General features: G+C 34.6%; 88 protein-coding genes (1 of these 88 running past the window's edge). 53 read left to right on the top strand and 35 right to left on the bottom strand.

Annotated elements, in window-relative coordinates; all coding sequences use genetic code 11:
- The first annotated feature begins 231 nt into the window (after positions 1-231).
- Positions 232-390 carry a hypothetical protein gene (locus FHP04_RS14625; RefSeq protein ID WP_179951778.1) on the top strand — a complete coding sequence of 53 codons (159 nt, stop codon included), beginning with the start codon at positions 232-234 and terminating at the stop codon, positions 388-390.
- On the opposite strand, the gene FHP04_RS09540 is transcribed toward FHP04_RS14625, so the two are convergent.
- The 3 genes from FHP04_RS09540 to truA form a co-directional block, all read right to left on the bottom strand.
- A complete protein-coding gene (locus FHP04_RS09540; RefSeq protein ID WP_139855877.1) occupies positions 387-662 on the bottom strand; it encodes an ATP-dependent Clp protease adaptor ClpS in 276 nt (91 codons plus the stop codon). The two genes, FHP04_RS14625 and FHP04_RS09540, sit on opposite strands and share 4 nt — an antisense overlap.
- A 113-nt stretch (positions 663-775) precedes the next feature.
- A complete protein-coding gene (gene prmA, locus FHP04_RS09535; RefSeq protein WP_139855876.1) occupies positions 776-1,606 on the bottom strand; it encodes a 50S ribosomal protein L11 methyltransferase in 831 nt (276 codons plus the stop codon).
- A gap of 57 nt (positions 1,607-1,663) precedes the next feature.
- Complete coding sequence (gene truA / locus FHP04_RS09530) at positions 1,664-2,416, bottom strand: tRNA pseudouridine(38-40) synthase TruA (RefSeq protein WP_139855875.1); 753 nt, start codon at positions 2,414-2,416, stop codon at positions 1,664-1,666.
- Positions 2,417-2,565: 149 nt separating this feature from the next.
- Here truA and FHP04_RS09525 point away from each other — a divergent pair, with 149 nt between their 5' ends.
- Positions 2,566-3,060, top strand: coding sequence for a metallophosphoesterase family protein (locus FHP04_RS09525; RefSeq protein WP_139855874.1), 495 nt, complete (start codon positions 2,566-2,568; stop codon positions 3,058-3,060).
- 121 nt (positions 3,061-3,181) lie between these two features.
- Here FHP04_RS09525 and FHP04_RS09520 read toward each other — a convergent pair whose 3' ends face one another.
- Positions 3,182-3,592, bottom strand: a complete 411-nt coding sequence (locus FHP04_RS09520) for a DUF4293 domain-containing protein (RefSeq protein ID WP_139855873.1) — start codon at positions 3,590-3,592, stop codon at positions 3,182-3,184.
- Positions 3,593-3,794: 202 nt separating this feature from the next.
- Here FHP04_RS09520 and rho point away from each other — a divergent pair, with 202 nt between their 5' ends.
- On the top strand, positions 3,795-5,507 hold the full coding sequence (gene rho / locus FHP04_RS09515) for a transcription termination factor Rho (protein WP_139855872.1): 1,713 nt from the start codon (positions 3,795-3,797) through the stop codon (positions 5,505-5,507).
- A 358-nt stretch (positions 5,508-5,865) separates the two neighbouring features.
- Here rho and FHP04_RS09510 read toward each other — a convergent pair whose 3' ends face one another.
- Positions 5,866-6,768, bottom strand: coding sequence for a T9SS type A sorting domain-containing protein (locus FHP04_RS09510; protein WP_139855871.1), 903 nt, complete (start codon positions 6,766-6,768; stop codon positions 5,866-5,868).
- A gap of 158 nt (positions 6,769-6,926) precedes the next feature.
- On the opposite strand from FHP04_RS09510, the gene FHP04_RS09505 reads away from it, so the two are divergent.
- Entirely contained in the window at positions 6,927-8,684 is a 1,758-nt protein-coding gene (locus tag FHP04_RS09505) for a M14 family metallopeptidase (protein ID WP_139855870.1), read from the top strand.
- Here FHP04_RS09505 and FHP04_RS09500 read toward each other — a convergent pair.
- The gene (locus FHP04_RS09500; RefSeq protein WP_139855869.1) at positions 8,646-9,275 is read right to left on the bottom strand and encodes an NUDIX hydrolase; all 630 of its coding nucleotides are present in this window, start codon (positions 9,273-9,275) and stop codon (positions 8,646-8,648) included. The two genes, FHP04_RS09505 and FHP04_RS09500, sit on opposite strands and share 39 nt — an antisense overlap.
- Positions 9,276-9,282: 7 nt before the next feature.
- Here FHP04_RS09500 and pyrE point away from each other — a divergent pair, with 7 nt between their 5' ends.
- Positions 9,283-9,924, top strand: a complete 642-nt coding sequence (gene pyrE / locus FHP04_RS09495) for an orotate phosphoribosyltransferase (RefSeq protein WP_139855868.1) — start codon at positions 9,283-9,285, stop codon at positions 9,922-9,924.
- A gap of 45 nt (positions 9,925-9,969) precedes the next feature.
- On the top strand, positions 9,970-10,362 hold the full coding sequence (locus FHP04_RS09490; protein WP_139855867.1) for an SRPBCC family protein: 393 nt from the start codon (positions 9,970-9,972) through the stop codon (positions 10,360-10,362).
- A gap of 64 nt (positions 10,363-10,426) precedes the next feature.
- Here FHP04_RS09490 and FHP04_RS09485 read toward each other — a convergent pair whose 3' ends face one another.
- On the bottom strand, positions 10,427-11,158 hold the full coding sequence (locus FHP04_RS09485) for a biotin--[acetyl-CoA-carboxylase] ligase (RefSeq protein WP_139855866.1): 732 nt from the start codon (positions 11,156-11,158) through the stop codon (positions 10,427-10,429).
- Positions 11,159-11,247: 89 nt separating this feature from the next.
- On the opposite strand from FHP04_RS09485, the gene rsfS reads away from it, so the two are divergent.
- From rsfS to FHP04_RS09455, 6 genes are all read left to right on the top strand, one after another.
- Complete coding sequence (rsfS, locus tag FHP04_RS09480) at positions 11,248-11,619, top strand: ribosome silencing factor (RefSeq protein ID WP_139855865.1); 372 nt, start codon at positions 11,248-11,250, stop codon at positions 11,617-11,619.
- A gap of 15 nt (positions 11,620-11,634) precedes the next feature.
- Entirely contained in the window at positions 11,635-13,590 is a 1,956-nt protein-coding gene (gene ftsH / locus FHP04_RS09475; protein WP_139855864.1) for an ATP-dependent zinc metalloprotease FtsH, read from the top strand.
- A gap of 115 nt (positions 13,591-13,705) precedes the next feature.
- Complete coding sequence (locus FHP04_RS09470; protein ID WP_139855863.1) at positions 13,706-14,326, top strand: LUD domain-containing protein; 621 nt, start codon at positions 13,706-13,708, stop codon at positions 14,324-14,326.
- Between the two features lies 1 nt (position 14,327).
- Entirely contained in the window at positions 14,328-15,161 is an 834-nt protein-coding gene (locus tag FHP04_RS09465) for a phosphatidate cytidylyltransferase (protein WP_179951777.1), read from the top strand.
- The gene (locus tag FHP04_RS09460; protein ID WP_139855861.1) at positions 15,151-15,801 is read left to right on the top strand and encodes a phosphatidylserine decarboxylase family protein; all 651 of its coding nucleotides are present in this window, start codon (positions 15,151-15,153) and stop codon (positions 15,799-15,801) included. The genes FHP04_RS09465 and FHP04_RS09460 overlap by 11 nt, the downstream gene beginning before the upstream one ends.
- On the top strand, positions 15,801-16,067 hold the full coding sequence (locus FHP04_RS09455) for an acyl-CoA-binding protein (RefSeq protein WP_139855860.1): 267 nt from the start codon (positions 15,801-15,803) through the stop codon (positions 16,065-16,067). Before FHP04_RS09460 ends, FHP04_RS09455 begins: the two co-directional genes overlap by 1 nt.
- 1 nt (position 16,068) lies before the next feature.
- Here the strand turns inward: FHP04_RS09455 and FHP04_RS09450 are convergent, their stop codons facing one another.
- A complete protein-coding gene (locus FHP04_RS09450; protein ID WP_139855859.1) occupies positions 16,069-16,311 on the bottom strand; it encodes a hypothetical protein in 243 nt (80 codons plus the stop codon).
- 218 nt (positions 16,312-16,529) lie between these two features.
- Positions 16,530-19,160, bottom strand: coding sequence for a valine--tRNA ligase (locus FHP04_RS09445; protein WP_139855879.1), 2,631 nt, complete (start codon positions 19,158-19,160; stop codon positions 16,530-16,532).
- A 127-nt stretch (positions 19,161-19,287) separates the two neighbouring features.
- Here FHP04_RS09445 and FHP04_RS09440 point away from each other — a divergent pair, with 127 nt between their 5' ends.
- Positions 19,288-19,683 (top strand): DUF1573 domain-containing protein, encoded by a 396-nt coding sequence (locus tag FHP04_RS09440; protein ID WP_139855858.1) that lies wholly within the window; start codon positions 19,288-19,290, stop codon positions 19,681-19,683.
- Between the two features lie 61 nt (positions 19,684-19,744).
- Here FHP04_RS09440 and FHP04_RS09435 read toward each other — a convergent pair whose 3' ends face one another.
- The gene (locus FHP04_RS09435; protein WP_158319132.1) at positions 19,745-21,097 is read right to left on the bottom strand and encodes an aspartyl protease family protein; all 1,353 of its coding nucleotides are present in this window, start codon (positions 21,095-21,097) and stop codon (positions 19,745-19,747) included.
- An 88-nt stretch (positions 21,098-21,185) separates the two neighbouring features.
- On the opposite strand from FHP04_RS09435, the gene FHP04_RS09430 reads away from it, so the two are divergent.
- On the top strand, positions 21,186-22,376 hold the full coding sequence (locus FHP04_RS09430) for a pyridoxal phosphate-dependent aminotransferase (RefSeq protein ID WP_139855856.1): 1,191 nt from the start codon (positions 21,186-21,188) through the stop codon (positions 22,374-22,376).
- Entirely contained in the window at positions 22,376-23,389 is a 1,014-nt protein-coding gene (gene murB / locus FHP04_RS09425; protein ID WP_139855855.1) for a UDP-N-acetylmuramate dehydrogenase, read from the top strand. Before FHP04_RS09430 ends, murB begins: the two co-directional genes overlap by 1 nt.
- Here murB and FHP04_RS09420 read toward each other — a convergent pair.
- A complete protein-coding gene (locus tag FHP04_RS09420) occupies positions 23,386-24,012 on the bottom strand; it encodes a fasciclin domain-containing protein (RefSeq protein ID WP_139855854.1) in 627 nt (208 codons plus the stop codon). The two genes, murB and FHP04_RS09420, sit on opposite strands and share 4 nt — an antisense overlap.
- An 89-nt stretch (positions 24,013-24,101) precedes the next feature.
- On the opposite strand from FHP04_RS09420, the gene FHP04_RS09415 reads away from it, so the two are divergent.
- The 4 genes from FHP04_RS09415 to gap all read left to right on the top strand — a co-directional run bounded on the left by FHP04_RS09415 (position 24,102) and on the right by gap (position 27,132).
- Positions 24,102-24,323, top strand: a complete 222-nt coding sequence (locus FHP04_RS09415) for a membrane or secreted protein (RefSeq protein WP_139855853.1) — start codon at positions 24,102-24,104, stop codon at positions 24,321-24,323.
- Positions 24,324-24,400: 77 nt separating this feature from the next.
- A complete protein-coding gene (locus tag FHP04_RS09410) occupies positions 24,401-25,495 on the top strand; it encodes a glycosyltransferase (RefSeq protein ID WP_139855852.1) in 1,095 nt (364 codons plus the stop codon).
- Positions 25,486-26,052, top strand: a complete 567-nt coding sequence (locus FHP04_RS09405; RefSeq protein WP_139855851.1) for an RNA polymerase sigma factor — start codon at positions 25,486-25,488, stop codon at positions 26,050-26,052. Before FHP04_RS09410 ends, FHP04_RS09405 begins: the two co-directional genes overlap by 10 nt.
- A gap of 81 nt (positions 26,053-26,133) precedes the next feature.
- Positions 26,134-27,132 carry a type I glyceraldehyde-3-phosphate dehydrogenase gene (gene gap, locus FHP04_RS09400; protein ID WP_139855850.1) on the top strand — a complete coding sequence of 333 codons (999 nt, stop codon included), beginning with the start codon at positions 26,134-26,136 and terminating at the stop codon, positions 27,130-27,132.
- A 34-nt stretch (positions 27,133-27,166) separates the two neighbouring features.
- Here gap and lpxK read toward each other — a convergent pair whose 3' ends face one another.
- Positions 27,167-28,174 carry a tetraacyldisaccharide 4'-kinase gene (lpxK, locus tag FHP04_RS09395; protein WP_139855849.1) on the bottom strand — a complete coding sequence of 336 codons (1,008 nt, stop codon included), beginning with the start codon at positions 28,172-28,174 and terminating at the stop codon, positions 27,167-27,169.
- A gap of 112 nt (positions 28,175-28,286) precedes the next feature.
- Between lpxK and FHP04_RS09390 the strand changes: the two genes are divergently transcribed.
- The 3 genes from FHP04_RS09390 (at position 28,287) to msrA (ending at position 30,968) form a co-directional block, all read left to right on the top strand.
- Positions 28,287-29,402 carry a Nif3-like dinuclear metal center hexameric protein gene (locus FHP04_RS09390; protein WP_139855848.1) on the top strand — a complete coding sequence of 372 codons (1,116 nt, stop codon included), beginning with the start codon at positions 28,287-28,289 and terminating at the stop codon, positions 29,400-29,402.
- Between the two features lie 3 nt (positions 29,403-29,405).
- Positions 29,406-30,188, top strand: coding sequence for a zinc ribbon domain-containing protein (locus FHP04_RS09385; protein ID WP_139855847.1), 783 nt, complete (start codon positions 29,406-29,408; stop codon positions 30,186-30,188).
- A gap of 108 nt (positions 30,189-30,296) precedes the next feature.
- On the top strand, positions 30,297-30,968 hold the full coding sequence (gene msrA / locus FHP04_RS09380) for a peptide-methionine (S)-S-oxide reductase MsrA (RefSeq protein ID WP_139855846.1): 672 nt from the start codon (positions 30,297-30,299) through the stop codon (positions 30,966-30,968).
- 34 nt (positions 30,969-31,002) lie between these two features.
- Here the strand turns inward: msrA and FHP04_RS09375 are convergent, their stop codons facing one another.
- The gene (locus tag FHP04_RS09375; protein WP_139855845.1) at positions 31,003-31,803 is read right to left on the bottom strand and encodes a class I SAM-dependent methyltransferase; all 801 of its coding nucleotides are present in this window, start codon (positions 31,801-31,803) and stop codon (positions 31,003-31,005) included.
- A gap of 154 nt (positions 31,804-31,957) precedes the next feature.
- On the opposite strand from FHP04_RS09375, the gene FHP04_RS09370 reads away from it, so the two are divergent.
- Positions 31,958-32,116, top strand: a complete 159-nt coding sequence (locus FHP04_RS09370) for a lmo0937 family membrane protein (RefSeq protein WP_139855844.1) — start codon at positions 31,958-31,960, stop codon at positions 32,114-32,116.
- Positions 32,117-32,354: 238 nt separating this feature from the next.
- Here the strand turns inward: FHP04_RS09370 and FHP04_RS09365 are convergent, their stop codons facing one another.
- Genes FHP04_RS09365 through FHP04_RS09350 form a run of 4 tightly spaced genes read right to left on the bottom strand, consistent with a single transcriptional unit; the run spans position 32,355 to position 39,872 of the window.
- Positions 32,355-32,624: a GNAT family N-acetyltransferase gene (locus tag FHP04_RS09365; RefSeq protein WP_218937258.1), complete on the bottom strand. Its 270-nt coding sequence runs from the start codon at positions 32,622-32,624 to the stop codon at positions 32,355-32,357.
- A 43-nt stretch (positions 32,625-32,667) separates the two neighbouring features.
- Positions 32,668-36,324, bottom strand: a complete 3,657-nt coding sequence (locus FHP04_RS09360; RefSeq protein ID WP_139855842.1) for a metallophosphoesterase — start codon at positions 36,322-36,324, stop codon at positions 32,668-32,670.
- A gap of 24 nt (positions 36,325-36,348) precedes the next feature.
- The gene (locus FHP04_RS09355; protein ID WP_139855841.1) at positions 36,349-38,697 is read right to left on the bottom strand and encodes a hypothetical protein; all 2,349 of its coding nucleotides are present in this window, start codon (positions 38,695-38,697) and stop codon (positions 36,349-36,351) included.
- Complete coding sequence (locus FHP04_RS09350; protein WP_139855840.1) at positions 38,694-39,872, bottom strand: Pycsar system effector family protein; 1,179 nt, start codon at positions 39,870-39,872, stop codon at positions 38,694-38,696. Before FHP04_RS09350 ends, FHP04_RS09355 begins: the two co-directional genes overlap by 4 nt.
- A gap of 249 nt (positions 39,873-40,121) precedes the next feature.
- Between FHP04_RS09350 and FHP04_RS09345 the strand changes: the two genes are divergently transcribed.
- The 8 genes from FHP04_RS09345 to FHP04_RS09310 all read left to right on the top strand — a co-directional run bounded on the left by FHP04_RS09345 (position 40,122) and on the right by FHP04_RS09310 (position 48,483).
- A complete protein-coding gene (locus FHP04_RS09345; protein WP_139855839.1) occupies positions 40,122-40,811 on the top strand; it encodes a hypothetical protein in 690 nt (229 codons plus the stop codon).
- A 129-nt stretch (positions 40,812-40,940) separates the two neighbouring features.
- Entirely contained in the window at positions 40,941-42,206 is a 1,266-nt protein-coding gene (kynU, locus tag FHP04_RS09340) for a kynureninase (protein WP_139855838.1), read from the top strand.
- 94 nt (positions 42,207-42,300) lie between these two features.
- The gene (locus FHP04_RS09335) at positions 42,301-43,725 is read left to right on the top strand and encodes an FAD-dependent oxidoreductase (protein WP_139855837.1); all 1,425 of its coding nucleotides are present in this window, start codon (positions 42,301-42,303) and stop codon (positions 43,723-43,725) included.
- A gap of 49 nt (positions 43,726-43,774) precedes the next feature.
- Positions 43,775-44,203, top strand: coding sequence for a RidA family protein (locus FHP04_RS09330; protein ID WP_139855836.1), 429 nt, complete (start codon positions 43,775-43,777; stop codon positions 44,201-44,203).
- Positions 44,204-44,314: 111 nt separating this feature from the next.
- Complete coding sequence (locus FHP04_RS09325; protein ID WP_139855835.1) at positions 44,315-45,757, top strand: aldehyde dehydrogenase; 1,443 nt, start codon at positions 44,315-44,317, stop codon at positions 45,755-45,757.
- A gap of 129 nt (positions 45,758-45,886) precedes the next feature.
- Positions 45,887-46,672 carry an SDR family oxidoreductase gene (locus tag FHP04_RS09320; protein ID WP_139855834.1) on the top strand — a complete coding sequence of 262 codons (786 nt, stop codon included), beginning with the start codon at positions 45,887-45,889 and terminating at the stop codon, positions 46,670-46,672.
- 45 nt (positions 46,673-46,717) lie between these two features.
- A complete protein-coding gene (locus FHP04_RS09315) occupies positions 46,718-47,803 on the top strand; it encodes an amidohydrolase family protein (RefSeq protein ID WP_139855833.1) in 1,086 nt (361 codons plus the stop codon).
- Between the two features lie 35 nt (positions 47,804-47,838).
- Positions 47,839-48,483: an O-methyltransferase gene (locus FHP04_RS09310; protein ID WP_139855832.1), complete on the top strand. Its 645-nt coding sequence runs from the start codon at positions 47,839-47,841 to the stop codon at positions 48,481-48,483.
- Here FHP04_RS09310 and FHP04_RS09305 read toward each other — a convergent pair.
- The 5 genes from FHP04_RS09305 to FHP04_RS09285 form a co-directional block, all read right to left on the bottom strand.
- A complete protein-coding gene (locus FHP04_RS09305) occupies positions 48,466-49,038 on the bottom strand; it encodes a phosphatase PAP2 family protein (protein WP_139855831.1) in 573 nt (190 codons plus the stop codon). The two genes, FHP04_RS09310 and FHP04_RS09305, sit on opposite strands and share 18 nt — an antisense overlap.
- Positions 49,039-49,326, bottom strand: coding sequence for a Sec-independent protein translocase subunit TatA/TatB (locus tag FHP04_RS09300; protein ID WP_139855830.1), 288 nt, complete (start codon positions 49,324-49,326; stop codon positions 49,039-49,041).
- A gap of 128 nt (positions 49,327-49,454) precedes the next feature.
- Complete coding sequence (locus FHP04_RS09295; RefSeq protein ID WP_139855829.1) at positions 49,455-51,758, bottom strand: M1 family metallopeptidase; 2,304 nt, start codon at positions 51,756-51,758, stop codon at positions 49,455-49,457.
- Between the two features lie 9 nt (positions 51,759-51,767).
- Positions 51,768-52,268: a DUF6702 family protein gene (locus tag FHP04_RS09290; protein ID WP_139855828.1), complete on the bottom strand. Its 501-nt coding sequence runs from the start codon at positions 52,266-52,268 to the stop codon at positions 51,768-51,770.
- A 171-nt stretch (positions 52,269-52,439) separates the two neighbouring features.
- Positions 52,440-53,258 carry a carboxypeptidase-like regulatory domain-containing protein gene (locus tag FHP04_RS09285; RefSeq protein WP_139855827.1) on the bottom strand — a complete coding sequence of 273 codons (819 nt, stop codon included), beginning with the start codon at positions 53,256-53,258 and terminating at the stop codon, positions 52,440-52,442.
- 125 nt (positions 53,259-53,383) lie between these two features.
- Here FHP04_RS09285 and pepE point away from each other — a divergent pair, with 125 nt between their 5' ends.
- Positions 53,384-54,094: a dipeptidase PepE gene (gene pepE, locus FHP04_RS09280; protein WP_139855826.1), complete on the top strand. Its 711-nt coding sequence runs from the start codon at positions 53,384-53,386 to the stop codon at positions 54,092-54,094.
- Here pepE and FHP04_RS09275 read toward each other — a convergent pair.
- Positions 54,086-54,523 (bottom strand): GNAT family N-acetyltransferase, encoded by a 438-nt coding sequence (locus FHP04_RS09275; RefSeq protein WP_317129563.1) that lies wholly within the window; start codon positions 54,521-54,523, stop codon positions 54,086-54,088. The two genes, pepE and FHP04_RS09275, sit on opposite strands and share 9 nt — an antisense overlap.
- A gap of 36 nt (positions 54,524-54,559) precedes the next feature.
- Between FHP04_RS09275 and FHP04_RS09270 the strand changes: the two genes are divergently transcribed.
- From FHP04_RS09270 to FHP04_RS09245, 6 genes are all read left to right on the top strand, one after another.
- On the top strand, positions 54,560-55,318 hold the full coding sequence (locus tag FHP04_RS09270) for a M15 family metallopeptidase (protein ID WP_139855824.1): 759 nt from the start codon (positions 54,560-54,562) through the stop codon (positions 55,316-55,318).
- Between the two features lie 54 nt (positions 55,319-55,372).
- Complete coding sequence (gene gpmI / locus FHP04_RS09265) at positions 55,373-56,890, top strand: 2,3-bisphosphoglycerate-independent phosphoglycerate mutase (RefSeq protein WP_139855823.1); 1,518 nt, start codon at positions 55,373-55,375, stop codon at positions 56,888-56,890.
- A 35-nt stretch (positions 56,891-56,925) separates the two neighbouring features.
- Positions 56,926-57,516, top strand: coding sequence for a thioredoxin family protein (locus tag FHP04_RS09260; RefSeq protein ID WP_139855822.1), 591 nt, complete (start codon positions 56,926-56,928; stop codon positions 57,514-57,516).
- 53 nt (positions 57,517-57,569) lie between these two features.
- The gene (locus tag FHP04_RS09255) at positions 57,570-57,980 is read left to right on the top strand and encodes a BT0820 family HAD-type phosphatase (protein ID WP_139855821.1); all 411 of its coding nucleotides are present in this window, start codon (positions 57,570-57,572) and stop codon (positions 57,978-57,980) included.
- Positions 57,981-57,984: 4 nt separating this feature from the next.
- Complete coding sequence (gene map / locus FHP04_RS09250; RefSeq protein WP_139855820.1) at positions 57,985-58,791, top strand: type I methionyl aminopeptidase; 807 nt, start codon at positions 57,985-57,987, stop codon at positions 58,789-58,791.
- Positions 58,792-58,867: 76 nt separating this feature from the next.
- Positions 58,868-59,632: a class I SAM-dependent methyltransferase gene (locus tag FHP04_RS09245; protein WP_139855819.1), complete on the top strand. Its 765-nt coding sequence runs from the start codon at positions 58,868-58,870 to the stop codon at positions 59,630-59,632.
- Here the strand turns inward: FHP04_RS09245 and FHP04_RS09240 are convergent.
- The 8 genes from FHP04_RS09240 to FHP04_RS09205 all read right to left on the bottom strand — a co-directional run bounded on the left by FHP04_RS09240 (position 59,621) and on the right by FHP04_RS09205 (position 67,201).
- Complete coding sequence (locus FHP04_RS09240) at positions 59,621-60,610, bottom strand: FAD:protein FMN transferase (protein ID WP_246051410.1); 990 nt, start codon at positions 60,608-60,610, stop codon at positions 59,621-59,623. The genes FHP04_RS09245 and FHP04_RS09240 overlap by 12 nt on opposite strands.
- Before the next feature lie 54 nt (positions 60,611-60,664).
- Complete coding sequence (locus tag FHP04_RS09235) at positions 60,665-61,027, bottom strand: Na(+)-translocating NADH-quinone reductase subunit F (RefSeq protein WP_139855817.1); 363 nt, start codon at positions 61,025-61,027, stop codon at positions 60,665-60,667.
- An 89-nt stretch (positions 61,028-61,116) separates the two neighbouring features.
- The gene (gene nqrF / locus FHP04_RS09230; protein WP_139855816.1) at positions 61,117-62,427 is read right to left on the bottom strand and encodes an NADH:ubiquinone reductase (Na(+)-transporting) subunit F; all 1,311 of its coding nucleotides are present in this window, start codon (positions 62,425-62,427) and stop codon (positions 61,117-61,119) included.
- A 1-nt stretch (position 62,428) separates the two neighbouring features.
- Positions 62,429-63,169, bottom strand: a complete 741-nt coding sequence (gene nqrE / locus FHP04_RS09225; protein ID WP_139855815.1) for an NADH:ubiquinone reductase (Na(+)-transporting) subunit E — start codon at positions 63,167-63,169, stop codon at positions 62,429-62,431.
- A gap of 74 nt (positions 63,170-63,243) precedes the next feature.
- On the bottom strand, positions 63,244-63,888 hold the full coding sequence (locus FHP04_RS09220) for an NADH:ubiquinone reductase (Na(+)-transporting) subunit D (RefSeq protein WP_139855814.1): 645 nt from the start codon (positions 63,886-63,888) through the stop codon (positions 63,244-63,246).
- A gap of 3 nt (positions 63,889-63,891) precedes the next feature.
- Positions 63,892-64,641: a Na(+)-translocating NADH-quinone reductase subunit C gene (locus FHP04_RS09215; protein WP_139855813.1), complete on the bottom strand. Its 750-nt coding sequence runs from the start codon at positions 64,639-64,641 to the stop codon at positions 63,892-63,894.
- Between the two features lie 2 nt (positions 64,642-64,643).
- The gene (locus tag FHP04_RS09210) at positions 64,644-65,843 is read right to left on the bottom strand and encodes an NADH:ubiquinone reductase (Na(+)-transporting) subunit B (protein ID WP_139855812.1); all 1,200 of its coding nucleotides are present in this window, start codon (positions 65,841-65,843) and stop codon (positions 64,644-64,646) included.
- Positions 65,844-65,848: 5 nt separating this feature from the next.
- Positions 65,849-67,201, bottom strand: coding sequence for a Na(+)-translocating NADH-quinone reductase subunit A (locus FHP04_RS09205; protein WP_139855811.1), 1,353 nt, complete (start codon positions 67,199-67,201; stop codon positions 65,849-65,851).
- Positions 67,202-67,557: 356 nt separating this feature from the next.
- Here FHP04_RS09205 and FHP04_RS09200 point away from each other — a divergent pair, with 356 nt between their 5' ends.
- The 7 genes from FHP04_RS09200 to apaG all read left to right on the top strand — a co-directional run bounded on the left by FHP04_RS09200 (position 67,558) and on the right by apaG (position 74,199).
- Positions 67,558-69,060 (top strand): FAD-dependent oxidoreductase, encoded by a 1,503-nt coding sequence (locus FHP04_RS09200; RefSeq protein ID WP_139855810.1) that lies wholly within the window; start codon positions 67,558-67,560, stop codon positions 69,058-69,060.
- Positions 69,061-69,176: 116 nt separating this feature from the next.
- Positions 69,177-69,683 (top strand): M23 family metallopeptidase, encoded by a 507-nt coding sequence (locus FHP04_RS09195; protein WP_218937257.1) that lies wholly within the window; start codon positions 69,177-69,179, stop codon positions 69,681-69,683.
- A gap of 194 nt (positions 69,684-69,877) precedes the next feature.
- Positions 69,878-70,357: a DIP1984 family protein gene (locus tag FHP04_RS09190; protein WP_139855808.1), complete on the top strand. Its 480-nt coding sequence runs from the start codon at positions 69,878-69,880 to the stop codon at positions 70,355-70,357.
- 217 nt (positions 70,358-70,574) lie between these two features.
- Positions 70,575-71,285: a membrane or secreted protein gene (locus FHP04_RS09185; protein ID WP_139855807.1), complete on the top strand. Its 711-nt coding sequence runs from the start codon at positions 70,575-70,577 to the stop codon at positions 71,283-71,285.
- A 146-nt stretch (positions 71,286-71,431) separates the two neighbouring features.
- Positions 71,432-72,685 carry a type IX secretion system plug protein gene (locus FHP04_RS09180; RefSeq protein ID WP_139855806.1) on the top strand — a complete coding sequence of 418 codons (1,254 nt, stop codon included), beginning with the start codon at positions 71,432-71,434 and terminating at the stop codon, positions 72,683-72,685.
- A 28-nt stretch (positions 72,686-72,713) separates the two neighbouring features.
- Positions 72,714-73,808 carry a DUF3667 domain-containing protein gene (locus FHP04_RS09175; protein WP_139855805.1) on the top strand — a complete coding sequence of 365 codons (1,095 nt, stop codon included), beginning with the start codon at positions 72,714-72,716 and terminating at the stop codon, positions 73,806-73,808.
- Between the two features lie 4 nt (positions 73,809-73,812).
- Positions 73,813-74,199 (top strand): Co2+/Mg2+ efflux protein ApaG, encoded by a 387-nt coding sequence (gene apaG, locus FHP04_RS09170; protein ID WP_139855804.1) that lies wholly within the window; start codon positions 73,813-73,815, stop codon positions 74,197-74,199.
- Here the strand turns inward: apaG and FHP04_RS09165 are convergent.
- Positions 74,196-74,900 carry an NRDE family protein gene (locus tag FHP04_RS09165; RefSeq protein ID WP_139855803.1) on the bottom strand — a complete coding sequence of 235 codons (705 nt, stop codon included), beginning with the start codon at positions 74,898-74,900 and terminating at the stop codon, positions 74,196-74,198. The genes apaG and FHP04_RS09165 overlap by 4 nt on opposite strands.
- 179 nt (positions 74,901-75,079) lie before the next feature.
- Here FHP04_RS09165 and pruA point away from each other — a divergent pair, with 179 nt between their 5' ends.
- Positions 75,080-76,705 carry an L-glutamate gamma-semialdehyde dehydrogenase gene (gene pruA, locus FHP04_RS09160; RefSeq protein ID WP_139855802.1) on the top strand — a complete coding sequence of 542 codons (1,626 nt, stop codon included), beginning with the start codon at positions 75,080-75,082 and terminating at the stop codon, positions 76,703-76,705.
- A gap of 78 nt (positions 76,706-76,783) precedes the next feature.
- Here pruA and FHP04_RS09155 read toward each other — a convergent pair whose 3' ends face one another.
- Positions 76,784-78,085, bottom strand: a complete 1,302-nt coding sequence (locus tag FHP04_RS09155; RefSeq protein ID WP_139855801.1) for an Omp28-related outer membrane protein — start codon at positions 78,083-78,085, stop codon at positions 76,784-76,786.
- A gap of 160 nt (positions 78,086-78,245) precedes the next feature.
- Here FHP04_RS09155 and FHP04_RS09150 point away from each other — a divergent pair, with 160 nt between their 5' ends.
- Positions 78,246-78,728: a TlpA family protein disulfide reductase gene (locus FHP04_RS09150; protein WP_139855800.1), complete on the top strand. Its 483-nt coding sequence runs from the start codon at positions 78,246-78,248 to the stop codon at positions 78,726-78,728.
- A gap of 29 nt (positions 78,729-78,757) precedes the next feature.
- Positions 78,758-80,404: a DUF6029 family protein gene (locus FHP04_RS09145; protein WP_139855799.1), complete on the top strand. Its 1,647-nt coding sequence runs from the start codon at positions 78,758-78,760 to the stop codon at positions 80,402-80,404.
- A 445-nt stretch (positions 80,405-80,849) separates the two neighbouring features.
- On the opposite strand, the gene FHP04_RS09140 is transcribed toward FHP04_RS09145, so the two are convergent.
- On the bottom strand, positions 80,850-81,587 hold the full coding sequence (locus tag FHP04_RS09140) for a T9SS type A sorting domain-containing protein (RefSeq protein ID WP_139855798.1): 738 nt from the start codon (positions 81,585-81,587) through the stop codon (positions 80,850-80,852).
- A 283-nt stretch (positions 81,588-81,870) separates the two neighbouring features.
- On the opposite strand from FHP04_RS09140, the gene FHP04_RS09135 reads away from it, so the two are divergent.
- On the top strand, positions 81,871-83,535 hold the full coding sequence (locus FHP04_RS09135; protein WP_139855797.1) for a T9SS type A sorting domain-containing protein: 1,665 nt from the start codon (positions 81,871-81,873) through the stop codon (positions 83,533-83,535).
- Between the two features lie 106 nt (positions 83,536-83,641).
- Positions 83,642-84,199, top strand: coding sequence for an NUDIX domain-containing protein (locus FHP04_RS09130; protein ID WP_139855796.1), 558 nt, complete (start codon positions 83,642-83,644; stop codon positions 84,197-84,199).
- Positions 84,200-84,264: 65 nt separating this feature from the next.
- Here FHP04_RS09130 and rsmG read toward each other — a convergent pair whose 3' ends face one another.
- Positions 84,265-84,894, bottom strand: a complete 630-nt coding sequence (rsmG, locus tag FHP04_RS09125; protein WP_139855795.1) for a 16S rRNA (guanine(527)-N(7))-methyltransferase RsmG — start codon at positions 84,892-84,894, stop codon at positions 84,265-84,267.
- A 125-nt stretch (positions 84,895-85,019) separates the two neighbouring features.
- Here rsmG and FHP04_RS09120 point away from each other — a divergent pair, with 125 nt between their 5' ends.
- The 3 genes from FHP04_RS09120 to FHP04_RS09110 form a co-directional block, all read left to right on the top strand.
- Positions 85,020-86,123: a fatty acid desaturase family protein gene (locus FHP04_RS09120; protein WP_139855794.1), complete on the top strand. Its 1,104-nt coding sequence runs from the start codon at positions 85,020-85,022 to the stop codon at positions 86,121-86,123.
- 5 nt (positions 86,124-86,128) lie between these two features.
- Positions 86,129-87,316, top strand: coding sequence for a pyridoxal phosphate-dependent aminotransferase (locus tag FHP04_RS09115; RefSeq protein ID WP_139855793.1), 1,188 nt, complete (start codon positions 86,129-86,131; stop codon positions 87,314-87,316).
- Positions 87,317-87,434: 118 nt separating this feature from the next.
- Positions 87,435-87,976, top strand: partial view of a GEVED domain-containing protein gene (locus FHP04_RS09110; protein ID WP_139855792.1) — the beginning only. Its footprint extends 2,380 nt past the window's final position; the window shows 542 of its 2,922 coding nt (coding positions 1-542); its start codon is at positions 87,435-87,437; the stop codon falls past the right edge of the window.

Below are 87,976 nucleotides of genomic sequence, written 5' to 3'. Positions count from 1 at the left end.
AATTCAGGCAGGATAAGTTTCAGTAGGTCTAGATAATTGTCCAAAGCTTTGTTTTAAAAAACAAAAATCAGAATTCTATTTCAATTCACACACAACTTTTGAGAATGATCCATAAATTCCTTCTGTCATTAACAAAGCCCCCTATCAATTAGCCGCCATATGTATCTTTTATGATTTCTTTTTAATTTATGTAATTCATTATCCGTAAATTAATACTCTAAAACAAACCTTATGACGAAAATTGTAAAAGATTCAGACGATAAAAAAGAAAGAGATTATATTTTGCAAGACAATAAAAAAACCCGCTATGGTGCAGGTTTTATTTTAATAGTGCTATTTTTATTAATTATTGGAGTAATTATTTCAGGCATTTACTTTGAGTGGTTTTAAATAATTTCAGCACTCAAACCAGCTTCCAACAACATTGTACAACGAGGTTTTAATTCCTCATATTCTCCAGTTTTCACTGTACACTTACCTTTATAATGAACAATTATAGAGCATTGTTCTGCTTGCTCAGGTGTATGCTCGCAAGCAAATATTAAACAATTTATTACATGGTCGAATGTATTTACATCATCATTGTAAAGTACTATTTCATTTTGATTGCTCTCCATTTCAGCAACATCTACATCTTCTTGTATTTTTTCTCTTGTACTCAAATCGTAAAATAATTTAACGTTAATAGTTATTCATTAGTAAAACCTTTGTCAAAAAACTCAGTTTAACCTTACAACAGATGTTTCAACTACTAAACTAATTAATAATAAGCTAATTACGAAATTAAAAATTTCGCAGCAACCCATCTATTTTTCTCTTTATTCTCAACGAAGGTCAGCCCCAAATTATTGCAAGTTTCTGTAATAATTGGCAAATCCTCTATGTAAAAACCACTTAAATATAGCTCGCCTTTAGCGTTTAAACACTTGAAATAACTAGCCATATCATTTAATAAAATGTTTCTATTAATGTTAGCAATTATAACATCGTATTTTTGGTCTTTCAATAAATCTGCATCGCCTTGATATACCGAAATATTAGCACAATTATTTCGTTCTACATTTTCCATAGAATTTTCATAACACCATTCATCAATATCGATAGCATCAAGTTGTTGAGCACCTCGCATTTCAGCTAATATTGCTAAAACAGCAGTACCACACCCCATATCAAGAACAGTTTTATTTTTAAAATTATTTTCTAATATAAACTGAAGCATCATATAAGTAGTTTCGTGATGCCCCGTCCCAAATGACATTTTAGGCTCGATAATAATTTCGTATTCAAACGATTTTGCAGGATGAAAAGGTGCACGTACCGTACATTTTCCATCAACTTCAATAGGATCGAAGTTCTTTTCCCACTCTGCATTCCAATTTACCTGAGCTATTTCTGAAAAGGTATATTCTACTTTAAATTCATCAGAATCTAAAATATTTATATCACTCAAAACATCTTCATTCCACTCATCTTTCTGAATATACGCTGTAACACCTTCTTCTGTTTCAACGAAACTTTCAAAACCTGCATAACCTAATTCGGCAGTTAGAATCTCAGCTCCTAGTTGTAAAGGAGACACTTTAAAAATATATTCTATGTATATCATTGGTAAGTTTATTTGTCAATTTATCAATACTAATTGACTGTCAAAATTAATTTTATTTTATTCTATCGGAAGAAATATTTCTTCTGGATACTTCACTTTTGTAAGATACAATCCGTGAGCTGGTGCCGAAGCCCCTGCCTTAGATCTATTTTTACTATTTAAAATTGCTTGAAAATCTTCCGCACTCGTTTTCCCAAATCCAACATCCAATAAAGTTCCTACTATAGCTCGAACCATATTGCGTAGAAATCGATCTGCGGAAATTGTGAAGGTTAATTTATTATCAATCAATTCCCACCTTGCTTTACTGATAACGCAATTATATGTTTTCACATCAGTTTTAGACCGCGAGAAACATTGAAAATCTATATGATTAAATAATAATTCAGAAGTTTTATTCATTAAATCTACATCAGGATTTTTATTTAATTGATAAGCAAAATCCTGAGAAAAAGGATCTTTCCTCAATGATATCACGTACTCATATTCTCTTGCAACAGCATCAAAACGGGCGTGTGCGTTGTCTTTTACTTGAAAAATATTTACCACAGAGATATCCTTAGGAAGAAAGGAATTTATTCTAAAAACTAAAGCTTTCGTATCATTTATAGCTTCAAAATCAAAATGAGCAAATAGTTGTTTTGCGTGAACACCAGCATCTGTCCTACCCGCTCCCGTAATTTTTATATCCTCACGAAGTAAAGTAGATAGCGACTCTTCAATAACTTGCTGAACACTCATCTGCTTTGGTTGGCGCTGCCACCCAAAATAATTTTTCCCATTATATGCTATCTCAATAAAATATCGCAAACTTAATTGTTTTTACAATTTGCAAAATTACAACATACTACGGAGCTTCTTACTTTCAAAATTGAAAATATTAATTTCAATGCTATCAAGGCTTAGAGCTTGATTTTATATAAATTTGAAAACTATTACAATCAAGCAAATCCCACACTTTGAAAAAAATTCTCCTTCTTAGCGACACACATAGTTATATTGATGAAAAAATCTTGAAATATGTTAAACAAGCCGATGAAGTATGGCATGCTGGCGATATAGGCGACCTAGCTGTTACCGATGCTATAAAAGCATTAAAACCACTTCGTGCTGTTTATGGCAATATAGATGATCACGAAGCGCGCAGAGAGTTTCCCTTACACAATCGTTTTATGTGCGAAAAGGTTGATGTTTGGATTACTCATATTGGAGGATATCCAGGTAAATACAATCCATCAATAAGACAAGAGTTATACGCCAATCCACCAAAAATATTTATTTGCGGACATTCTCATATATTAAAAGTTATGCCCGATAAAACTACAGGTCTGCTCCATATGAATCCAGGTGCAGTGGGTAAACACGGATTCCACAAAGTAAGAACGATGTTAAGGTTTGAAATAGATGACGAGAAAATTGAGAATTTGGAAGTTATAGAGTTCGAAAAGCGCTAGGAATTACTTTTTACTCAGCTAATAAACGATTTTCTACTTTCTTTTGACTTTGTGCTAAAAAGCAAAAAACCCCCTAAGGTGGCATCCTGAGGGGGTTTTGCACTAATATACCAAGATCGGTTTACCGTAAACGATCAACAGATTTTACGAGGTCCTCGTCCTTTTTAATGGCCTTATTGGCCAGCACTAAAAATACGATAGAAATGATAGGAAAAAGAACCCCAATACCCTTCTCTGAAACAATAGTTTCTCCGGATAAAGTTAGTAATCGATAAACGAAAACTCCTAGTAATACAAAATTTGATACTATATTTAAACGGTTTAACACAAATTGCTGTTGCCGTTTTTTAAATGATATAATCGAAATAATCGCCATTGCTATAGACAAAAATATAAGTCCAAAAATCAAAGGCTCACTGCGTTCCATAATAATTTGCCCATCCGTTCCTACTACTTCAGGAAACCATAAATATAACCCACCCATTATAAGGGCTGAAACGATTAAAAAAACAGTTTGTATACGTTGTATCATTACTATTAACACAATTAAGCAGCAAAAATACATTATCTTTTTAAAAAAAATAACACTAGTTTTTAAAATATTGTTGTATTATTGCATTATCTATTCGTAACCACCTCAATAAAGGTTACTTAGTCTTCAAAAAACATTTTCAACGTACTTACCTTCTCAAAAGGAATTAAATAGTATAAATTTTAACTACAGCATTCATTACATGTTTGAAATTTCAGAATTAAAAAGTAAAAAGCTTCCTGAATTACAGGAAATAGCCAAAGAACTTAAAGTGCCAAAATTCCGCACACAAAAAAAATTAGATTTAGTTTATCAAATACTCGATTATCAAGCTGCTAACCCTAAAGCTGTTAAAGCTGTACTTGGGTCAGATGATTCTTCTTCATCTCCTAAAAAGGAAGAGAAAAAAACTGAGTCTTCAAAAAATAGTGGCAACAAAGAAAAGCAGGCAAATCCTAAAAAGGATGAAAGCAGAGGTAATAAACCTCAAACTAATAAGCCACAATCGCAAAAGAAACATCACGATAAGAAGAGTGACGACGATAAAAAGGATGATGTGAAGAAACCTTCTAAATCTGATAATAAAGATAGCGATAGAAAATCACAACACCAGAAGTCTTCTTCTTCAAATCGTCCAAATAAATCAGACGACAGAGATAAAAATCAACGTACTGATAAAAACAACACAGACAACAGACAAAAACATCAAAGCCACAAACAAAAAGATGGCAATACACACGATAATCGCAACAACGGGAATAAAGATTCTCGTAATCGTTACCGTGAGCCAGATTACGAGTTTGCAGGGATAATAGAAAGCGAAGGAGTTCTAGATATAATGCAAGACGGATACGGATTTTTACGTTCTAGCGACTATAATTACTTATCTTCTCCTGATGATATTTATGTTTCACAATCACAAATTAGACTTTTTGGCTTAAAAACCGGAGATACAGTTTTAGGTGAAGTACGTCCTCCAAAAGAAGGTGAAAAGTATTTCCCTTTAATTAAAGTAAATAAAATTAATGGATTAAACCCAAATGTAGTTCGCGATCGCGTATCATTTGAACATTTAACGCCACTTTTTCCACAGGAAAAATTTAAACTAGCTGAAAAGCAAAGTACAATTTCTACAAGAATAATTGATCTTTTTGCTCCTATTGGAAAAGGACAACGTGGTATGATTGTTTCTCAACCAAAGACTGGGAAAACAATGTTGCTAAAAGATATTGCAAATGCAATTGCGGCTAATCACCCAGAAGTTTATCAAATTATTTTATTAATTGATGAACGTCCTGAAGAAGTTACCGACATGCAACGTAACGTTCGAGGTGAGGTTGTAGCTTCTACTTTTGACAAAGAAGCAACAGAACACGTTCGTGTAGCAAACCTGGTAATAGATAAAGCTAAAAGATTGGTAGAATGTGGTCACGATGTTGTGATTTTATTAGATTCTATAACTCGTTTAGCTCGTGCCTATAACACAGTTCAACCTGCAAGTGGTAAAATATTAAGTGGAGGTGTTGATGCAAATGCACTACATAAACCAAAACGTTTCTTTGGTGCTGCCCGTAATATTGAAAACGGTGGTTCATTAAGTATTATAGCAACAGCCTTAACCGAAACCGGCTCTAAAATGGACGAGGTTATTTTTGAAGAATTTAAAGGTACAGGAAACATGGAGCTTCAATTGGATAGAAAGATTTCAAATAGAAGAATTTTCCCTGCTATAGATCTTACCTCTTCAAGTACTCGTAGAGATGATATTCTGCTTGATGAAAATACAATACAACGTATGTGGGTTCTTAGAAAATACCTAGCCGATATGAATCCTATTGAAGCTATGGAGTTTATTAACGATCGAATTAAGCAAACCAAGAACAATGAAGAGTTCCTAATTTCTATGAACGGATAGAACTCTTTTCAATATAAATTTAAAATCGCCATTGAAAAAAATTTCAATGGCGATTTTTTTTTGTTCGGAAGTCAATAATAACCTTAGCCCCCACGATTTATATTTATAATCAACACTATATACCTATAATTATATCCCCAGCAAATGAATAAGCATTAACGCTACATTCTTTTAACATCAACTCTACCAATTACCACTCAACTCTTATAAGCTTAAATAAAAGCGGTTTTAGGCACAATCTACTCAAGATTAACATAGCTAGCCAATCCCATTAAATACAACTTTAGAAACGCTAATTTATAAACAAAAAAATCCCGACCATAAGGCCGGGATTTTAATATTTAGAATTTTATAATTCTTATTGCTTTACTACTTTTTGAGTAAGAGTACCTGAAGTAGTTTCAACTTTTAAAGTGTAAACACCTTGTGCAAAAGAAGAAGTATTGATAGTTCCGTTGCTGTATACAGCACCTACGTTTTTACCTAATACATCATACATAGCTACGTTAGTAACTTCGATGCTTGAAGGAATGTTCAAGTTAAGAACATCAGTAGTAGGGTTAGGGTAAACAGCGATCATTTCAGCAAGGTTGTCACCGATAGATGCAATTGGCTCATCAGTTAAGTTCCAAGCAAAACTTGGGAAAGACTCACCAATTATTCCAGAGATGTTAGTCCATTCAGTCAAACCAGCTTCAAAAAGATCAGATGGGTCAATTAACACAGGCTCTTCATTAGGGAAGGAAGACAAAGAACCAGACCAGTTCCAACGTCCATCATCAGCTGGTCCACCATCTACACTTGGAAACACTGATAACCAGTAAATATTACCTGCTTCTAATACAACTTGATTACCACCATTAGCATCAGTAATATTAACAGTAAAATTTGTGCTTTGTCCATCCTCAGTAATTGTATATAATGAAGGATCGATATCACCTAACTCTAAAATACCCGTTCCAGCTACTTCAGGATTTCCAGCAGGTACCGCCCCAGAGATTGTATATAGGTAAACATTGAATCCAGTTACCAAAGGTTCAATTGGAACTGGATCGGTACTAAAACCATAAAGCGTAAGTTCTCCAAGAGCAACATCGCTAGTAACAGAAAAGTAATCAGCACAGTAAACACCAGTACCATCATCACCTTTTGTAGAAATTAAACCTGTTAGGTTATCATCGATACGATCAACAAGTACATTCTGACCAAAAGTCGCTGCGGTCATTAAAAGAGCCGAAGCTAAAAGAGTAATTTTTTTCATAATAAAAAGTTTTAAGTTTAATTAATAGAAGCAAATATAACCAACCAAATAAGATTTACAAATAATTTAGTGCTAATTTTTCTATTTTTACCTTGTTAAATTTAAAGCAATCATAGGTTAACACCGAATTTAACAAATTTCCTCATAATTATTAGCAGATGAAAAATCACCTCTTAGCACTTAGTATTATACTTTTTAGTTATTCTTTAAATCTAAACGGACAAACGCAACAGAAGCAACTTCAGGCAATTATTGATTACCCAGATTTAAATAAAACTTCAACATACAACGAAAGCATTGCGTTTTATAAAAATTTAGCTGTCAGAGATAAGAGAGTACATATTTTTGAAATGGGAGAAACCGATAGCGGACAACCTTTACATATAGTTATATATAATTCAGAGATTATCCAAAACAATCTAAACCACAGCTCCTTTTCAAAAAATGATAAAAACCTTTTATTAATAAATAATGGAATACATGCTGGAGAGCCTGATGGAATAGACGCCACTATGCGGCTTTTTGGAGAATTATCCAAAAACAGTATTCCTAGTCCGAAAAACACTATTATAGCTACAATACCTATTTATAATATAGGAGGAGCACTAAATAGAAATAGCACAAGCCGAACAAATCAAAACGGCCCTAAGGAATATGGGTTTCGTGGGAATGCTAGAAACTACGACCTAAATAGAGATTTTATAAAATGTGATACTAAAAACGCAAAATCATTTGCTGAAATTTTTCACTGGCTCAATCCAGATCTATTTATCGACAATCACGTTAGCAATGGCGCAGATTACCAATACACACTCACCCACCTATTTACGCAACACAACAAACTAGGTGGTGAATTAGGTAGCTATCTTGAAACTTCATTTATTCCTGAATTTGAGAAATCTTTAAAGCAAAAACAATGGGACATCACACCTTATGTTAATGTATTCAACAATAAACCAGAAATCGGATTTTCACAATTTATGGACTCTCCTAGATATTCAACAGGTTATAGCGCGTTATTCAACACTATGGGAATGATGGTAGAAACTCATATGCTAAAACCCTATAAAGATAGAGTTAAAGGAACTTATGAATTAATGAAAAGTTTTATAGCCATTGCAGATTCAAATGCCGCAAAAATTAATTCATTAAGACAAGATGCTATTAAAAAGTACAAAATTGGAAGCTACTACCCTATTTCTTGGAAGGTTGATTCAACCAAAACAACTTCACTGAACTTCAAAGGCTATGAAAGTGATTTTATACCAAGCAAAATTACAGGACAAAAACGATTAAAGTACAATAGAAATAAGCCTTTCGATAAAACTGTTACCTACTACAATAACTTTAAAGCAAACGATTCTATCAAAATTCCTTCGGCATATATAATTCCGAAGGGGTACTGGAATATTATCGAACTTTTAAAATTAAACAACATAACTTATTCAAAAATTGAATATGACACAATTATCACTTCCGAAGTTTATAGAATTGCCGAATACCAAACAGTAGAAAGTCCATACGAAGGTCATTATTTACATTATAACACCAAGGTGGATAAGACTACAGAAAACGTTACAGTAAACAAAGGAGACATTTTAGTTAAAACCCAGCAACCGGGGTTAAGATATATAATTGAAACTTTAGAGCCTTCAGCACAAGATTCATTTTTCAATTGGAATTTCTTTGACGCTATTTTACAACAAAAAGAAGGATTTTCTCCTTATGTATGGGAGGATTTGGCCGAGGAGTTTTTAAATAAGAATCCGAAAATCAAAGAAAAGTTTGAGACGAAAAAACAAAACCAACCTGAATTTGCACAAAATTGGTATTTGCAATTAGATTGGATTCACAAACAATCCCCTTATTACGAAAAATCACATCTTCGTTATCCTATCATTAGGGTGGGTAGTTAAATATTCTTTTGGAAAGAGAAGTTTAATGTTTTCATAAGAATTTTTTAAAGCATCCTGGGATTTTTCAAAATTTTTCCATTTTGCTTTTTTAATGCCCTCTTCAGGCTGAGGAGTTAAAGGGCCGTCGTAATCGGTATACATTTCATACCAGTGAGTAATTTTAAGTCGGTACTTATTGTTTCTAGTAAAAACGTGATACGTTTTCATTATAAAGTCACGAATTTCAAGACCTTCTACCCCTGTTTCTTCTTCTACCTCGCGGATTGCAGCTTCCCTATAACTTTCTCCTTTTTCAATTTTTCCTTTAGGCAGATCCCATTTCCCGTTACGTCTTATAAAAAGAATTTCTTTTTTACTATTATAAACTAATCCCCCAGCTGCTTCTACTACTTTTATTTTTTTCCGAAGAAAACGTTCTAATTTTTCCGCATTCTTGTGATAAAGATTAACATAGAGAAGTTCGCCGTTGTTAATCTTTTTAACCAATTTTTTAAAACGCGCTTGCTTTAAAGGTATGGTTGTATAGTGTTCGCCAATATTTTTTTCCGTAGAAAGAATAATGGGAATTTCTTTTACAAAAACTTTATACATTTGTAGTATGATATTAAATAAGGAAACGGCACAAAAAACCGCAGCATTATTATTGCAAATTAATGCAATAAAATTACAACCACAAAACCCTTTTACATGGGCTTCGGGATGGAAATCTCCCATTTATTGTGATAATAGGATAACACTTTCGTATCCAACAATTCGAAATTACATTCGTGAAAACCTCGCTAAACAAATTGAAGAGACCTACGGAAAGCCAGAAATGATAGCTGGTGTAGCCACTGGAGCAATTGGTATTGGCGCCTTAGTAGCAGACTATCTTAACGTTCCTTTTTGTTACGTAAGACCGGAAGCCAAAGGTCATGGACGAAAAAATAAAATTGAGGGTCACCTTGAACCCAATACCAATGTTATTGTAGTTGAAGATTTAATTAGCACAGGAAAAAGCAGCCTTATGGCTGTAGAAGCACTTAAAGAAGCAAATGCTAATGTAAAAGGAATGTTTGCTATTTTTAGTTATGGCTTTAATATTGCAGAGGAAAACTTCAAGAATGCTAATGTAGAGTTAAGCACCCTTAGCAATTATGAAATGTTACTACAAGAAGCTGAAAAGTCGAAGTACATAAGCGCTGATGAAGCAAGATTACTTGGCGAATGGAGAACCAACCCTGAAACTTGGGGGCAGTAGTTAGTAGTATAAAAATAAAAAATAACAGACTTAATAATTTTAATAATGAAATTAAACAGTAAAAAAGTAACGGTTCAAAAATCAGCTTCAGAGCTGTGCGAATTTTTGGCGGATGTAAAAAACTATGAAGGCTTGATGCCAGACACCATTAGTAAATTTGAAGTAATTAGAGACAATGCTTTCGTATTTGCGTTAAAAGGTATGCCTGAAATAGCTTTAGAAATTAAAGAAGTAGACAGCCCTAATAAAGTAGTTTTAGGAGCGATTAGCGACAAACTTCCGTTTACTTTAAAAAGCGATATTGAAAGTGTATCCGACACATCGTCTACTGCTGAATTACTTTTTGAAGGAGAATTTAACAGTATGATGGCTATGATGATAAAAAGTCCTATTTCAAAATTTATTGAAACGCTAGCCTCAAACTTAGAAAAGCTGTAGACTTATTTATGGTAATATATATTGAGAACGGGGCTAAAGCAAAATTTTAGTTCCGTTTTTATTTTTAGAAAATAAGCTTAACTTCCTTTAATTGATAATTTTGAATTTTTTCGTTTTCAGTTTCTACTAAAAGCTCTCCCAAGTCGCTAACCCCTTTTATAATTCCATTAAACCGAAATCCTTTTTGATCTTCAAATACCGAAATAACATCTTTTCTAAACAGTCGATCTTCAAAAAGCTTTTTCTTTTCTACAAAATCTGCAACTGAAAGATTTTCCAAACTTTTAGACAACGAATTTAAAACTTCAAGTAAAACTTCATCTAAAATAAATTCCCTGCCAGATTCGAGCTTCATAGAACTCGCTTGAGGCAAATCCGGGAAAGATATTACATTAACATTTAGCCCAATTCCTATAATTGAATACTGTACATTACTGCCTTTAAGTACATTTTCAATTAAAATACCGCCAATTTTTTTTTTGGCTGACATTATGTCGTTAGGCCATTTTACAGAAAGATTTGGGATATTTAGGTTATTTAAAGCATCATAAATAGCTGTTGAAACTGCCATGGAAATAACAAAATGATATTCTGCTGCCAGCCCTTTAAAATCTTTAAACACACTAAATGTAAGGCTTTGTCCTTGTTTTGAAAACCAAGAAGCTCCCATTTGTCCACGACCGGAAGTTTGTTGTTCAGCTAGTACAACCGTAAGATCTGAAAGCAGGTTTTCACGCAGCAATTCCTTCATATACGAGTTGGTTGAATGGGTGGCATTAAGTTTGATTATCTTCAAAACAATAATTTAGTTTAGTATTACTTAATTTAAGCGGTTCAAGAAACAAAAAAGTAATAACTTTGCGAAATAGAAAAGAAAGATATTTAATGCAAAAAAAACAAGCAGGAACAGATCAACTTATTGCTCAAATAATACGAGGGATTGAAGATGTTAAGGGACAGGATATAGAAATCTTAGACCTAAGAGAGATAGAAAACACAGTATGTGACTATTTTATAATTTGCAATGGTACCTCTAACACACAAGTTAATGCCATTGTAAACTCGGTTCAAAAATCAGTAAGCAAAGAATTAAAGGAAAAGCCTTGGCACGTTGAAGGTAGCGACAACGCCGAGTGGATACTTATGGACTATGTTCACGTAGTTGTACACGTTTTCCAAAAGCATATCCGTGAATTTTATGATATTGAAGGACTTTGGGGCGATGCAAAATCGGTTAAAATAGAAACAACTCATTAAAAAGAAGACTGCCTTATGGCTCAAGACAATAAAAACAAGAAAAACGAATCCAAAAAACCTAGGCCAAATTATTATTGGATTTACGGTGCTATAATTTTATTATTTTTTGGATTACAAATCTTTGGTGGTGGTAGCTGGTCTCAGCCTGCTAAAACCAATCAAGCGCAATTTGAAGAATTTTTAAAGGCTGGTGACGTTGAACGCGTTGAAGTAATCAACAAGAAAATTGCTAAGGTGTATCTTACTGAAGAAGCCAAAGCAAAAGAAATACACGCTCCTAAAGGAAATGCACCCTCTTTTTTAGAGCCAGGCACAAATGACGCAACTTACCAGTTTGAATTTGGAGACTTACAGTTATTTCAACAAGATTTTCAACAAATAAAAGCTGAAAACGATTTAACTACTAGTTTAAATTTCGATACAGATACAAATGTATGGGGTGATATCTTGATGGGAATACTTCCATTTGTAATTATTATTGCAATTTGGATATTCATTATGCGTAGAATGTCTTCTGGAGCTGGAGGTGGTGGTCCTGGTGGACAATTGTTCAACATAGGAAAGTCTAAGGCTAAACTATTTGACGAAAAAACCGATATCAAAACTTCTTTTAAGGATGTTGCAGGATTAGAAGGTGCAAAGGAAGAAGTTCAAGAAATTGTAGACTTCCTAAAAAACCCAGAGAAATACACGTCTCTAGGAGGTAAAATTCCTAAAGGTGCATTACTAGTTGGACCTCCAGGTACAGGAAAAACTCTTTTAGCTAGAGCCGTTGCAGGTGAAGCAAAAGTACCTTTCTTCTCACTTTCAGGTTCAGATTTCGTTGAAATGTTTGTGGGTGTAGGTGCCTCTCGTGTACGTGATTTATTTAAACAAGCTAAAGAAAAATCTCCAGCAATTATATTCATTGATGAGATTGACGCAATTGGTCGTGCACGTGGAAAAAACAATTTTTCAGGTGGAAACGACGAGCGCGAAAACACATTAAACCAGCTTTTAACCGAAATGGATGGGTTCGGAACAGATTCTAATGTTATTGTACTTGCTGCAACAAACAGAGCTGATGTTCTTGATAAAGCTCTAATGAGAGCCGGTCGATTTGACAGGCAAATTTATGTTGATCTTCCAGACGTTCGCGAAAGAAAAGAAATTTTTGAAGTGCATTTACGTCCTTTAAAAAAGGGAGAAGACTTAGACACCGATTTCTTATCAAAACAAACACCAGGTTTCTCCGGAGCTGATATAGCAAATGTTTGTAATGAAGCTGCTTTAATTGCTGCTAGAAAAGGTAAGCAGACTGTTGGTAAACAAGATTTCCTTGATGCGGTAGATAGAATAGTTGGTGGTCTTGAAAAGAAGAACAAAATAATGACTATGGACGAGAAACGCGCCATTGCATTCCACGAAGCTGGTCACGCCACTGTAAGTTGGATGCTAGAGCACGCTGCTCCATTAGTTAAAGTAACAATTGTACCACGCGGACAGTCTCTAGGAGCTGCTTGGTACCTACCAGAAGAAAGACTGATTATTCATCCAGAACAAATGTTGGATGAAATGTGTGCAGCCTTAGGTGGTCGTGCAGCAGAGAAAGTTATATTTAACCGAATTTCTACAGGAGCATTAAGCGATCTTGAAAAGGTTACTAAACAAGCTCGAGCAATGGTTACTATTTACGGTCTTAACGATAAGGTTGGAAACCTAACCTATTACGATAGCAGTGGTCAATCTGAATACAACTTCTCTAAGCCATACAGCGAAAAAACCGCTGAACTTATTGATCAGGAAATTTCAAAACTTATTGAAGAACAGTATGATCGTGCGGTTAGAATCCTTGAAGAAAATAAGGATAAACTTACAGAACTAGCAAATGTGCTCTTAGAAAAAGAGGTTATTTTCAAAGACAACCTTGAGAAAATATTTGGAGAGCGTCCATTTCAAAAACCAGAAGAAGCTCCAAGAGTGACAACATAATTATGTTGTCACTTTAGAGTTGTTACGAATAATTACAGAACTAGTTGCTATACTTCAAAATGTATTTTATATCTTTGAAGTAAACGCATTTATAAACTCCTCAATTACTTGATTAATGAGTCTATTAAAAAGGCTTTTAAATCCAATATATAAAAAAACAGAAGCTAAGACTAAAACGTCTGAGTTGCCTGAGCACAGCACCTATTATCCTGAGCAAAAACTTCCTGTAGACGAGAAATTTACTTTCAATTTCAAAAACAACGGAGGTAAATTTTTATATTGTGAAAACTGGGAAGAGATAAAAGAGGCTTTTGATAATGTTCTTTTAGAAAATGATTGGTATGAGCAAGATGTTTTCTGCTTTAATGAAATGCTTTCTGAAAAATTTGATGGCTTTAACCTCAACTTTGTAAAAAATACTAATTCAACCTTTTTTCTTACTACTTGTGAATCGCTTGTAGCTAAAAACGGTTCTATTCTGCTTTCGTCTAACCAGATAAAAGAAAAAAAATTAAGCGAGTTTCCTTTTAACATCGTAGTTTTTGCAACTACAAGTCAGATTGTTGAAACCATAAGTGAAGGTTTGCGAATTATTAAAAACCAAAGCTTAAAACACATCCCAAGCAACATTACTACTATTCAGGACTTCGACACTGAAAAAGAAAAAGAAAAGGATTTTATGAGTTATGGAAGTAGCACAAAAAACCTATATTTGTTGCTATTGGAAGACTTATAATATGAAAGAAACACTCGTAAGGACCCTTTCGGGCGTATTATACATTTCGATTATTATCATAGCAATGTTTACCTCGCGCGAATGGTTTATGGGGTTATTCTTCGTACTTGCAGTGATTACCTTAAGCGAATACTTAAAACTTGTACACTTAACTAGCTACCTAGCTTATTTTTTACTAGCAGCTAGTTTTTATTTTTTAAGTTATAATGTCTTCGACGATAACGCCATCTACCTTTTACTCATTCTAAGTGGTTTTGTAAATTTATTTCTTCTTAAAGACGTACTTTGGACAAGCAAAATCCCAATGTTTGAAAAGAAAAAATACATTACAGTGGTATTTTATATCATTAGTGGTTTTGTGTTTTTAACACTAATTCCCGTAATGAATATCGACGGTAGGTTTATACCAGAACTTATTGTGGCTGTTTTTATATTAGTATGGAGCAATGACACCTTTGCTTATCTAATTGGAAAGAATTTCGGCAAACATAAACTCTTAGAGCGTATTTCACCTAAGAAAACTATAGAAGGTTTTATAGGAGGTATGCTAGGAGCCTTACTAGCAGGATATATTATATTTAAGGTCCTAGAACATTATAGCCAATTAGACACCTTAAAATATCCGCTATGGATGTGGATTGTAATGGCATTAATTGTAGCTATATTTGGAACGATTGGCGATTTAATTCAATCGAAATTTAAAAGGCAAGCTGGAGTTAAGGATAGTGGAATTATAATGCCAGGTCACGGTGGATTATATGATAGATTAGACAGTATAATTTATGCCAGCCCATTTGTATATGCGTTTTTATTAATAGTTGACAATGTTTCATAAAGAAGGTTTTAAAATTATAATTATAGCTCTGGTAATTGTTATCGGACTAAGCCTATTGGCCAATGTTTTTTTTCTACATCCAACTATTCGTGGAGGAGTGATTATTTCATTAATTATTTTATTGCTACTCATCCTGCAATTCTTCAGAAATCCTAAGAGAAACTTCTCTCCAAACTCTAACCAAGTGTTATCCTCGGTAGATGGAAAAGTTGTTGTTATTGAAGAAGTTTTCGAAAAAGAATACTTTAAAGACAAACGTTTACAGGTTTCGGTATTTATGAGCCCAATTAACGTTCACGTAACCCGCTATCCTGTGGGAGGAACAGTTACGTATAGTAAATATCATCCAGGAAAATATTTGGTTGCTTGGCACCCTAAAGCTTCTGAAGAAAATGAGCGTACAACTGTTGTTGTAAAAAATGATGTAATTGGTGAAGTTCTATTCCGACAAATTGCAGGAGCATTAGCTAAAAGAATAGTAAACTACGCCGAAGAAGGACAAAAAGTAGAACAAACAACAGATAGTGGTTTTATTAAATTTGGTTCGAGAGTAGATATTTTCCTACCGCTTGATGCCAAAATAAAAGTAGAATTAAACCAAAAAGTAAAAGGTGGGATTTCAATAATTGCTGAAAAATAATGACATCGGAAGAGTTAGATATCGCCTTTAAAAATGCAGTAAAAAGCATTAATGAACATAAAGACCCGTTTCCTGCCGATGTATTATTACGCTTATACGCATACTACAAACGCGCTACAAATGACGACCACCCCCCAAGTGGACGAAAGGCCCATATCTCGGCTTTTAAAACAAATGCGCTATTCCAAACTCGTGGCTTAACACCTGATGAAGCTAAAGAACTTTACATTAAAGCTGTGAAGCAGTACTTTCTGTATAGAAAGTAAATTATGACTGCTGGGCTTTATTGAATTTTATTTCATAAGTCTCAATAGCTGCGCGGATTTTATCTACATTATCCGACGCCATTTGATGTGCTAACTCCATAGCCTCTTCCAATTCTTTATCTGGGTGTTGAAACAAATCGGTAATAACATGATTAATTTTATCGAGAATACTTTCTTGACTGTTCTTAATGTCTTCTAATTTTTGAAGCATTGCTTTCATTTCATTATATTTAGCCTGATCCATAATTATCTATTTTACAACAAGATACAAACTAAATCTGTTCAAAATCAAAAAATTAACCTCGATTTAAAACTAATTAAGAAAACGCTATAAAATAATAATCCTAAAAGACTCACATATTTTAAGTTATAAATTCTATAAAAAAACGACCCCGAATGGGGTCGCTCAATTTAAACATTTATGGTTTTCAGGAATTTAAACCTATTAGTTTTTCCTTTAATTTATTTTAAACCAGCTAGACTCGCTTTCAAGGTTTCAATCTTTGCAAGGGCATCAGCTTCTTTTTGCTTTTCTAAGGCAACTACCTTTTCAGGAGCGCCATTTACAAAGCGTTCGTTCTTCAATTTCCCTTGAACACTTTTTAAGAAACCTTCGGTATATTTTAATTCCTCAGTTAGTTTTGCTATCTCTTCTTCAACATTAATAGCGCCTGCTATCGGAATAAAGTACTCGTTACTCTTTGCACGGAAAGTTAGTGCACCGTCAAGCTTTTCTGTAATGTAGTTAAGTTCAGAAATATTTCCTAGTTTAGAAATTACAGCGTCAAAATCTTTTGAAGCGTTATCATTATTTAAAACTGACAGCTCAATTGTATCTTTAAAAGAAATATTCTTTTCTTTACGAATTGTTCTTATACCTGAAATTACTTCAGAAGCAAAATCGAAATCTTTAATAATTTTTTCGTCGAAAGGCTGAGCTTTTGGCCATTCTGAAACTATCAAAGCTTCAGAAGTATCACGCTTAGTTATGTGTTGCCAAATTTCTTCTGAAATAAAAGGAACAAATGGATGTAGAATTTTTAAATTATCTTCTAGTACTGAGATTACTTCCTCATAAGTTTTCTTAGCGATTTTCTCACCGTAAGGTGGTTTTACCATTTCTAAGAACCAAGAGCAGAAATCATCCCAAACCAACTTATAAGTAGCCATTAAAGCATCACTTATACGATATTTACCGTAGTGATCTTCAATCTCTGCAAGTGTTTTTTGAAATTTACTTTTATACCAGTTTAACGCTATAACATCACTTTGCGACTGTTCCTTATCTGGGCAAACCTCCCAGCCGTCGATTAGTCTATAGGCATTCCATATTTTATTAACGAAACCACTCCCCTGTTTACACAAGTCTTCATCAAACATCAAGTCGTTTCCTGCAGGTGAACTTAAAAGCATTCCCACACGTACGCCATCTGCACCATAAGTTTCCATTAAATCTATAGGGTCTGGGGAATTACCTAAAGACTTACTCATCTTTCTACGCTGTTTATCGCGAACGATTCCAGTTAGATATACATTTGTAAAAGGCTTTTCATTTCTATATTCGTAACCAGCAATAATCATTCTTGCCACCCAGAAAAATAAAATTTCAGGAGCAGTTACTAAGTCGTTTGTTGGATAGTAATAATTGATTTCTTTATTGTCCGGCTCTAAAATTCCGTTGAAAACACTTATTGGCCACAACCAAGAAGAGAACCAAGTATCTAAAGCATCCGGATCTTGAGTTAAATCAGAAGTCTTTAATGCGTTGTTATTCGTTTTTTCTTGAGCAAGTTTTAAAGCTTCCTCAATATTTTCAGCAACTACAAAGTCTTCTTTTCCATCGCCATAGAAATACGCTGGAATTTGTTGTCCCCACCACAATTGTCTTGAGATATTCCAATCGCGTACGTTTTCCATCCAATGACGGTAAGTGTTTATAAACTTCTCTGGAACTAGGTTTACATCTTTTTCAAGAACTGCATCTAAAGCAGGTTGAGCAAGCTCCTTCATTTTTAAAAACCATTGATCACTCAACTTTGGTTCTATAACAGCTCCTGTACGTTCACTTGTACCTACTTTGTGCATATGGGTTTCAATTTTTGAAACCACTCCCATTTCTTCAAGCTCTTTTACAATTTCTTTGCGAACTACAAAACGATCTTTTCCTTCATAATGCAATCCAAAACTATTTAGAGTTCCATCGTCATTAATAATATCTACAATCTCAAGATTGTGCTTATCGCCAAGTGCTTTATCATTTTCGTCGTGAGCAGGAGTTACTTTTAAACAGCCTGTACCAAATTCTACATCTACATATTCATCTTCAATAATAGGAATCACTCGGTTGCAGATAGGAACAATTGCTTTTTTACCACGTAAGTGTGCAAAGCGTTCGTCATTAGGATTAATACAGATGGCGGTATCACCCAATATTGTTTCAGGACGAGTAGTAGCGATAGTTAAGGTATCCTCACTACCTTCAACTTTATAGTTTAAGTAATAAAGATTACCTTGTTTTTCTTCGTATATAACCTCTTCATCAGAAAGCGTAGTTTTAGCCTGGGGATCCCAATTTACCATTCGGTAACCGCGATAGATATTTCCTTTTCTATACAAGTCTACAAACACTTTTATAACAGAAGCAGACATTTCTGGATCCATTGTAAACTTAGTTCGTTCCCAATCACAAGAAGCACCAAGTTTTTTAAGTTGTTCAAGGATAATTCCTCCGTGTTTATGCGTCCACTCCCAAGCGTGCTCTAAAAACTCTTCTCTCGAAAGGTTCGCTTTATCTATCCCTTCGGCTTTAAGTTTAGCAACTACCTTGGCTTCTGTTGCAATTGAAGCGTGGTCTGTTCCTGGCACCCAACAAGCGTTAAAACCTTGTAATCTTGCACGACGAATTAATACATCCTGCAAAGTATTATTAAGCATATGCCCCATATGCAGTACTCCAGTAACGTTTGGAGGTGGAATAACAATAGTATAAGGCGTTCTTTCATCTACCTCAGAATGGAAGTAATTATTCTCCATCCAGTAGTTATACCACTTATTTTCAATCTGTTTCGCGTTATATTTTGCTTCTAATGCCATACTTTGGTCTAGTATTTGTACTATGAATGGCAAAAGTAAATATATCTGTAGGATAATAAAAGGATTAAGTTATTTTGCAGAATCTTTAAAAGTTCGATACTTTTACAAATATTAAAAACCAAAAATCATGAAAAAATTAGCTCTAATGGCACTTGTTGCCTTTATCGGTTTTACCGCTCAAGCACAACAAGCAAAAATTACTTTCAATGAAGACACCGTAGATTACGGAACTATCGAAAAAGGTAGTGACGGTTTACGTGTATTTGAATTCACGAACACTGGTGATGCCCCACTTATTATTAGTGATGTAAAATCTAGTTGTGGTTGTACTGTACCAAAAAAACCTGAAGGACCAATTGCTCCAGGCGCAAGTAGCAGTATTCAAGTGAAGTACGACACTAATCGTGTTGGACCTATTAGAAAAACAATTACTGTATATTCTAACGCAAGCGAGCCTATGGTAGCCTTAAAAATAAAAGGTACCGTAAAACCAGAATCGGCAAGTGTACTTGAAAAAAGTTAAATAAACATACTTGAAAAAAGTATAATCCGGCTGGAAAATAAATTCTTCAGCCGGATTTTTTTTAGAATAAACTTTTGAGATTGAAAGCTACTTTTTGAATTTCACCATCTCTTTTTATATCCAAAGAAATTCGCTTGTCTTCTTCACTAGAAAACAAAGAGATTAATTGGTATAATTTATATCTATACGCTGGCTTGCCATTAACGTTAACTATCTCATCATTTTCGACTATTCCGGCTAAGGCAGCAGGCGAACCTTCTCTTACATCCACAACTATATAAATTGGTACAAGTGTAAAATTAAACTCGGTGGTTATAAAAATACTATTTCTAGTTAAGGCCTCACTCCTACTATCACTATTTGTGTTTATAGCGGCTTGGCGTTCCTCTTTCACTAACTCCATTCCTCCGTGCTCTAAAGTCAATCCACTCATATTATAATGAAAAGGTTTCTTGAAGTTTCGGTTTTTCTTAAAACGAACAAGGCTACCGCCATAATCGAAAGTTACTGTAAACCTACTCAAAAACCCACCTCCTATAGTTCCGTCTCGATCTTCGTAGAAGCGAGCTTTTAAAACAGCAACTTCTTCAGGAAACGAGGTATTCACATCTTTTAATAAGTAATCACCCAATATTAATTTTGGTACCTGCGCACGCTTACCAAAAATATTTCCACTTAAGCCCAGACCTAAAAAATCATTAAAATAGTTTTTAGGATTTTCATTTATAAATCCCAACTCGTCAAACAACCACAAAACATCACTAGAACCAGAGTCTATCAATAAGGTTACTTCTTCTTGTATAGTTTCTGAAGCTACTTGTAGGTTGATATATGGCTTGCCATTTACAAAATTGAGCTTAAGATCTTCACACTTTTTGCACTTTTTAAAAGTATGTTTTTGAGGATCGTAGATGGTTATTACCTCGGATGCATAGTTAATTTTTACTACGAAATTTTTAAAAAATTCATTTCCCAATATACCGTGAATGGGCACTCCCATTCTAGGAGAGAAATTTAGAGAACTATCGAATATCACGTAAAGCGCATGGCTTTTATCAACAGCTTCTCCTACTTTTATATGATTGTTTAAGCTCTTTAATGCTTCAACCATTCCCCCTGCCCCTAGACCTTGTAACTGAACTGGTGATGTGTTTTTCAACTGAACACTATCTGCAGCTTCTAAACTAAAAAGGATTGTAGATTTTACACCAGTATCGAGAATGAAAGACAATGACGTACCATTAATTTCGATTTCGATTACTGCTAGGTTATTTACTATTTTAAATGGAATTCGGTTTTTTTTAGCCTTGTTTTCCAAAATAAATCCCGCCTGCGCCATCAATGAAGAAGAGCACAGCATCAAAATTATAAACAATGGCTTATACAAATTGATAAGGGTATTAATGAATATCACTTGAAGATATAAAAAAAAGGCGAATGTTAATCGTCTCAGATTAGTTTTATAAAATATATTTTGCAACTTTGCTGCTAAAAATTTTATTATGCCATCAGTATCAACAAAAGGGAAAAACATGCCGGAATCTCCAATCCGCAAACTAGTTCCTTTCGCCGAAAAAGCTTATAAAGCTAATAAAACTGTTTACCACTTAAACATCGGTCAACCTGACATAAAGTCGCCGGAAATAGCTATGAAAGCAGTTTCCGAACACAATCTAGAAATTCTTGCTTACACTCGCTCTGAAGGATCGGAGGAGTATCGCAAAAAGATTTCTGCATACTATCACAGAAACAACATTCCAGCTGAAGCTAATGATATAATTGTAACTACAGGAGGTAGTGAAGCTTTGCTTTTCGCAATGGGTAGCATTGCAGATGTTGGAGACGAAATAATTATTCCTGAACCATTTTATGCAAATTACAATGGTTTTGCAACTGCATCTGGTATTTCAATTGTTCCTGTAATTTCAAAAATCGAAGACAACTTTGCCTTGCCTCCAATTTCAGAATTTGAAAAGCTAATTACTCCAAAAACAAAAGCTATTCTTATCTGTAATCCAGGAAACCCAACTGGATATCTTTATTCAAAAGAAGAAATTCAAACGTTAGCAGAAATCGTAAAAAAACACGATTTATTTTTAGTGGCAGATGAAGTTTATAGAGAATTTACATACGATGGATCTAAGCACTATTCAATTCTAGAAGAGGAAAGCTTAGCACAACACGGAATTATTATTGATTCGGTTTCAAAAAGATACAGCATGTGCGGTGCTCGTATTGGCTGTATGGTTTCAAGAAACAAAGAAGTTATTGCTACAGCACTAAAGTTTGCTCAAGCTAGATTGAGTCCTCCTACCTTTGCTCAAATTGCTAGTGAGGCAGCTCTAGAAACGCCACAGAGCTATTTTGACAATGTAATTACGGAATATCAAGACAGACGTAATACTTTAGTTAATGCTTTAAAAGCTATTCCTGGGGTGACTGTAGGTGAACCAAAAGGTGCTTTTTATTGTATCGTGCAATTACCTGTAAAAAACAGTGACGCTTTTGCACAATGGTTGCTTGAAGAATTTGACGATAACGGTGAAACCATCATGGTTGCTCCTGCCGCTGGTTTTTACTCTACACAGGGCGTAGGATTAAATCAAGTGCGTATCGCTTATGTGCTAAATAAAGAAAGCTTAATTAGAGCAGTGGAAATTCTAAAAATTGCTTTAGAGAAATACAAGGATTAATGCGAATTGAAGAGAACAAATCGCTTAAAAATTACAACACCTTTGGTATCGATTGTACGGCTCGCTACTTTGTTTCGGTTGAAACAGTGGAAGAGTTAAAAGAAGTACTATCCCAAAAAAAATCAGACGAAATATTCATTCTTGGTGGGGGTAGCAATATGCTACTTCCCGCCAAATTGAATTCGTTTGTTATTCATTTAAACTTAAAAGGAATTGAGGTTTTAAATGAAACCCAAAGTGAAGTAATAATAAAAGTAATGGCTGGTGAAAACTGGCATGAATTTGTTCAATACTGCATAGCTAACGATTTTGGCGGGTTAGAGAACTTGTCATTAATTCCAGGAAATGTAGGTACAGCCCCTATTCAAAATATTGGCGCTTATGGAGTAGAATTGAAAGATACTTTCGAAAGCTGTACCGTTCTTGAAATTGAAAACTTAAATGAAAAAGAGTTTTCAAATGAAGAATGTAAATTCGGCTATCGAAATTCAATTTTCAAAAATGAGGCTAAAGGAAAATACATTATTACAAGTGTAACTTTTAAGCTCACAAAAAAAGACCATAAATTGAGTATTTCATACGGAGATATTCAGAAAGTATTAGCTGAAAAAAATATTCTGAATCCTAGTATTAAAGATGTCTCTGATGCAGTTATTGCCATTCGACAATCAAAACTTCCTGACCCTAAAGTATTAGGTAATAGTGGCTCTTTTTTCAAAAACCCCATAGTAGACAAAGTTACTTTTGAAGAATTCCGAAAAAAATATCCTGAGGCACCATTTTATGAAGTTTCACCTACAGAATTTAAAATACCTGCAGGTTGGCTAATAGAAAAATCTGGTTTCAAAGGAAAACGTTTTGGAGATGCTGGGGTTCACAAAAAGCAAGCGTTGGTATTGGTTAATTATGGCGAAGCCACAGGCAAAGAAATCTGGCAACTTGCAATGGACATTCAGAAAAAAGTAAAAGACTTATCTGGTATTACAATAGAACCCGAAGTAAATATATTTTAATCGGCTTTAAGGACTCCTTCAATAACGTAGCTTGTCCCGTTAGAGCCTTTTTCTCCGCCTTTTAAAACATTAACCTTCATCCCTTTATTATCGGAGATAATAATCTTGTCATCCACTTTAGTTAATGTTAAACTTGTTCCTGACAAAGTTTTTAATTTGAGTTTGCCTGATTTACTAATACTTTCTGATAAAGATTCTCGAGAATACTCTCCTTCTACGATGTGGGACCTTAAAAGGTCTTTTAACTTATCGAGATTTTCTTGTTTTGAGTAAAACTTATTGTTTTTAATGGCTAAGGAATCTATAGCTGTATTGGAAGGCCCAAAAACTGTATAAACCCCACCATCTTTAGTAAGTTGAGTAGCCATTTCTGCGGTAACAATTAAACTAGCAAATCTTTTTAAATCTCTTTCATTCATAATTTGCGACATTACACTTTTTGATATCGCTACATCCTCTGGAGTCAACGCTTTCTTAGGAGCTCTATTTAATTCAGACTTTTGAATTTCTTCGTTCGTCGTATTAACAGATTCCAAACTATTAACTTCTTGGTTTTCATTTTTACAAGACGCTGCAAGAAAAATAAATAGAAAAACAAATATTAATGGGAGTAATTTTTGCATTATGAAATTGTTTAAATGAAACCTAAAAATACTTAAAATCTGAGTGAAACAATAAGAAAGGTTGTATTTTTGCAGTCAAATATATTGTCATGAAACTATTACTTATAACATTAGTATTATTACTATTAGGTGTTGCAGGAATTGCAATAAAAATCTGGGCTAAAAAAGATGGAAAATTTGCTGGAACCTGTGCTAGTCAGAATCCGTTTTTGAATAAAGAAGGAGAGTCTTGTGGGTTTTGTGGTAAAACTCCAGATCAATTTGCAAACTGCTCTGAGGACACACACAAATTGGAAGCTTCTAATAAATAATCAATTTAGAAATAAAACTCTTTATTCAACAATCTTAATCGCTACAGCAGCTTTAGGGGTTTCAATCGGATAAATTTATGGTGCTACTTTACGTTTTCGGCGCTGTTGCGTTGATTAACTGTGCTTATTATCTTCTTTTTTCAAAATTTTCATTTTTAAAACCTACTGAAAAGGTTGTTTCGGTTAAACACCCTGTTTCTCTTATAGTTTGCGCCAAAAACGAAGCTGAAAACCTTAAAAAACATATTCCGTTATGGCAACAACAGGATTATCCTGAATATCAAATCATACTTATTAATGATGCTTCTATAGATGATACTTTAGAAGTAATGGAATCGTTTGCTGAAAGTGACCCTCGTATTCAAATAGTGAATGTAAAAAACAACGAGGCTTTTTGGGGCAATAAAAAATACGCACTTACCTTAGGTTTAAAACGCTCTGGAAACACTCGTTTAATCTTTACTGATGCCGATTGCTATCCTGCTTCAAATAAATGGCTGGAGAGTATGGCGACGAAGTTTACGGACCAAAAGCAGCTGCTTTTAGGTTACGGAGCCTATGAAAAACAACCAGGTTTATTAAATAAATTAATCCGGTTTGAAACATTAATGACCGCTGTTCAGTATTTTTCTTACGCTGAAGCCGGAACACCATATATGGGGGTAGGTCGTAATCTAGCCTACACTAGCACGCTTTACTACGAAAACAATGGGTTTATGAGTCATATAAAAGTTCCTTCAGGAGATGACGACCTTTTTGTTAATGAAGCAGCTACAAAAGACAACGTAGAAATATGTGTAGAACCAGAAGCGTTTACATATTCTATTCCGAAGAAAAAATTAAGCAGTTGGATAAAACAAAAAAAGAGACACTACTCCACAGCCAAGCTTTACAAGACTAAACATCGATTTTTGCTAGGAGCTTATTACCTTTTTAATCTTCTTTTCTGGCTATTAGGTGCTGCAACATTATTTTCCGAGTTTTGGATTCTTGGATTAGTAATTATATTTATCAGACTTGCATTTCAACATCTTATTATCGGCTATGCAGCTAAGAAACTTAAGGAACAGGATTTAATACCGTTCATACTGTTTTTTGAATTGTTTTTAATCTTCAGTCAATTAAGTATCTTTATTTCCAACAGAGGAGAAAAAAACCCGAGATGGAAATAACTTCAGAAGAAATAATACAACAAATACAAAGTGCGAAAAAAGGAAAGCAAGGAGCTTTTAAATTCTTGCTAGATTTTTACTGGAATGACGTTTACGGATTTCAACTTAAAAGAGTACGTAACGAACATGAAGCTGAAGACATCACCATCGAAACTTTTGCTAAGGCATTTGATAAAATTGATACCTTTGATGAGAATTACACTTTTTCAACTTGGCTGATTACTATTTCAAAAAACATTCAAATAGACAAATCAAGGAAAAAGAATGCTTCTATAAATTCACAAACTACCGATACATTTAACGATCACGCCCATAAAATTGTAGACCACTCGCCTACTCCGGAAGATAATTTAATTCGCGAACAAAATCTTGCGGAATTGTTGCGTTATATTAAACTGCTAAAACCTCATTATCAAGACGTGATTAACCTTAGGTATTTTCAGGAAATGAGTTATAATGAAATTTCTGAAACCCTTGAAGAACCTCTTAATAATGTAAAGGTGAGATTGCTTAGGGCTAGGAAACTCTTAGCAGAAATCATTACCCAAAAACAATAGGCGAATTTCATAGTATTTTAAGTTTTCTTCTTTATTCTTAACTTCTAATTAGTATTTCATTTTCGTACTTTTGTTAGTTATATGAAAACAAAAACAACTATCGGCATAAATGGTTTTGGGCGCATTGGCCGAAACCTATTTAGATTATTAATTAATCATCCAACTATTGATGTTGTTGCCGTAAACGACTTAGCAGATTCTAAAACACTAAGTCATCTTTTAAAGTACGACAGCATTCACGGTGTATTAAAAGAATCTATTTCATTTTCTAACGATGAAATTACTGTAGCAGGCAAAAAAGTAAGGTTCACTTCAGAAAAAAACATCGAAGCTATCTCCTGGGGTGCTATTGATGTTGTTATTGAGTGTACAGGGAAATTCAAAAAAAGAAATCAACTAGAGTATCATTTGAAGAATGGAGCAAAAAAAGTGATTCTTTCTGTTCCTCCTCTTGAAGATGATATTAAAACTATTGTCCTTGGCGTAAACGATTCTATATTAAATGATGACGATATCATTATTTCAAATGCTTCTTGCACTACAAATAATGCAGCTCCAATGCTAAAGGTCATTAATGAACTTTGTGGAATTGAGCAGGCATATATTACTACCGTTCACTCTTATACTACAGATCAAAGCCTACACGATCAGCCCCATCGCGATTTACGCCGTGCAAGAGCTGCTGGGCAATCTATTGTGCCAACAACTACTGGTGCCGCTAAAGCCTTGACGAAAATTTTTCCAAATCTCGCCGATGTAATTGGGGGTTGTGGAATTAGAGTTCCAGTTCCAAATGGATCTTTAACCGATATTACCCTTAACGTAAAAGAAGAAGTTACAATTGAGGAAATAAATAACGCTTTTAAAGTTGCTTCAGAGAACTCCATGAAGGGAATTCTTCAATACACCGAGGACCCTATTGTTTCAATCGATATTGTTGGCAATACCCACTCGTGTATTTTTGACGCTGAAATGACTTCGGTTATTGGGAAAATGGTGAAAATTATTGGGTGGTACGATAATGAAATCGGCTATTCTTCAAGAATCATCAATTTGATAGAAAAAATTTCAGCTAAATAGATATACATTTATTCGACTCAAAGATTAATAAGTTCTAGTGAAATTCACGCAAACTCTTATTGATTCTGCTTTTGAAATTTGCTTCTTCCCCATTCATAATTACCGTTTGAATTGGTAAATAATAAATCTCTGTAACATCTTTTAAAGACGCTAATCGCATAAAGTCTTTTTCAGTGGTTAAGATTAGTTTGTGAGTTTTAAGACTCTCAATTTCTGAAGTTGTAAAATTATGATGATCTGGGAATGATTTTTCCTCAAACGTTAAGCCTCGCTTTTTTAAATAAGAAATTAATGGCTTAGGATTGGCAATACCTGTCACCAATAAAAACTTTTTATCGTTTAAATACTCTATGGGCTTGGATTGATTTGCAGCTTTTATTTCTGAACCATATCCAATTTTTGAAAAATAAACCTCTTGTTTTGATGTAGGATTTAATTTGCGTTTAATGTTTTCGATATTCGATGGGGAAATATTATTAGGACATTTAGTAACTACTATAACGTGCGCTCTTTTAGCACCGATTCTTGGCTCTCGAAGGTTTCCTGCGGGTAAGACACAATCATCGGCATACAAGCTGTCGTACGGCGTAAGTAAAATATTAAAAGACGCTTTTACTTTTCTATGTTGAAACGCATCATCTAATAAAACCAGTTCTGATGTAGGTTGTAACTTTTCAATACCCGTTTGCCTGTCTTCACAAACGGCTACCGTAATTTCTGGAAATTTCTTTTTAAACTGAAGGGGTTCATCCCCAACTTCTTCAACTTTGCTATTCAATAAAACCTCACGATATCCTGAAGTTTTTCTTTTATATCCTCTACTTAAAACCGCAAGTTTATGATTTTCTTTTAGAAACGACACTAGCAATTCAATCATCGGTGTTTTTCCAGTGCCTCCTGTAGAAAGGTTTCCAACACAAATAACAGGAAGATTATAAGCTTTACTTTTCAGCCACCCTTTATTGTAAAGGAAATTACGACCTACAGTAATGCCACCGTACAAAATTGAAAATGGGAATAATAATTTCCGAAGTGATTTCATTCAACGAAAATACTAATTCCAGAGTAAGTGCAAATCTGAAAATTCAATATTTAAGAATTAAGTGCCTTTTTGTATTTTCAATAATCCGTTATCTTTACAGAAAATAATAAAAATGAAGGTAAAAGAAGTTATTGGTTTGCTAGAAGATCTATCTCCCCTAGCATATTCTGAAGATTTTGACAATACCGGCTTACTTGTAGGCGATAAAAATGCAGAAGTTTCAGGAATTCTAGTAACATTAGATACACTGGAAGCGGTTGTTGATGAAGCAATCGAGTACAATTGTAACCTCATCGTAAGCTTTCACCCTATTGTCTTTTCAGGGTTGAAAAAGATTACGGGAAAAACCTATGTTGAGCGTGTAGTTCAAAAAGCAATTAAATACGATATTGCTATATTTTCAAATCACACAGCGCTAGACAATTCATGGAATGGTGTAAACACTATGATTTGTGAAAAGTTAGGGTTAAGAAATCGCAAAGTCTTAATCCCACAAAATGAAACTATAAAAAAACTCATCACTTTTGTTCCTAATGAAAGTGCTGAAAAAGTTCGAAATGCCTTATTTGAAGTTGGTGGTGGAAATATAGGAAATTACGACAATTGCAGTTTTAATATAAAAGGAATTGGCAGTTTTAAAGGTAATGAAGATTCAAATCCTGTACTTGGTTTAAAAGGTGAACTTCGTTTTGAAGAAGAAACTCAAATAGGAATCACTTTTGCTAAGCATTTACAAAGTAAAGTTTTAAAAGCCCTTTTTGAAGCGCATCCTTACGAAGAAATTCCCTACGAAATAACCACTCTAGAAAATCATAATCAACAGATAGGGATGGGAATGATTGGAGAGTTTGAAACAGAAAAGTCTGAAACCGAGTTTCTAAAATTTCTGAAAACTACAATGAAAACTGACTGCGTACGTCATTCAAAATTGTTAAACAAACAAATTAAAAGGGTTGCAGTACTTGGAGGAAGTGGAAGTTTTGCTATTGACGCTGCAAAAAAAGTTGGAGCAGATGCATTTGTATCGGCAGATTTTAAATATCACGACTTTTTTAGGGCTGAAAACGCTATAGTTTTGGCGGATATTGGTCATTATGAGAGTGAACAGTACACAAAAGACCTTTTACATTCTTTCCTTAAGAAAAAAATCACTAATTTTGCACCCTCCTTGTCGGCAGGCAGGATTCTTATATCGCAAATAAATACCAATCCAATTAGTTATTTATAATTTATGGCAACAAAAACTGAAGTTACGGTTGAAGAGAAGTTGAGAACACTTTATGATCTACAACTTATTGATTCAAGAATTGATGAAATCAGGAATGTTCGTGGAGAGCTTCCTTTAGAAGTGGAAGATCTTGAAGACGAAGTAGCTGGAATGAACACTCGTTTAGAAAAGCTAAAGGCCGATCTTGAAGTGATTGAAGACCAAATTAAAGAAAAGAAGAATAATATTGAAGAGTCTAAAACTCTTATCAAAAAATATTCGACTCAACAAGATAATGTTCGCAACAACAGAGAGTACAACTCGTTGAGCAAAGAGATTGAATACCAAGAATTGGAAATTGAACTTTCTGAAAAGAACATTAAGGAATTCCGTGCTCAAATAGAGCAAAAAAATCAAGTTATCGAAGAAACTCAAAATCGCTATAACGAGCGTTCTGAGCACTTAAAGCACAAACAAGCAGAACTTGATGAAATCTTGAAAGAAACTGAAAAAGAGGAGCAAACTCTTATTAAGGAATCTGAAAAGTATGAGGCTAAAATTGAGCCTAGACTTTTTAAAGCTTACAAGAGAATTAGAAGTAATGTAAGAAACGGACTAGCAATTGTTGCAGTTGAAAGAGGTGCTTCTGGAGGATCTTTCTTTACTATCCCGCCACAAGTTCAAGTAGAAATTGCAGGACGTAAAAAAATCATTACAGACGAACACAGTGGTCGTATTTTAGTTGATCCAGATTTAGCTAACGAAGAGCGCGAAAAAATGGAGGCAATGTTTGCCAAACTGAAATAAGCGAATTCATTAAATATAACAAAGCCTTCACATAAAGTGAGGGCTTTTTTTGTACCTTCAATCTTGATTTTTGATGATATATCAAATTCACTTCTGAAAATATTTACTATGAAAAGATTATCGATTTTAATTATAAGCATCTTTTTTTTCTCTTTACAAGGAGCCTGTAAACCTTCAAATAAAAATAACAAAGAAATTGAAACTATAGCTCAAAAAGAACAATCCCCCGTTCAAACTGAATCCATTAACGGCCTTAAAAAAGCCTATTTCGCCAGTGGTTGCTTTTGGTGTGTAGAAGCAATTTACGAAAGTGTTATAGGTGTTAAAGACGCCATTTCAGGATATAGCGGCGGAACTGTTGATAATCCTACCTATCAAAACCATAAAGACCACGCAGAGGCAGTTGAAGTAATTTACGACCCTGAATTGATAAGCTATAGCCAACTTGTTGATGTTTATTTTGGTTCCCAGAATATCACACAAATAAACGGCCAAGGGCCAGACCGTGGAACATCTTATCGTTCTATAATATTTTATCAAAACGAGGATGAAAAGAAAATCATTGATGATAAGATATCTCAACTCAATAAAGAATTAGAAGGAGAAAAAGTTGCAGCTCAAGTATTGCCTTTTCAAAAATTCTGGAAAGCCGAACAATATCATCAAAACTACGAGCGCAATAATCCAGGCAATCCATACATTCAGAATGTTTCTATTCCAAGGTTAAACAAATTCAAGAAAAAACACCCTGAATTGCTTAAGGAAAAGCAAAACCACTAATGACTAAACTTTATACTATAATTTTAATTAAGGGTTAGACTTTCTTTACTGCCTTAATCTCAAAAATAAGAGGATACAATTTGTTAGGAAGCTCGAATAATCCATTTGCATTTTCTATTAATTCTGGAAAAACATTATAGGGAGTTGCATCGTGCTCTTTTAAGTATTCAATGTGTAAGCCAGCTTCTGCTAATGAAGTGATCACTTCTCCTAAGCCGTGATTCCAACCGTATTCCTTACTAATCATATCAGAATTTGTATTGGCGTAAGTACCTTTATATTCTTCGTATATAGGTTCTTTTTGTTGATAGCCATACTTCATTACAGGTGGCGAAACTCTATAATCGAACATCCAGCCAATAGGATGAAATTCTACAATGTAAAAGAACCCTCCTGGTTTGAGCCGTTCCGAAATCATTTCTGCCCAAGGTTTTAAATCTGGCAACCAACCGATAGTTCCGTAGCTAGTGAATACTATATCAAACTTTTCTGAAATATAACCTGAAGCTTCTAATACATTACAGCATATAAAATCTGCGTTAAGATTCAATTGTTTATTTAATTCCTTTGCTAGCTTAATACCTTCATCTGAAATATCAATACCTGTACAATTCGCCCCCATTCGTGCTAAGCTTAGGGTGTCTTGCCCAAAATGGCATTGAATGTGAAGAATACTCTTCCCTGAAACATCACCTAATGTACTTACTTCATATTTGTTGAGAGAAGATTTTCCGGAAATGAAATCTTTCAAATTATAAAAGTCACTGCTTGCGTGAACCCCTACTTTCTTATTCCAAGTTTCCCTATTAGTATCAAACTCTTTTTTAAACTTCACAGCATTACTTTTTATAAATGTAAAGAAAAGCAAAAATTAAAATTGATAAAATTTTAAGTTATTTTTTGTTATTTTCGTTAAAAACGGGTTAAAAACGTTATGAATCAATATTTTATATTGTAGTTTTATGAAACTAACTTAAAAACTAATTGTTATGGGAGACATTATTTGGCTTGTTGTTGTCCTTCTAATCTTAGGATGGCTCGTGGGTTATTTCGGCTTTGGAGAAGCTGTAGGAAGTTTAATTCACATTTTATTGGTTCTAGCAGTTATCGGTATATTATATCGTTTAGCTACAGGCCGCAAACCTTAATAACTATCAATTCAAATCTCAATTATTAATTTTAAAACCAACAATCAATTATGAAGAAAGTTTTTTTAATTTTATTTGCCGCAGGTTTAATGAGCACTAGCTTTATTAGTTGCCGAGAAAATAAAACTGTCGCAGACGACATAGAAGACGTCGCAGACGATATAGGTGACGCAGTAGATTAATCAACCCCTTAAATATAAAAAGCCCTTTTAAAGTATATTAAAAGGGCTTTTTTAATTTAAGCAACTATTTCACTCCACTGGGGATTCTTGTCAATATACTTTTTTGTGAAAGGGCATAAAGGCTTCACTTTCAACCCTCGTTCTTCAACATGCTTTAATACTGCCTCGGTTAATTTACTGCCTACACCCTGACCTGCCAAAGCTTTAGGCACTTCAGTATGAGTTATAGATATAACCTCATCCATTAGGCTGTATTCAACAATTGCCAACTCTCCGTTTACACTTGCCTCAAACCTATTCTTTTCTTTATTGTCAATCACTTCCATATTAAATCTTATTTTAAATAATTCAACTCTCTAAAATAACCATTTAAAATCCAAATCCAAGTCCAAAAGCAACTCGAGCTCCATCTTTACTATTAAAGACACCTATATTTGCCGACATTAATTCTGCTCCATTAACAAAAAACCCACCACCATACGTAGTATGCCACTTTTCAGAATAGTCGAAGTTTGGCATCCAAACTCTTCCATAGTCAAAGCTACCGTAAACCCCTAATTTGATTGGAGCAAGCGGAGTTTTTAATTCCCCAAAAGAATAACGCAAATCGGTGTTTTGATAGTAAGCAGATTTTCCTGTAAATCGTTGGTTTCTATATCCTCTCAAACCATCTGTTCCCCCTATTGAAGCAGCGTGATAAAATTCGTAATCGTCTCCTATATTCAAGTGACCTTTAAGTGTTGTTGCTAACACTAACTTCCCAGATGGAATTAACTTGTGTGCAATTCCCCATTTTGAAGTTACATAACCAAATGTTTTATCTTCATCGAGGTTACTCTTAACTCCAGCTTCTAAACTGAATGCCATTCCCAATGTCGGGTATGCTCTACTATCTGAATTTGCAAATTCATAAAGTAAACTAGTACCTACAAATTGTACTTCATCAAAAATATAGGTGGGTAAGTAAGGATTATTATCAACAAATCGGTTCTCTGTTTTGTGAACTTCGATATTCTCATAAGACCCCCTTACACTAATTTTCCTTCCTCCATGTGACTTCCAACTAAACGCAGGGGCAATGGAGAAACCCCTAATTTTAACTCGATTGTAATCCTTTCCAAAATTTTCTTGAAGATTATTTGTTTCGTTTCCGTATCCAAAAAAATTCTGAGTAAAATTAGGACTTTGAAATTTTAGGTCTAATAAAAAGTTTATTTTTTTAATCACATTGGCAAACTCCCCTCGATAGTTTAATTCATAACCATTTGTTTCAAAATAATAAGCCCCTAAAATTGTATGCTGACTTGTAAATGGGTTTCGTTCAAATCCGTAAGTTGTGTAAGTATTCGACAAACCTAATTTTAATCCATCGTCGGGATTTGCTCCTATGGTGGGTAAAATTTGATTAGTATTATTTTTTAGTTTTTTATAATCAAAAACATTGGTTTTGTAATCATCTGTAAGTTTAATTCTAGCCTTTCTTGCTTTTGAAACATCATTAGGCATTGTTTTGTAATCGTATATAATCACATTTCTTCCATCTTCCACAACATAATCGTCATTATTTTGCCCTCCAATTAATCTAATTTTAATTTTATTACTTTTTCCAAGAACTTCAAATGTATCATCGTCATCCAATCCGTAAACCCAAATTTCCCTTGTTGTTTTTGGTGAAAACACTCTAGAGTGAAAACGATCTTTAATAGTATCATCTTTTTTACGAAAAATCTCAACAATAACCTCATTATTTTCAGCAGTTTTAACCCTTATATAATCATCCTTATTTGTTCCTGTTAGAACCCCATATTTTGATGTAAGTTTATAATACCTATCTGCAATTTTCTGAAGATTTTCCCGGCGTTTTCTCAAGTTAAATTTAATTTTATCCAAACCTTCATCTTGAACTTCTTTTGGCATATGTGAAAAGGCTAAATCGATTACCTCATCTGTAACATTTTCAGTTATATATTGCACTTCTGCATCCCAATCATCTTTATCCACATCTACTAGAAAAGCCATATCTAATGGGTAAGGCTCAATATTCACACCTTTTACATCTTTTATATCCGGACCGTATTTTTGAATCATCCTTGCACCAGGTATAAGTGCAATAGCAGCAGATAATAATAAACCTTCAGACATTACAGAAAAGGCTTGATCTCGATCTCTTGGAAGGGGTTTGTAAATTGTTTTTCCTTTTTTCTTAAACTCCATCCAACGCCATTGATCTTGATGCCTGTCCCAGTCTCCAATCAGCATATCGAATAGTCTAGCTCTTAAATAACTTTTTTGGTCAATCACTACATCTTCATCAGAGTAGAGATCTTCCATCATATCTAAGGTACTTATAACTTCCCCCGTGAATTTCTCACCTGCCAAATGCATATGTCCTTCGGAAGCGTGTTCTTCAAGTAGATATAGTTCATTCCCGAATTCTTCATTAAATTCTTTTAAAGCATTTTGTTTTGGTATGTAGAATAATTGCGGATTTAAATGATAAACTCCGGCAGCGTCAGATAGGGTTCCAATTACTAGTGGCGCATAAGGATGAGATCCGGTAAATGCATCTTTCACAAGTTTTTCAGAAAGTGTATTTTCGAACTGTCCTCCTACATAATTATCTTTAAAAGCTACAGCCTGTATGTATTGAGTAGCACTTTTTTCTACAGCACGCATTACAAATTGCCTACCGTCTTTGGCTTCTAACCGCAAGGATCTGGATTGACTTCCACCACCTTTTCTCACAGGCTTTAATCCTCCGAATAAAGTATCTAAATTCACCACTTGCGCTTTTACTTCTTGGCCAAAATACTTTCGATATCGCTCACCCAACAGAAACCTATGAAACCCTGACTTCTCAGTATCTTCCTTTTTATAAACAGAAGCAGAAATTGAATCTTTAAAGGTATTTTGGTATTCTGGAACTTCAAATTTCGAGGGTGTATTGATAGTTTTTCTAAAAATTACCTTATTCGATTTGGCATCAACAAACTGAACATTTGAAGACATATTAGCCTTAATATTTAAAACTGCATAACCCCTTCCTGCAAATCCAAAATCACCCTTTTTTCGCACTCTAACTGCATTGGTTTTTATTCCAGAACCACTGATTATTTGTGTGAGGTTATTTGAATTTATTAACTGCAAATTATGGTCATGACCTGAAAGAAATACAACATTTTCATTTTGTTGAGCCGCGGCAATCAAATTTTTAGTTAATTCGAAGTAGAATTTATTGGAGATATCCGCATTGGAAATACCACTTGTGCTTCTTATTAGATTTTTTAAATTTCCCAACAGTGGCAAGGGCTTAATAAAGTCGATAAAACTATATTGCCCTCCGTGTGATCCATTTGTAAACGCAGAGTGATGTATGGCTACTAATGTGGTTTTTCCGCGTGCTTTTTTAATCTCATCTCTAAACTCTTCCAAAAAAAGAGATCGTGTTTTAATCTCACAATTGTCGTTAATTGTGGGATGCCTATTCCAATTTGTAATATACCAGTGTGAATCTACTATTAGTAATATTGTATCATCATCTAACTTCACTTTCTCAATAGGGCATCCATTTTCAGGTAAAAAAGTATTTTTCCCTAAAGCCTTTTCAACAAATTTTTCTTGTTTTTTTAACCCTTTAACCCCACTATACCAATCGTGATTTCCTGGAATAAAGATTACCCTCCCTGGAAAAGTTTTAGCTACATCAGTTTGAGATTGAATTATTTCTTTCGCTTTCTGCTCTTTAACTCCGTTTTTAGTTGGAAACCCTTTTGGGTAAATATTATCTCCTAGAAATAATAAAACATCTTCTTCACCTGCGTATTTAAAGTTTTCTTGCATTGCTGGTAACGCCAAAGAAGTTGATCCATCTTTTTCGAAACCCCCAGCGTCTCCAATTAAAAAAATATTTCGAGTCTCAGAATTAACACCTCGTAATTCTGTGTCTATTCCATCTTCAGGAGTGAAGTTAAAGGTAGCGCAAGAGTTTAAAGTAACAACAAGTAAAATAAGTAGTATTTTCTTCATATAAACTAGAAAATTTCTAAGATATTAGGATGTTCTTTCGAGATCCTTTGTGGTGAATAAATTCTCGGCTTTCTCCAAATCTTGATTCAAATCTGCTCTAATAGCCTTTATTCCAGAAGCACCTTGAAGCTCTTCAATTTCAACTATTTCTATATTGTCACTAATATAGTTTTTGGCTTTTAAAAATTCGAAATACTTTAAGTATTCCTTTTCAATAGCAGAACTTGAATATACAACGCATAATTTATGTGGCTGAGTTAAACGCTCATTTGTATTTTTAATATGAGCTTTATCAATTCGCTTTTTTATAATCTCATATCGCACATTATACGCCCCATCTACATCAAATTGCTTTTCATCCATTCTATAACGAATGTTTAAAGGAACATCGTGAGCAAGAATTAAAGAGGCTACTTTCAATTTTAAAGGAAAGTCCTTTTGAGCTTTATAAAACATAGCTTCCATTTCACACGCTACTTGCAATTGCCAAACACGAAGATTGTATAAATCTGTAAGGTGAAATGTTCTATCTTGAGTAATAGACTGCCCTATATAAATATTGTGCTCTACCCCATCTGTTTTAAATTTCTCAAAGTAATGAGGGAACATATTTTGAGCCTTCCGTTGCTGCTTATCGATAAAACTAGACAATTCTTTATTAATCTTGTCAATTGTATTGTCATAGTTCTTACGCGCTCTGTAAAATGACCTTAAATTTTCATCTAAACAATCGTAGAACCTCTTAATATCATCAACATCCTCATTCGATTTAAGAAGGTGATCGAACAGTGGAAATATTTGAGACGAATAAAAATTGTTAATCTCCTGTTCGGTACTCGTATGAAGGTTTAATTTAAGTTCGAATAAAAAATTATCGATTTGATAAACTAACTGTTCGTAAAAAGGAAGTTTCTTTTCTTCAATACGTTTTTCTAAAATTCGTTTTGTTTGGCTTAACTGTTCTTTGTAATCTTTTTGAACCGCCTCATTTCTTGCATTGGAAGAACCTACAATATCAATTTGACCATATAGCGGAATAACGTTTTCGAAAGCTATTTCCTTGAACACAGCATTCTCACCACTGTTTCTATTCTGAATGTATCTGTTTGCTTCCTCTTCAAAACGCCACTGAACTGATGGATGAATAGATGTACACTCTTGTTGTATTACGGCGCTAATTTCATTTTTAAACTCAGTTATGGTTCTAGCCGAATAACTTAAAATGAAAGGCATTAAAGTTTCTAACTTCACCATATTTATAGCGTTAAGCTGATTGGCATTGTAAGTAGCGAGTTCTAAAATAAACATCATCTGCCCTTCAATCACAATTGGCATTAACACCGCACTCTTCAAGCCTTGATCGATTAAGGATTTACTTAAGCTATTTCCTCCAGTTGACTCATTATAACGTTCAACATTAGAAATAACAACCGTTTTATGCTCTTTAAACAGGCGATTATAAACATCATTACAAGCGTATTCCTTACAATTTATAGTATCATTTGACGCTATCGTCAACATTTTAAAGTTTAAATCATAAGGAGGTCGAAGTTGGTTTCTGTCTAAAATATAACTTCCAAGCTGTAAATCGGGAATACCAAAAATCTTACGAATGTCTTCAACTAAAAACTTATAACTTTCATTGTTAGGACGAATCATATGAGTTTTAAAACCGTCGATAGCGTTATCCAAAGTAGTGTCAATCATATTTATGATACCGAATCCCTCCATCGTCCAAGAACCTTCGGGGAAATATTTCATCCATACATTTTTATCTTCTGCATTGGCTAATAATTCGTCAACTACTTCTTGCGTAATTTCAACAGCACTTTCGTTAGGGTAGATCTCTACATAATCGGCATTAAATGTTACGCGATAGTTTTTCTCTTCGCCATTTTTCAATTTAATTTTTAAGTTTTTCGGCCTGTCAAAATCAATATTAAATTGATAATATGAATTCAAAATAATGGCATAAGGAATAAAGTCGTATCCCTCAATATGGTCCCGAAAAACTTCCTTTAAAACATTGTGATTTTGACGATTTGAGTCTTCTAGTATTTTTGCTAACCTTCTACTTTTATAAAAACTAAAATTAGACAATGGATCAATTGCCGCTTTAATTTCGTTGTTACTTAAGGCTGGAGGAAACAAATACCCCATAAGCTGATCTATCACCTCTTGATGCTGTTCATATTCTTCATAGGAAGATATTCCTTCTGTAAGAATAGGGTTTTCTTTAAAGTGATTTAAAGCTTGACTTGCTTGAAATTGTTCTATTGGGTTATCAGACTTTAGTAATTCTAAACACTTGTCTCTAAGAAACCTAAAAGACAACATAGACACAAAAGGTCCTGAAGTTAATACTTTACTCATACTAAATCTTTTAAGGGTTTCATAAAATTGTAATAACTAATAATAAATGCTAAAGCCGAAATAATAATACCAAACATAAATACAGTATAGGTAATTCTTAAAAGTCTGTATTTACGCTCTAAAACTAATCCTAAATAATATAAGTCTTTGGTAAGTGAATTGTAAAGAACATCTTGATTTTCCATTAAATAATCTATTCCCCATTCAAAATCTTTTAATCCCATTTTATGGAAGTTTCCAAAAAATAAAATGTTAGTTTGCTTATTCATAATCATCTCCTTTGTTACATTGACACTAGAGATATTTGGTCGTGTTGAAAGCACTGACAATACAACCGAGGTAACGCTAAATAACATTAAAATCAAAGTAGGCCATACCAAGAAAGCATTCGATAAATTGTCTAGCTTTGGAACAAGATTAGAAAGTGCCACTGAAATAATAATGGCATTTACAGAAAGTAAAATATTGGCTTTCGTATCTGCTATGGCACTTAACTCAATGTGATTTTTTAAGGTTACACGAAACATTGTCTCTACCCCTCTACCAAATTTATTCGAGCTTAGTTTTGAAGCCTGTTTTGCTTTAATTTTATCAATCTTAGCATTTAATTCACGAAGATTTAAAGTCTTTAAAGGTTGCCATTTTAATTTTGCTGAATCTGAATAAAACTTATGCCATTCAAAGAATTCTTTATTTCCTTCAAGCCACTCCAAGTCAGTAAAAGAAGTGTTTAATTTTAAAGCATTTTCTTTTCTTAAAAGATTAGAAATTTCAAAATAACTTTCGGAAGCTACGTGACTACAATCGGCATCCTTTATTAATTTCTGAAGATTTGTTTTAGGTTTTAAATCTTTTATCGAAACAAGAATTAAGTCTGTAACAAGGTCTATAACATCTTTAGACACCTTATTGGATTGCAAAAACTCCTGAGCAATTTTTACACTTACTTCTTCGTGACCTTTATCTACTTTTACGAAGCCGGTGTCGTGAAACCAAGCAGCCAGCTTTAAGATTTTCGTTTCCTCCTCAGAACATCCCTCCCATTCAGCGAGTTGAGAGATATCTTCAACCACTCGCCTAGTGTGATTTATATTGTGATAAAAATTTACTGTAGACAATCTTGTTTCAAATAAATTTGAAACAAATTGTTCGGCTTTTTCAATTATATCTTCCACTCAATTTTATTTAAATTATTGAAGTCTTTTCTAATAATAGTTATTAGCAAGTTAAGGTATTTTGTCTTTTAATAGCCTTAAAACTTGCGCAAACACTATTCAAATAATAAAAGATTAGTATTAAATTATAGTTTAATTTTAAATTTCAAAACTACTTCTTACTAAATCACAAGACTATTTAAGGATAAAATAAAGTACAAATCGACTAAGCGTCTCTTGTTTTGCTATTTTTACAAGAAATAACACGCTATGAAAAATATACTTTTACTTATCTTATTTACAGTCTCTTTAGTATCCTGCAAAAATAACAATAAGTCAACTGAAAACGTTAACCAAAACCAGTCTATTTCTATTGGAAACCTAAGCACTGCAGAAAAAATTGCAAATGCAAGCGGCTATAAAAACTGGAAAGACGTTTCAGAAATAGCTTTTACTTTCAATGTAAATCGCGGCGACAATCATTTTTACCGAGCTTGGACTTGGAATCCAAAATCCGGAGATGTTACTATGACTTCAGCAAACGATACAATTAGCTATAATCGTTCGCAATTAGACAGTTTAAATTTTGAAACCGATGCTGCATTTATTAACGATAAATATTGGTTACTTACTCCTTTTCAACTTAAATGGGATGAAAATATCACCATTTCTGAAAAGAAAAACATTGTTGCGCCAATTTCAAAAGACACATTAAAGCAAATTACAATTGTTTACGGAAGTGAAGGAGGTTACACTCCTGGTGATGCTTATGATTTTTTCTATGACGAAGATTTTAAAATTAGAGAATGGAACTACAGAAAAGGAAATGCCGACACTCCTTCTCTTAGCACCACTTGGGAGGATTATGAAAATTTCAATGGTATAGAAATAGCAAAAACATACAAAGACTCATCAGGCGGTTTTAAGTTGTATTTTACGGATATATCGGTGAAAAATTAAAAATCACCACTACTAAATTACTAAGTTACAAAACCTTAAAAAAGCAGCTGTTAATGCTAATATATATGACAAAATAAACGGATATAAATTCCTATTTTTGTGAAAAGACGAAAATTTTAACTCATCCAAATGTTTCAAAACACTTTAGAATACGCAAAACAACAGGACTCCCAAGACCCTTTAGCATCTTTCAAAAAAAAATTTCACACTCCTAAAAATGCTTCAGGGGAAGATTTAATCTATTTATGTGGAAACTCCCTTGGGTTACAACCAGTACTTACGTCAGAATACATCAAAGAAGAATTACAGGATTGGGCCAATCTTGGTGTAGAAGGTCACGTACAAGGGAAACACCCTTGGTTACCTTATCATGAATTTCTAACTAAAAACATGGCTAAAATTGTAGGAGCAAAACCTTCAGAAGTAGTCGTGATGAATACCCTTACAACAAACCTTCACTTGATGATGGTTTCGTTTTACCAACCTACTAAAACAAAGTATAAGATTGTAATAGAAAGTGATGCTTTTCCTTCAGATAAATACGCTATGGAAAGTCAATTAAAGCATCACGGGATTGACCCTAAAGATGGATTAATTCTATGGAAGCCAAGAGAAGGTGAAGAACTTTGCCGTTTTGAAGATTTGGAAGAAATCATGGCACAAAGTGGCGATGAAATTGCTTTATTAATGATTGGCAGCACCAATTATTACACAGGTCAATCTTTTCCTTTGAAAAAAATTACCGAATTGGGGCATAAGTACAACTGCAAGGTTGGTTTTGATTTGGCTCACGGGGCAGGAAACATCCAACCAAATTTACACGAATCGGGTGCTGATTTTGCTGTTTGGTGTACTTATAAATACTTAAACAGCGGTCCTGGAAGTTTAGGAGGATGTTTTGTACATGAACGACACGCAAACAATAAGGACTTAAATCGTTTTGCAGGTTGGTGGGGACACAATAAAGACACCCGTTTTAACATGCGAAAAGATTTTGACGCACTTCCTGGAGCCGAAGGATGGCAGTTAAGTAACCCGCCAATTTTATCGATGGCTGCAATTAGGGCTTCATTAGATACCTTTGCCGAAGCTGGCTTTGAAAACCTACGTGAAAAATCCATAAAGCTTACTGGCTATTTAGAGTTTTTACTAGATGAGATGAAAAACGATGCTATAAATGTAATTACGCCTCGAAATGCTGAGGAACGCGGTTGTCAGCTTTCTATTCAAGTGAAAAATGCAGACAGAAACTTACATGACAAGTTAACAGAAGCAGGAGTAATTAGTGATTGGCGTGAACCTGATGTAATAAGAATCGCCCCTACTCCTCTTTACAATAGCTTTGAAGATGTTTATAAGTTTTCAGAGAAATTAAAGCAAGTATTAAAAAAATAAAAAGAATTCCTCCCGAGCGCAGTCGAGGGGGTAAATCTTTAGCAGAATATTGAATAACTAGGTCCCGACTGCGCTCGACCAGACAATTTTTATAATGAGCAAAAACCATAATATCTTAGTAATAGGCGCTGGTCTCTGCGGAAGCCTTTTAGCTTTACGTTTAGCGCAACACGGTTTCAATATAACCTTAGTAGAAAAAAGACCCGATTTACGAAAAGTAACTCTTGATGCTGGTCGCTCTATAAATTTAGCCTTAAGTGATCGCGGATTACGCGGTTTGCGATTGGCAGGTGTTGAAGAAGCCGCCAAAGAACTATTAATCCCAATGACGGGAAGAATGATTCACGAGAAATCTGGCAAAACATTTTTAAGCCCTTATAGCGGTAGAGATGATGAATATATCAACTCAGTTTCTCGCCCAGGTTTGAATAAACTTTTACTAAATGAAGCTGAAAAAATGCCTAACCTGAAAATAATCTTCAATCAATCCTGCGTGGAGGTAGATCATAAGACTCCTTCTGCAACTTTTGAAGATTTTGAAACAGGTGAATTAACTACATATACCGCAGATGTAATTTTTGGAACTGACGGCGCTGGATCTGTTGTAAGATCTAGCATGGTAAACGACAAGGAATTCCTTTTAAACATCTCACAACAATGGCTGGGTCACGGGTATAAAGAACTCGAAATTCCTGCTGCTGAAAACAATGGTTATAGAACTTATAAAAACGCACTTCATATTTGGCCACGTGGTGAAGATATGCTTATTGCACTACCAAATTTAGATGGAAGTTTTACTGTAACCTTGTTTCTTCCGTATAAAAACAGCGATTATTGTTTTGAAAACCTTACTACTCCTGAAAAAGTAGAAGAATATTTCCAAAAGGAATTTCCTGATGTGTTAGAATTAATTCCTAACCTTACTGAAATCTTTTTTACCAATCCAACAGGTTCTATGGGAACTGTAAGATGTGATCCTTGGCAACGCGAAGGGAAGATTTTATTGATGGGAGATGCAGCACACGCAATGGTTCCATTTTACGGCCAAGGAATGAATGCTAGTTTTGAAGATGTAGCAGTTTTTGACGAAATTTTAAATCAATATAAAGATGGTTTATCTTCAGGAGAATCATCTTGGGAAACCATTTTCAATGAATATGAAAAAGTCCGTAAAAAAGATGCCGATGCTATTGGTGAGCTTGCAGTTGACAATTTCGATGAAATGAAAGCTCATACGGGAATGGAGATATTTCAAAAGAAAAGAAAACTTGAAACGGCATTCGAAAATGAATTTCCGGGAGAGTATTACAGCAAGTATTCTTTAGTTACCTTTAATGAAGATATTACCTATTCAGAAGCTAAAAAATTAGGAAGAGCACAAGACAATGCTATCTTAGGACTAATTCACGAAGGGAAACTTCCAGAAACGATGTCGTTAAAAGAAAAGCTTGAAATAGTAAGAAAACAAACACAAGTTATTCTCAACACAAAAGAGAAAGCTGATTATTTAAAATATTAGAAACATCATTATTTGATGTCAAAGAAACAATTCAATAAAAAAATTAACAATGGGAAACAGCAGCAAATTAGTTGAAGGAAAAGCAACCCCGAGAGGTGCATATCCACACGTTAAACGCGTAGGCGACTTTATTTTTATTAGTGGCACAAGCTCACGTTTGCCAGACAATACTTTTGCAGGCGTAAATAAAATTGACGAAATGGGAACAATGCATTTCGACATTAAAGAGCAAACTCGTGCAGTATTAGAAAATATAAAAGATTATTTAGCAACAGAAGGTGCAACAATGGCCGACGTGGTTGATATCACTACTTTTTTGGTAAACATGAATGACTTTGGCGGTTATAATCAAGTATATTCAGAATATTTCAACAAAGAAACCGGACCAACGCGTACAACTGTCGCAGTACATCAATTACCGCACCCACATTTAGTGATCGAGATTAAGGCTATGGCATATAAGCCAGTTAAAAGCTAAACAAAGAACTACTAGGTGTTATCGCCAACCTATATGTAGGTTAAAGGAAGATTGCTTTGTTCCTTTCAAAGTTAAATTGAGGAACAGGATAAAATTGAAAATAAATTGACATTGAAAATTCTAAACTATATAAACGGCGAATACGTTGAGCCACTCTCAAAAAAATGGTTGGATAATTATAATCCTTCCAATGGAGAAGTGTATTCTCAAATTGCAAATTCCAATCAGGACGATATAGAAAATGCATATCAAGCCGCTAAGGAAGCTTTTCCTAAATGGAGTAATACAACTATCGACGAACGCAGTCGTATTCTTCTAAGAATTGCAGATTTAATTGAAGAAAACTTAGTTGATTTAGCCGAAGCTGAAGCAAAAGACAATGGGAAGCCATTAAGTTTAGCTCTGTCTGTTGACATCCCAAGAGCATCATCAAATTTTAGGTTTTTTGGAAATGCCATCACTCAGTTTTCAAGTGAAGCTCATGAAAGTGTTGGTTTAAATACTATAAATTTTACACTTCGCCAACCCCTTGGAGTTGTAGGCTGCATTTCACCTTGGAATCTACCTTTATATTTGTTTACATGGAAAATTGCACCTGCAATTGCTGCAGGTAATACTGTAGTTGCTAAGCCAAGTGAAGTAACCCCAATGACCGCCTTTCTCTTAGGAAAAATTTGTACGGAAGCTGGTTTACCAAAAGGTGTTCTGAATATTGTTCATGGCTTAGGTCCTTCTGCGGGAGAAGCAATAGTAACCCATAAAAACATTAAAGCAATTTCATTTACTGGTGGCACAAAAACTGGCGAACATATTGCTCGTACTGCCGCTCCCATGTTCAAGAAATTGTCATTAGAATTAGGTGGCAAAAATCCAAACCTCATCTTTGCCGATTGCGATTATAAGAAAATGCTAGAAGTTACTGTACGCTCATCGTTTGCTAACCAAGGTCAAATTTGTTTATGTGGTAGTAGGATATTTGTTGAAAGACCAATTTTTGAAAAATTTAAAAGAGACTTTGTTGAAAAGGTAAAACAACTAAAAGTTGGAAATCCATTCCAAGCTGAAACAAACATAGGAGCACTGGTTTCCAAACCTCACTTAGAAAAAGTTGAATCTTATATTAAACTCGCCAAAGAAGAAGGTGGAAAAATACTTTTCGGTGGAAATCGAGTTAATGTGAAAGATTTTGAAAACGGATATTATTTAGAACCTACAGTTATTGAGGTTTTCGACAATAATTGTCGTGTGAACCAAGAAGAGATTTTTGGACCTGTGGTAACTATTATGCCATTTGATACTGAAGAAGAAGTGTTAAATATGTCAAACTCCGTTAAATATGGCTTATCTTCTACTTTATGGACTTCAGATTTAAATCGAACCATGCGAATTTCTAAACAGATTGAAGCGGGAATAGTTTGGGTTAACACATGGCTTAACCGCGATTTACGAACTCCATTTGGTGGTGTAAAAGACAGCGGTGTGGGACGTGAAGGCGGATTTGAAGCTTTGAGGTTTTTCACTGAAGCAAAGAACGTGTGTATTAGATACGAATGAAGTTGAACACGAAATAAATATTGAACCTAATAAATTAAAATAAATTTTCCTCGAGCGCAGTCGAGGTGCCTTGTAAAAGTTGAAAGACTATTGAAATGGTTACGACTGCACTCGCTTTGATAAATAGATATGAATATAGACTTAACAAATAAAAATGCATTAGTCTGCGGAAGTACTGCAGGCATAGGAAGGGCAACTGCTATACAATTGGCTAAACTTGGAGCTACAGTTACTTTGGTTGCAAGAGATCAAGTTAAACTAAAAGAAACTTTAATTGAGCTTCCACACGACAATGGTCAGAAGCACAATTATTTTGTAGCAGATTTTACAAATCCGCAGCAATTGAAAGACAAGGTAGAAGTTGCTGTTTCAAACAAGATTTTTCACATTTTAGTTAATAATACGGGTGGACCAAAAGGCGGCCCTATTTTTTCAGCAGAACCTGATGAATTTGAAAAGGCATTTTCAATGCACGTAATATGCAATCAGATTTTAGCTCAGGCTGTAGTGCCAGGAATGAAAGAAGCGGATTATGGTAGAATAATAAATATTATTTCAACTTCTGTAAAACAACCAATTGATAATTTAGGCGTAAGCAATACCATTCGCGGAGCTGTAGCAAGCTGGAGTAAAACCATGGCAAATGAGTTAGGGCAATTCGGGATAACTGTAAACAACGTTCTCCCAGGATTTACTGCTACAGATAGACTAGACGATATAGTTGCAAATGCAGCTAAAAGAATGAATAAAACAGAAAAAGAAGCTGCCGAGGCTATGAAAAATCTTGTACCAGCAAGACGTTTTGCACAACCTGGTGAAATTGCAAATGCAGTAGCTTTTTTATCGAGTGAAGCCGCTAGCTACATTAATGGGATTAACCTTCCAGTAGATGGTGGAAGAACCAAAAGTTTGTAAATTTAATTTCAAAATAATTATTACTCTCCAACTTAGTGAAATGATATGAAACGAAAACTCCGCATTAATGGCCATTCTCACCTTCTACCCTATCCAGAAGAAATTCCTCAATTTATGCAGGACAAGGGAATTTTTTGGGTAGATAAAGACAGAAAGTTTATGCTTCAAAAAGATTGGAGTCGACCTGTTACAGACTCTAGTTTCTTTTTAAATGAAAAGCTAGAATGGATGGAGCGTTTCAAGATAGACCACGCTGTGGTATTAAATCTTTCACAACTTTATGGAAACGGTTTACGCGTTGAAGAAATGAAAAAAGCGCTTCGTTTTCAAAACGATTTCAACGCTAAAGTGCAACACAACAATCCTTCAAAATTCACTTGTGGGTTTGTAGTTCACCCTGGATTCGTAAGAGGTGCTTTGTGGGAGATAGAGCGTTGTGTTGAAGAGTTAGGGATGCAACTTTTGTGTTTACCTACCCACTATATGGATACTATCGGTACATGGCGCTGTATTTTTGACGAGGAAAATGAACCGATATTTGAGCTTGCTTCAAAATATAATTTAGCTGTAGAAATTCATCCTTATGATGGTGAAAAATTTATAAAATTAGAAAATACAGCTTGGCGTTTTCACCTTATTTGGATGTTGGCACAATGCGCCGATGCTTATCACTTTTTAACGCTAAATGGCTATGCCGATAAATACCCTGGAATGCGTACTTGTTTCGCACACGGAGGTCAATTAGCGCAAATAAACCTAGGTAGAAGAATACAAGGTTTTGATGGTCGCCCAGACTTATTTGAAGGAAAAACGCACCCTAGAAAATCTGTAGGACACAAAAATATCTTCTTCGATACGCTTGTACACGATACAGGATCGTTAGAGTTGGTAGTTAAAAACCAAGGAGCAAAACAAGTTTTAGTAGGACTTGACGATCCATACCCATTAGGAGAAATGGAAAGTGCTCCACAATCATCATATCCTGGAAAAATATTAGATCTTGCCTTGGACCGCAAAATTATTACCCAAACAGAGGCCGATGCTATGTGGGAAGATAATGTAATTCAATGGTTATGTGGTGATGATGAAGCGGCTAAAGAAAAACTTGTTAAGCGTATTCTTGGCGAATAATTAAATTAATAACTACAATCTTACATCTTAAAAAAATGGATTTCCTTCCTGAAAAAATAAACGATTACATTGAAAGTCATTCACAACCTGAACCTGAGTTACTACAAAAATTAAGTCGTGAAACTTGGCAAAAAGTACTTGCACCAAGGATGCTAAGTGGGCATTTACAAGGTCGTGTATTAAGTATGTTATCGAAGTTGATTCAGCCAAAGTACATTCTTGAAATTGGGACTTATACAGGATACTCTGCGCTGTGCCTAGCTGAAGGAATGCAAGAAGACGGAGAACTTCATACCATAGATATTAATGAAGAATTATTGGATTTTCAACGTAAGTATTTTGACGAATCTGCTTTTGGGAATCAAATAGTGCAGCATTTAGGAAATGCTTTGGAGATTATTCCAGAAATCGACAAAACCTTTGACCTAGTCTTCATTGATGCCGATAAAAGCAACTATCCAAACTATCTTGAAATTATTCTTCCAAAACTAAAAAAAGGTTCTGTAATTTTAAGCGATAATGTACTTTGGAGTGGAAAAGTAGTTGAAAAAGTAAAGAAGGACGATATCGATACACAAGCACTTCTAAAATACAATCAAGCTTTAAACACACACCCAAGACTAGAAACTGTTCTTCTTCCTATTCGAGATGGATTGACAATATCACGAGTGAAGAACTAAAGATTCTTTTTCTATTATTTTTTTACACAATTTGTAAAAAACAAAGGCGAATACGGTTCCTACTAAGGCTCCAACAAAGATATCGCTTGGGTAATGAACACCAACAAATATCCGACTTAACACAAAAATTATTGGCCATATATAAGCTAAGTAAATCCATTTTGTGTAGTTGCGTAACATCAATACAACAAAGGTTGTTATTGCAAAGCTTGACGATGCGTGACCCGAGAAAAAACTATAGCTGTTGGGTTGTTGGAGGATTCGAATGAGTTCGGCAAAGGCTTCTACATTATTAGGTCGTAAACGCCCTACATAGTCTTTTACAAGTAAGGTGAATAAGTAAGTAGCCGCAAATGTTAATACTAAAAAAGTTAAAGCGACTAATGCCTTTCGACCTTTGTAATAATAAAAGAATAAGAATCCAAAGAAAATTAAAAGTGGTATCCAGATTTCAATTCGTGTGGTAAAAAGCCAAAACGAATCAAAAGATTCACCTCCGAGACTGTTTAAAAAAACAAAAAGGTCTCTATCCCATTGCTTAAGGCTTTCAAACATTTAGAACTTTCGCTTAATCGGGCCAGTAATTTCATCGACCTCTTCTTTTACTTTATCAATTTCTTGGCGAACGTCCTTAGTGATATCAATATCGATACCTTGCTTTTCGGCACTTTTGGTGATTTCAGATTTTATATCGTTTGTAGCATCCTTAACTTGACGCATAGCCTTCCCTAATCCCCTTGCAATCTCTGGTACTTTGTCTGCACCAAAAACCAAAAGAATGATGAATAGAATAAATCCTATTTCGGCACCGCTAATGAAAAGAAAATAAGCCTGTAAAATCATGCTGCAAATATACTAATGAGTTATGAGTTAATTGTGATGAGTAAGGAGTTTTTATAAATTGATTGCACAAAAAATCCCTTCTACATTTAATAACGCAGAAGGGACACTCTTTAAAAATCTTAAGATTACTACTTTCTTGAATTATTTTTAAATTCTTCAAAAGCACCAAGCTCTTTTTGTCTTGGCCAAACATTGTTTGAAGTATCTATATCTGCAGTTTCTTCCTCTGGGTCTACTTCAACCCTTACAATTTCTTTTTCTGAAGCAATAACTTTACTTACGTAGCCATCATTCTTTCTCCAAATTTGAGCTGGATATGTAATTCGTTCTGAAGTTCCATCGCTATAAGTGTACTTAGCTAATATAGGCATTGGAATACCTCCTGGCTTTTCAAAAGTAATTTCATGAAAGTACTTCGGATTTTTTAAACTTGGTCTTTCTTCTACTGGAATATTTTCTTCAATATAATCTCTTAAAGGCTGAATATCCTTAAGATTAGCTGTTTTCATACTTTCTTCGTAATCCTCGCTATCTTCAGTAACCATATACACCATTGCGGGAATTTCAGTTTCAAGAATTCCTCGTTCAGCGATAATTTCTTTTACCTCTTTGGTCATTTTAGAGGTTACGTGATACTTCTTTACATCTTTTACTCCTATATCTACGTAGTTGGTTGTGTAAAACCATTCTCTCCAATACCAATCTAAATCTACAGCCGAAGCGTCTTCCATCGTTCTAAAGAAATCTTCTGGAGTAGGGTGCTTAAACATCCATCGATTAGCATAGGTTTTAAATGCAAAATCAAAAAGCTCACGTCCCATTACAGTTTCTCGAAGAATATTTAATGCTGTAGCTGGCTTTCCATATGCATTGGCTCCAAAACTATAAACATTTAATCCTTTGGTCATTATTGGTGCTAACTGACTTTGATCACCTGCCATATAATCTACGATGTTTTTTGCTGGACCGCGACGCGACGGATACTTTTTATGTGGTGCTATAGCATCTGGGTATGTTTCTCCAAAATCTTGCTCGGCAACGTATTGCGTAAAAGTGTTTAAACCTTCGTCCATCCAAGTCCACTGACGTTCATCGCTATTTACAATCATCGGGAAATAGTTATGTCCAACCTCGTGAATAATTACACTTATCATTCCAAACTTAATACGCTCTCTTATTGTGCCGTCTTTTTCAGGTCTTCCATAATTCCAGCATATCATTGGGTATTCCATCCCTTGATTTTCAGCACTTACTGAAATTGCTTTTGGATACGGATAATCAAAAGTCATTCGTGAAAAAGTTTTTAGAGTACTAGCAACCGCACGAGTTGACCAATCGCCCCAAAGTGGATTAGATTCTGGTGGGTATAATGAAACTGCCATAACAGAACCTGCTCCCATTTTTACCGCCATCATATCCCACATATACTTTCTTGAAGTTGCAAAAGCATAATCACGTACATTTTCAGCTTTAAACTTCCAAGTTTTCTTTGCTTTAGAAAATCCTTTGGAAGCTGCCTCAGCTTCTTCTTCTGTTACAATCAAGACTGGTTTATCGAAAGATTTCTGAGCTTCTTCATAACGCTTCAACATATCTTTTGTAAATACTTCCTTTCTATTTTGAAGGTTTCCTGTTGCATCCAAAATATGATCTGCAGGAACAGTAATATTCACTTCAAAATTTCCAAATGGCAATGCAAACTCATCTCTTCCCCAAAACTGACTATTTTGCCATCCTTCTACATCATTATAAACTGCCATTCTTGGATAAAACTGAGCAATTACATATCCGCGATTTCCATCTTCAAATGTTTCGTAACCACTTCGACCATCAACAACCATATAGTCGTTAATATTATACCACCACTTAATAGAAAATTCAAACTTTTCACCTGGTTTTAAGGCATGAGGCATATCAATACGCATCATTGTACGATTAATAGTATATTTCAATGCATTTCCTTTTGCATCTTTTACTTCCAGAATATTAAAACCACCATCAAAAGCTTCAGTCATATAATTTTCAACAAATGTTGAAGGCATATTTGCAGGAGAAACTTCTGAAGGCTCAATTAAAGGTGACTTCGAGTCTTTTGCTCTCACGTTCTGATCGAGTTGTACCCACAGGTACTCCAAAACGTCAGGGGAATTATTACTGTAAGTTATCGTTTCAAACCCACTAATTTTTTTGTTTTCATCGTCAAGCTCTATATCCATAATATAGTCTGCTTGCTGTTGATAGTAATGCGGACCAGGGGCACCACTAGCAGTTCTAAACATATTTGGTGTGGCAAACTCTTCCTTGAGCTGCTTAAATCGATTGGTGTTGTAATGGCCTTGTTCCCTTTTAGCAGGTTCGGCTTCATTTTGTGCAAATGTATAACCAGAGATAAAGAATAATACGGCGAGGAATAGAATGTTGGTTGATTTCATTCGGAAGGTTTAAAAGTTTAATAAGCCACTTGGTTCATCCCTATCAAGAATTAAACTTCGCCGGCTTTTGGGTGTTTTTAAATGAATAATATTCTGCTGATCTGAAAAAATTTCAGTCAGAACTTTATTTTCAATTTCAATCGTCTTTAATTCTTTTATGTCTTTTACTTCAATATAGGCAACAACCATATCTACATCATATTCTTTACCAATATATTTAAGCATCACCGGTTTCCCGTTAACTTTAATATTTATTTTTTGAAACAGGTAGTTTTCCAGAAGCTCATCCACTTTAGGCGATTCATTTTTTCCAGCCAATAAGATTGAAGAATCGTAACGCTGCTGTAGTGCATCTTCAAGATCATCTGTGAAGATTTTGGCTATTATCTGAAGAGAGTTTTTCTGTTTTGCATATTCAATTTTTGTAATACTTACATAAAACTTATGAGCCGGAGCACCCGACATCAAAGGAAAAGCAATTAATAAAATAATGATTTTGAAGTACTTCATATAAAAATCAAAAGACAAAACATCTGTAGATTACTTTCAATAGGAGTACAATACTAATTATTTTTTTTGTCTTTTTCAGTCTAAATTAGGCTTAGACAATAGAGAATTATGTAAATAATTAATTTCAAATTTTATATTTCACATAACATTTTAGGTGAAAATTTTGGGAAATTACTCACCGCGCTTTTTATATTCCTTGCTTTTATCAAGAAGGAAGTCCATTAATTGCATTTCGTTTTCAGGCCTTAATAAATTCTTGTCCAAGCCATTTTCTTGTGCATAAAACAAAAAGTCCACAGCTTTTTCTTGAGGAATATTGAAGTTATCTTCTATAAATTCCTTACTAAAACGCTGTTGTATGTTATTACTTATAAGATTTTCATTTTCTTGTTTTTCAATAACCGAAACCTTTTTTCCATTCGGAAATAATAATTGCCCAATTCCACCTAAAATAGCTAGAACATCTGCGCCATTTTTAAGTGCATGGCTATGAAGTGCTTCTTCGGCTGCATTTCCAGAAATAGCCGTTTTATCATCTGGCTTAAAATTGTATCCATACTCCAAGGCTTTATAGCTCAAATCCCAATCTTTTGCCACATTGTACGTAGGAATCTTGATTACGTCTACGTTGATATTCCCTGATAAATCATAAGGCCTTACTACAACCTCTTCTAATTGATTTACTGCAGGATTGAGAAAAATATTCATAATTTTCCTGTCCACAACTCCTTTATCTATTACAACTGTAAATGCTTGATATTGCAGTGCAGTAATCTGCACTCTATCGTTTTCTGCTATTGCAATTTCAAAGGTTCCATCAGCATTAGTGATAGTTCCATTTTGAGCAGAAATATTATACACTGAAATTCCCTCGGCATCTTCACCCTTGGGAACGTGTAGTTTACCAGAAACTTTAACACGGTCAATTTCTTGTGCTAATAATGCGGGACTTACTATTATGAAAAGTAAAAGAAGTAGTTTTTTTGTCATCTATTAAAGATACGGATTTGTTTTGACTATGAAAACTAAAAGTTTCCATTCGCATTGGTTAAATTTACATGTTTTAAAAGTCAACATTTTTATTTTATTAAAACTGACAAGAAAAATCATTCAAAATGAAAAACCTTTTAGTAGTTAGTACAAGCACTGTTTACGGTGGTGAATATTTAGATTATATAACAGATGAAATGGCCGAATTATTTAAGGACACTGAAGAAGTTATTTTTATCCCCTACGCTCGACCTGGCGGGATTAGCCACGATAGTTATACTGAAAAGGCTGCTAAAGCATTCGATAAAATAGGTAAAAAAGTAATCGGACTACACACCTTTGAAGACCCTGTAGCAGCAATTAAAAATGCAAAAGGAGTTTTCACTGGTGGCGGAAATACATTTGTACTAGTTAACGCACTATATAAATTCGAAGTAATGCAACCGCTTCGAGAAGCTATTTTCAACGGTATGCCTTATATGGGAACTAGTGCTGGAAGCAACATTTGTGGGGTGTCTATGCAAACCACCAACGATATGCCAATTGTATATCCACCTTCCTTTAAAACATTAGGAGTTATCCCTTTTAATTTAAATCCTCATTATTTAGACCCAGATCCTACTAGCAAACACATGGGAGAAACACGAGAAACGAGAATTGCAGAGTTTCACACTCAAAACACCATTCCCGTGGTCGGACTTCGTGAAGGAAGTTGGTTACGTGTAAAAGGGGATGAAATTATTTTGAAAGGTGATTTAGATGCTCGCGTGTTTAAACAAGGAAAGAAGCCGTATGAAATTTCAAGCGGCACAGCTCTAAATTCTGAATTAGTTTAACTCTTTCACAAAATGATAGCCCTTGGCAACAAAGCCTTGGTTGTAAAAAAACTTATGCGAAGGAAAATTGTGCACATAACTATTCAGTTCTATCCAATTGCATGATTTTTTCTTAGCATAATCTGTAACGAAATTGGTTAGCATCTCGCCTATGCCTTTTCCTCTATAGGCATCGTCGATAATAACGTGGTCCATTTCTAAATTTTTGCCAGCATAATGCCGAGTTTGAAACCACAAGCCGCAGGTGCCTATTAAAACTTCATCGTCAAATATACCCAGGCACTCATAGTTTTGCGCTACCATTTCAAGCAATCGTTCTTTTATAAGATCTTCGGGAACAGTGTAGTTTCCGAGTTTCTGTAATAGCGGAACTATACTTAAAATATTTTTAGACTCAATAATGCGGATTGAAATAACGTTATCTTTCAAAATAATGGTAATTTTAAAACTTCATAATTTACTATAATGAAGCGTAACGAATTTATTAAAATTTCTGGTCTTGCAGGTCTAAGCTTAGCTGTTTTTCCGCAATTTTCTTTTAGTACTTTTTCAGAAGAATTTACCCGAGACCAACTTATTGGTAAAGGTAATCCTGATATTGTAGGCGAAACCTATACTTCCAAAATGCACAAAACCACCAAGGAAGCTTTCAATAAAATGAAAGCAGCGGCTGCAAAGGATAATTTTAATATAGAAATTGTTTCTTCATACCGAAGTTTTCAGCGTCAAAAGGAAATTTTCGAAAGAAAGTATAGAAATTTTACTTCTAAGGGACTTTCTCCTATGGAAGCAATCGAAAAAATTATTGAGTATTCTACCATCCCTGGAACTTCTCGCCATCATTGGGGTACCGACTTAGATATTATTGATGCTAATGCCCCTCGCCCATCAAGTGTTTTACAACCTGAAAATTTTCATGGAAATGGGCCGTATTGCGACTTTAAAGTTTGGCTAAATGAAAACGCCGAAAAATATGATTTCTATGAGGTTTATACCGACAATGGAAATCGAAAAGGGTTTAAATACGAACCTTGGCATTTTAGTTATGCTCCAGTATCTGTTCCTATGTTAAAAGAATATAAAGAAAAGATTGATGTGAAGAAAATGCTTTCGGAAGAGAAGCTTTTAGGCAGCGAACACTTTTCTGATGATTTTATCAAAAGGTACTACACTGAAAACATCTTAGATATAAATCCGAAATTACTTCCTCAGGGAAGCTTATAAACAATTTTACGGTTACAGTATTTAAACTAATATTATCAAACAAAAAATCTTAAAATGAATAAAAAAGTCCTTTTAATGATTCTTGACGGTTGGGGCATTTCTCAGAATCCAGAGGTATCTGCTATAGCTCAAGCCAACACACCATTTATAGATTCTCTTTACCACAAATATCCAAACGCACAGCTACTTACTCATGGAATGAATGTTGGTCTTCCTGACGGGCAAATGGGGAACAGTGAAGTAGGACACATGAATCTTGGAGCTGGACGAATTGTATATCAAGACCTGGCCAAAATAAACATGGCGGTTGAACAACAAAAGTTAAATCAAGAGCCTGAGCTTCAAAAAGCATTTGAGTATGCAAAAAAGAATAATAGAAATTTACACTTTATAGGCTTAGTTTCTAATGGTGGGGTGCATTCACATATTGGGCACTTAAAAGGCTTACTTTCAGCAGCACAAAAAGAGGGAGTAAAAAACATGTATGTCCACGCATTTACCGATGGACGCGACGTTGACCCACATTCAGGAAAGGGATTTATTGAAGATTTAGAAAACCACTTAGAACAAACTGGAGGAAAATTAGCCTCAGTAATCGGCCGTTATTTTGCAATGGACCGTGACAAACGTTGGGAACGCGTAAAAAAAGCTTACGATTTGTTGTGCTTCGGTAAAGGTAAACCTTCAAAAAATGCAGTAGCGAGTATTGAAGAAAGTTATTCTGAAGGAATTACAGACGAATTCCTTGAGCCTATTACAATGACAACTTCTGAAAGTAAACCAGTTGCAACTATACAAGCAGACGACGTTGTGATTTTCTTCAATTTTAGAACAGATAGAGGAAGACAACTCACTGAAGTTTTAACTCAGAAAGACCACGAGAGCTTTGATATGAAAACGCTTCCACTGTATTTTGTAACGCTTACCAATTACGACGATTCCTTTGGAAACATAAAAGTTGTTTACAACAAAGAAAACTTGACCGATACTTTAGGTGAAGTATTGGAGAAAGCCGGTAAAAAGCAAATTCGAATTGCAGAGACTGAAAAGTATCCGCACGTAACATTTTTCTTTTCAGGAGGAAGAGAAGTTCCTTTTGAAGGTGAAAAACGTATTCTTTGTCCTTCTCCAATGGTCGCTACCTACGACTTAAAACCTGAGATGAGTGCTTATGAAATACGTGACAAGATTTTACCAGAAATAGAAAATGAAACCGCAGAGTTTATTTGTTTAAATTTCGCTAACCCAGATATGGTTGGCCATACAGGGGTTTTTGAAGCAGCTATTAAAGCTTGTGAAACTGTAGACAACTGTGTAAAAGCAATTGTGAACCAAGCTTTAAAAAGTCATTACACTACCATAATTATTGCCGACCACGGAAATAGTGAAACAATGCAAAACCTTGACGGCTCACCAAACACAGCACACACAATTAACCCAGTGCCAATCATCATTGTTGACCAGGATATAAAATCGGTTAAAAATGGAATTTTAGGTGATATAGCTCCAACAATTTTAGATATTATGGGTGTAGCTCAACCTGAAATAATGACACAGAAATCTTTAGTTTAAAATATTTAATGTAAAAATTAACATCAAACTTAACTATGAAAAAAGTAATTTTAATTCTCTCTGCTACCCTTTTGGTAGCCTGTAATTCTTCAAAAGACAAAAAAAATTCACTTGAAAATAGCGCAATTGAAATGGCAACAGAAAACAGTAATAAAAAAATTAACGACACTGTTCCCTATGAAGACACAGTTATGCTTTTAGGAGAATCTAACAGACAAGGATTACTAATGGAGCCTTTTAAAGAATGGTATAATTTAGGTTATAGTCATTACAGAACAGCTCCAGAGGTTGCAAATGAGTTAAAGCCACTTCTTGAAGATGTATCTATCTCAGTTTTTATGGGTACTTGGTGTGAAGATAGTCAGCGTGATGTTCCACATTTGTATAAAATATTAGACGACACTGGTTTTGACGAATCTAACCTTACTCTAGTAAATGTTAACGACGAAAAAACTACACCTCAAGGATTAGAAGATGGAAAGGATATCATTAACGTTCCAACCATAATATTTTATAAAGATGGAGTTGAATTAGGTCGAATTGTAGAGTACCCAATTGAGACGGTTGAAAAAGATATGCTTAAAATATTGAGTGGTAAAAATTACAAGCACGCTTACGCCGAATAAAACTTTAGCATCGGTATAATTCTTTGTAATTTTGCAGCTTGAAAAAAATTGAAATGATTGGAGAAACAATAACTATTGCTGTAGATTTTGATGGAACCATCGTAGAGGACAAGTACCCTCGTATAGGCAAACCTATCATCTTTGCTTTTGAAACATTAAAGAAACTGCAGGATAAAGGTCATCGACTTATTTTATGGACGTACAGAAAAGGTCCGGAATTGGAAGAGGCAGTACAGTTTTGCAAGGATAATGGTATTGTTTTCTACGCAGTCAACAACAGCTTTCCTGAAGAAAAATTCAACCTCTCTCACAGTCGCAAAATAAACGCAGATATTTTTATTGACGACAGAAATGTTGGCGGACTTAAAAGTTGGGGAGAAATTTACCAAGAACTAGTTGGAGAAAAACCTATTTCTAATAAATACACTACTAAAAAGAAAGGGTGGTTTTCCTTTTTGAAATAAAGATATGATTATACCAAAAACAAGAGAAGAAATTGAATTAATGCGCGAAAGTGCATTAGTAGTATCCCGTACTTTAGGAATGCTTGCAAAGGAGGTAAAACCAGGGGTTACAACTAATCAGCTAAATAAAATGGCTGAAGAGTATATCCGTAGCCAAGATGCGATTCCAGGATTTTTAGGGCTTTACGACTGTCCTTCAACTTTACTTACCAGTGTAAACGAAGCAGTAGTTCATGGACTTCCTACCGATATACCTTTAAAAGAAGGAGATATTGTAGCGATTGATTGCGGGGCGATAAAAAATGGATTTTACGGAGACCATGCCTATACTTTTGAAGTAGGTGAAGTTTCACCAGAAATCAAAAAACTTTTAAAAATCACTAAGGAATCTCTTTATATAGGTATTCGTGAATTTAAAAAAGGAAACCGTGTAGGAGATGTAGGATACGCAATTCAAAATTACTGTGAAGCACATGGTTATGGAGTAGTTCGTGAACTTGTAGGTCACGGAATTGGTCGTAAAATGCATGAAGATCCGGAAATGCCAAACTACGGACGTCGTGGTCGTGGAAAGAAATTTGTAGAAGGAATGACAATTGCGCTAGAGCCTATGATTAATATGGGAACTCACAGAGTAAAGCAATTAAATGACGGCTGGACTATTGTAACTTTAGACGGACAACCAAGTGCTCACTTTGAACACGATATCGCTCTTGTAGATGGAAAACCTGAATTACTATCTACCTTTGATTATATTTATGATGCGCTAGGTATTACTAGCGACGAAGAAAAAGAATTCAGAAACTTATAAACTTTAAGGCCTTTGCACCTATGCGTTTAATATTTAATCGCAAGGTGCAAAAGTTTTAGAGTTCAAGCCCTACACTTTGTTCAAGAAAATCCTAAATACCATTCCTCGTCCTTTGCTTATCAGGCTGAGTATTATCGGACGCCCGATTCTTTCTTTTTTCTTGAGAGGCAATAAATTCACTGATCCAATAGACGGGAAATCTTATCGAAAGTTTCTTCCATATGGATATGAAGTTATTCGTGAGAATGCACTTTCTCCTGGAACCCTTTCCTTGGAAAGACATAGGCTGTTTTGGCTTTATTTAAAAAATGAAACAGGATTTTTCACGGATAATATAAAAGTTCTACATTTTGCTCCAGAACAAGCTTTCTATAAAAAATTCAGGAAAATGAAAAACCTGAATTACACAACAACAGATTTAAATTCTCCCATTGCTGATGTAAAGGCTGATATTTGCAATCTACCCTTTAAGGATAATGAATTTGATTTTATAATTTGCAATCACGTTTTAGAGCATATCCCCGACGATACTAAAGCGATGATGGAATTATACCGTATTCTAGCTCCGGGCGGCACGGCGATTCTTCAGGTGCCTTACAAAGCCGATTTAGATACTACTTTTGAAGACGACAGTATTACAGACCCTAAGGAACGCGCAAAAATATTTGGACAGTATGACCACGTTCGTGTTTATGGGATGGATTACTTTACAAAACTAGAAAGCATCGGGTTTAATGTAGAAGCTGTAGATTACACAAGCACTTTAACTTCTGAGGAGGTTGAAAAGTACAAACTTCCGAAAGGCGAATTAATTCCAGTTTGCCGAAAACTAATTTCCTAATTGTCTTTTAAAACCTTTGGTTATAAAAACCTGATGGTTGTTTAATGAATCATTGAAGGTTAAATAAGCCTCAACACCTGCAAGGTTTTCAAGTAAGTTTTTAGATTTTTCAAGACCTAAAGCCATAAATGAGGTTGCATAAGCATCTGCCAAAGCACAAGTTTCGGCAAGTACAGTTGCGCTAGTTACATCACTCTTTTCTGCAGAACCTGTTAACGGGTTTAAAGTGTGTACATAACTTTTACCAGTTGCTGAATCAATTCTGAACTTACGGTAATTTCCTGACGACGCCATTGCAATATTTTTAAGCTTAACAGTCGCTTCATAAGAACGATCAGTTAATTCGGAATCTACAGTTTCAATCCCTACTATCCAATCTTGCTGACTGTTTAAATTCTGACCCTTAGCAAGAATCTCACCACCTAATTCAATAAGGTAATTACTAACTCCTTTGAACTCTAAGTAGCGGCCAATACAATCAATTCCGAAGCCTTTAGCTACAGCATTAAAATCGAAGTAAATTTGAGGGTATTCTTTAGAAACTGTTCCGTTTGCATTTATTTTAACTTTGTGAAATCCAACATAGTTCATGAGAGAATCTAAGGTTGTACTATCTATAACTTTTAAATGTTTTACATCACCAAAACCATAAGCATTTCGCAATACTCCAATTGTTGGATCGAAATAACCACTTGTTTTCCTATTCACATCTTCCGAAATTTCAAACACTTCTTTAAAGATAGCATCCACAACTAAAGTAGAGTCTCCACGATTAATTTTTGAGATATCACTTTCAGGAATATATGTACTTACAGAATGATTTACGGCATCGATAACAGAGTCTATTGCCTTTTTAAAATTTAAATCATTTTCTGAGTACAACTGAATATTATAAGTAGTACCAAAAGCTTCACCCTGAAGATAGATGGGAGTGTCTTTATCCTTATCACAAGAAGTTAATACTAGTAAAAAAGACAATGCAATGTATTTCACAAATTGAAACATACGATAAGTGTATAGTGTTAAACTAGATTAAATTATTTCTTGTAATCCTTTATAGACAAGCGTGTAATCTTCGTTTTTCAAAACAGGCTTACCGTAATCACTTCCATGTCCTAAACCTACACCAGCATAGTAAGTTTTTGCATCAAATTTAGATGCGTGCTCCTTTATTGTTTGCATAAAAACAGGGTCGTATGCTGTAGCATCTTGAGGATAAGAGATAGCTCTTACAATAATAAAATGAAGCTCTTTGTTTTTTAAAGCGACAAACTGCGGATCCTTTTTAAGTTTTGAGTTAACCCCTAAAAATTCAAATCCATCTTCTTTCAATTGTTTCCCAACAATATTCATTGCAAGGTTATGTAATTCTTGTTTTGTAAGTTTTTGTGCCATAATTAAATCAAAATTAAGGAAAATAGGATTACGTTATACAAAAAAACCGTTTCAAAATTGAAACGGTTTTTAAATATTTAAGATGACTATTATCCTCCGAAATCATCGAAACGGATGTTCTCATCTGGGATTCCGAAGTCTTCACCCATTTTTTGAACAGCTTGGTTCATCAATGGAGGACCACAGAAATACAATTCGATATCTTCTGGAGTATCATGGTGGTTTAGGTAGTTATCGATAACTACTTGGTGAATAAACCCTACGAAACCGTCTCCTTCTTCATCGTGAATGTCCTTTTTCACTTTCCAATTATCTTCTTCTAATGGTTCAGATAATGCTAAGTAGAACTTAAAGTTCGGAAATTCGTTTTCTAATTCTTTAAAGTGATCTAAGTAAAAAAGCTCTCTTTTAGAACGTCCACCGTACCAATATGTAACTTTACGTCCTGTTTTTAAGGTTTTGAATAAGTGGTATAAGTGAGATCTCATTGGTGCCATTCCTGCTCCACCACCAACATAAAGCATTTCTGCTTCTGAAGGGTTGATAAAGAATTCACCGAAAGGACCAGAAATAACAACTTTATCACCTTCTTTACAGTTAAATATGTACGATGAAGCAATACCTGGATTAACATCCATCCATCCACCTTTTGCACGGTCGAATGGGGGAGTTGCAATACGAACGTTAAGCATAATCTCGCGTCCTTCTGCTGGGTAAGAAGCCATTGAGTAGGCTCTTTCAGTAACTTCGGTATTCTTCATCACAAGTGGCCAAAGTTTAAATTTATCCCACTCCTCTTGAAATTTGTCTGGTCTATCGTGCTCCTCAGGGTGGGCCGTAATATCCATATCTGAGAATTTAATCTCACATGGTGGAATTTCAATTTGAATATACCCTCCAGCTTTATAGTTCATATCCTCAGGGATTTCAACTACAAATTCTTTAATAAAAGATGCAACGTTGTAGTTTCTAACCACAGTAGCATCCCATTTTTTAATTCCGAAGATTTCTTCTGGAATTGAAATATTCATATCCTGCTTAACTTTCACTTGGCAAGAAAGACGTGCACCTTCTTGTAACTCTTTACGAGTAAAGTGAGGAGTTTCTGTAGGTAATGCTTCACCACCCCCTGATAATACGTGGCATTCACATTGAATACATGTTCCACCTCCACCACAAGCAGATGGTAAGAATATTTTTTCGTTACTTAAAGTAGTTAGAAGTGAGCCACCACTTTCTACTTCAATCACTTTTTCGTCGTTGATAGTAATCTTTACAGGCCCCGACGGTGATAATTTTTGTTTGGTAAAGAGTAATAGTGAAACCAATAACAAGGTTAGCACTAGAAAGGCTACAACTGTTACTATAATTACTCCGAGTGTACTTACTGCTAAAAACATACTATTGCTTCGTTATAGTTGAAACTTCAACCGTTTTCACGGCCTCTGTATTTTCATTTTGAATTTGTTCAGTTTGAATTCCTAAGTTTTCAGGATTTCCTTCTAATGAAGATGTGTCCTCATCACCACCGGTTAACATACCACCGAAACTCATAAATCCAATCGCCATTAAACCAGTAATGATAAATGTAATTCCCAATCCTCTTAATGGTGCTGGAACATTTGAGTAACGGATTTTTTCACGAATTGCTGCTATAGCAAGAATAGCTAAAAACCAACCAATTCCTGAGCTTACCCCGTAGTTTAATGCCAACCCTAAAGTTTCGATTTCTCTAGATTGCATAAATAATGATCCTCCTAATATCGCACAGTTTACAGCAATAAGCGGTAAGAAAATACCTAAAGAGTTATATAGTGAAGGTGAAAACTTCTCTACTACAATCTCTACTAGCTGAACCATAGTAGCAATGGTTGCAATAAAAAGAATGAATGATAGGAAGCTTAAGTCGTAAGAAGCATATTCTTCTCCTAACCAAATTAAAGCTCCTTCCTTTAATATATATTGATCTAAAAGCCAGTTTATAGGTACAGTAACTGCTAGTACGAAAATAACTGCAGCACCAAGACCAACAGCAGTTGATACTTTTTTAGACACCGCTAAGTAAGAACACATTCCAAGGAACGTGGCGAATACCATGTTGTCTATAAATATCGATTTAAAAAATAACTCTACGTGTTCCATTTGTTCAGTAATTGAGTTTGCAGCTTCAGTTAAAAAATAGGAAGACCTACTACAACCGTCATCTGCCTAGTTTGTTATTCCTCTATTAAGTCTTTGTTTCTTGCGCGTTGTACCCAAATGATTAATCCTACGATAATCAAAGCCATTGGAGACAATAGCATGAATCCATTGTTTTCATATCCTATAGCGTAAAGCCCAGTTTTTGTAATTGGATCTCCAAGCACTTGATATCCTAAAAGTGTTCCAGAACCAAGTAACTCTCTAAAGAACCCAACGATTACAAGTATAAGACCATAACCTGCAGCGTTTCCAATACCATCTAAGAATGATCTCCAAGGACCGTTAGCTAATGCAAAGGCCTCAAAACGACCCATGATAATACAGTTAGTAATAATCAAACCAATAAATACAGAAAGTTCTTTACTTAACGAGTAAGCAAAAGCCTTCAATACTTGATCTACAACAATTACCAAAGAGGCAACTACTACCAACTGAACGATAATTCTAATTTTTGAAGGTATTATATTACGCATTAACGATATAACCACGTTACCAATCCCCATTACTGCAAGTACCGAAATGGCCATTACAATTGAAGCTTTAAGTTGGGCTGTAATAGCTAATGCAGAGCAAATTCCTAAAACCTGAATTGTAATAGGGTTATTATCCGCTAGAGGATCTAGAATAAGCTTACTGTCTTTTTTTGATAGCAATCCCATAATTTATTGATTTAAAGATTTTAAATAAGGAAGGTACATTCTCATATCCTTTTTAATCATTGCTGTTACTCCATCACCAGTGATAGTTGCTCCAGCAATAGCATCAACCTTATTGTCGGTTTTATTTTCGTTAACAGGGTCGTTATTACCTTTTGCTACGGTAATTCCTTTAAAAGTATCGCCATCTAAGATGTGTTCACCAGTAAAGTCGTCCATAAAGTAGCGTTGCTTAATCTCAGCTCCAAGACCTGGAGTTTCCCCAGCGTGATCGAAGAACACACCTTGTACTACTAACGATTTATCCACAGCTACGAAGCCCCAAATTGCATCCCAAAGACCTTTACCCCTCATAGGAATTACATAAAGAGTTTTACCATCTTTCTCTCCTACGAATAAAGGAAGTCTACGCTTGTAGTTTGGGTCTTTAGCTTTAGCTTCTTCTTGTTTAATATCTATTAAATACGCTTCCGGATCTTCTGTTACTTCTTCACCTTGGATTACTAATTGCTTAGTAATGTATTTTGAAAAAGCTTCTTCAACTTTATCGGTAGAAATAAATGTGATATCACCATCACCTTCATTACCATTAACATCCATAGCGTAAAGAATGTTTTGCATCTTTTCAAAACGCTCATTTAGTGTTATTTTACTTTTTAACCCTTGTGCAACACCGGCTAAAAGTGACCCCACTACAATAACCATAATCACTGCAAAGATTATAGTATATGAGTTTTTATCTGTTTTCTTTGACATGATTACGCTGTTTTAGCTTTTAAACGTTTCATTCTCTTCTTAATATTTCCTTGTACCACGTAATGGTCAATTGTTGGTGCAAATACGTTCATCAACAATATTGCAAGCATTACACCTTCTGGGTAAGCCGGGTTAAACACTCGAATTAGCACCGAAATAAACCCTATAAAGAAACCGTAATACCATTTACCCATATTGGTTTGCGAACCTGTAACTGGATCTGTAGCCATATAAACGATACCGAAAGCTAAACCACCAATCACTAAGTGATGCCAGAATGTTTCGCTCATTAATCCGTAGAAAGTATTTCCTTCTTGAATCCAACCAGCATTTACAACACCGTTAAAGATAAGCCCCATTGCTAAGGCACCAATAACCGCTGAAAGCATAATTCTCCAGCTTCCAATTTTTGTGTAAATTAAAAACGCTGCGCCTAATAGTATTAAGAAAGTAGAAGTTTCTCCTACCGATCCAGGTATAAAGCCCCAGAAACTATCCCATATACTATAAATAGGTTCTTGGTTTTGAGCTAAGCTACCTAATATTGTTTCCCCTGAAATTGCATCAGGTTGTCCAGTCATTTCTTTAGCACCGTGTACCCAAACTTTATCTCCACTCATCCAAGTTGGGTAAGCAAAGAATAAGAAAGCACGAATTGTAAGCGCTGGGTTAAGGATATTCATCCCTGTTCCACCAAAAACTTCTTTACCAATTACAACACCAAAAATTACCGCCACAGTAAGCATCCAAAGTGGAATATCAATAGGAACAATAAGTGGCACAAGCATACCCGTTACCAAATACCCTTCTTCTACCTCATGTTTGTTGATAATTGCAAAAATAAATTCTATTAAAAGACCAACTCCGTATGAAATTATAACCAAAGGCAACACCTTTAAAGCACCTAGAGCAAAGTTGTCCCAAGTAAAGAAGTTAGCAAAAGGATCTAATCGCAAAGTTCCATCTATAGCAGCATAATGCTGATATCCGGCGTTAAAAATTCCGAAAATTAAACAAGGAACAAGTGCCATAATAACCGTGTTCATTGTTCGCTTTAAATCGTCCACTACTCGAACGTGCGAACCAGAATGTGTGGTTTCATTCGGCATATACAAGAAGGTATGCAACGCATTAAATGCAGGAGCCATTTTTGTACCTCTGTACTTTTCCTTTAGCTTATGTAAATTCTGTTTCAATCCCATAGCAATTATCCTATTTCTTTATACATTATGTCAAGACCGTTTCTAATGATCTGTTGGTGTGGTTGCTTACTTACGCAAACAAATTCTGTAAGCGCGAAATCTTCTGGTGCTACCTCATACATTCCCATAGCTTCCATTTGATCTAGATCTTTAACCATACAAGCTTTAAGCATTTGTAAAGGATACATATCTAATGGAAAAACTTCTTCATAGATACCTGTCATCACGAAAGCTCTATGCTCTCCGTTAGTATTTGTATCTAGATCGTATACTTTATTTGGCATCAACCAAGAGAATGTTAACGCTCTTGAAGTAGATATTTTATCAAAAACAGGCTTATTCCAACCAAACAATTCGTAGTCATCACCTTCTGGAATTACAGTTACAGTATTGCTGTAATATCCTAAATGACCCTTTGGTGAAATTTTAGCTCCAGTAAGAACATCACCACTAATAACGCGTACGTTCTCACTGTTCAACCCAGAGTCATACAAGAATGTAGAAACCTCTGAACCTATTTTAGTTTTATAATATTTTGGAGCTTTTACTTCTGAACCTGAAAGAGCAACAGTTCTTTCAGCATTAAACTTACCAGTTAGCAATAACTCACCAATAATTACAAGATCTTGTGGCGCAACAGTCCAAACAACCTCACCCTTATTAACTGGCTGAATCTTGTTTATTAGCGTACCAACATTACCTGCTGGGTGCGGTCCTGAAACAGTATGCAGTGTAATATCTTTTAAACCTTTAAAAGGAGAACTTCCGCTTTTACCAACACCAACATGCAGCTGTCCTTTAGTAAGTTTACTAAGAGCAGTTACAGCAGCTTGAAGCTCTTTTTCTTTACCATTTAAAGAAAAATCAACATCGTTGGCTAAAGGCGCAGTAGTATTTGCTGAAACATAGATAGCTTCTGGCTCTTGCTCAGTATTGGCAATAACCGCATATGGTCGCTGCATAATAAATGGCCAGCAACCAGATTCTAGCAACCTAGCTTTAATAGCATCAGCACTTGAAGATTCTGGGTTTAAAACACCAAAATCCTTATAAGTATCCTGCGTATCCGCTTCGATTAAAAGGTTAGTAATTACACGTTTTGCACCGCGCTCTATTTTAGTAAGAGTACCACTTACAGGTGAAACAAATTTTATCGATTCGTTACTCTTTGAGTAGAAAATGGTGTCACCAGCTTGAAACTTATCGCCTTCTCTAAGCACCATTTTCGGGATGATAAGATGAAAATCCGACGGTTTTATAGAAAAAGTTCTAGATCTTGGTGCGCTAGAAATTGTCTTTTCCGCTTCACCCTTCAGCTTAATAGTGAGACCTTTTTTAATTTTAATGTCTTTGGACATAATACAGATATTAATAATGCCTTTATATCACCTTAATAAACCCAAAATAATATATCCTCTGAGTTTAAGGGCGTGCAAATTTATAAATTAAAACCACCATTGCACAACAAATGAGTATAATTTTATTTCAGAAAAATAAGATTAGGCAAATTAAAAAGGGTTTGAAAGAATGTATGACTTAAAAATTACTTATTTCACATCAAAAAATAAATTTATCACAAGTTTCTTTATTCTATCCTTTGATTAAAAAAATATTATCTTCCATCCAATACCTTCAGCTACAACCACAAAAAATAATTACTATTGCGCTATAAAAAAATGCAACACAGTTTATTTTGATTGTTTTATTATTATCAATGGAACAATATCAAAATAAGCAAACAGAAGTTAGAAGGGTGGAAAATGAAAAAAATTACTGGGCTGCTTGTAATAATTGTAAAGGGCGTGGCAAAACACGTCAAAAACTCAGCATAAAAGCTAGAAAACGCTATCAAAATGAATTAGATGAATTTAAAAATTCAACTACTAAAACCAAAGCCCCCACTCGGGCTAAAGCTCCTTCTAAACCTTGTACAACTTGTGAAGGAACAGGAATAATTCCTTCAAAAAGCCATCCAATCCCGGATAGTGAAACAATGCCACATATAGCAATTATTGGTGGCGGAATAGGTGGCGCAGCTCTTGCCATAGCTTGTTTACATCGCGGCATCCCCTACACTCTTTATGAACGAGACGATGATTTCGACACTCGATCTCAAGGCTACGGACTCACACTTCAACAAGCCAGTAAAGCCATTGCTGCATTAGGAATTCTCTCCTTAAAAGATGGCGTGATATCAAACAGACATCTAGTTCATACTGTAGAGGGAATAATTATTGGAGAATGGGGAATGAGAAAATGGATTAAACCTGATTCAAAAAAGACTTCAAAAAAAACTAATATTCATATCGCAAGGCAATCCCTACGCCTAGCCTTACTTGAGCAACTAGATTCAAAAAACTCAATTCAGTGGGGCCACAAATTAATTGACCTTAAGGAAAGAAAAGACAATAGCGTTGACTTAAAATTTTTAGAAAACGGGAAAACTAAAACAGCAAGAGCTGATCTCGTTGTAGGTGCAGACGGCATTCGAAGTTCAGTGAGGAAGCTTATAATTGGTGAAACTATTTCTCCATTACGACATCTTGATTGTATTGTAATTCTTGGAGTTTGCTCTTTAGAATCCCTAAAAAACATTGATAACTCACTTTTAGATTCTAAAACAGTATTTCAAACCGCAAATGGCAACGAACGTATATACGTTATGCCTTTCACTTCAGATACTGTTATGTGGCAACTTAGCTTTCCAATGTCGGAAAAACATGCAAAATCATTAAGTGAAAAAGGAGCTAAAACGTTAAAGGAAGAAGCAATCAAAAGAACTCAGTGGCATTCTCCTATCCCTCAAATTATTAGTGCTACGGAAGAAGCTCAAATTTCTGGATATCCAGTTTACGACCGAGAATTACTCGATCCAAAATTATTAAAGAAATGTGGGGCAATCACCTTAATTGGAGATGCTGCCCACCCTATGAGTCCTTTTAAAGGTCAAGGTGCCAATCAAGCACTATTGGACGCACTTTCCCTGGCAAGAAAAATATCCATAGGTTGCAATGCCTCACCCCAATGGAGAAAAGCAGGAATAAGAGAAAGCGTTTTAAATGATTTCGAAGCTGATATGATAAAGCGAAGTGCTTCAAAAGTAAAAGACTCTGCAGCGGCCGCAAAATTCCTTCATTCTGAAATTGCACTCCATAAAGGAAACGAACCTAGAGGACGAGTTTTAAAAAGAAAAAATAATTCCAATAACGCCGAATAAACCTAATATATTGAATACACAATTTGAGGGAAGTATAAAGTATAAATCTTTTATTATTTCACATTAGGAATTTATTTATTTTAGCTATCAATTAAAACTTAGCTTAATCTTTACTGTTGAAAAAGAATCTTCTATTTACATTATTATCGATACTAATTATAGGTTTTTTAATTCCACAAAATTTAAAAATGCCTGTAAAAGATGCCACTAAGCATGATTATAATGCTGATTCGTTTTGGTATTACCCGTGGGGGAAATCTGTTACACATAAAGGTGTAGATGTATTCGCTAAAAAACGAACTTCAATATATTCGGCTACAAATGGACTTGTATTATTTTCAGGAGAAGTGCCTATAGGAGGAAAAATAGTTTTAGTACTTGGACCAAAATGGCGGTTACATTATTACGCTCACCTAAATGATTTAAACACTTCTTTGTTGTCTTTTGTAAGTAAAAAATCTAAGATAGGTACAGTTGGAACCACTGGAAATGCTGCTGGAAAAACACCACATCTCCACTACTCTATTGTTACGATTATTCCGTATTTTTGGAGAATAGATTCCGACAAACAAGGTTGGAAAAAAATGTTTTTCTTAAACCCTATTGAGTATTTCGAAAACTGATAAGTGGATATTTACAATTACTTTTTATAGCATTCTAGTATCACTCTAAACTTAGGTTAGCATTTCTTTACTATTTTGATACTGTAATCTGATTGTATATTTGCAAAGTCAATCAAAACGTAGAACCTCACTACAGGAGTTAAAGAAGGCTTCAAAAGTTCAGGAGCCTATTATGTAATTTTAATGGTGTTTTAATGTCCAATAATAACGATCAAATAAATAAGAAAATGAAGCTTGCTGAAGGACTTTTGCTAAGAGCAGACTTATTGAAGAAAATTGAACATCTTCAAAATAGAATTAGACCTGTTTTAGTAGTTTCAGACGACAAACTACCTCAAGAAGATCCTGATAAATTGATAGCTCAGTTACGAAAAGCAATTCAAGATTTAGAAACCTTAATTATACGAATTAATAAAACCAACAACGAAACTTTAGTTGAAGGTGAAGGAGCTCTTATGGAAGCACTAGCGAAAAGAGATTCTTTAAAAATGCTTTCTGAAAGACTAAGAAGAATAAGACTTGACGCACAGTTTGACAACAGTGGCGACAGTAATTTAAAAAATACAATTAGCATCAAAAAGCTTCAAAATGAAATGGATGAAACAGGAAGAGCTTTTAGAAAAATTGACAGCAAGATTCAAGAAATAAATTGGCTCACCGAGCTCAAAGATTAAACCGAAAGGCTAGGATGGTCGGGGCGAGTACCAGCCCCTTTTTGTGGTAGTTTTCGGGGCAAACTGAAAACACTACCAATACAGAAGCTGCTTGGGTTGCGGCAAAACGTACTGTTTAAGACCCATTACCGCTTACAACTTACAAGTGTATAATTTACAACTTACTACCAGGTACTGACCGATCATTCTTTTTATCAATCATTTAATTATTTAAATTATGAGAAGCTTTATAACTTTACTTTTGTTTGTCTTAATCTCCTTTAGCATAAATGCACAAAGTTTAATTGGCGCTTGGGAAAATTATTTAACATCTGAAGATAATGAAGAATTAAAGAATGTTGTGATTTTTACAGATGGCTATTATTCATCCACTACTTTTAATGCCAAAACTGGAGAATTTATTAAAACGCATGGTGGTGCTTGGAAGTTAAATGGAAACGTCCTAACACAACATTTAGAGTTTAACTCTACCAATTCATTTTCTGTTGGAAATCAAGAAAACCACAAAATACTGATCACCGAAACTGAAGTTAAATTTCCTTTAAACAACCAACGGTTAAAAAGAATAGATAAGGGTGAGCCTGGAAAATTACAAGGTGCTTGGTTGATGTCTGGACGAGTAAAAGACGGGAAAACTGAATTACGAGATTCCGACGGACCGAGAAAAACGATGAAAATTTTATCTGGAACTCGATTTCAGTGGATTGCTTATAATACCGAAACTAAACAATTTATGGGAACCGGCGGAGGTACTTACACTACCTTAGATGGTAACTACACCGAAAACATTGAATTCTTTTCTAAAGACAATACTAAAGTTGGACTAAACTTGAAATTTAACTATAAGCTGAAAAATGGAGATTGGAACCACTCAGGATTTTCAAGCAAAGGTGACCCCATAAATGAAATATGGAGCCTTCGAGAATAGTAGATTATAAAACGCACCAAAAATTTATACAATAAACCTAAATTAATTTTCTTTTCAGCTTCAAAAGCAACATTCACAAGACAACGGTTGCTTAACATAATAAACAGGCATAAAATTTGTTTATCTTAGCTCCATAAATCAACATTATGCTAAAATCGATTCTACGTATTCTCATTATTATTATTACCGTGCCTCAGGCTTCGGCTCAAATCACTGAAAAAGTAGAACCACCCTACATTCAAACTGTACAATTTAAAGGTGCTACAGAATTAAGTGAATTACCAATAATCAGATTAGGACAATCTCTAGAATTAACGTTCGATGCGTTAAATGGAGATGAAGCAGATTACTTTTATAGAATCACTCACCACAATTTTGATTGGACCCCTTCAGACCTTTCAAAAAGTGAATATTTAGATGGATTTGACGATGTTCGAATTACCGAATATCAAAACTCATTAAACACACTTCAAATATATTCACATTACAAACTAATCATCCCTAACCGAGACACTCGAACAATTAAAAAAAGCGGGAATTATTTACTAAGCATATTTAGTAGTAATGGAGATTTAATTTTTACTAGAAAATTCTTAGTCGTAGAGGATATCGCATCGGTTGGAGTTGAAATTAAGCGTGCACGAGATCTAAATGTTATCGATGAAAAACAAGTAGTTCAATTTACTGTAAACTCACAAAGCCTATTATTGAGAAACCCTAAGCAAAGCGTAAAAACCCTAGTACTTCAAAACAGCAACCTTAAAACCGCTATAACAGACCTTGTTCCACAATACACTATGGGGAATGAGCTTATTTATAAGTATGACAAAGAAGCTGCATTTGGAGGCGGAAATGAATTTTTAGCTTTCGACAACAAGGATGAGCGTTCAGCCTCAAACGGTATAAGGTCGATCGCCGTTACCGATTTATACGAAAATTATTTATTTACAAATATTCCAAGGTACAATAGACCTTACACCTACAACCCCGATATTAACGGTAATTTTGTGGTAAGGAATATTGATGCTAGAAATCAAGATATTGAAGCTGAATATGTTCGTATGCATTTCAACTTACAGTATTATGAAGATTTAGGCGACAAAGAGATTCACGTTTACGGCAACTTCAACAACTGGACCATAGACGGAAGCACGTACTTACGTTATGACAGTGAAAGTGATTCTTACAGAAATACTAGACTTTTCAAACAAGGGTTTTACAACTACAAATATGTGGTAGTAAATAGAGATGGAAGTATAGATGAAGGCGCTATCAGTGGAGATTTCTGGCAAACAGAAAACGATTATACCGTAGTAGTTTACTTCCGAGACCTTGGAGCTAGATACGATAGAATTATAGGAATTGGTCGTGCAAACTCAACCTCAATTACCAATAATTAATTTATAAATTTCACTTAATGACCGAGTGATGAGCAAAAGTAAGCCAAAAGTTCACGGTGGAAGAAAATCAATGCGATACCGCGGAACTAAATGCTTGAACTGTAATCAACCACTCGATAAAAGCGATGTTTACTGTCCATATTGCTCTCAACTTAATAGTGACAAACAACTTTCTGCCAAAGATTTTTTGGCAGAATTCCTTAGTAGTATTCTAGTTTATGACTCTCGAATACGCACAACATTCAAGGATTTACTATTTAGACCTGGTGTAATTACAAAGAACTATGTAAAAGGACAACGTCTTAAATACGCCAATCCCTTTCGCTTTTTTCTAAGTGTTTCTATTATTTATTTTCTTTTAGAAAGTTTTATAGGGTTTGTACAAACCTCAGAAAAGTCTAGGTCATTCAGTCTAAACAATGATGTTGAAAATGGCGTTTCGATGGATTCGCTAATTAATGAACAACCAGAGAATTTCATTTTAAATAGTTCTACTAATGAAGTTTCAAAAGCTAAAGAACTGGGCATATCACAATATTACTCAGATAAAACTTTAGATAGTTTATCATTTTTTGAAAGCTACAGTAAGCGCGGAAATATCTATTATTCTTATTATTTAAAAACTAAGATTGAAAACCCAATTGCAGCTCTTGATAGTTTAGGTCACATCAACACCTTTAAACACCGATGGCTTTATTCGCGATCTGTTTCGGTTTACAAAATAATTCACAATACAGACGAATTCTTCAACTATTTAAAAGCTAAATTGCCTTTTTTCTTATTCTTTTTTGCTCCAATTTATGCTTTGTTTTTTTGGCTATCCTACTCTCGAAATAAATACAATTTTATTGAACACGTAATTTTTGTATTTCATATTTTCAGTTTTATATTTCTTTATTTGATTATTTTCAGTATTCCTGATATAATCTTTAACTCCACTTTTTTTCAAACCCTTTTATTTGCCATCATTGGCCCATTATATTTTTACTTCGCACTGAAGAAATTTTATGGTCAGGGAAAGTGGACAACATTGTTTAAATTTGTATTTTTAAGCATTATATTCTCGCTGAGTTTTATGGTAGCAATAGGATTTTTTGTAGCGATAAGTGCAGCTTTATATTAACAAAATGGTACAACAGGTAACACAGGGAATTAAAATTTCAGTACTTACTGAATTTGACGGGACATTTTACAAAAACCGTAAAATGCAATATGCCTTTGCTTATAATATCACCATTGAAAACCAAGGAAAAGACACTGTTCAACTCACTTCGCGAAGATGGGTAATCAAAGACTCATTAAACAACACTGTTATTGTAGAAGGTGAAGGAGTTATTGGGCAAAAACCTATTCTAAAGCCTGGTGAAAGACATTCGTACACTAGTGGCTGCTTATTATTCTCACCTTTTGGCTCGATGAAAGGTCATTTTAACATGATAAATTTTGAATCTAATCGTAAATTTAGTGTTGCAATTCCGCTTTTTAACTTGAGCGCTCCCTTCTCATTGAATTAAAATGCTGTATTACTTACTTTATCAGTTTGCAAATCTTCATACCGCATTGAAATAGCATCGTTATTCTTAACAAACTGTGTAATACTTTTAGTTTTTACATATTCCCGATCCATTACTAAACTACTGTTGAAATCTCCATCTCCTGATGTTTTATGAAAATTTAGCAATTCATCTGCTGTAGGTCTAATAGTTTTGAATAAGAACTCTGAAAACCATTTCTCTCTTTTTTTCTTTAAAACTTCAGGGTACAATGGTGAGGAAGACCATATTTGAGGAGCTAAGGGTTCTTCAGAAAAATGATATTTTTCCCCGTCCCAAACTAATTTAAATAATCCAACACCATCATTCCAATCTACAAGTATAAAGGTAAATGGTTCAATATCTTGGAAATTGTATTGTTCTATTTCCGATTTTAAATCGTTTGATCTCAAAATATCTTTTAGCACTACTCCTCTACTTTTACGGTAAGATTGTTTGGGTTCGTGAGCCACAAAGCCTCCGTTCATTAATGAAGCAACACGTTTTCTATCACTTACTCCTATCCAAGTTCCTCCCGCAACCGCATCTTTAGGATAAAGTAGTTTTACGCCATCTTCATTATAAATTTCAGGCGGTAAGGTTTCTCGACCTGGAGCTTCGTCACGATTAGAAGTTAATATAAATCCGTGATTTGATATAGGAGTGAAAGTTATAGTGCACATTATGATTTATTTATTAATCGAATCTACAAAAGGAAACTTAAAATCACCAATTTACTAGCTTTAAATGTAAAATTAGACTGATTACCAAATTTATCCATTTTGGAATTAAGAAATATGAAGATTAGGTGCTTCAAAAATTGTATCTTTGCAACCTTTAAGAACACAAAAATAATAATGTAATGGGAAAAGGATTTTTTGAAGTACCGATCGCTGTAAACGAACCTGTTAAGGACTACGCTCCTGGTTCACAAGAACGAGAAGAAGTACTTAAAACGTATAGAGAAATGTATAAGGCAGAAATTGAAGTGCCTTTATTTATCAACGGAAAAGAGGTTAAAACTAAAGAAACCGCTACAATGTCGCCTCCACACGATCACAAGCACGTGTTAGGTACTTACTATAAAGCTACTAAGAAAAATGTTGAAGAAGCAATTGAAACTGCTTTGGAAGCAAGAAAAAAATGGGCTGCAATGCCATGGGAACAACGTGCTGGAATCTTCCTTCGCGCTGCCGAACTAATTGCTGGACCATATAGAGCAAAAATAAACGCTGCTACAATGCTTGGGCAGTCTAAAAATATCTATCAAGCTGAAATTGATTCTGCTTGCGAGCTAATAGATTTCTTGCGTTTCAACGTTCAGTATATGACTGAAATCTATGCTGAGCAACCAGAATCTACATCTTCAGCTTGGAACAGAGTTGAATACCGTCCGCTAGAAGGATTTATTTATGCTATTACTCCATTCAACTTTACTGCCATTGCTGGGAACCTTCCTGCAAGCGCTGCATTAATGGGGAACGTAGTAGTTTGGAAACCAAGTAACACTCAGGTTTATTCAGCAAAAGTTATTATGGATGTATTCCGTGAAGCTGGTGTTCCTGCAGGAGTAATCAACATGGTAATGGGAGACGCTGTAATGATTTCAGATACGCTTATGGCAAGCCCAGATTTCAGTGGAGTTCACTTTACCGGTTCAACAGGAGTTTTCCAAGGTATTTGGCAGAAAATTGGAAACAATATTTCAAACTATAAAACTTACCCACGAATAGTAGGTGAAACTGGAGGTAAAGACTTTATTGTTGCTCATAAAACGTCCAACCCAAAACAAGTTGCTACTGCAATGGCCCGTGGAGCATTTGAATTCCAAGGTCAAAAATGTAGTGCAGCAAGCCGTTGCTACATTTCCAGTACAATTTGGGAAGATGTTAAAAAGCAATTGATTGAAGATGTTCGTTCATTCAAAATGGGTACTCCAGAAGATATGGGGAACTTTATTACTGCAGTAATTAATGAAAGCTCTTTCGATAAACTTGCAAGCTACATAGATCAAGCTAAGAAAGATAAAAACGCTGAAATTATTGTTGGAGGTGGATACGATAAGAGCAAAGGTTACTTTATTGAGCCTACTGTTATTGTAACTAAAGACCCGAAATACACTACTATGTGTACTGAGCTTTTTGGACCTGTTCTAACAGTTTACGTATATGAAGATAAAGACTGGACAGAAATGCTTGAATTAGTTGATGGAACTAGCGAATACGCATTGACAGGTGCTGTTTTCAGTGAAGATAGATATGCTTTAGAAGAAGCTGTAAAAGCTCTTGAAAACGCTGCAGGTAACTTCTATATCAACGACAAACCAACTGGAGCTGTTGTAGGGCAACAACCCTTTGGTGGAGCTCGTGCAAGTGGCACAAATGATAAAGCAGGTAGTAAACAAAACCTTTACCGTTGGATTTCTCCTAGATTGATAAAAGAAACTTTTGTTTCTCCTACAGATTATAGATATCCATTCTTAGGGTAACCTAAAATCATTTAAATAGAAAAAGCCCCGATTTGAAGTTTCAAATCGGGGCTTTTTTATGATCTATTTTAAAAATTTTTATTCAAAATTCTTAGTCTCATTAATACTTGCAAACTGAGAGTTTTTAGCATTGTTGTCCTGATCAACTACCATAACTACAAAACTTAAGTTTTCACCTACATAGTTAGAAGGAACTGTAAAGGTGTAGTTCTTTTTAAATTCTTGGAAAGCAGGTGTTGAAGGAATTGCATCTCCAAACAAGTCAGAAAGTGAATTTCTCAACGCATCATTGTGTACATAATCTTCAATCGGATTTCCTAGACCTTCATAAGGATGCCCAGGAGTTTCATTAAAGTAGTTAGCCTGTGGCGCAACAACGCCGTTTTCTAATAAGTAAACCACAACCTTATCACCAGGAGTTGAACCATTTTCGTAAACAACTTTTACTTCTACAGTTAAGCTAGCACCTGTAAGCTTTGAGTTAATTGCAATTGCAACATCAGTATCTGCACCTGCCATTGATAAAATTTGACTACTTGGATAAGGATCTGGCCAAGCTACAGTACGGTTAATTTGTCCTTTAGGGAAACCATTACTTACACCAAACATATCTTGTAATTCCTGAATTCTAGGGAAATCTAATGGATCTGGTAAACTTGCCGCAGTTTTATGAATTGCTACAATACTTACATGCTCTGTAGCAGCTCTTAACTCGTCTATAGCCAAAGCAACCGCTGGACAGAATCCACACCAAGTTCCTGTATAATCTTCAACTACTACTTTACGTTTTGGTATATATACTGCAAAATTCTTTGTTGCTGAAGTATAAGTTTCATTGTTTACTACATACTCTGCATAAACCTCAAAGTCTCCTACATTATTAGATGAATATGTATTACCTTCAATAGCTGTATTGTTAACATAAAAAGTAGCTTCGTCTGAAGTATCAGTACCTTCATTATCTAGAAGGCCAAATGTAACTGTTTGATTTCTCATTGCCTTAGTAACACTCACTGTTAACGCTCTTTCAGTTTCAGCAAGTACTTCAAACGTTAATACATTACTTACTACATCATCATATATAGCTTTTACTTGATAGTTACCCAGTTCAGTAAACGTGTAGCTACTACCTTCAATTTCAACATCATTTACTAGAATATTCGCCAGAGATGTATAGTCTTGATCGTCGTTACCTATAACAGTAAAATTAACCACTTGATCAATGCTCACAACTTCTAACTCTCCATTCCCAGCGTCACTTTTGAGTTCTAATACTAAAGCTGGTCCTTGCTCAACAAATGGATCTTCTTTTTTGCTACAAGAAAAAGCTGCCAAAACCGCAAATAGGAATAAAAATTTAAAATAGGGATGTGTTTTCATAATAAAATTAGTTTTTTAAAGTGTGCTAATATAGCGCAATTATAAAAAAATGTTAAAGAATAAATTGTTAAATCAATATTTTCTCAAAAAACCAATCTTTAATTCATTAAAAAAAACTTAATATTGCTAATATAAAGTTAAATTAAAACCTTATTACAAAATGAAAAAATTAATTCCTCTTTTACTTCTACTTGTATCTTTAGCTGCTACATCACAAAATGAAATGCCAAAAGTAAATCTTACAACAGTAGACGGTCATGTTTTTAACTCTTCAAGCATTTCAACCGATGACAAAGTGACTATTGTATCCTTATGGGCAACTTGGTGTGTGCCTTGTTTAAAAGAATTAGATGCAATTAGCGAAATTTACGACGAATGGCAAGAAGAAACTGGTGTTGAGCTTTACGCAATTTCTGTAGACGATAGTCGAACTGTAAAAAGAGTTAAACCTTTAATTAATGGAAAAAGCTGGGATTACACTGTGCTTTTAGACACTAATAATGATTTTAAACGTGCTTTAGGTGCTGCAACCGTACCATTAACACTTCTTGTAAAAAACAATGAAATAGTTTATCGTCATTCTGGATATAGCCCTGGTGCAGAGTATGAACTTTATGAAAAAATAAAGGAATTCTCTAACTAATCTTTACATTACAAACCCAACAAATAATTATGAAAAAACTTATTTTAGGCGCCTTTCTTTTAGTGGGAGCAATTGGCTTTTCACAAGAAAATGGCTACTTTTTTGGTGGACTTGAATCGAATTCTCAATGGCTTTTAGACGATGAAGATTTTGGTTATTTTGCCCCAAAAGAACAGTTTCGTTCTAACAATTACCTTCAATTAAATTATTCATTAGGAAAATTTACTGCTGGAGTACAATACGAATCGTATTTACCAAAGGCTCTAGAAGGCTATTCTCCTACTTGGGATAATCAAAACGGAATTGGAACTTATTACTTAAATTTTAAAAATGAAACCCTAGATGTTACTGCTGGTTATTTCTACGAACAATTTGGTAGTGGATTACTGTTACGTACTTGGGAAGACAGACAACTAGGAATAAACAATGCCTTGAAAGGTGTTCGTGTTAAGTTTAGTCCAACTGCAACTTTCAATATGACTGGAGTTTACGGACAGACTCGTAATGGTTTTGATGTTTCTGAAGGAGTAATCCAAGGACTTGATGCCAATTTAGATTTAAGTGCATTAATGAATATTGATGCAGTAGATTTAAAATTTGGCGCTAGTTACGTTGGTAGATATCAAGACAATGGTGCAAACGATACAATTCCAGCAAGTGTTAATGCTTATGGAGGAAGACTTGACTTTGTAGCTGGTAAATTTTACGGTGGAGTTGAAGCAAATACAAAGGACCCAGACGTACTTATAAATGAAACTATAGTAACATCACCTCAATTGTTTGACGGAACTGCTTTATTAGTAAACTTAGGGTACGCACAAAAAGGACTTGGTATAAATACAACTTTTAGAAGGCTAGAAAACTTCTCTTTTTATTCAGACAGATACGCTGAAGGAAACCAATACAACGAGCAAATTATAAACTACGTTCCAGCAATTACAAAGCAACACGATTATTTGCTTTCTAATATATATGTGTACAACTCTCAACCAAGACTGTTGTTTACTACAAACGAGCAGAGAGCTGGAGAAGTAGGAACTCAAGTTGATGTTTATTACTCTTTCGACAAAGAAAGCGCTTTAGGTAAAGTAGGAACAAAACTAGCTGGTAACTTTTCATACTGGGCTGGACTTGACACCGAATTCAATAAAACAGATCAAAACTACGATGTTAAGTTTATTGGTAAAGGTGATAGATACTTCAGAGATTTGAATATTGAAATAAAAAACCGTTGGAGCTCAAAATGGAGCACTGTTGCATCTTTCCAAGATGTTATAATAGACAAGAGTGTTTCTAAAGGAGGAATTCTAGGTCAGCAAGGAGACATCCGCGCTCAGATTGCCGTTATTGAAGGAACTAGACGCTTTACAGGTGCTAAAGCTTTACGTATGGAGTTACAACATCTTTGGACTGCAGACGATGATAAAAACTGGGCAGCTGGAGTTCTTGAATACAACTTCAACTCATCTTTAGGTGTGTATGTAGCAGATTCTTGGAATTATGGAGGCCCAAATAACGACCACTTTTACAATATTGGAGGTAGTTATTCAAAAGGACGTGCTCGTTTCGGACTTAACTATGGTCGCCAAAGAGGTGGTTTAATTTGTGTAGGAGGTGTTTGTCGCGAAGTTCCTGAAAGTTCAGGAGTAACAGCAAACCTTGTTGTTACATTCTAAACTACTTATTTATAAGTATATACAGGTCGTTCAAATTGTTTTGAACGACCTTTTTTTTTGGAATAAACTGAGGTTAGGACTTTCTATTTAACTATAAGTATTTAGTAACAATGAATTATTTTCCAGGTCTCATATATTGAGAAGTATTACTTGACTTTTTTAAAAAGCAAGGAAATGATGTTTAAGCATTTACCTTAATTGAAACACTTATTAAGTAATTAAATTAAGTTGAATTTCGAGATACATACGAAGCCTTAACAAAATTCAACAACGAGATGTTACTAAATGAAGCCAAGCTGAAACCAGTAAATCATTCAAACTTACACGTTTAACTTCATGAAATAGAAATCATTATTTGAAGAGAAACTTATTTAAGAGGTATGTAAAAACAAAAAAGACTATTCCGATTAAGAATAGTCTTTTAAGAAAACTATAAAAATAAACCTTACTGCTTTAGTATTTTAGTAGTTTGTACAGAACCAGCCTTGTTGGTTATTTGTAAAACATAAGCCTGTGAAGCTAAGTTTGAAACATTGATAGTATGACGTCCAGTATCAAAAGATGCTTGTTTCACAACTTTCCCCAAAACATTATACATAGTTAATTGAACAGGCTCAGCAATTTCCATAACAATTTCATTAGAAACTATTGTAGACTGAACAGCAAATTTAACTTTTCTTAATTCGTTAACTCCTAATGTCGGGTTGTAACGGTATGAAAAAATTAAAGGTTCATTAATTTCGTTTGTTCCTGCAGCATCAGAATATTGACGGAATGCAAATTTAAATTCAACATTGTCTGTTCCATTACCCGCATCGTTATTCCATAGATGGTTTCCTATACCTGTAGTTTCACCAACCGCGATAGCAAGTGCAGGGTCTACTGCAGGAGGAACAATCTCTCCTATTTCTAAATCGTTATAACATAATCCGTAACACAATTGATAAAATGTACCAGTTACAGAATTTTGTTTTTCAATAACTTCTATACGAGTATATATTTCTTCTGAAGTATTATCATTGGTTACAAAAAACTCATATTCGGAATCTACGTAATCAATAGAACCAAATTCAATAACATCTCCATTATTCAATTCATTCCCAGCTCTGTCTTTTACAGTAAACTGTGCATTAGCTACAGTGAAACATCCTATGGTCGCTAATAAAAGTAATTTGATTTTCATTAATTTAAAATTTTAAGGTTAAAAGGAATTATAATCTAACAAAAGTAACGATTTTAATTATATATAAAGTCCTGAATATTAAAAACATTTGAATTTTTAACACTTGTTAAAACCACCTTAAACACTAAAAATCAACCACTTACATAAGAATAAACATTTTATTTGTTTATTTATTAAAATTGTTTAAATATGTAAAAATTTTAATCTTTTATTAACATTGTTTCAATGAAAATGGTAAATTTGTAGGTATTAAATCTTTTAAAACTCCTAAAAAACTAAAATCATGTTTAAAAAACTATCTCTTTCCTTAGTTTTTACAGTATTTGCATTTGGCTCGTACGCGCAAACTATTGTATCAACTTCCCCTCAAGACAAAAATGTTGTCTTGGAAGAATTCACAGGTATTTATTGTCCTTGGTGTCCAGACGGACATTCACGTGCTCAAGCTATTAAAGATGCTAATCCCGACAGAGTCTCGTTAATAAACATACACACTGGTGGTTTTGCGAATCCTTCAGGTAATGCCCCTGATTTCCGAACAAATTACGGTGCTGCCATTGCTGGCCAAACCGGTTTAGAGGGATATCCTTCTGGAACAGTTAACCGTCATGTATTTTCTGGAAGCAATACTATCCTTGATAGAGGTCAATGGGCAGGTAGAGCTAACCAAATTTTAGGAACTGCTTCAAATGTAAACATAGCAGCAGAAGCCAATATTGATGTACAAACTAATGAACTTACAGTTCACGTTGAAGCTTATTATACCAGTAGCAGTGTAGAATCTACAAACAAATTGAATGTTGCTGTATTACAAGATAATACAAAAGGACCTCAAAGTGGTGGTGGACAAGGTAACAATTACAACCATATGCATCGTTTGGTTGACCTAATTACCGGACAGTGGGGTGAAGACATTACGAATACTACAGCAGGAAGCTTTATTGATCGTACTTTTACCTACACTATCCCTGCAGACTATAGAGATGTTCCTACAAATCTTGCAGATATGAAAGTAGTTGTATTCATTACAGAAACTACTCAAGAAATACCTACTGGTGTTACAAGTTTACCTACATATACAGGTCTAACAAATAATAATGATGCTGCGATAGCAGAAATTCCTGAAATAGAACCTACTTGTGATACTGAATTATCAGCCAATGTAGTAATCAAAAATTTAGGCGCAGACCCAATTACTTCGCTACCTATTACATACACAATTAATGGTGAAGCGCACACATTTACATGGACTGGCAACTTATTATCGCTTAGATCGGAGACGGTTTCTTTACCAACAGTAAACTATACGTTAAATAGCACAAACACACTGGAGGTTACTATCCCTAACGACGACGATAACTCTAACAACTCACAATCTACCACTTTTGACCAAGCAGCTGAAGGTACTGGCACAGTTAACTTAGAAATTCGTACCGATGGATATGGATCTGAGTGCCGCTGGAACATTAAAGATAGCAATGGGAACATTATCGACAATGGTGGACCTTACCCTAACAACACTACAGTAAACCTTACATTTAATTTGGACGAAGACTGCTATCTATTTACTGGGATAGACACTTGGGGAGACGGTGGAACAAGATTCACTTTAACTGATAGTGAAGGAACCCAACTGTTTTACGCAGTAGGTAATTGGGGAGCTGAAACCACAGGACAGTTTGGTAGTAACGGTGTATTAGGTACTAACGATTTTAGCACTGAAAACATTGCTCTTTATCCTAACCCAGCAAGTACAGTTCTTAACCTTAAGAATGCTGAAAATGCAAATATCGACGTTTATGATATTTTAGGAAAATTGATTCTAACTCAAAATAACATTGATGTAGACGCTCAAATAAATGTTGCTAATCTACAAGCTGGAACCTATTTTATTAAAATCTCTAAAGATAACTCGGTTACAACTAAGAAGTTTTTAGTTACTAAATAGTTTTAGAAGTACATATTTTGAAAACCCCGATTCGTTCGGGGTTTTTTTATATCTTAACCCTACCTCAGGTATACTGTATGAATTTGCAATTTAAATCATTAAAAAAATGAAATATACTATCAAAGGAGAAAAAACAATATTTGATGACCACTATAAAATAACCGAGGGAAACATAACCCACGACACTTTCAAAGGAAGTGAAATAACAGTTAGACGTTTAGCATTTGAAAGAGGTGACTCTGTGGCAATACTTTTATATGAAAAGGAATCGCAAAGCTTACTCCTAACCAATCAATTTAGATATCCTACTTGCAAACACCACAACGGATGGCTGCTCGAAATTCCGGCTGGATCTCTAGAAAAAGATGAAAATCCTAAAGATTGTATTATCAGAGAAGTACTTGAAGAAATTGGATATAAAATTGAAAACCCAAAACTAATAAATACATTCTACACCTCACCCGGGGCTAGCACCGAACGCATATTTTTATATTTTGCAGAGGTTTCAGTTCAAGACAAAATTTCACAAGGAGGTGGAGTTGAAACAGAAAATGAGGATATTCAACTTGTCAAGTTACCCATAGCTGATATTCATTCGAAAATCACAGAATTTAAGGATGCAAAAACCATTCTTGCACTGCAATGGTTTCTTACAAATATTTAAACGTAATTTGGCTTTATAGGGCTACCAACTAATTTGAATTAATATTCAACCCAAAGCAACTTTGCTTATCCTTTATATTTAAGCGGTAAATACACCACACTTTTCGTTTCAAAGAACTCTTCTTCAAAGTAATTTTCTAAAGGATAAATTTCAGCATTTTTATACACTTTTAATTCCTCTGTTAAATCACCTCCTTTTAGATAAAGAATCCCATTTTTGCGATCGTGTAAACTCTTTTTGGCGATTTTTCCGTTTACCCAATGTACAAATGTTTCCATTTGAGCTACGGCACGACTTACAATAAAATCGTAATTTTCTGAAATAGTTTCAACTCTTGCATTTGTAGTCTTTACATTTTCTAATTGCAAACCTTCTACTACTTCATCTACTACTTTTATTTTTTTTCCGATGCTATCTACCAGGTGAAATTGAACTTCTGGATATAAAATAGCCAGAGGAATACCTGGAAAACCTCCTCCTGTACCAACATCTAAAATTTTAGATCCTGGTAAAAAAGTTTGAATTTTTGCAATTCCAAGTGAATGCAAAACATGTCTTAAGTATAGTTCGTCTATATCCTTTCGAGATACTACATTTATCTTTAAATTCCAGTCTTGGTAGAGATTTTGTAACTGACTAAACTGTTCCTTCTGAATATCAGTAAGTTGCGGGAAATATTTTAAAATTAGCTCCATATTTGTAAATAAGTCGCAAAAGTAGGTTATCTTAACTAAAATTGTGAATTTCGACAACTAGATTTCCATAAAAGATGTCTATTTTTGTTGAATCTACAAATTAAATTACCCTTGTTAACTATTACATGAATCAAAAAAACTTAAACTTTTCAAGAAAGGATAGCGCCAAATTCTTTAGAACACTAAATAAACGAGTAAACGATTATTTCAAAGAAAACGAAATTGATAAATCAGGAAACTGGAAACTTCACCTGAAAACAATTATTATGTTTTCACTTTATCTTACCCCTTATTTTTTATTACTTACACTAAACTTCCCTGGATGGGCTCAATTATTACTCACCATTATTATGGGAGTAGGAATGGCTGGCGTGGGAATGAACGTTATGCACGATGCTAATCACGGGTCTTATTCATCCAAAAAATGGATAAATAAGGTTATGGGCAGCAGTATGTATATTCTTGCAGGAAACGTCTATAACTGGCAAGTACAACACAACGTGCTTCACCATACTTACACAAACATTCACGGTCACGATGAAGATTTAGAAGCAGGACGTATTCTTAGATTTTCAGAACACTCTAAATGGAAACGTTTCCATAAATATCAACACTGGTATAGCGTATTACTTTATGGTTTACTAACCTTTAACTGGGTACTAACTACAGATTTTTTTCAAACTAAAAGGTATTTAGCTAGAAAACTATCCTACGGCAAATTCCCTAGTCCGGTAAAACAATGGAGTATTTTAGTAATCACTAAAATTATTTACGTATCCTTATGGATAATAATTCCAATTTTATTCTTCAACATTGTATGGTGGAAAATACTAATAGGCTTCTTTATAATGCACTACGTTGCTGGATTGATCTTAAGTATTGTTTTTCAACTTGCTCACGTGGTTGAGGACACCGAAGTCTTCCTTCCAGACGAAAGCGGTACTATGAAAAATACATGGGCTATTCACCAGTTATTTACTACAGTGAATTTCTCTACAAACAATCCTATTGTAAATTGGTATACTGGCGGATTAAACCACCAAGTAGAACATCATATTTTTCCAAACATCAGTCATATTCACTACAAGAAAATTTCTGAAATTGTAAAAAGCACCACAAAAGAATTCAATTTACCTTATAAAGAATATAAAACTACCAGAGAGGCAATAGCTGCCCATTTTAGACATTTAAGAGAAATGGGGCAAAAACCTGCTACTCTAACTGCTTAATAATTATGGACAAAAGACTTTCAAATCGCGTAAATGCGATGGCAACCTCAGCTACGTTAGCAATGGCAGCCAAAACTAGAGAACTTAAAGACCAAGGAGAAGACATTATTGGGTTAAGTCTTGGTGAGCCTGACTTTACAGTTCCAGATTACATCAAGGATGCTGCAATTCAAGCCATTAAAGACGATTATCATTCATATACTCCTGTAGATGGTTATGGTGAGCTTAAAAACGCTATAATTCACAAATTTAAACGAGATAATAATATTGAATATAAACCTTCTCAAATAGTAGTATCTACAGGTGCCAAGCAATCTTTAGCAAACTTAACTATGGTCCTTTTAAATGAAGGGGATGAAGTTTTACTTCCAGCACCCTATTGGGTGAGTTATGCAGACCAATGCAAAGTTGCTGGAGGAGTTCCAATAGAAATTCCAACTACAATAGAAACCGATTTTAAAGTTACAGCAGAAGCACTAGAAGCTGCTATTACTCCAAAGACTAAAATGATTATTTACAGTTCACCTTGCAACCCAAGTGGTTCGGTTTACAGTAAAGATGAACTCAGAAAATTAGCTGATGTGTTGGTGAAATACCCTCATGTAATAGTAATTAGCGATGAAATTTACGAGCACATTAATTTTAGTGGAGGTCATGCTTCTATGGCTGAATTTGAAGACATGTACGATCGTACCGTAGTTGTTAACGGGGTTTCAAAAGCCTTTTCCATGACGGGTTGGCGTATTGGTTATATAGGCGGGCCAGAGTGGATTGCTAGAGCTTGCAACAAAATGCAAGGTCAAGTTACTAGTGGAGCAAATGCTATTGCCCAGAGAGCCGCAATTACAGCCTTAGAGAATCCGCCTAGTAAAATTAAATTTATGGTGGATGCTTTTAAGAAAAGAAGAGAACTTATACTAGAATTACTCTCCGAAATTGATGGTTTTAAGATTAATAAACCAGAGGGTGCCTTTTATGTTTTTCCAGATATTTCTTATTTCTTTGGAAAAACACTTCGTGGAAAAAATATTAATTCCGCTTCAGATTTATCACTTTATTTATTAGAAGAAGCCAAGGTAGCCACTGTTACCGGCGAGGCTTTTGGAGACCCTAATTGTATTAGACTTTCTTATGCTGCTTCAGAAAGCGACATTAAAGAAGCCATTTTAAGAATCAAAGAGGCCCTTTCTTAATAATATTTTTCAAAGAGTAATATTTTAATAACAGGATTAGTTAAAAACAACTAATCCTGTTTTGTTTTTATAAATTCTCTGTAATTTAGGCACTTTAAAATCCAAAAAACTAACTTTAATGAAATCAAAATTTACATTATTTCTAATTCTTTTTGCTTTAGTGTTTGGCGCTCAAGCACAGGATAGAACCAAAGCCACCTATGTAGGTACAGTAGGAAATGTAGTGCACGTTCCTTCAATTGCCTCCCAAGCCGCACAGAACGAATTACCTCCTGCACGAGTTAAAAAATCTGTAATGCAAGATGGAAGAGCATCGCGAAACTTAATTGTACCTGGAAAAGACCCTCAAATTGAAGATGATTTCTTTGTAAGAAACCCTCATAAATTAACACAAGCCCTAAAGGGACGTACCCCTTCGCTAGTATTTGATGCTGCTTCATCAAACTCACAACCTACCGATCCTGCCGTTGGTGTTGGCCCTAACCACGTGTTTGTTGTTTTTAATACTGGTTTTAGAATATTCGATAAAAGTGGAAACCCTTTAACTGGACAATTAAGCCCTAATCCAACTATTTTTCCTAATGGTGGATGTTGCGACTTAACTGTTTCTTATGACAATGCAGCTGATAGATTTGTAATTACATTTCTTGGGAATGGTGC

Origin of the sequence: Aequorivita sinensis (assembly GCF_006346335.1) — a bacterium.
In the GTDB taxonomy this organism is placed as follows: Bacteria; Bacteroidota; Bacteroidia; order Flavobacteriales; family Flavobacteriaceae; genus Aequorivita; species Aequorivita sinensis.
Note: the sequence above shows the minus strand (reverse complement) of the source record. Positions and strands in the feature narration are given on the sequence as shown.

Bases quoted from the DNA above. Each gene is read 5' to 3' on its own strand.
- FHP04_RS14625 (WP_179951778.1), top strand. From the start codon at position 232: ATGACGAAAATTGTAAAAGATTCAGACGATAAAAAAGAAAGAGATTAT.
- prmA (WP_139855876.1), bottom strand. From the start codon at position 1,606: ATGATATACATAGAATATATTTTTAAAGTGTCTCCTTTACAACTAGGA.
- FHP04_RS09520 (WP_139855873.1), bottom strand. From the start codon at position 3,592: ATGATACAACGTATACAAACTGTTTTTTTAATCGTTTCAGCCCTTATA.
- rho (WP_139855872.1), top strand. From the start codon at position 3,795: ATGTTTGAAATTTCAGAATTAAAAAGTAAAAAGCTTCCTGAATTACAG.
- FHP04_RS09510 (WP_139855871.1), bottom strand. From the start codon at position 6,768: ATGAAAAAAATTACTCTTTTAGCTTCGGCTCTTTTAATGACCGCAGCG.
- FHP04_RS09505 (WP_139855870.1), top strand. From the start codon at position 6,927: ATGAAAAATCACCTCTTAGCACTTAGTATTATACTTTTTAGTTATTCT.
- FHP04_RS09500 (WP_139855869.1), bottom strand. From the start codon at position 9,275: ATGTATAAAGTTTTTGTAAAAGAAATTCCCATTATTCTTTCTACGGAA.
- pyrE (WP_139855868.1), top strand. From the start codon at position 9,283: ATGATATTAAATAAGGAAACGGCACAAAAAACCGCAGCATTATTATTG.
- FHP04_RS09490 (WP_139855867.1), top strand. From the start codon at position 9,970: ATGAAATTAAACAGTAAAAAAGTAACGGTTCAAAAATCAGCTTCAGAG.
- rsfS (WP_139855865.1), top strand. From the start codon at position 11,248: ATGCAAAAAAAACAAGCAGGAACAGATCAACTTATTGCTCAAATAATA.
- ftsH (WP_139855864.1), top strand. From the start codon at position 11,635: ATGGCTCAAGACAATAAAAACAAGAAAAACGAATCCAAAAAACCTAGG.
- FHP04_RS09470 (WP_139855863.1), top strand. From the start codon at position 13,706: ATGAGTCTATTAAAAAGGCTTTTAAATCCAATATATAAAAAAACAGAA.
- FHP04_RS09465 (WP_179951777.1), top strand. From the start codon at position 14,328: ATGAAAGAAACACTCGTAAGGACCCTTTCGGGCGTATTATACATTTCG.
- FHP04_RS09460 (WP_139855861.1), top strand. From the start codon at position 15,151: ATGTTTCATAAAGAAGGTTTTAAAATTATAATTATAGCTCTGGTAATT.
- FHP04_RS09455 (WP_139855860.1), top strand. From the start codon at position 15,801: ATGACATCGGAAGAGTTAGATATCGCCTTTAAAAATGCAGTAAAAAGC.
- FHP04_RS09450 (WP_139855859.1), bottom strand. From the start codon at position 16,311: ATGGATCAGGCTAAATATAATGAAATGAAAGCAATGCTTCAAAAATTA.
- FHP04_RS09445 (WP_139855879.1), bottom strand. From the start codon at position 19,160: ATGGCATTAGAAGCAAAATATAACGCGAAACAGATTGAAAATAAGTGG.
- FHP04_RS09440 (WP_139855858.1), top strand. From the start codon at position 19,288: ATGAAAAAATTAGCTCTAATGGCACTTGTTGCCTTTATCGGTTTTACC.
- FHP04_RS09430 (WP_139855856.1), top strand. From the start codon at position 21,186: ATGCCATCAGTATCAACAAAAGGGAAAAACATGCCGGAATCTCCAATC.
- murB (WP_139855855.1), top strand. From the start codon at position 22,376: ATGCGAATTGAAGAGAACAAATCGCTTAAAAATTACAACACCTTTGGT.
- FHP04_RS09420 (WP_139855854.1), bottom strand. From the start codon at position 24,012: ATGCAAAAATTACTCCCATTAATATTTGTTTTTCTATTTATTTTTCTT.
- FHP04_RS09415 (WP_139855853.1), top strand. From the start codon at position 24,102: ATGAAACTATTACTTATAACATTAGTATTATTACTATTAGGTGTTGCA.
- FHP04_RS09410 (WP_139855852.1), top strand. From the start codon at position 24,401: ATGGTGCTACTTTACGTTTTCGGCGCTGTTGCGTTGATTAACTGTGCT.
- FHP04_RS09405 (WP_139855851.1), top strand. From the start codon at position 25,486: ATGGAAATAACTTCAGAAGAAATAATACAACAAATACAAAGTGCGAAA.
- gap (WP_139855850.1), top strand. From the start codon at position 26,134: ATGAAAACAAAAACAACTATCGGCATAAATGGTTTTGGGCGCATTGGC.
- lpxK (WP_139855849.1), bottom strand. From the start codon at position 28,174: ATGAAATCACTTCGGAAATTATTATTCCCATTTTCAATTTTGTACGGT.
- FHP04_RS09390 (WP_139855848.1), top strand. From the start codon at position 28,287: ATGAAGGTAAAAGAAGTTATTGGTTTGCTAGAAGATCTATCTCCCCTA.
- FHP04_RS09385 (WP_139855847.1), top strand. From the start codon at position 29,406: ATGGCAACAAAAACTGAAGTTACGGTTGAAGAGAAGTTGAGAACACTT.
- msrA (WP_139855846.1), top strand. From the start codon at position 30,297: ATGAAAAGATTATCGATTTTAATTATAAGCATCTTTTTTTTCTCTTTA.
- FHP04_RS09370 (WP_139855844.1), top strand. From the start codon at position 31,958: ATGGGAGACATTATTTGGCTTGTTGTTGTCCTTCTAATCTTAGGATGG.
- FHP04_RS09365 (WP_218937258.1), bottom strand. From the start codon at position 32,624: ATGGAAGTGATTGACAATAAAGAAAAGAATAGGTTTGAGGCAAGTGTA.
- FHP04_RS09360 (WP_139855842.1), bottom strand. From the start codon at position 36,324: ATGAAGAAAATACTACTTATTTTACTTGTTGTTACTTTAAACTCTTGC.
- FHP04_RS09355 (WP_139855841.1), bottom strand. From the start codon at position 38,697: ATGAGTAAAGTATTAACTTCAGGACCTTTTGTGTCTATGTTGTCTTTT.
- FHP04_RS09345 (WP_139855839.1), top strand. From the start codon at position 40,122: ATGAAAAATATACTTTTACTTATCTTATTTACAGTCTCTTTAGTATCC.
- kynU (WP_139855838.1), top strand. From the start codon at position 40,941: ATGTTTCAAAACACTTTAGAATACGCAAAACAACAGGACTCCCAAGAC.
- FHP04_RS09335 (WP_139855837.1), top strand. From the start codon at position 42,301: ATGAGCAAAAACCATAATATCTTAGTAATAGGCGCTGGTCTCTGCGGA.
- FHP04_RS09330 (WP_139855836.1), top strand. From the start codon at position 43,775: ATGGGAAACAGCAGCAAATTAGTTGAAGGAAAAGCAACCCCGAGAGGT.
- FHP04_RS09320 (WP_139855834.1), top strand. From the start codon at position 45,887: ATGAATATAGACTTAACAAATAAAAATGCATTAGTCTGCGGAAGTACT.
- FHP04_RS09315 (WP_139855833.1), top strand. From the start codon at position 46,718: ATGAAACGAAAACTCCGCATTAATGGCCATTCTCACCTTCTACCCTAT.
- FHP04_RS09310 (WP_139855832.1), top strand. From the start codon at position 47,839: ATGGATTTCCTTCCTGAAAAAATAAACGATTACATTGAAAGTCATTCA.
- FHP04_RS09305 (WP_139855831.1), bottom strand. From the start codon at position 49,038: ATGTTTGAAAGCCTTAAGCAATGGGATAGAGACCTTTTTGTTTTTTTA.
- FHP04_RS09300 (WP_139855830.1), bottom strand. From the start codon at position 49,326: ATGATTTTACAGGCTTATTTTCTTTTCATTAGCGGTGCCGAAATAGGA.
- FHP04_RS09295 (WP_139855829.1), bottom strand. From the start codon at position 51,758: ATGAAATCAACCAACATTCTATTCCTCGCCGTATTATTCTTTATCTCT.
- FHP04_RS09290 (WP_139855828.1), bottom strand. From the start codon at position 52,268: ATGAAGTACTTCAAAATCATTATTTTATTAATTGCTTTTCCTTTGATG.
- FHP04_RS09285 (WP_139855827.1), bottom strand. From the start codon at position 53,258: ATGACAAAAAAACTACTTCTTTTACTTTTCATAATAGTAAGTCCCGCA.
- pepE (WP_139855826.1), top strand. From the start codon at position 53,384: ATGAAAAACCTTTTAGTAGTTAGTACAAGCACTGTTTACGGTGGTGAA.
- FHP04_RS09270 (WP_139855824.1), top strand. From the start codon at position 54,560: ATGAAGCGTAACGAATTTATTAAAATTTCTGGTCTTGCAGGTCTAAGC.
- gpmI (WP_139855823.1), top strand. From the start codon at position 55,373: ATGAATAAAAAAGTCCTTTTAATGATTCTTGACGGTTGGGGCATTTCT.
- FHP04_RS09260 (WP_139855822.1), top strand. From the start codon at position 56,926: ATGAAAAAAGTAATTTTAATTCTCTCTGCTACCCTTTTGGTAGCCTGT.
- FHP04_RS09255 (WP_139855821.1), top strand. From the start codon at position 57,570: ATGATTGGAGAAACAATAACTATTGCTGTAGATTTTGATGGAACCATC.
- map (WP_139855820.1), top strand. From the start codon at position 57,985: ATGATTATACCAAAAACAAGAGAAGAAATTGAATTAATGCGCGAAAGT.
- FHP04_RS09235 (WP_139855817.1), bottom strand. From the start codon at position 61,027: ATGGCACAAAAACTTACAAAACAAGAATTACATAACCTTGCAATGAAT.
- nqrF (WP_139855816.1), bottom strand. From the start codon at position 62,427: ATGTTTTTAGCAGTAAGTACACTCGGAGTAATTATAGTAACAGTTGTA.
- nqrE (WP_139855815.1), bottom strand. From the start codon at position 63,169: ATGGAACACGTAGAGTTATTTTTTAAATCGATATTTATAGACAACATG.
- FHP04_RS09220 (WP_139855814.1), bottom strand. From the start codon at position 63,888: ATGGGATTGCTATCAAAAAAAGACAGTAAGCTTATTCTAGATCCTCTA.
- FHP04_RS09215 (WP_139855813.1), bottom strand. From the start codon at position 64,641: ATGTCAAAGAAAACAGATAAAAACTCATATACTATAATCTTTGCAGTG.
- FHP04_RS09210 (WP_139855812.1), bottom strand. From the start codon at position 65,843: ATGGGATTGAAACAGAATTTACATAAGCTAAAGGAAAAGTACAGAGGT.
- FHP04_RS09205 (WP_139855811.1), bottom strand. From the start codon at position 67,201: ATGTCCAAAGACATTAAAATTAAAAAAGGTCTCACTATTAAGCTGAAG.
- FHP04_RS09200 (WP_139855810.1), top strand. From the start codon at position 67,558: ATGGAACAATATCAAAATAAGCAAACAGAAGTTAGAAGGGTGGAAAAT.
- FHP04_RS09190 (WP_139855808.1), top strand. From the start codon at position 69,878: ATGTCCAATAATAACGATCAAATAAATAAGAAAATGAAGCTTGCTGAA.
- FHP04_RS09185 (WP_139855807.1), top strand. From the start codon at position 70,575: ATGAGAAGCTTTATAACTTTACTTTTGTTTGTCTTAATCTCCTTTAGC.
- FHP04_RS09180 (WP_139855806.1), top strand. From the start codon at position 71,432: ATGCTAAAATCGATTCTACGTATTCTCATTATTATTATTACCGTGCCT.
- FHP04_RS09175 (WP_139855805.1), top strand. From the start codon at position 72,714: ATGAGCAAAAGTAAGCCAAAAGTTCACGGTGGAAGAAAATCAATGCGA.
- apaG (WP_139855804.1), top strand. From the start codon at position 73,813: ATGGTACAACAGGTAACACAGGGAATTAAAATTTCAGTACTTACTGAA.
- FHP04_RS09165 (WP_139855803.1), bottom strand. From the start codon at position 74,900: ATGTGCACTATAACTTTCACTCCTATATCAAATCACGGATTTATATTA.
- pruA (WP_139855802.1), top strand. From the start codon at position 75,080: ATGGGAAAAGGATTTTTTGAAGTACCGATCGCTGTAAACGAACCTGTT.
- FHP04_RS09155 (WP_139855801.1), bottom strand. From the start codon at position 78,085: ATGAAAACACATCCCTATTTTAAATTTTTATTCCTATTTGCGGTTTTG.
- FHP04_RS09150 (WP_139855800.1), top strand. From the start codon at position 78,246: ATGAAAAAATTAATTCCTCTTTTACTTCTACTTGTATCTTTAGCTGCT.
- FHP04_RS09145 (WP_139855799.1), top strand. From the start codon at position 78,758: ATGAAAAAACTTATTTTAGGCGCCTTTCTTTTAGTGGGAGCAATTGGC.
- FHP04_RS09140 (WP_139855798.1), bottom strand. From the start codon at position 81,587: ATGAAAATCAAATTACTTTTATTAGCGACCATAGGATGTTTCACTGTA.
- FHP04_RS09135 (WP_139855797.1), top strand. From the start codon at position 81,871: ATGTTTAAAAAACTATCTCTTTCCTTAGTTTTTACAGTATTTGCATTT.
- FHP04_RS09130 (WP_139855796.1), top strand. From the start codon at position 83,642: ATGAAATATACTATCAAAGGAGAAAAAACAATATTTGATGACCACTAT.
- rsmG (WP_139855795.1), bottom strand. From the start codon at position 84,894: ATGGAGCTAATTTTAAAATATTTCCCGCAACTTACTGATATTCAGAAG.
- FHP04_RS09120 (WP_139855794.1), top strand. From the start codon at position 85,020: ATGAATCAAAAAAACTTAAACTTTTCAAGAAAGGATAGCGCCAAATTC.
- FHP04_RS09115 (WP_139855793.1), top strand. From the start codon at position 86,129: ATGGACAAAAGACTTTCAAATCGCGTAAATGCGATGGCAACCTCAGCT.